Annotated in this window: 80 protein-coding genes, 1 pseudogene and 1 riboswitch (2 of these 82 cut by a window edge); of the genes and pseudogenes, 45 read left to right on the top strand and 36 right to left on the bottom strand. The window is 52.7% G+C overall.

Annotated elements, in window-relative coordinates; translation table 11 throughout:
- On the top strand, positions 1-178 hold the end of the coding sequence (menD, locus tag FH871_RS12875) for a 2-succinyl-5-enolpyruvyl-6-hydroxy-3-cyclohexene-1-carboxylic-acid synthase (RefSeq protein WP_138991831.1). It extends 1,565 nt beyond the left edge of the window; 178 of the gene's 1,743 nt are visible here — the last part of the coding sequence; the start codon falls outside the window, past its left edge; it ends in the stop codon at positions 176-178.
- A gap of 163 nt (positions 179-341) precedes the next feature.
- On the opposite strand, the gene FH871_RS12870 is transcribed toward menD, so the two are convergent.
- Complete coding sequence (locus FH871_RS12870) at positions 342-1,409, bottom strand: tetratricopeptide repeat protein (protein WP_138991830.1); 1,068 nt, start codon at positions 1,407-1,409, stop codon at positions 342-344.
- 55 nt (positions 1,410-1,464) lie between these two features.
- On the opposite strand from FH871_RS12870, the gene FH871_RS12865 reads away from it, so the two are divergent.
- Positions 1,465-1,710: a hypothetical protein gene (locus tag FH871_RS12865; protein ID WP_138991829.1), complete on the top strand. Its 246-nt coding sequence runs from the start codon at positions 1,465-1,467 to the stop codon at positions 1,708-1,710.
- 26 nt (positions 1,711-1,736) lie between these two features.
- Here the strand turns inward: FH871_RS12865 and FH871_RS12860 are convergent, their stop codons facing one another.
- Entirely contained in the window at positions 1,737-3,593 is a 1,857-nt protein-coding gene (locus tag FH871_RS12860; protein ID WP_138991828.1) for a M61 family metallopeptidase, read from the bottom strand.
- A 106-nt stretch (positions 3,594-3,699) separates the two neighbouring features.
- On the opposite strand from FH871_RS12860, the gene FH871_RS12855 reads away from it, so the two are divergent.
- The 6 genes from FH871_RS12855 to trmB all read left to right on the top strand — a co-directional run bounded on the left by FH871_RS12855 (position 3,700) and on the right by trmB (position 12,716).
- A complete protein-coding gene (locus FH871_RS12855) occupies positions 3,700-6,735 on the top strand; it encodes a tetratricopeptide repeat protein (protein WP_138991827.1) in 3,036 nt (1,011 codons plus the stop codon).
- A gap of 77 nt (positions 6,736-6,812) precedes the next feature.
- Positions 6,813-8,516: a TonB-dependent receptor gene (locus tag FH871_RS12850; RefSeq protein ID WP_229317265.1), complete on the top strand. Its 1,704-nt coding sequence runs from the start codon at positions 6,813-6,815 to the stop codon at positions 8,514-8,516.
- A 22-nt stretch (positions 8,517-8,538) separates the two neighbouring features.
- Positions 8,539-9,609, top strand: coding sequence for an SPOR domain-containing protein (locus tag FH871_RS12845; RefSeq protein ID WP_138991826.1), 1,071 nt, complete (start codon positions 8,539-8,541; stop codon positions 9,607-9,609).
- A 213-nt stretch (positions 9,610-9,822) separates the two neighbouring features.
- Complete coding sequence (locus FH871_RS12840; RefSeq protein WP_138991825.1) at positions 9,823-10,758, top strand: hypothetical protein; 936 nt, start codon at positions 9,823-9,825, stop codon at positions 10,756-10,758.
- Between the two features lie 6 nt (positions 10,759-10,764).
- Positions 10,765-12,057, top strand: coding sequence for a folylpolyglutamate synthase/dihydrofolate synthase family protein (locus FH871_RS12835; RefSeq protein ID WP_138991824.1), 1,293 nt, complete (start codon positions 10,765-10,767; stop codon positions 12,055-12,057).
- Positions 12,054-12,716: a tRNA (guanosine(46)-N7)-methyltransferase TrmB gene (gene trmB / locus FH871_RS12830; protein ID WP_138991823.1), complete on the top strand. Its 663-nt coding sequence runs from the start codon at positions 12,054-12,056 to the stop codon at positions 12,714-12,716. Before FH871_RS12835 ends, trmB begins: the two co-directional genes overlap by 4 nt.
- Positions 12,717-12,747: 31 nt before the next feature.
- On the opposite strand, the gene gap is transcribed toward trmB, so the two are convergent.
- Positions 12,748-13,737, bottom strand: a complete 990-nt coding sequence (gene gap / locus FH871_RS12825; RefSeq protein ID WP_138991822.1) for a type I glyceraldehyde-3-phosphate dehydrogenase — start codon at positions 13,735-13,737, stop codon at positions 12,748-12,750.
- Positions 13,738-14,852: 1,115 nt separating this feature from the next.
- Between gap and FH871_RS12820 the strand changes: the two genes are divergently transcribed.
- The 5 genes from FH871_RS12820 to FH871_RS12800 all read left to right on the top strand — a co-directional run bounded on the left by FH871_RS12820 (position 14,853) and on the right by FH871_RS12800 (position 20,418).
- On the top strand, positions 14,853-15,671 hold the full coding sequence (locus FH871_RS12820) for a 2,3,4,5-tetrahydropyridine-2,6-dicarboxylate N-succinyltransferase (RefSeq protein ID WP_138991821.1): 819 nt from the start codon (positions 14,853-14,855) through the stop codon (positions 15,669-15,671).
- 191 nt (positions 15,672-15,862) lie between these two features.
- Positions 15,863-16,267, top strand: coding sequence for a helix-turn-helix transcriptional regulator (locus FH871_RS12815; protein ID WP_138991820.1), 405 nt, complete (start codon positions 15,863-15,865; stop codon positions 16,265-16,267).
- Between the two features lie 25 nt (positions 16,268-16,292).
- Positions 16,293-16,496, top strand: a riboswitch (cobalamin riboswitch).
- Between the two features lie 92 nt (positions 16,497-16,588).
- Positions 16,589-18,511, top strand: coding sequence for a TonB-dependent siderophore receptor (locus FH871_RS12810; protein WP_138991819.1), 1,923 nt, complete (start codon positions 16,589-16,591; stop codon positions 18,509-18,511).
- On the top strand, positions 18,508-19,623 hold the full coding sequence (locus FH871_RS12805) for a YncE family protein (protein WP_138991818.1): 1,116 nt from the start codon (positions 18,508-18,510) through the stop codon (positions 19,621-19,623). Before FH871_RS12810 ends, FH871_RS12805 begins: the two co-directional genes overlap by 4 nt.
- 90 nt (positions 19,624-19,713) lie before the next feature.
- Positions 19,714-20,418, top strand: coding sequence for a diphthine--ammonia ligase (locus tag FH871_RS12800; protein WP_138991817.1), 705 nt, complete (start codon positions 19,714-19,716; stop codon positions 20,416-20,418).
- Between the two features lie 216 nt (positions 20,419-20,634).
- Here FH871_RS12800 and FH871_RS12795 read toward each other — a convergent pair whose 3' ends face one another.
- The 3 genes from FH871_RS12795 to gyrA all read right to left on the bottom strand — a co-directional run bounded on the left by FH871_RS12795 (position 20,635) and on the right by gyrA (position 25,017).
- Positions 20,635-20,865, bottom strand: coding sequence for a hypothetical protein (locus FH871_RS12795; protein ID WP_138991816.1), 231 nt, complete (start codon positions 20,863-20,865; stop codon positions 20,635-20,637).
- Positions 20,866-20,956: 91 nt separating this feature from the next.
- Complete coding sequence (locus FH871_RS12790; RefSeq protein WP_138991815.1) at positions 20,957-22,396, bottom strand: tetratricopeptide repeat protein; 1,440 nt, start codon at positions 22,394-22,396, stop codon at positions 20,957-20,959.
- Positions 22,397-22,467: 71 nt separating this feature from the next.
- The gene (gene gyrA / locus FH871_RS12785; protein WP_138991814.1) at positions 22,468-25,017 is read right to left on the bottom strand and encodes a DNA gyrase subunit A; all 2,550 of its coding nucleotides are present in this window, start codon (positions 25,015-25,017) and stop codon (positions 22,468-22,470) included.
- Between the two features lie 486 nt (positions 25,018-25,503).
- Here gyrA and FH871_RS12780 point away from each other — a divergent pair, with 486 nt between their 5' ends.
- The 6 genes and pseudogenes from FH871_RS12780 (at position 25,504) to FH871_RS12755 (ending at position 37,468) form a co-directional block, all read left to right on the top strand.
- A complete protein-coding gene (locus FH871_RS12780) occupies positions 25,504-25,923 on the top strand; it encodes a response regulator (protein ID WP_138991813.1) in 420 nt (139 codons plus the stop codon).
- Positions 25,924-26,150: 227 nt separating this feature from the next.
- On the top strand, positions 26,151-28,553 hold the full coding sequence (locus FH871_RS12775) for an ATP-binding protein (RefSeq protein WP_138991812.1): 2,403 nt from the start codon (positions 26,151-26,153) through the stop codon (positions 28,551-28,553).
- Positions 28,554-28,659: 106 nt separating this feature from the next.
- Complete coding sequence (locus FH871_RS12770) at positions 28,660-30,213, top strand: CHAT domain-containing protein (RefSeq protein ID WP_138991811.1); 1,554 nt, start codon at positions 28,660-28,662, stop codon at positions 30,211-30,213.
- Between the two features lie 60 nt (positions 30,214-30,273).
- Positions 30,274-30,951, top strand: a pseudogene (locus FH871_RS34165) (AAA family ATPase); the annotation flags it as partial.
- Between the two features lie 344 nt (positions 30,952-31,295).
- Entirely contained in the window at positions 31,296-35,102 is a 3,807-nt protein-coding gene (locus FH871_RS12760; protein WP_138991810.1) for a DUF2278 family protein, read from the top strand.
- 74 nt (positions 35,103-35,176) lie between these two features.
- Positions 35,177-37,468: a GH92 family glycosyl hydrolase gene (locus tag FH871_RS12755; protein WP_138991809.1), complete on the top strand. Its 2,292-nt coding sequence runs from the start codon at positions 35,177-35,179 to the stop codon at positions 37,466-37,468.
- Positions 37,469-37,477: 9 nt separating this feature from the next.
- Here the strand turns inward: FH871_RS12755 and FH871_RS12750 are convergent, their stop codons facing one another.
- Entirely contained in the window at positions 37,478-39,097 is a 1,620-nt protein-coding gene (locus FH871_RS12750; protein ID WP_138991808.1) for a Na+/H+ antiporter, read from the bottom strand.
- Positions 39,098-39,171: 74 nt separating this feature from the next.
- Between FH871_RS12750 and FH871_RS12745 the strand changes: the two genes are divergently transcribed.
- Both FH871_RS12745 and FH871_RS12740 read left to right on the top strand, forming a co-directional pair.
- Complete coding sequence (locus FH871_RS12745) at positions 39,172-40,086, top strand: serine hydrolase (protein WP_229317262.1); 915 nt, start codon at positions 39,172-39,174, stop codon at positions 40,084-40,086.
- A gap of 66 nt (positions 40,087-40,152) precedes the next feature.
- Positions 40,153-41,388: a TlpA disulfide reductase family protein gene (locus FH871_RS12740; protein WP_229317260.1), complete on the top strand. Its 1,236-nt coding sequence runs from the start codon at positions 40,153-40,155 to the stop codon at positions 41,386-41,388.
- Positions 41,389-41,394: 6 nt separating this feature from the next.
- Here FH871_RS12740 and FH871_RS12735 read toward each other — a convergent pair whose 3' ends face one another.
- The 4 genes from FH871_RS12735 to FH871_RS12720 are packed head-to-tail and all read right to left on the bottom strand — an operon-like array spanning position 41,395 to position 46,276.
- Positions 41,395-42,240, bottom strand: coding sequence for a ThuA domain-containing protein (locus FH871_RS12735; protein WP_138991806.1), 846 nt, complete (start codon positions 42,238-42,240; stop codon positions 41,395-41,397).
- Between the two features lie 18 nt (positions 42,241-42,258).
- A complete protein-coding gene (locus FH871_RS12730; RefSeq protein WP_138991805.1) occupies positions 42,259-43,431 on the bottom strand; it encodes a Gfo/Idh/MocA family protein in 1,173 nt (390 codons plus the stop codon).
- 7 nt (positions 43,432-43,438) lie between these two features.
- Positions 43,439-44,827, bottom strand: coding sequence for a putative oxidoreductase C-terminal domain-containing protein (locus tag FH871_RS12725; protein WP_138992007.1), 1,389 nt, complete (start codon positions 44,825-44,827; stop codon positions 43,439-43,441).
- A 27-nt stretch (positions 44,828-44,854) separates the two neighbouring features.
- On the bottom strand, positions 44,855-46,276 hold the full coding sequence (locus tag FH871_RS12720; protein ID WP_138991804.1) for a Gfo/Idh/MocA family protein: 1,422 nt from the start codon (positions 46,274-46,276) through the stop codon (positions 44,855-44,857).
- Between the two features lie 241 nt (positions 46,277-46,517).
- Here FH871_RS12720 and FH871_RS12715 point away from each other — a divergent pair, with 241 nt between their 5' ends.
- On the top strand, positions 46,518-46,775 hold the full coding sequence (locus FH871_RS12715; RefSeq protein ID WP_138991803.1) for a hypothetical protein: 258 nt from the start codon (positions 46,518-46,520) through the stop codon (positions 46,773-46,775).
- 51 nt (positions 46,776-46,826) lie between these two features.
- Here the strand turns inward: FH871_RS12715 and FH871_RS12710 are convergent, their stop codons facing one another.
- The gene (locus tag FH871_RS12710; protein ID WP_138991802.1) at positions 46,827-47,042 is read right to left on the bottom strand and encodes a hypothetical protein; all 216 of its coding nucleotides are present in this window, start codon (positions 47,040-47,042) and stop codon (positions 46,827-46,829) included.
- A gap of 302 nt (positions 47,043-47,344) precedes the next feature.
- Between FH871_RS12710 and FH871_RS12705 the strand changes: the two genes are divergently transcribed.
- On the top strand, positions 47,345-50,599 hold the full coding sequence (locus FH871_RS12705; RefSeq protein ID WP_138991801.1) for an amidohydrolase family protein: 3,255 nt from the start codon (positions 47,345-47,347) through the stop codon (positions 50,597-50,599).
- A gap of 129 nt (positions 50,600-50,728) precedes the next feature.
- Positions 50,729-51,253 (top strand): hypothetical protein, encoded by a 525-nt coding sequence (locus FH871_RS12700; protein WP_138991800.1) that lies wholly within the window; start codon positions 50,729-50,731, stop codon positions 51,251-51,253.
- 99 nt (positions 51,254-51,352) lie between these two features.
- Here the strand turns inward: FH871_RS12700 and FH871_RS12695 are convergent, their stop codons facing one another.
- Both FH871_RS12695 and FH871_RS12690 read right to left on the bottom strand, forming a co-directional pair.
- Positions 51,353-53,716, bottom strand: coding sequence for a gliding motility-associated C-terminal domain-containing protein (locus tag FH871_RS12695; RefSeq protein WP_138991799.1), 2,364 nt, complete (start codon positions 53,714-53,716; stop codon positions 51,353-51,355).
- A gap of 246 nt (positions 53,717-53,962) precedes the next feature.
- Positions 53,963-54,826, bottom strand: a complete 864-nt coding sequence (locus tag FH871_RS12690) for a polysaccharide deacetylase family protein (RefSeq protein WP_138991798.1) — start codon at positions 54,824-54,826, stop codon at positions 53,963-53,965.
- A 535-nt stretch (positions 54,827-55,361) separates the two neighbouring features.
- Between FH871_RS12690 and FH871_RS12685 the strand changes: the two genes are divergently transcribed.
- From FH871_RS12685 to FH871_RS12670, 4 genes are all read left to right on the top strand, one after another.
- Entirely contained in the window at positions 55,362-58,457 is a 3,096-nt protein-coding gene (locus FH871_RS12685) for a SusC/RagA family TonB-linked outer membrane protein (protein ID WP_138991797.1), read from the top strand.
- A gap of 113 nt (positions 58,458-58,570) precedes the next feature.
- The gene (locus tag FH871_RS12680) at positions 58,571-60,031 is read left to right on the top strand and encodes a SusD/RagB family nutrient-binding outer membrane lipoprotein (RefSeq protein ID WP_138991796.1); all 1,461 of its coding nucleotides are present in this window, start codon (positions 58,571-58,573) and stop codon (positions 60,029-60,031) included.
- Positions 60,028-61,302 carry a dipeptidase gene (locus FH871_RS12675; RefSeq protein ID WP_138991795.1) on the top strand — a complete coding sequence of 425 codons (1,275 nt, stop codon included), beginning with the start codon at positions 60,028-60,030 and terminating at the stop codon, positions 61,300-61,302. Before FH871_RS12680 ends, FH871_RS12675 begins: the two co-directional genes overlap by 4 nt.
- A gap of 155 nt (positions 61,303-61,457) precedes the next feature.
- Positions 61,458-62,366, top strand: coding sequence for a Nif3-like dinuclear metal center hexameric protein (locus FH871_RS12670; protein ID WP_229317255.1), 909 nt, complete (start codon positions 61,458-61,460; stop codon positions 62,364-62,366).
- Between the two features lie 109 nt (positions 62,367-62,475).
- Here FH871_RS12670 and FH871_RS12665 read toward each other — a convergent pair whose 3' ends face one another.
- From FH871_RS12665 to FH871_RS12655, 3 genes are all read right to left on the bottom strand, one after another.
- Entirely contained in the window at positions 62,476-62,658 is a 183-nt protein-coding gene (locus tag FH871_RS12665; RefSeq protein ID WP_138991794.1) for a hypothetical protein, read from the bottom strand.
- 104 nt (positions 62,659-62,762) lie between these two features.
- Positions 62,763-64,166 (bottom strand): sialate O-acetylesterase, encoded by a 1,404-nt coding sequence (locus FH871_RS12660; RefSeq protein ID WP_212768224.1) that lies wholly within the window; start codon positions 64,164-64,166, stop codon positions 62,763-62,765.
- Between the two features lie 73 nt (positions 64,167-64,239).
- The gene (locus FH871_RS12655) at positions 64,240-65,637 is read right to left on the bottom strand and encodes a sulfatase (RefSeq protein WP_138991792.1); all 1,398 of its coding nucleotides are present in this window, start codon (positions 65,635-65,637) and stop codon (positions 64,240-64,242) included.
- A 129-nt stretch (positions 65,638-65,766) separates the two neighbouring features.
- Here FH871_RS12655 and FH871_RS12650 point away from each other — a divergent pair, with 129 nt between their 5' ends.
- The 3 genes from FH871_RS12650 (at position 65,767) to FH871_RS12640 (ending at position 69,074) form a co-directional block, all read left to right on the top strand.
- Complete coding sequence (locus FH871_RS12650) at positions 65,767-66,936, top strand: S9 family peptidase (RefSeq protein WP_138991791.1); 1,170 nt, start codon at positions 65,767-65,769, stop codon at positions 66,934-66,936.
- Between the two features lie 424 nt (positions 66,937-67,360).
- Complete coding sequence (locus FH871_RS12645; RefSeq protein WP_138991790.1) at positions 67,361-68,494, top strand: FAD-dependent oxidoreductase; 1,134 nt, start codon at positions 67,361-67,363, stop codon at positions 68,492-68,494.
- A gap of 109 nt (positions 68,495-68,603) precedes the next feature.
- Positions 68,604-69,074 carry a RidA family protein gene (locus FH871_RS12640; protein ID WP_229317253.1) on the top strand — a complete coding sequence of 157 codons (471 nt, stop codon included), beginning with the start codon at positions 68,604-68,606 and terminating at the stop codon, positions 69,072-69,074.
- 62 nt (positions 69,075-69,136) lie between these two features.
- Here FH871_RS12640 and FH871_RS12635 read toward each other — a convergent pair whose 3' ends face one another.
- Positions 69,137-69,688, bottom strand: a complete 552-nt coding sequence (locus tag FH871_RS12635) for a hypothetical protein (RefSeq protein WP_138991788.1) — start codon at positions 69,686-69,688, stop codon at positions 69,137-69,139.
- Positions 69,689-69,936: 248 nt separating this feature from the next.
- Between FH871_RS12635 and FH871_RS12630 the strand changes: the two genes are divergently transcribed.
- Together FH871_RS12630 and FH871_RS12625 are read left to right on the top strand one after the other, a co-directional pair.
- Positions 69,937-72,129 (top strand): alpha-galactosidase, encoded by a 2,193-nt coding sequence (locus FH871_RS12630; protein WP_138991787.1) that lies wholly within the window; start codon positions 69,937-69,939, stop codon positions 72,127-72,129.
- A gap of 126 nt (positions 72,130-72,255) precedes the next feature.
- Positions 72,256-72,993, top strand: a complete 738-nt coding sequence (locus FH871_RS12625) for a carboxypeptidase-like regulatory domain-containing protein (protein WP_138991786.1) — start codon at positions 72,256-72,258, stop codon at positions 72,991-72,993.
- 9 nt (positions 72,994-73,002) lie between these two features.
- Here FH871_RS12625 and FH871_RS12620 read toward each other — a convergent pair whose 3' ends face one another.
- The 3 genes from FH871_RS12620 to FH871_RS12610 form a co-directional block, all read right to left on the bottom strand.
- On the bottom strand, positions 73,003-75,225 hold the full coding sequence (locus FH871_RS12620; RefSeq protein ID WP_171062834.1) for a VWD domain-containing protein: 2,223 nt from the start codon (positions 75,223-75,225) through the stop codon (positions 73,003-73,005).
- A 103-nt stretch (positions 75,226-75,328) separates the two neighbouring features.
- Positions 75,329-75,943: a hypothetical protein gene (locus FH871_RS12615; RefSeq protein ID WP_138991784.1), complete on the bottom strand. Its 615-nt coding sequence runs from the start codon at positions 75,941-75,943 to the stop codon at positions 75,329-75,331.
- A 51-nt stretch (positions 75,944-75,994) separates the two neighbouring features.
- Complete coding sequence (locus tag FH871_RS12610; protein WP_138991783.1) at positions 75,995-76,612, bottom strand: cupin domain-containing protein; 618 nt, start codon at positions 76,610-76,612, stop codon at positions 75,995-75,997.
- Positions 76,613-76,833: 221 nt separating this feature from the next.
- On the opposite strand from FH871_RS12610, the gene FH871_RS12605 reads away from it, so the two are divergent.
- The 4 genes from FH871_RS12605 (at position 76,834) to FH871_RS12590 (ending at position 84,121) form a co-directional block, all read left to right on the top strand.
- Positions 76,834-79,953, top strand: a complete 3,120-nt coding sequence (locus tag FH871_RS12605) for a two-component regulator propeller domain-containing protein (RefSeq protein ID WP_138991782.1) — start codon at positions 76,834-76,836, stop codon at positions 79,951-79,953.
- Positions 79,931-80,686: a LytTR family DNA-binding domain-containing protein gene (locus FH871_RS12600; RefSeq protein ID WP_138991781.1), complete on the top strand. Its 756-nt coding sequence runs from the start codon at positions 79,931-79,933 to the stop codon at positions 80,684-80,686. The genes FH871_RS12605 and FH871_RS12600 overlap by 23 nt, the downstream gene beginning before the upstream one ends.
- Positions 80,687-81,143: 457 nt before the next feature.
- Positions 81,144-81,479 (top strand): PadR family transcriptional regulator, encoded by a 336-nt coding sequence (locus tag FH871_RS12595; RefSeq protein ID WP_138991780.1) that lies wholly within the window; start codon positions 81,144-81,146, stop codon positions 81,477-81,479.
- Positions 81,476-84,121, top strand: a complete 2,646-nt coding sequence (locus tag FH871_RS12590) for an ABC transporter permease (RefSeq protein ID WP_229317252.1) — start codon at positions 81,476-81,478, stop codon at positions 84,119-84,121. The genes FH871_RS12595 and FH871_RS12590 overlap by 4 nt, the downstream gene beginning before the upstream one ends.
- Positions 84,122-84,212: 91 nt before the next feature.
- Here the strand turns inward: FH871_RS12590 and FH871_RS12585 are convergent, their stop codons facing one another.
- The gene (locus FH871_RS12585; RefSeq protein WP_138991779.1) at positions 84,213-85,193 is read right to left on the bottom strand and encodes a DUF1080 domain-containing protein; all 981 of its coding nucleotides are present in this window, start codon (positions 85,191-85,193) and stop codon (positions 84,213-84,215) included.
- A 51-nt stretch (positions 85,194-85,244) separates the two neighbouring features.
- Positions 85,245-86,174: an oxygenase MpaB family protein gene (locus tag FH871_RS12580; protein WP_306439235.1), complete on the bottom strand. Its 930-nt coding sequence runs from the start codon at positions 86,172-86,174 to the stop codon at positions 85,245-85,247.
- Between the two features lie 203 nt (positions 86,175-86,377).
- Between FH871_RS12580 and FH871_RS12575 the strand changes: the two genes are divergently transcribed.
- From FH871_RS12575 to FH871_RS12555, 5 genes are all read left to right on the top strand, one after another.
- Positions 86,378-86,836: a (2Fe-2S)-binding protein gene (locus tag FH871_RS12575; RefSeq protein WP_138991778.1), complete on the top strand. Its 459-nt coding sequence runs from the start codon at positions 86,378-86,380 to the stop codon at positions 86,834-86,836.
- A 30-nt stretch (positions 86,837-86,866) separates the two neighbouring features.
- Positions 86,867-89,008, top strand: a complete 2,142-nt coding sequence (locus FH871_RS12570; protein ID WP_138991777.1) for a xanthine dehydrogenase family protein molybdopterin-binding subunit — start codon at positions 86,867-86,869, stop codon at positions 89,006-89,008.
- A 92-nt stretch (positions 89,009-89,100) separates the two neighbouring features.
- A complete protein-coding gene (gene budA / locus FH871_RS12565; protein ID WP_138991776.1) occupies positions 89,101-89,883 on the top strand; it encodes an acetolactate decarboxylase in 783 nt (260 codons plus the stop codon).
- 118 nt (positions 89,884-90,001) lie between these two features.
- Positions 90,002-90,523, top strand: a complete 522-nt coding sequence (locus FH871_RS12560) for a GreA/GreB family elongation factor (protein ID WP_138991775.1) — start codon at positions 90,002-90,004, stop codon at positions 90,521-90,523.
- A 96-nt stretch (positions 90,524-90,619) separates the two neighbouring features.
- Positions 90,620-92,005 carry a DUF4403 family protein gene (locus tag FH871_RS12555; protein ID WP_138991774.1) on the top strand — a complete coding sequence of 462 codons (1,386 nt, stop codon included), beginning with the start codon at positions 90,620-90,622 and terminating at the stop codon, positions 92,003-92,005.
- 5 nt (positions 92,006-92,010) lie between these two features.
- On the opposite strand, the gene FH871_RS12550 is transcribed toward FH871_RS12555, so the two are convergent.
- On the bottom strand, positions 92,011-92,910 hold the full coding sequence (locus tag FH871_RS12550; RefSeq protein ID WP_229317251.1) for an alpha/beta hydrolase family protein: 900 nt from the start codon (positions 92,908-92,910) through the stop codon (positions 92,011-92,013).
- Between the two features lie 82 nt (positions 92,911-92,992).
- Here FH871_RS12550 and FH871_RS12545 point away from each other — a divergent pair, with 82 nt between their 5' ends.
- The 3 genes from FH871_RS12545 (at position 92,993) to FH871_RS12535 (ending at position 98,316) form a co-directional block, all read left to right on the top strand.
- The gene (locus FH871_RS12545; protein WP_138991773.1) at positions 92,993-94,867 is read left to right on the top strand and encodes a CocE/NonD family hydrolase; all 1,875 of its coding nucleotides are present in this window, start codon (positions 92,993-92,995) and stop codon (positions 94,865-94,867) included.
- A gap of 113 nt (positions 94,868-94,980) precedes the next feature.
- Complete coding sequence (locus tag FH871_RS12540) at positions 94,981-95,757, top strand: zinc-dependent peptidase (protein ID WP_138991772.1); 777 nt, start codon at positions 94,981-94,983, stop codon at positions 95,755-95,757.
- A 192-nt stretch (positions 95,758-95,949) separates the two neighbouring features.
- Complete coding sequence (locus FH871_RS12535) at positions 95,950-98,316, top strand: ABC transporter permease (RefSeq protein ID WP_138991771.1); 2,367 nt, start codon at positions 95,950-95,952, stop codon at positions 98,314-98,316.
- Between the two features lie 87 nt (positions 98,317-98,403).
- Here FH871_RS12535 and FH871_RS12530 read toward each other — a convergent pair whose 3' ends face one another.
- The 12 genes from FH871_RS12530 to FH871_RS12475 form a co-directional block, all read right to left on the bottom strand.
- Positions 98,404-103,506 (bottom strand): putative Ig domain-containing protein, encoded by a 5,103-nt coding sequence (locus FH871_RS12530; RefSeq protein WP_171062833.1) that lies wholly within the window; start codon positions 103,504-103,506, stop codon positions 98,404-98,406.
- Between the two features lie 88 nt (positions 103,507-103,594).
- Complete coding sequence (locus FH871_RS12525; RefSeq protein ID WP_138991769.1) at positions 103,595-103,864, bottom strand: hypothetical protein; 270 nt, start codon at positions 103,862-103,864, stop codon at positions 103,595-103,597.
- 46 nt (positions 103,865-103,910) lie between these two features.
- Positions 103,911-105,044, bottom strand: coding sequence for an NAD(P)/FAD-dependent oxidoreductase (locus FH871_RS12520; protein WP_138991768.1), 1,134 nt, complete (start codon positions 105,042-105,044; stop codon positions 103,911-103,913).
- A gap of 10 nt (positions 105,045-105,054) precedes the next feature.
- Complete coding sequence (locus tag FH871_RS12515) at positions 105,055-105,279, bottom strand: hypothetical protein (protein ID WP_138991767.1); 225 nt, start codon at positions 105,277-105,279, stop codon at positions 105,055-105,057.
- A 91-nt stretch (positions 105,280-105,370) separates the two neighbouring features.
- The gene (locus FH871_RS12510; RefSeq protein WP_138991766.1) at positions 105,371-106,036 is read right to left on the bottom strand and encodes a peroxiredoxin; all 666 of its coding nucleotides are present in this window, start codon (positions 106,034-106,036) and stop codon (positions 105,371-105,373) included.
- 27 nt (positions 106,037-106,063) lie between these two features.
- Positions 106,064-106,261, bottom strand: a complete 198-nt coding sequence (locus tag FH871_RS12505; protein ID WP_138991765.1) for a hypothetical protein — start codon at positions 106,259-106,261, stop codon at positions 106,064-106,066.
- Between the two features lie 116 nt (positions 106,262-106,377).
- Complete coding sequence (locus tag FH871_RS12500; RefSeq protein WP_138991764.1) at positions 106,378-107,121, bottom strand: LytTR family DNA-binding domain-containing protein; 744 nt, start codon at positions 107,119-107,121, stop codon at positions 106,378-106,380.
- 5 nt (positions 107,122-107,126) lie between these two features.
- The gene (locus tag FH871_RS12495; RefSeq protein ID WP_138991763.1) at positions 107,127-110,363 is read right to left on the bottom strand and encodes a histidine kinase dimerization/phosphoacceptor domain -containing protein; all 3,237 of its coding nucleotides are present in this window, start codon (positions 110,361-110,363) and stop codon (positions 107,127-107,129) included.
- A gap of 184 nt (positions 110,364-110,547) precedes the next feature.
- On the bottom strand, positions 110,548-111,261 hold the full coding sequence (locus FH871_RS12490; RefSeq protein ID WP_138991762.1) for an RraA family protein: 714 nt from the start codon (positions 111,259-111,261) through the stop codon (positions 110,548-110,550).
- Positions 111,262-111,302: 41 nt separating this feature from the next.
- Positions 111,303-112,076, bottom strand: coding sequence for a LamG domain-containing protein (locus FH871_RS12485; RefSeq protein WP_212768223.1), 774 nt, complete (start codon positions 112,074-112,076; stop codon positions 111,303-111,305).
- A 74-nt stretch (positions 112,077-112,150) separates the two neighbouring features.
- A complete protein-coding gene (locus FH871_RS12480; RefSeq protein ID WP_229317250.1) occupies positions 112,151-113,410 on the bottom strand; it encodes an MFS transporter in 1,260 nt (419 codons plus the stop codon).
- Positions 113,410-115,343, bottom strand: partial view of a sugar-binding domain-containing protein gene (locus tag FH871_RS12475; protein WP_138991760.1) — the 3' portion only. The gene runs 946 nt beyond the window's last position; only the last 1,934 of its 2,880 coding nucleotides appear in the window; its start codon lies beyond the right edge, outside the window — the gene reads right to left on this strand; its stop codon occupies positions 113,410-113,412. Before FH871_RS12475 ends, FH871_RS12480 begins: the two co-directional genes overlap by 1 nt.

Genomic DNA, 115,343 nt, shown 5'->3' with positions numbered 1-115,343 from the left:
TGCTGGTCTGACCTATGCGAGCGTGTCCACGTATGGCAATTTGAAAACCGCCCTGGCTGATTTTTTTTCAAAGGCCGACCGCGGTAAATTGCTGGAAATTGAAACGGACCGGCGTTTCAATGCTGAACAATTCCAGCAGTATAAGCAACTGGTGCAGGAAACCTTTAAGGCGGTTTAACAGCCCCCGGTTTTAACCGGGGGTTCGTAAAGAGAATCTGGAATTTTTAAATACCGTTAAAACGGTTTCCCAAACCTATTTTCCTGTTTTCACTAGACCCACGGTTGGAAACCGGGGGCTGTTAAAAAACGGTTAGAATCCCCATTTTCAGAATCGAAACAAACTAACGGCAAAACCTTGCGCTTTGCTCTCTGGCTAGTTCATCACCTGCATTCATTCCGATTTTCCAGGTCTGACAAGCCTGTGTCACATCACCTGCTTGTTGATACGCCTGCCCCAGATAGGCATACACATTTTCGACCGAAGCATCGATCCGCTCAGCTTCTTTCAAAGCTGCGATGGCCGGAGCAGGCTGATTTTTGGCCAGGTAATACAGACCCAGATTGCGGTGCGCCCAGCCGTTCTGGTCATCCAGTTTGATGGATTGCTGAATGAGTTTCAGGGCATCGTCCGGGCGATTGGTTTGAAGAAGCAAATAGCCTTTGTTATTTAAATAATAAGGCTGGGTCGGTTGCAGGGCCAGGGCCTTGTCGGTCAGTTGTAAGGCTTCGGGGTATTTCTTTTCCCGGCTTAAAATCTGCCCCAGGTTGTTGAACGCAAAATGTTGTTTCGGATCGACCTGAGTCGCCTGCTGGAAGTCGGTTTTGGCGAGGTCGTATTGTTTCTGGTTGAAGTACAACACCCCCCGGTTGGTCAGGGCTTCGGCATTTTTGGGGTCCAGCGCCAGGGCTTTTTCATACGCTGCCTGAGCCGCCGAAAGACGGTTTTGTTTCACCTGCAGATTCCCCAGCCGAACGTAATAATAGGTCGAATCCCGATAAACCGGCTGAATTTTGGTCAAATCGTCACTACTTCCTTTGAGATCATTCAGATCCGACCGAACTTCGGCGCGGTTGAAATAGGCCTGCCAGAATTCGGCGTCTTTGGCAACCGCCCGGTCGTAGTCGGCCAGAGCCGCCTGAAAATCGCCGAGCCGGTACTTTGCCAAGCCGCGATTGTTGTAGGCATCGGCAAAATCAGGATTTTTTTCGATTGCTTCGTTGTAAAACCGGATCGCCTGCCGGTATTCGGCGGTTTTAAACGAAACATTTCCCCGCTGAAAAAAAAGCGCGGATTCGTCTTTGTCCGCGTTCGAACAGGCGGATAATAATGAACAGAGAATAATGAATAACGAATAATAAATAACGAATATTGAATAGCGAAAGGTTGTAGGGTTGGGAATGGGATTCATGGTTTGAGGAAATTGGCAGAATATAAGTAACCTAACACTGTTAAATGGTAACAAAATGCGGTATATAAAAGAAATTTCGCATCCGGCGTTCCGAATCGGGCTTTACTTCTGGAACAACAAATACCTGATCAAAATTGAAGCCGGCCTGTATGAGCAGACCTACAAGATCAGCGAAATGGATGTCAGTTCCGATGAAGAAGTGATCCAGTTACTGGACGAACCGTTCATGCAACGGGTAAACGAACGATTCGGGCAGATGCACGAAGATTTTATGGATACCCTCCAGCGGCACGAATTTTAACTGCATCCATCCGGGCGACGGTCCGATCAGGGCGTTGGGGAAACCGAAAGCCACTTTTTGTACAACGCCTGTTGCTCGTCCGTCGGATTCGAAACCGGCTCGATTCGAAAAAAGGCCAGCGGATTTCCCGTTAGCTTCGTGGATACGGTTTTCAATTCACCGCCCCGGTTGACCAGCACCTGAATGGTTTGGTCGGGATGAAAGGTGTCCAGTATTTTTTCCAGATCGTTGCTAACCCGCCGGTTGTCGATCGACAGAATTTCGTCGTTGACGCTCAAACCGCTGATCCAGGCGGGCGAATCGCGCCGAACGGCTGAAACCGTCAGTTTGCCATCGGCATATTTGGTCATCGCACCCAGGTAGGCATCCTGTTTGCTGGCGCTGGCGTCCACCAGTTTGAGTCCCACCGGTTTCAAAAACGTATTGTAATCGATTTTGTCGGTTCCGAACACGTATTTTTGAAAGAATTCATCCAGTCTGCGGCCCGCAACCTGTTCGACAGCCTGCTGGAATTCGTCATCCGTAAACCCGCGTTTCAGCTTTTTGTAGTACGTCGCATAAAGGAGCCGCATCACATCATCGAGGTTTTTCTGGCCATTGGTGTTCGATACAATCGCGAGATTCAGCAACCCGCCGAGCACACTGCCTTTGCTGTAATACGAAATCGTGCTGTTCATCGAATTTTCATTGGGCCGATACAGTTTGATCCAAGCGTCCAGACTCGATTCCGCCACGGATTGCACTTCGTTTCCCGGTAAATTCTCAATCCCGGAGATTTCACTGGCCACGGAGCGTAGGTAGGCTTCGGACGTCAGAAAACCGCTCCGTTTCAGGATCATGGACTGGTAAAAGGTTGTGATGCCCTCCGAAACCCAGAGCAGATGCGTATAATTTTCATTTTCGTAATCAAACGGGCCGAGGGCTTTGGGGCGAATGCGCTTGACGTTCCAGAGGTGAAAATATTCGTGGGCGACCAGACTCAACAGATTTTGATAAAGCTGACCGTTCAGAAACGCGTTGCGGGTAATTTGGAGGGTTGTGGAGTTGGCGTGTTCCAAACCACCTCCGCCGGTGGGTGTCTGGTGGATGATGAAAGTGTAGTCTTTGCACGGATGTTCGCCAATGACCTTGAAGGCTTCCTCGCAAACCCGTTTCATGTCGTCGGCCAGCCGGGTTTCGTCGTAAAGTTTCTCGCCGTATACCGCCACCGTGTGCGGCACACCGGCTGCCGTGAAGGTAAATGTATGCTGGTTCCCAATTTCAATGGGGCTGTCGACCAGCGCGTCATAATCGGCGGCTTCGTACGTATTGGGTTGTCCGGCGACAGCCGCCAAACCGGTGTTGATTTTTTTCCAGTCTTTGTACGGCTGAATCCGGAGCCGGTGGGGCTGGTTTCGCAGGTGATCGATATACAGAAAAATGCTCGCACCGTTCAAATATCCGTGGGATTCGTCGATAAAACTGGTCCGTACGCTAAGTTCGTAGGCGTAGACTTTGTAGCGAATCGTAAGGGGGCTGGCCGTGGAATAAACCCGCCAGGTGTTTTTTCGGATTTTCTCGGAACGCACCGGTTTGTCACCCGCCGAGGCCCGAAACCCTTCCACATTCCTGGCATACTCCCGAATCAGGTACGAACCCGGTGTCCAAACCGGCATTTTAACGTCGATATAGTCCTTAGAACCCACTTTAGAATCGGTAAAGGCTCCGCTCACCCGCATTTCCACTTCAAAATAATGGGTTTGTGGGTTGGGCATCGACAGGGTATAGACAATGGAGGGAGTTGTTGCGAAAGGGGGGACCAAAGTGGATTCCGGTGCCGGAAAAGCCGCGCAGACGAAAGCCGGCAGGCAGAGTAAAAAGAAAAGCCAATGATTTTTTTTCATACGGAAATGCGTGTACTTTCGTTTTCAGATGGTAGAAACCCCGTTCTTACGACTTACAAAAGTAATAACGTAACTACGATAAAGAAAATCTGTTTAACTCCAACGTATGCGTCCGACCCAGTTTGGAAAGGCATTGCACTTATCGGTTTTATTAACCTGCTCGGTGCTGGCGATTCCGGCAACCGCCCAACGAACCCTCAGTTACACCGAACCCGACGTTCTGTTCAGGAACGGGCTGGAGTGGTTTGAAAAAAATAATTACGCAGCTGCGCGCCAGGAATTTCTGCAATACCTGGACCGCAAAAAGCCCATTACCAACATCAGTGATCAGAATGCGGTTTCGGCGGAATATTACATTGCGCTGACGGGCCTGTATCTCGACATTCCGGAAGCGGAGGTTCAGGTCGATCGGTTTGTGAAAACCCACCGCGAGCACCCGAAAGCCGGTCTTTTGTACGGCGATCTGGGAAAATACTATTTTGACAAAGGCGATTACGACCGGGCGATCACGTTTCTGGAAAAAGCCATCAAGCAAAGCCAGAACGCAAACGGACAGGCCGAAAGCAAGTATCTGCTGGCCATGGCCTATTATTCAAAGCAGGATTTGCGGGCGGCTTTGCCCTTGCTGAATCAGATCAAACAGGACCCCGGTCTGGCACAGGCGGCATCGGCGTCGTATTATGCCGGTGTCATCAATTTCCGGCAGGGCAATTATACGGCCGCGATTGCCGATTTCAAGCGGATCGAGCAGAACCCGACCTATCAGAACGAAATTCCGAACTGGATTGTGCAGTCGATGTACAAAGCGGGACGGTACGACGATTTGCTGGCATATGCCCAACCCTTGCTGCAACGAAACCGGGGCAATGCGGCTCAATTGGCCGAGGTAGCGCTGTTTACCGCCGAGGTTCTCTATAAAAAAGGCGATTTCGCCAAAGCCATTCCGTATTATAAACAGTATAGCAACATCAAGGGGCGCAGTGTTCCCCCGGCGGTTCAGTTCCGGTATGGCGACGCGTTGTTCAAAACCGGGGATTACACCGGGGCCATTGCGGCTTTGAAAAACGTATCGGCGGGAAAAGATACGATTGCCCAGTATTCGGCGTACCGGTTGGGGATTAGTTACCTGCAAACCGCGAATCCAACGTTTGCCCTGAACGCTTTCGATCAGTCGGCCCGGCTGAATTTCAACAAGCCCATCCAGGAGGAATCGGCCTTCAACCATGCCAAACTCCAGCTCGACCTGAACAAAGGCGGGGATGCCGTAAAAGAATTTACGGATTTCCTGAAACGGTATCCGGATAGCAAGTTTGAAAACGAATCGAACGAGCTGCTCAGCGAAGCGTATTTCTCGTCCAACAACAATGCGGCTGCCATTTCGTACATCGAAGGCCTGAAACGGCGGACTCCACGGATCAACGCGTCGTACCAACGCATCACCTACAACCAGGCGGTGACGGATTTCAACGCGGAACGCTACGACCAGGCCATTGCCAATTTTGATAAATCCCTGAAATATCCGGTCGATTCGGATCTTCGGAACAACGCCCTGTTCTGGAAAGCAGAAACCTACTCGGCCTTGCGGAAATACGACGAAGCCATTCCCCTGTATCAGCAGGCCATGCGTTCCGGCAATGTTTCGGGTGATTTGCAGGGCAAGAGTTTGTACGCCCTCGGTTACGCATCCTATAATAAAAAGAACTATCCGCAGGCCATTACCTATTTCCGGGATTTCATTACCAAATCCGGGAGTTCCGACAAACAGGCGCTGGAAGATGCGACGGTTCGGGTGGCAGACAGCTATTTTGCGACCAAGAATTACAACGAAGCGATGCGGTTTTACGACAATGCCATCGCGCAGGGTCGGATTGACCGGGATTATGCCACCTTCCAGAAGGGTTTGATTCTGGCGTTCATGGAACGGGATGTGGAAGCCAAAGCGCAGTTTGAAAAAGTGCTGACTCAATTCCCCAATTCGCGGTATGCGGATGATGCGCTGTTTCAGATGGCGAATGTGGACTTTGAGAAAGGGGCTTACCAGCAGTCCATCCGCGGGTTCAGCCGGTTAATCAACGACAAACCGAAAAGCTACCTGATTCCGGCAGCCCTGTTGAAGCGGGCCACGGCCAACACCAACCTGCAGGTTTACGAACCGGCGATTCAGGATTATAAACGAATTCTGGATCAGTTTGGCGGAAGCCCGTCGGCGCCGGGAGCGTTGCTCGGTTTACAGAATGCGTTGAGTGATGCTGGCCGGGCGGATGAATTCAGCAGCACCCTGTCCAGTTACAAGAAAAGTAATCCGGGTAGTACAGATGTACAAAAGGTTGAGTATGAAAATGCTAAAGGCTTATATTTCAATGAGAAATATGCCCAGGCAGTGACTACTTTACTGGCGTTTATCGACGATAATCCGGGAAGCCCGCTGGTGTATGAAGCCCGGTATTACCTGGCCGATTCGTACTTCCGGTCCGGCGATTTGCCGAATGCCCTGCGGTATTATTACCTGGTCATCAGCGACAACAAATCGGATTTTGTGACCCGCGCGGCTGCCCGTGCCGCTGATGTCGAACGTCAGCAGAAGAACTACCCGCGCGCCATTCGGAATTACCGCACGGTTTTGGCGCAGTCGAAAAGCAAGAACGAACAGTCGCAGGCGTTTTTGGGCCTGATGGATACCTATTACGCAACGGGCAACTATGATTCGACGCTGGTTTCGGCCCGTGAAGTGTTGTCGATGGGGAACGTGGTGCCGGGTGCGCAAAACCGGGCGCAGTTGATGCTCGGTAAAGTGGCCTACGCCAAAGGGGATTTCAAACAGGCGACCGCCGAGTTCGACAAAACCATTGCGCTGGCCAAAGATGAGCAGGGAGCCGAAGCCAATTACTGGATCGCCGATATTCTGTACCGGACCAAAAAGCACAAGGAATCCATCGACGCCCTGTTGCGGTTCAACTCCGATTTTGCGCAGTATGACTACTGGAAGGGCAAAGGGTTCATTCTGGTTGCCGACAACAACGTGGCGCAAAACGAGATTGCCCAGGCCAAAGCCGTGCTGAACTCGATTATCGAAAATGCTGAAAATCAGGAAATTGTTGCGGAGGCCAAGCAAAAGCTGGCCGCCATCGACAGCAAAAACTGATCGGTATTCGAACGGACCGGCTTTATTCATTCAACTAACAGACATCCGAATCACAGCGATTCAAACAGCATACCTGCATGTTCTTACCAAAATCATCCATCGACCATCTTAGATTGCTTTTGATCGTTACGGGCAGTTTGCTGCTCACTTCGGTCGATGCATTGGCGCAACAGACCCCGCGCCCCACCACGCCACCCGCCCGGGAAGGCGAGGTGGATGATCAGGAGATTACCATTGAGAAAAACCGCAAAATTGAAATGCCCGCGGCCAACCGCCTTTTCAATAAAATACCGTCCATCAAACCGTCTACCGAGCAGCGCAAACTGACCTACGAATTCAACGACCGGTCGCTGTCGGTGGGAGATCCGAAACTTTCGCCCTCGGCCCTGCCCATTCCGGCGGCCCAATCCGAGCAGCAGGAACTCTTCAACAATTACGTGAAACTGGGGGCGGGGAACTACAGTTCGTTTTACGGCGAAGCGTTCGGCAGCGGTCAGGTGATGGAAAACATCGCCGTCGACGGGTCGTTCAAGCATTTATCGTCGGGTATTGGTCCGGTGGACGGCAAAAATTCGGCTACCTCGGAAAACCGCCTGAAGCTGAACGGAAACTACCAGACGGATGCCTTCAAGATTTCGGCCAACCTGGGCTACGACCGGGAAGCGTTTTATTTCTACGGGTATCGTCGCCCGCAGGAAATCGACCGGCAAACCATTCGGCAGAAATTGACTACAACGCAGTTCCGGATTGGCATCGAAAACGTTGACCCGGATCGGAACATCGACTACTCGCTGAAAACCGGAATCGTAAATCTGGCCGACAATTACGAAGCGACCGAACTTGACTGGGGAACCAATCTGAAAGGGTCGGTGGGGATCTCGGATCAGTTCGTGGCCCTCTTTGCGGCCGATGCCTACGTTACCCAACGGAGCGACGGGCCGGTCGATAACCGGAATTTGTTCCGGGTGAAGCCCACCTTTAAATATTCTAATTCGTTGTTGACGGTTACCTTCGGGGTTAACGCTGTTAACGAATCGGATAAGCGCCAGAGTATCAACCGAACGCGGGCTTTTCCGGTTTTAGACCTCGATGTGGTTCCGGCTGGGAATATTCACTTTTTTGCGGGCGTCGACGGCGATATCAACCGGAATACGTTACGGACCTTTCTGGGCGAAAACCGCTGGCTGGCTCCGCAGACGGTGTTGGCAAACACGGAGAAAACCTGGGATCTCTACGGCGGAAGCAAGGGTGAACTGGGGAGCGGTATTTCCTATGAAGGAAAAGTATCGTATGCCCGCTACAAGAATTTTTACGGTTTCAACAACACCTGGCCCGACACCTCACAGTTCTTTGTGGTTTACGACGGCGACCGGTCCCATGTCCTGACGGTTTCAGGTCAGGTGGGGTATACCTACAAGGAACTATTCCGGTCGACGCTGCGGGCCGACTTTTATGACTACAGCCTGAGCCGGATGGAAGCCGCCTGGCACCGGCCAACGATTTCGGGCTCGTGGTCGAATTCATTTATCGTGAATAAAAAATTATTTATCACGGCCGATTTGTACCATTATCAGGGGATGAAGGGCAAAAATTTCGTTACCAACCAGATTGTCACCCTCAAACCGATCTGGGATTTGAACCTGAAAATTGACTATTTCCTGGGAAAACAGGTTTCAGCATTTGTTTCGTTAAATAACATTATAGGTTCTAATTATCAGCGGTATTTGTATTATCCGCAACAAGGCCTTAACTTTCTCGGAGGATTGTCGTATAGCTTCTGACACCGCCTTAACCGAAAAGCGTATGGTTCCTGTATCGGAGTATCTCAAAAAACTGTTGTTTCAGTACGATTGCCTCGTCGTTCCCGAACTGGGCGGTTTTATTCTGCACTACATTCCAGCCACGTTTGTGGAAAATACCGGGACGTATCTGCCTCCCCGGAAGAAAATCGCGTTCAACGAAGCCCTGAAGCTGGACGATGGTCTGCTGATCAACTACATGATGCTTCATGAGGGATTAACCCGCGATGAAGTGTTTCAGGCGATCCGGCAGTTTGTGGACGAACTGAAGCAGGAGGTGCGTCACGAACGGATTTTTACGATAGAAGGGCTGGGTTTGTTCTCGGAAAATGAGGAGGGAAAGCTGCAGTTCGATCCTGAAATCCGGCATAATTTTCAAGGTGAATCCTACGGTTTTCAGCCTATTGCCGCCCGTATCGTAACGGTCGTCGAGGAGGAAGAAAAACCGCTTGAGCTGGTTAAATTTGCCCCGGAAACGCCGGTTTTGGTAGAGGCTGAAGAAGTTCAGGCTGAAACGAAAGAGCTGGAAATGCCCGTAGCGAGAAGTCGCCGGCAATACCTGGCCTGGGCCGCAGCGGTTTTGCTGATCTGTTCGCTCGGAATTGTGACCGTGAAAAGATCATCTTCGCAGGTGCTGAGTAGTTTGAACCCCTTCGAGTTGTTTGTGAGCGATGAGGATGACGCACCGGTAATCGTTGCAGAAACACCCGTGGCACCCGTTGAAACGGAGAAAGCTGAACCCGTTGTTATCCCGGTTTCGAGTCCGGTAGCTGAACCGGTGAAGCCCGCTCTGGTTGCTGAATCGATTGCACCCGTTGTGCTGGAACCGAAGAAAACCGAAACCTATTACCTTGCCATCGCCGGCAGTTTTGCCAGCGTCCAGAATGCGAAACGGCTGATGCGTCGCCTGCGTCGGGAGGGTTTTGAAACGGCGTATATTCTGCCGCATTCGAAAAAGAAAGAACTGATCAAAGTAGCGGCCATTGGGTCGAATGATAAAACCGAGGTGCTGGCTTCGCTCGACAAGGTGAGCCGTTTATCCGGTGCGAGCGCCTGGGTTTGCAAAATTGAGTGAACAGGACGATGTTCATAATTTCTGGTTTATCGTTTTTATCAGGCCGATTAACCAGAAACTTTAAACTACAAACCAATAAACCAGCAAAAAGGCAGCCATCGGCTGCCTTTTTGCTTCGGGTGAACCGAACAATTCACGAAATCGTTTTAATTTTGCCGGTGTTGAACAATAGAGGCTACCGGTAGTTCCGTTAATTGGCTAAACACTGCATCCATGAGTCGCGTCGTACTGGAAAATGAGAATGAATACCGGGTAACGGCTTTTGCCGGATCGTTCGCCGTTTGTGCCCTGTTGTTTTTTCTGCTGCTGTACATCCGGTTGTGGCAGTCGGTTCCGGATCCCCCGCCGATTGAATACGTGGAGGTGAACTTTGGGACCGATCTGGTGGGTAGTGGCAACATCCAGACGTATAATAAAGCCAACGATTCTAAAAATACGGAAGACGTTAAAAAGGAAGAGGACAAACCGAATCCGAAAGTGACGACCACCTCGCGGGTAGAGAAAACTCCGGTTTCACCCGTTCCCAAGATTGTAGACGCCAAACCGAGTAAAGTCGTTACGGAAAAACCGGATATCGCCAGCAAGATTGAAAGCCCGGTGACGGTTCCGGAAAAGGCAGAACCCAAGAAAGTAGAAGCCACCACCCCTAAACCGACGCCCGCACCGCCCAAGGCTGAGCCGGTTGCCGAGCCGAAAAAGGTGGATGCGAATGCGTTATACAAGAAAGGTTCTTCTGGCGGGTCGAATGGAACGGTGGGAAAAGCATCCGGAACAGGAGGGAACAACAACGGTGACGATGCGTCAGGTGTGGGAGATAAGGGCAATCCGGATGGGAATATCAACGCCAAGCAGTTCTACGGCACACCGGGTGGAACCGGTTCGGGCGTTTCGCTGAACATTGCCGGCTGGCGTTTGGCCAGTAACCGCATCGCCCAGGACAATTCCGGTGAAAGCGGAAAAATCGTTTTTGAAATCAAAGTGGATGACAAAGGTGATGTTACTTTTGTGCGGGTTAAGGAAACCCGTCTAAGTCCAACCGTAACGGAGTTTTACAAACAACAGGTGTATAAATTGCAACTGGTGCAGAAAGCGTCAGCTGCTCCGCCGATCTCTACGGGTACTTACACCATCAACATCCGCTCAAACTAGTACCGAATGACGTATTCGGAAGCGATTGAATATTTATATGCGCAGTTGCCGGTTTTTCACCGGATCGGAGCGAAGGCCCTCAAACCGGGTCTGGACAACATTCTTACACTCTGCGAATACCTGGGAAATCCTCAGGAAAAATTCAGAACCATTCACGTTGGCGGCACGAACGGCAAAGGCAGTTCGTCGCATCTGCTGGCTGCTGTGTTGCAATCAGCGGGCTACAAAACCGGTTTATATACGTCTCCCCATCTCAAATCGTTTACCGAGCGGATTCGCATCGATGGTTTTCCCATGCCCGATGCGGAGGTGGCAGACTTTGTGGCAACCCACAAGGCGTTTATCGAGGATTTAAAGCCTTCTTTCTTTGAAGTGACTGTTGGTATGGCTTTCGACTACTTCGCGCGTCAGAACGTCGATTTGGCCGTTATCGAGGTAGGGTTGGGGGGACGCCTGGATTCTACCAACATCATTACCCCGCTGGTGTCGCTCATTACCAACATTGGCTGGGATCACAGCGATATTCTGGGCGATACACTTCAAAAAATTGCCTCCGAAAAAGCCGGAATCATTAAACCGGGTATTCCGGTGGTCATCAGCGAACGTGATCCCGAAACGCAGGCGGTTTTTGAGGACCGGGCCAAGGCCTGTCAAAGTCCCATCGTATTTGCTTCTGATGTTTATGCAGTAACTGATTTTGGGGTTCGTGAAAAGGGACGTCTGTTGTCGGTAACGGATCCGAAGGGTTTTATCGCTGGACTGACGGTGGGTTTACTGGGGACCTACCAACTGAAAAATACCGCGGGTGTCTTGGCGACCCTTGACGTACTGAAAAACGAGTTTGAATTTTCTCAACCGGCGGTTCAGAATGGTTTTGCCAAAGTCGTTGAGCTGACTGGTTTGAAAGGCCGCTGGCACGTTTTAGAACAAAATCCCACCGTGATCTTTGATACGGCTCACAATGAACCCGGTATCCTGAGTGTGCTGGAGTCGTTGCAAACGGTTTCGTATCAGCAACTGCATTTGGTGGTCGGTTTTGTGAAAGACAAGGATTTGTCGAAGGTAATCCGGTTGTTTCCGAAAGGAGCGAGGTACTACTTTTGTCAGCCCCACATTCCCCGGGCGCTGGATGCTGAGGTTCTGGCGGAAGCGTTTCGCGCGGAGGGATATGCGGGTGATGTATTCCATGATGTGAATCAGGCGCTGGAAGCCGCTAAAAGTCGTGCCAACCCGGCGGATTGTATCCTGGTAACCGGAAGCACGTATGTTGTTGCAGAATTAAACCAATTGGACGCGTGAGTAGAAAGAAGCTTTCCCGTTTTGAACACAATCGCGTGAGTGAGAATGTTCTGGAGCCGGGAAAAGAATTATTTGACAGTATCAGGGGGCATTGGCGGGAACGGTATTTTCGGAATGCCAATCCGATCGTAATTGAAATCGGCTGTGGAAGAGGAGAATATACGATTGGCCTGGCCCGGCATTACCCGAACTTGAATTTTATCGGCATTGACCGGAAAGGGGACCGGATCGCGCAGGGAAGTCTGGTGGCACTGGAAGCCAGATTAACGAATGTCGCTTTTTTGCGGACGGATATTTACCGGATTCTGGACTTTTTCGGAAAAGATGAGGTGAACGAAATCTGGATTACTTTTCCGGATCCGCAGCCCCGGGTGAGCCAATTGAAAAACCGCTCGACGGACGCCCGGTTTCTGAAGCTGTACCGGGAGATTTTGATCGACGGCGGTCTGCTTCACTTGAAAACAGACCATGATGATTTTTTTGATTTCAGTATTGAAAGTCTGAGCGGCAACGGTTTTGATGATCTGGTCTCGACCCGCGACCTGTATGCCTCCGAAATGAACAACCTGCACCTCGGAATCAAGACCAAATACGAAGATATTTTTACCCGAAAAGGATTTTCGATCAAATATTTAAAATGCAAAAAGGCGGGCTATTAACCCGCCTTTTTTGGTGCTAAATCCTTTAATATTACAATTTAGCAATCAAGTCAGCAATCCGGCTTGAGTAGCCAAATTCGTTATCGTACCAGCCGACGATTTTCACGAGCGTTCCGTTGGCGGAAGTCAGTTTTGAATCGAAAATACACGAGCTTGGGTTTCCAACGATATCGGTTGAAACGATTTCATCTTCGCAATATTCCAGAATTCCTTTCAGCGGACCTTCGGCTGCGGCTTTCATGGCTGCGTTGATTTCCTCTTTTGTAGCTTCGCGTTTCAAAATGGCGGTCAAATCCGTTACTGAACCGTCGGGGATGGGTACCCGGAGTGCATATCCGTCCAGTTTTCCTTTCAATTGGGGCAATACCAGACCAACGGCTTTGGCAGCACCCGTCGAGGTCGGAACGATCGACAAAGCGGCTGCCCGGGCCCGGCGCAGGTCGGAGTGGGGAGCATCCTGAAGATTCTGATCGGCGGTATACGCGTGAATCGTTGTCATATAGCCTTTTTCAATGCCAAAAACGTCGTCCAGAACCTTGGCCATAGGAGCCAGGCAGTTCGTCGTACAGGAAGCATTGGAAAGGATGGTTTCAGTGCCTGTCAGGGTATCTTCATTGACACCCAGAACGACGGTTGGAATATTTCCTTTGGCAGGAGCGGAGATGACCACTTTTTTGGCACCAGCGGTCAAATGTTGGCCGGCACCGGCTTCATCGACAAAACGACCGGTTGATTCCAGAACAACGTCAACGCCCAATGTACCCCAGGGCAGTGCTTTGGGATCACGTTCGGCATACGCATGAATTTTTACGCCATTAATGGTCAGGCTTTCGTTATCAGAGGTAACGGTGCCTTGAAATTTACCGTGAATGGAATCGTATTTTAGTAAATGCGCCAGGGTTGCATTATCAGTTAAGTCATTGATCGCAACAATTTCAACATTTTCTTTTTCGAGGAGTCTTCTGAAAGACAGGCGGCCGATGCGGCCGAACCCATTGATGGCGACTTTGATTTTGCCCATTGTATGTTTTAATTAGTTAGCAAGAACGGTACAAAGATAGTATTACAAATTGAAACGTAAAGGTAAGTTTAAAAGGGGGCGTCAATAAAATCGCTGGAGGATTGGCAAATGTAAGAAGGTAAAACGATTTCTTTAGTAAAATAGATACCTATACAATTTAGTAATAATAAATAAATAACTAATGATCGTAGTGTATTCCACTCATATATTTAGTAATTCACTAACATTTCATTCGTATTTTACTAATTTAAATAGTATATCTACTTTGTTTTTACTAACGTATTAATCGTAAGGTTTATCTTTATTGATCTGGGCCTAGTATATCAATCAAACAATATTCCTGCTAAAATGAACATCGAATATTCAGTGAAATAATTTATAACCTGCTTAAAAATGGTTATTTTTATAATCTGTTTCTACCAGGCTATCATCCATTCAGTGGCTTAAAATAGGAGCGGCCCTATTCCTTTTACTCGATTTTAGCTTACTTGAATACCCTAAATAACGATACGTCTCCGAATCCTGACCGCTCCCAAACAGCGGACTTTTGCACCAGCCTTCCCATGGGTAGACCGATTCCTTACGGTTTATTAAAAGCTCACGGCCAGCATCAGACACATTCAATCCTGAAAATACAATCGTGTGAACCCAGTGTGATCGAACCATCAACTAATCAGATCATCCACTTTAGCCTACCTGTCCGTGAAGTAATTTCAGCCAGTTGCAATAATTATTTACTGCGATTAGACACAGTCTTCACCAGCGTATTTTTGAAGCAATATGGCCAACAATCAATTCACTGTGGTCTTTACATTATTCCTTCAGGGAACCGCCAACAAGCCATTTTAAAAGAGTACTTGTATAATATAATTGTATTATATTTATTCAGTAACATACCGATTCGGGCTGTTACATATTCAATGATTGTTACTTCTGACACCCATATCTTATTAGTCAAAAACACGATCGCTATCAGTAATTACCCCACCATGAAACAAACACATAATAGTAAAAAACCAATAAAAACAATTTTAGAAACTATAATGTAAGAGCGCTAAAAATCAAGTGATTATGTTAATCAAAATGAATAATTCCTATAAACAAATTTTTGAATTATGGAGTACACAAAAGTAATTGAAGATTGCTGGTCTGACCGATCTTTGCTGACCGATTCAGTAACCCTGGAAACCATCAAAAAGGTGATAGCCGAACTCGACGGCGGTCGTTTGCGCGTAGCCGAACCGGGTGGCGAAGGAGGGAAGTGGATCGTAAACGAATGGATCAAAAAAGCGATCTTACTGTATTTTGTTTCCCAAACGATGAAGACTGAAGAAGTCGGCATTTTTGAATTTCATGATAAAATTCCGCTGAAGACCGACTACAAAAGTCGCGGTGTCCGGGTCGTTCCACCAGCCGTTGCCCGCTATGGATCCTATATTGCTCCAGGAGCGATTCTGATGCCGTCGTATGTCAATGTCGGCGCCTACGTCGATGAGCGAACCATGGTCGATACCTGGGCTACGGTGGGCAGTTGTGCACAAATCGGAAAGGACGTTCACCTGAGTGGGGGAGTAGGCATCGGAGGGGTGCTGGAACCGCCCCAGGCGTCACCCGTTATAGTGGAAGATGGCGCCTTCATCGGCTCCCGGTGCATCGTTGTAGAAGGCGCACACATTGGCAAAAGAGCCGTTCTCGGAGCCGGTGTCACCATCACCGGCAGCTCCAAAATTATCGACGTCACCGGCTCGTCACCGGTCGAACACCGGGGCTATGTGCCCGACAATTCCGTCGTCATTCCGGGTACCACTGCTAAAGAATTTGCAGCCGGTGTATATCAGGTCCCCTGTGCGCTCATCATCGGTCTGCGCAAGGAATCAACCGATTTGAAAACGTCCCTCAACGACGCGCTGCGTACGAACAATGTAACGGTTTAAACCGTGGTACATATGTAATCGAACGACCTTCTTCTTTCTTAATTTACAAAAGCCAATTTTACATTCGTAACGTTGGCTTTTTCATTTGTAAACAATTAACATTTGTATAATTTACATTGATAACAATTGTTGATTTACATTTGCCTTGGTTCCTATTGTAAATTATTTACTTTTGTAAAAAACATACTGTTATGAATGTAAATGACAAAATTAAACAGGTACTGAAGGACAAGAACTTAACCCCTTCTTATTTCGCGGATGAAATCGGTGTTCAACGCTCAAGCATCTCACACATCCTCTCGGGACGCAACCGCCCCAGCTTCGACATCATCCAGAAGATCATTCGTCGGTTTCCTGAGTTGGGTTACGATTGGATATTGGAAGAAGATCAACCCGTCACAAATGTAAATCCTCGCCCGGTCGAAATACCAGCCATTCCACGCAAGCCCAGCCCTCAACCCGAAATTGGCGATGATAAACCGCCTTATACTACCCCGCCACAATCGTCTGTAGCGAAAAATAAAGACGAAAAAATCATAGAACGAATTCTGGTTTTCTATACCGACGGCACCTTCCGGGAGTACGCGCCGTCATAAATAATTGGAGAATCCTCCACAACCTGCTACCTTTGTCGCATTAGGTGCCGCCTGCCGGTTTGGGCAGGGTTGGCTTAATAGGGAAGTCGGTGCAAAACCGACGCTGTCCCCGCAACTGTAAACCCGTACGAACTGATTTCCTCTTCTTGCCACTGTCCGGTTTCGTTCGGATGGGAAGGCCGAAATCAGTGGGTGAGCCAGGAGACCTGCCTAAATTAACGATACTCTGTTTCTTTCGGGTGTAAAGGAAACCGGGTTGTTACGGCTTCCAACCCTTTACACAAGGGCATTTGACCGGCCACTTTTTTATCGACATGCGCTATGATGCGGTATAGAGATGGGATTATCCTGTCCTTACTGGTGGGTTCGTTTTCGGTTACGAACGGCCAGACCAACGGTACTGACCAAACGTTACCCGCCGTAACGATTCGGGGAACCACGCCCGAGCGGTTTTCGGCTGGTCAGAAAACCCAACGGATCGACTCCGTGACGCTCGAACAATTCCGGTTTCAAACGCTGACGGACCTCTTGACCTACACCACACCCATTGCGTTTAAGGTATACGGTGCGGGCCAGTTATCGACCGCTTCGTTTCGGGGTACCTCGGCCAATCACACCGCCGTGCTCTGGAATGGAATCAACATCAACCAGCCAACGCTCGGACTCAGTGATTTCTCGACGCTGCCCGTCACCGGCTTCGATCAGCTCGCGGTTCAGTATGGTTCCTCCGCCAGTTGCGTGGGGTCGGATGCCGTGGGGGGCAGCATTCTGCTCATGAACAATCCGAAGTGGCAACAACCCGGTTTTCAGGCCTCCGTCGGGCAGCAGCTCGGAAGTTTCCGAAATTACGGAACGCAGCTTGGGATTCGGTTTGTGAGCGCTGCCGGGAAACGCTGGCAGATCGCCGGGAAATCGTTCTTCTACACCACCAACGCCAACAACAATTTCCCGTATCGCGAACGGGGCAATTACTTCGTAGAGCATTCGATTACCCAACAGAAAGGATTCATTCAGGATCTGTATTTCCGAAATCAGAAAAATCAGCAGCTTTCGGTGAACCTCTGGCTGACGGACAACGATCTGACCGTTACGCCCTACGATACCACCGTTCGGGAACGAACGCGCTCGCAATCGTACCGGTTTTTAACAACCTATGAAACGAATAAACTCACGCTGCGACTGGGCTGGATTCGCGATGTCATCGATTACGCACGCGGGAACTTCAATACGCCCAGCCATTCCGAAACCGATCGACTAATCAGTCGAATTGAGAAAGAATTTACGCATTCCTATCAATCAGCAGAAGTTTCTCTGCGACTAGGGGGCGAGTGGTCGTATTACCGCACGCAGGTAGACGGCTACGGTGATCAACCGATTCAGGAAAACCGGGCCGATCTGTATGCGCTGCTCCGGATGCAGTGGCCCCGGTGGCTGGTTTCGGCCAATCTCCGGCAGGCTTTCGTCACCCGGTTTGATCCGCCGATTACGCCTTCATTGGGTGTAGAGTATTCGTTACTAAAAACAGGCAAAAACACGCTCACGGCCAAAGCATCCGCCGGACGCAGTTACCGGGTTCCCACTTTGAACGAACGGTATTGGAAAGTACTGGGCAATCCGGACATTCGGCCCGAAAACGGTTTTAATCTGGAAGCGGGTTTAGAAAGCCGATGGATTCCCACTGGACACCTGACCGTGACCACCGAAGCCACGGCGTTCCGAAACCGCATCGACGACTGGTCGTACTGGAATCCGGAGTCCGGCTACCGGGTCGAAAATCTGCAACTGGTCGTGGCCCGTGGACTGGAGTGGTCGGGAACGCTGAATTATACGACAGCCAACTGGCAATCGGGCTTGACCTTGGCGTATGCCCTCACACGGTCGAGCCAGGAGCGGGTCTATAACGTCTATGCCCAGGACATCATCGGCAAACAACTGGTGTACGTTCCCAAACACAGCGGCCGCTTTTCGGCCTTTGTGGCAAAAGGTAAAAACCGCCTGACCATCCAGAATCAGGTCAATTCCCGCCAGTACATCACCTTCGACAACATTCAGTTTCTACGCGGCTACCTGCTAACGAACGTGTTGCTCGAAACCCAGATCAAACTCGGCCCCGTAGCAACCCGGATTCAGGGACAGATCAACAATGTGTTTGATACCGTCTACCTCAACGTCAAGCGGAATGCCATGCCGGGTCGCAACTTTACCATTCAATTAATCTGTAATCTGAATACCCCAAAACAATGAGAAAAGTAACTTCCGCTCCGTCGGTCCGATTGAAACTGGCACTTGGCCTGCTGGTTGCCCTGAACTGGTCCTGCAACAATGACAATGACGATCCGCAAGCCCTGCCGTACGGTTCCGGGGTGCTGGTTGTCAACCAGGGCAATTTCACCGACAACAATGGGACAATCTCGTATTTTCCACCGACGGGTTCAACAGCTTCTTACGATATTTTTAACCAGGTCAACCAGCGTTCCCTGACCGGGAGTGTGCAGGCCTACGAAGAAGCCGATGGCAAAGGACTCATTCTGGTCGACAACACCACGGCGGGTCAGGACAAAGTTGAAATTGTGGATGCCAATACGTTCAAGTCACTCGCGACGCTAAAATCCCCGGAGATCGAAAATCCGCGCTCAGCGGTTCGGGTGAGTGCCAACAAAGTATACGTGAGTTGCTGGGATCTTTCCGGTGATTTTTCAAACGGAACGTTCTATAAAGATCCGGGTTACATTGCGGTCGTGGATTTAACGACCCATACCGTAACCAAAAAAATACCGGCGGTGAAAGGAGTGGAGACCCTTCTGCTGGTGGGTAGCGAGGTATTTGCCGGTTCGACCGGTGGTTCTACCAAACTTACGGTTATCGACATTACCACCGATCAGCTTAAAACTGGTATCGAAATTGGCGCGAATCCCAATCCGGTCGCCGTCGACGGCAATGGCAAACTCTGGGTGTATAGTGGCGGTGAAATGATTCGGGTCAACCCGCAGAGCAAGGCAATTGAAAACCGCCTGAAAATTGGAACCGACAAAACCCGCTCGCTTTCAAAATTCCGCTTGAGTGCAGACAAGCAATACTTTTACTTCGTGAGCAGTTTCTACGATGCGGCTGACAACTACAAAGAGAAAGGTGAGACCTATCGTTTTTCGGTCAACGACACCAGCGTTCCGGCTACCACACCCTTCATCAAACGGTTATTCAGCGGCCTGGCAGTCGAACCACAATCCGGCATTATTTACGGCGGGTATACGCCGTCTTACAAACAGGCGGGTTATGTTTTCCGCTACCAGACCAGCGGAACCCTGATCGATTCCGTGAAAGCGGAAATTGCACCATCCGGTTTTTACTTTAAATAGAGATGAGAGGTGAGACAAGAGAATAAAGACCAATAGCCTCCAGGGTTGTCTTTATTCTCTTGTCTCATCTCTATTTTCTTTTCTCTCACCATGAAAAAAGCAATCATCAGTTGGAGCGGGGGCAAGGATTCGGCTCTCGCTCTCTTTTTTTGCCAGCAATCCGGGCAATATGATTTGGCTGGATTGCTCACCCATATCAACGAGCAATTCGGACGGGTCAGCATGCACGGCGTCCGTTCCGAACTGATCGAATCGCAGGCAAACGCTCTTGATCTGCCTTTGCATACGATTCAATTTCCCGGCGACGTATCGATGGAATGCTACAATACGCTGGTTAAACAAAAATTGATTGAACTGAAAGAACGAGGCATTACGCACGTGATTTACGGTGACATTTTTCTGGAAGACCTGCGGCAATACCGGGAACAACAACTCAATGAAGTGGGTTTGCAGGCCGTGTTTCCGTTGTGGAATCAAAACACGACCGTGTTGCTGGCGAAATTTGTCCAGGCCGGTTTTAAAGCCGTGCTGGTTTGTGTGAACGAAACTCAGTTGTCGGAAAGCTGGGCCGGTCGTAACCTAGATGCTACCGTTTTAAAAGATTTGCCGCCGTCGGTCGATCCGTGCGGAGAAAACGGCGAGTACCATTCCTTTGTCTACGACGGACCAATTTTCAAGGCACCGATCCGATTTCAAAAAGGCGAAGTAGTCCGGCGCTCGTATGCCGCTTCGGCAGAACCCGATCAATGGGACACCCAATTCATCTTTCAGGATATTCTCCCTGATACCCGCTGATTTTCTCTGATCAATTCAGTGCAATAGTACTTCGTTAATCGGGGTTAATCAGAGAAAATCAGCGGTTTTGTTCCACGTGAATCCATAAATCATTGATCTATACGACCTTCTATAACCCATTATCTTCCAGACCATTACGTAGGTATTTACAAGCTGATTCTCCTGTAAAATAGCTGTTGTATAATTTATATTATGTTAACTAGCATTTTCAATTCTCTACGTATTCTGTTCCACCTCCTCCGTTTCTTGCTTCTCCTCATCCGGTAATCGCTTCAACCGTTTCTCAAGATGCGTGTACCAAAACGCCAATGCACTGTTGAGTAAAATACCGATGGCTACGGATGTTAGCCGACCGCGTAAACTTGCCGTCATAACCGCCATAAAAGCCAGCCAGCCCCAAACACCAATCATGGCCACGGTGATGAGTACCTTTGTAATCTTTACCATACTACCTCATTAAAAAGCTCCGACCTCGCTTTCACAAGATCGGAGCTTTTCGGGGAAATTAAAAGGCAGCCGTTGCGAGCTGCCTTTTTTATTATTTGCTTTCGACGCAGGGAATTTTCTTCTCTTCAAACTGCTTCAGAATATTCTGAAGGTTCGTCAGGTTGTCGTTCAAATCCTGGTCGGTATCCTTTACGGATTTCGCTTTTTCGAAATATGGCAGTGCCTGCTTGAATTTTCCGCAAACCTGGCCTTCGATTTCCTTGCCCTTGGTCTGGTAGTCTTTCATGTCCATCATCTCCAGTTGCTTCCGGATCTGAACGGCTTCGTTAAAGTAAGCAGCCCCGAGGTTGAAGTTGGCATCGAAGTTGTTCGGATCAGCCGCCAGTGCTTTGGTATAATACTCTTTGGAAGCAATCCGGTTTTCCTCAACCTGCTTGGTCAGCTCTGCTATTTTCTGTTCCTGATTGCCAGCGGCTGCGCTCGCCTGAGCCTGCTCTGCTACTTCTTTTTCCAGACCGGTGATTTTGGTTTTTGAATCCGCAATCATTTGATTCACCCGGGCAATCTGGTTTTTCACATCGGCATTCTTCGGCTCTTTCTTCGCCCGGGCCGTCAAACGGGTAAGCTCATTCTGGGATTCTTTCAGAACCACTTTTTCTTCGCTCAACTGCTTGGTGGCGTTCGGACCTTTCTTGGCACTTCCGACCAACTTCGATAATTCTTCCGAGCCCTTGTTGTTTTTGTCGCCGTAGAGACTGGCCAGCATCAACAGGTGATTCACGTTGTTCGGATCTTTCTCGAGTTGCTTTTTCATATCCGCAATCGCATCGTCGACTTTGCCCGACGTAACCAGGATGCTGGTTTTCTGGGTAGCCAGGTCTTTGCTGTTCGGCAAGGTGGCAATTCCCTTATCGATGGTGGCCAGGGCTTTCTCGATTTCCTTGTCCTGATAATACAGACTCACCAGCGTGGTGTAGACCGACTGATCTTTTCCACCGTTCTCGATATAACGCTCAAAATGCGCTTTGGCATCACTCGGTTTCTCGGTGTTCTGCGTAAAGATACCGGCATACAAAGCCGCCGTGGTGTCTTTCGGATTGATCTCCCCTGCTCTGGACATCAGTGCAGCGGCATCTTTGAAGTTCTTCGCCTGGTACTTGTAAATACCGGAGTTCATAAACGCCTGGAACAGCGTCTGCCCTTTCATGGCTTCCTCTGCTTCTTTGGCCATTTTACCCGGACCGCCAGTCTTTTTATCTTTATCGAGTTCGACTACTTTCTTATAGGCATCGTAGGCAACCGTTGCCGCGTTCGAGTCCAGTTTAATAGCCTGCGTAGCAATGTTCTCGTACGTTTTAGCGCGATCCATCCACGTTTTGGGCTTGACTGAGGCTTTCTCATCCGTGATTGCCTTGTCGCTTTTTTCTTTCTCACTCTGGAAAGCTTTTTCGGTTAGAGCATCGAGCCCTTGAGCATACGATGCTCCTACTGATAAAAATCCCGCCAGTAGGAAGAACGAGAATCGTTTCATATGACTAAATTTTGTGGTTGAACGTTGTTTTTGATTTTATTCTGGAAAGTACTGAATAATTTATGGGAATATCAAGCCATTTGATCAGAGGGCGCTTCCTCCGAACCGTCGACGGGCGCTTCCGGCACGACGCCATTCCCTTCAATTTCAACATCTTCCTCCCGGGCAATGCGGGTCACCGACGCAATTTCGTCACCGTCACGCAGGTTGATCAGCCGCACCCCCTGGGTGTTCCGACCAATTACCCGCACCTCATCGACATGCATCCGGATGGCCGTTCCTGACTTCGTAATGATCATCATATCATCCGAATCGGTTACTTCCAGAATGCCCACCAGATTGCCGACTTTATCCGTAACCTTCAGCGTACCAACGCCCTTTGCTCCCCGGTTTGTCACCCGGTATTCATCGATCGGTGACCGTTTCCCGAATCCTTTTTCCGAAACCACCAGCAGTTGAGCGTCGTCGCGACCGATGCAAACCATGCCAACGGCTTTCACCCCCGGCTCCAGATCGATGCCCCGAACCCCGGCGGCCGTACGGCCCATCGGACGAACCCGGCTTTCGTTGAACCGGACGGCTTTGCCCAGGCTCGACGAAATGACAATATCGTTCTGCCCATTGGTCATACAGACATTCAGCAGGCGGTCTCCCTCCTCTTCATTGATTGTGATGGCAATGATCCCGTTCTGACGCGGACGCGAGTAGGCTTCCAGTAGGGTTTTCTTGATCGTTCCCTGCTCCGTACACATCACCAGGTAATTGTTGTTGATGTAATCGGCGTTTTTCAAATCCTTCACATTGATCACCGCCCGCACCTGGTCGTCGGACTCAATGTTGATGAAGTTGGCCAGCGGCCGACCCTTCGAATCCCGCGCTCCTTCCGGCAGTTCATACACCGGCAACCAGTACAACCGCCCTTTCTGCGTAAAAATCAGCAGCGTGTTGTGCATCGTCGCCATGAACAGATGCTCCGTAAAGTCGTCTTCCTTCGTTTTGGCCGCACGCGAACCGACTCCTCCCCGGCTCTGGGTCCGGTATTCGGTCAACGGCGTCCGTTTAATGTAGCCTTCGTGTGAAATCGTGATCAGCATCTCATCGTCGGCGATCAGCGACAGATCGCTGATGTTGCCGTCGCCCAGAATACTGATTTCGGTCCGGCGGGCATCGCCGTAACGGGCTTTGAGTTCGAGCAGCTCATCGCGAATGATTTGCAGTTTCCGTTCTTCGCTCGCCAGAATGCTCCGCAAATCGGCAATCAGTCGGGCCAGTTCTTCGTATTCCGCCACAATCTTGTCGCGTTCGAGACCAGTCAGGCGTTGCAGACGGAGTTCCAGAATGGCTTTGGCCTGAATTTCCGATAACTTGAACCGATCGATCAAGCCGTTTTTGGCAACCTCCGGATCCCGCGAACTCCGGATGATTTCAATTACCGCATCCAAGTTGTCCAGCGCAATCAGCAAACCTTCCAAAATGTGCGCCCGCTTTTCGGCTTCCCGCAGTTCATACTGTGTCCGGCGCGTGATCACCTCCTGGCGGTGCTCCACGTAATACCGGATCAGGTCTTTCAGATTCAGCAAAGCCGGGCGGCCTTTCACCAGCGCGACGTTGTTGATGTTGAAAGCCGACTGCAGCTGCGTATGCTTATACAGGTTGTTGAGAACAACGTTCGGAACGGCATCCCGCTTCAGGTCATACACCACGCGCAATCCATCGCGGTCCGACTCATCCCGGAAGGCCGAAATCCCTTCAATCTTTTTATCATTGATCAATTCCGCCGTTTTTTCCAGCATCATGGCTTTGTTGACCATGTAGGGAACGTCGGAAACGATGATCTGGGTCTTACCCTTGTTTTCTTCAATGGTGGCGTGGGCCCGCAGCACGACCCGGCCCTGACCGGTTCGGAACGCATTCCGTACACCTTCGATACCGTAGATCGTAGCTCCCGTCGGGAAATCCGGCGCGGTGATGTGTTCCATCAACTCATCGATGGTAATCTCCTGGTTATCGATGTAGGCCACGATCCCGTTCACCACTTCCGTCAGGTTGTGGGGAGCCATGTTGGTGGCCATCCCGACGGCAATGCCCGACGAGCCGTTCAGCAGGAGGTTTGGCAGTTTGGCCGGCATCACGGTCGGCTCTTCCAGCGAGTCATCGAAGTTCGACTGAAAGTCGACCGTCTCCTTATAAATATCGGTGAGCAATTCCTCCGCAATCCGCTTCAGCCGCGCTTCGGTATACCGCATGGCGGCTGGAAAATCACCGTCAATGGAACCAAAGTTCCCCTGACCGTCAACGAGTGGATACCGCAACGACCAGTCCTGGGCCATCCGCACCATCGTACCATAGACGGATGAATCGCCGTGCGGGTGATATTTACCCAAAACCTCCCCAACGATCCGGGCCGATTTTTTGTGAGGTTTGTTATAATTTACTCCCAGTTCAGCCATTCCGAAAAGCACCCGGCGGTGTACCGGCTTGAGACCGTCACGGACATCGGGCAAGGCGCGGGAGATAATGACCGACATCGAATAATCGATGTAGGCACCGCGCATTTCGTCTTCAATGTTGATGGGAATAATGTTGGTGGAGTTGTTCTGTTCTTCTGTCTCTTCTGCCATAAGAAGTCAATTCTCTGTCCGATAATACGAACGAAGCGATGGTTAAAAAAGTGGAACCGCCGGTTTGGAAATTGTCAGACGGTTTGAGGCTTGTTCTACGATACGCCTATCATACAAATATGCAAAAAAATCGCCACAAATAAAAGTATTTGCCGCGTGAAGTGCAATTTCTGACCCGCCGGACCGATGCGATTTTTCGCGCCATTCCGATCGAATTCGTTCCGGCCGCTCCAAAAGGCTTTTCCGGTGAAGGGTTCCGGCAGGGGTCGGATACCGGAATGAAGCGAAAACCCGTATCCCGCCCGGCAAACACCATCCGATCGCCGTTTCAACCCGATCGACTCAAATCTTACCAAAACGTATGTTTTATGGCAAAAAAAAGGACATACTGCGATTTCAAAAGTTTGTCGGGGGTTAAAATTGTATTTGACATCTATTATCTATCTTTGACAAAACTACGTACATTCCTATTACGCTCACCGTTCCATGACCCGCAAATACCGCATTATCATTACAGACGACGACGACGATGACCGGCTCCTGTTCAAATCGGTGTTTGATTCCAGTTGGCTGGATTGTGAAGTTGCCTTCGCGGGTGATGGTGTCGAACTGCTCGACCACCTGAATACCACCCTTCAACTGCCGTCACTGATCTTCCTGGACCTGAACATGCCCCGGATGGACGGATTTACGACCCTGGCCGAACTGCGCTCCAATCCAGCTTTCCGCTCCATTCCGGTGATTATTTTTACGACCTCTTCGCTGCCCGAACACATTACCCGCTGCTATCAATTAGGAGCCAATACGTATCTGACCAAACCGCCTGGCTACCAGCAGCTTACAAACCTAATCAGCCAGATTCGGGCGTTCTGGTTCGACACCGCCCGGATTCCGGCCGGCACCTGACCCCAGGCCGTAACCCGTTGTCTTTTCGGCAATTCCGGTCAGGTTACGCCCGGCGAACAGACCCGCCCGCCCCCTGGTTTTGATAGCCCAAACACGATTTCCATCCGCAATTCCGGTTTCAACCATTTTTGGACTAAAATTTGAGGGGTTTTTTGTGCCTGGACAAATCAGGTCTGAAGTCTGGTAACAGGTAAGTACATTCACTCAACGGGAAGTTAGTCCAACACATGAAAAGCCGGTTTTTTTCGGGCAAAACCAATATTCCTATTTTTTATTCCCTCTGCGGTTTTTTGTCTTTTTTGCTACTAGACTGCTCACCCCTCCATGCGCAACCGGCCGACTTCCCTCTTCCGACCGCAAGACAGGGGGTTCTGGATCTTCGGCGGGTAAACCTCGATCAAAAAATCGTTTCGTTGAACGGAACCTGGAAATGGTACTGGCACGCATTGCGAAACCCCGGCGATCCCGAAATTCCGTTTGAATACAGCCCGTTTCCTGAAATCTGGAACTCGCAAACCTGGAAAGGCCAGCCCCTCCCCTCCTACGGCTACGCTACTTACGCCCTAACCGTTGTGCTGCCACCCCAACATCCGCCACTGGCCCTCAAACTCCCCGATGCCTACACCGCATACCGCCTGCTCCTGAATGGCCGGGAACTGGCCCGAAGCGGCACCCCCGGCACAACGAAGGAAACCACAACGCCCTTCTGGTCGACACAGCTAAAAAACATTCCTGAAAAGGCTGATACGCTCCACCTGCTGCTGCAAATTGCCAATTTCCACCATTCCAAAGGAGGCCCCTACAAAGCGATCCTGCTCGGCCGGGCCGACACGCTGACGGTAAAAGCCAACCGGGAACTGGCCCTCAACTTTCTACTGACAGGCTGCCTATTCATGGGCGGACTGTTTTTTTTAGGGCTCTTTCTCTTTGGGCGACACGAAACCTCCATCCTCTATTTCTCCCTGTTTTGCCTGCTCTATAGCTACCGCATCATCGGTACGGATCAGTATGCCCTCCATTCCATCTTTCACCAGGCCGACTGGTCGCTGACACTCCACCTCGAATACCTCACGCTTTTTTTAAGTATTGCGGCTTTTATCCTTTATACCCGATCTCTCTACCCCGCCGACGTTCACGAACGCTTTTTGACGGCACTGGCGTGGGTTTGTCTGGCATTCGCCGGCATTACGGTCCTGTGTCCGCCCACCATTTTTACCCAATTGGTCAAACCGTTCCTCAGCCTGATGCCGATCTACATCGCCTACGCTTTTTACGTCTACTGGGTAGCGGCCCAACGAAAACGACCCGGTGCTGAGTATTCCCTGATGAGTACCGCCGTGCTGCTGGGGGTATTTGTCATCATTATTTTTAAATATTTCCAGATCGCCTTTCCCGAAAATCTGGTGCTGTTCATTGGTTACATCGGTTTTTTCTTTTTGCAATCGCTGGTCCTCTCGTTCCGGTTTGCGTTTACACTCAAACAAGCCAAGGAACAGGCCGAAGATGGCCTGCGGGCCAAAAGCGAATTTCTGAGTACGATGAGTCACGAAATCCGAACGCCCCTGAACGCCGTGATTGGCATGACCCATTTGCTGCTGCAGGACAAACCCCGACCGGATCAGAAGCAACACCTCGACGTGATGCTGTTTTCGGCCAAAAATTTGCTGCACATCGTCAATGACATTCTGGACTTCAACCGGATTGAAGCCGGCAAAACCACCCTGGAAGAAATACCGATGGATCCGGCCACCATCCTGCACAAGATCATTACGAGTTACCAGTCGGCTGCAAACGAAAAATCACTGACCCTTTCGCTGACGATCGATCCCACCTGGAAAGGCAAAGTGATCGGCGATCCCACCCGATTGGCCCAGGTTATTTCGAATCTGGTCCACAACGCCATCAAGTTTACCATTCAGGGACAGGTTCAGGTGAGCCTGTCCGTGGTTGAACAAACGGAGCAGGAGGTGACCCTCACGATGGCCGTCGAAGATACCGGCATCGGCATTGCCCCCGAAAAACAGGAACTCGTCTTCAACCGGTTTACCCAGGCCGATTCGTCGATGTCGCGCAGTTACGGGGGAACGGGGCTGGGCCTGACCATTTGCCGGCGGATTCTGGCGTTGCAAAACGTGGAGCTTCATCTGCAGAGTGAACCGGGGAAAGGATCCCGGTTTTACTTCACGCAGTCTTTCCGGAAAATGACGACCCCGCCGGAAAGCCAGTCCGAGCACCAACCCCTGTCGACCGATAAACCCCTGAAAGACGTCTGCATCCTGCTCGTGGAAGACAATGCGATGAATGTGCTTCTGGCTAAAAGCGTGCTGGAGCGGCTTGGCGCGTCGGTCGATGTGGCCGGCAACGGACAGGAAGCGGTCGATAAACTGGATTCGGCCAAACACCGGCTGGTGTTGATGGATTTGCAAATGCCGGTCATGGACGGCTATGAAGCGACCCGAATCATCCGGGAACGGAACGAAACGCTGCCCATCATTGCCGTTACGGCCAGTCTGGCGCAGGAAGTCGGCAACCGCGCCCAGGTGGCTGGTCTGAATGAAATTCTGGTCAAACCGTATAATCCCACCAGCCTGATGCGGGTCATTCTGCGGCACCTCAACCTGCCGGGTTGACAGACGCTCCCTGCCGTTAAATAATAACCCTGCCCTGGCTGCTCAGGTTTTAAGTATCTTACTTTCCAAAGTCGGTGTCACGCCGTCTATCGGATTTGGAAGGTCTATGAGCAAGCCCGTTATTTTTATCGCCAGCGCCAACCCGTCTACTCTGAACGATCTTCAGTATTTAAACGCGGTTGACGACGAGATCAAATACATTGACGAACTGCTGTATGATCTGGAAATAAACCAGGACATTGTCTATCCGACGCCCTCCACCAAAACTGATGCGGACAGTATTCATCGGGCCCTGGTAAAAATCGGTCAGGAACTAACCATTTTTCATTATTGTGGTCACGCCAGTCAAACCCACTTTGTGTTGTCCGACGGAATTTATAACCAGAACCAGCTCGTTAAATTATTGAGTGGAAAGAAACCGAAATTGATTTTTTTGAACGGCTGCTCCACCTACGGGTACGTCGATACGCTCCTCGCCCACGGCGTTGAAGCCATCATCGCCACGTCGACCGCCGTGCCCGACGGTCAGGCCAGCGAACTGGCTAAAAACTTTTATTATTCGTTTACCCGACCGTACAAAACACTCCAGCAGGCATTTGACGAAGCCGTTTCTAAATCGCCCCTGCTGTCCGAAAAAAAATCTACCTTATTTACGCGGGGCGGTTTCCCGACCGAAAACCCCGAGGTACCCTGTGCCTGGGGGCTGTATTACAGCCAGCCCGAAGTATTGAAATGGACGCTCGTATCCAAACGGGAACCATTTGAAAAAGTCCCCCTGATCGACCGGCAAAAGGCATTTTTGTGTGACCGGGACCAATACCGCAACGGGTTCGATCCCAGCTTCAACCTCAGCCAGGGACTCGACGTGTTGTACCGACCCGTGCAGCATTACCTGATCGTGGGCGCGGATTACCAGTCTCCGCTGGGGCTGGCGCGAAAACTGGTCTACGAGAAAATCACGAAAAACCCCAACCGGATTTATAATTACCCGTTCGATCCCAACGACCGTCGACGCGACCCCGACGACATGCTCGTTAAACTCAACCGGGCCTACGACACGCCCCTCAAAATCCGGCGCGAACTCTATAAAATCGTCAAAGGCCAGGACGACAGCACCAGCCTGTCGGTTGATGAATTTCTGGGCATTCCGGCGATCAAAAACAGTCAGTATACGATTGTTGCTCTCCAGATCAAGGCCGACGATTTGAGCGAAAAAGTACTGGAGTCGATCCGACAGTTCATGACGGAATTCCGCCCACCCGAAACCGGGGCGAATTCGCCGGCCCATCCGTATCTGCTCTTTTTCTGGAACATTATTTTTACCCCGAAACAAAGCTGGTTTTCAGCTTTTATGCCGGGCAATTCCGTCAAAAAAATACTGAAACCGTTCCGAAACTCCGGCCTGGTCGATCCCGACGATCCCGCCCGGAGCCCGCTCATTATACTGAATCAGGATGACGAACTGCTGGCCGTTCCCGATCAGCGAAAATACCTCGAAGAATGGTTCCGGAACTACCTTCGGCACGCGCCGGATGCGGAGAAAGAACGCGTGATTACCAGTATTTTTCAGCCGGATCAACCCGGAAAAATCGATGTCCCGGCACTGGAAGACAAGCTCCTGACGCTGATCGAACGCTTCAATACCCCTCAAACTCCCTGAAAAATGGCCCTGGTCGAAAAATTTGAATTTGACGAGCAAACGGAACTGAATGTTCCGCGGATGAAGAAAAACCCTTCGGATTACATCCTCGACTCAGCCCTCTACAACGCCGTTCGGGTGGCCATTCTGCTCAAGCAACCGTTGCTGCTGACCGGCGAACCGGGAACCGGAAAAACCCGGCTCGCTGAAAAACTAGCCGCCGATCTGCACGCCCGATACCCGAACGAGTACCTGAGTAAACCGCTGGTTTTCAACACCAAAACCGTGTCGACTTCCACGGATTTGTTTTACCTGTACGACGCCCTCGGCCATTTCCACGCGACGCATTTTGACCCGGAAAAACCGAAGGTGGCTGCCAGTGGAGCTGCTGCCGGAACGGTTTTGTCGATTCCCGAAAAACCGCCCGTTCCCGGGGTGGCCCGGCACATCCGGCTTCAGGCGCTTGGGCAGGCCATTGTGCTGAGCAATCCGGTGCTGATCGAGAAATGCCCGTATCTGTCTATGAACGACATTGATTCCTCCAGCCCCCGCAGTTCGGTGGTGCTGATCGACGAAGTGGACAAAGCCCCGCGCGATTTTACGAACGACCTGCTGAATGAACTGGATCGTTTTCGGTTTCAGGTTCGGGAAGATGGCAACGCGGAATACGAAATCGGAACCAAAAACATCTTCGTGATTCTGACCAGCAATTCGGAGAAGAACCTGCCCGATGCGTTTCTGCGCCGGTGCATCTTTTACCACATCGAGTTTCCGAAGGAAGATCAGCTCATGGAAATCGTTCTGAATCAAATTTTTAACAAAGAACTGGATCGAGCCGAAACCGCATCGAAACGGCACGCTGTTGAACAGACGATTGCAGCATACATTGCCTATTTCGTGAAGGTAAAGAATGCCAATCTGAAGAAAAAACCAGCCACCGCCGAGCTCATTAGCTGGATGTATTTCCTGCGCGACGACATTCTCCACCCCCGCCCGCTACAGGAGGTGGATGAACCCAAACGCCTGGCGAGCTACAGCATTCTGGCCAAACACGCCGAAGATTTTGCACTCCTCAAAACCCTCTGACGGTTTTTCCGACGGCCATGACGCCCGTTTCTCCCCATCGACCGCTTCCCCTGGGCGAATTGCTCGAGCAACTTCGGCTGGAAGGCTTTGTGGTGACGCCGGAGGTCTACGACCGCTGTTTCCAAATTACCGACACCTGGTTCCCGGCCGGACTGACCACCGCCGGGCAACTCCGGGAATTAAAGGAATTGCTCGGCCCGGTGGTGGTGCGGTCGGACCTTGAGCAGGAAAAGTTCGGGGCGATCTTCGATCAGGTCGTCCGGTTCTCCGATCAGTCAGCGAGAGAAGCTGAAACCGCCGAAAAATCAGCGGATTCGCGAAAACCGACAAAGCCTAACCGACGGCTCTGGGCTGCGTTTCTGGCCGCCATTACCTTACTTCTCATTGCTCTGGTGGTGTACCACATACCAAAACCGATCACCCCAGGGATAGAACCTCCTCAAACACTACCCGACTCGACACAGCCGCTGGTGGCCGACACCACCAGAAGCGTCAAGCCAAGTCCCGCTGTCAGGCCGTCTTCGTACCCTTCTTTTCCCCTCGTTCAGGCGAAACCGATCCGCTTCACCACTTACACGCGACAGACCGGGTATCTCCTGCTGGCGGTTTTGTTGGTCACGGCCGCTGGAGCCGCGGTGCTCTTTCGGTATTTTTTTCCGAACCGAAAACGCATTCCGGGCGACGGCCCGCCCTACTTTCTGACCTTTCCGGATCAGGAGAAAACGATCAAAGTCGCCGAGTCGATGGACGTCTGGGCGCGGCAGTTGAACCAGCGCGATGAAGGCCAACGGCGCACGATGGACGTTTGGCGCACCATTCGGGCCACGGCCAGTCGGGGCGGTTATCCCTCGATTTATTACCAGCAAATCAAACTCCGTCCCCGGTATCTGGTGCTGATCGATCAGCGCTCAACTTTCCACCAGCAGGCCCGGCTGTATGCCTATCTGGGATCGGTGCTGACCGAAAACGAGGTCGAACTGGAAACCCTTTTTTTCAACAGCGACCCGCGTATCTGCCGGAGCGAAAAATACCCGACGGGAATCGCCCTCAGCGATCTCTACCGGCTTCACCGCCATTCGTACCTGGTGTTGATTACGGAGGGCATCCGGTTGATCGACTACGACCGGGGAACGGTGGCACCCTGGGTTCCAAACGGTTTCGATGGCTGGGAGAAACGCGCGATTCTGACGCCCGTCTATCCCGAAAACTGGACCTCCATCGAAGCCATTCTCGCCCGTTTTTTTATCCTGCTGCCAGCTACCCCCGACGGGCAGTTGCTGCTCCGGACCTATTTTCAGGCGGGGGACTATCCGACGTTTCAGGAACTGCGTCGCCACTTGCAGGTTAACACCCCTTCGGCCGCCGACCGGGGCTTTTTTGGAAAACCGGCCAGCAAACTGACCATCGCCGAAATTGACCGGTTTCTTGAAAATCCGTTCGATACCGAAAAACCGACCGAGGAAGAAATCACCCGGCTGAAACAGTGGGCCTACGCCACCGCCGTTTACCCCACGCCGACCTGGGAAATGACGCTGGCCATTGGCAAAACCATTGAACACCACGCCGGAACCGATGACTTTGTTACCACTACGAATCTCCTGAAAATAACTGCGTTGCCGTGGTTGCAGCAAAGCAGCATCCCGGAACCACTGCGCCAGGAACTGCTCGCCCGCTTCGACGAATTGCCGACGGCCCTGAAAGCGGCCATTCATCAGGACATTCTGCAGTTGCTCGAATCGGTCAGGACCAGTCCGGGTAGCCTGGCCGAAGAAGAGCGGGAACGGCACACCTACGAGGTGATGCTCACCGATGAGAAACACCGAGCGGAAGGCTTGCGAAAACTGGCTCCGTTTCAGAAAGCCGGACTCCTTACCAGCCCGACCATCGATCGCCAGGTGACCGCCCAGGAACGCCGGAAAACCGTGGCCTATGGCCTGACGCTGGCGATCCTGGCGGTTTTCGGACTAGCCGCCGGGTATTTCATATTCCCCGAAACCAGCACCGCACCACCGGCAGGTTTGAAACAGTTTTTCTACACCGCGTCCGATTCGCTTCGGGCCGATAGCGCCGTGATGTATAACAATCTGGCAGTTTTGGTTTCTCAGGATAAGTTTCGCGATCCAGCCATCTTATCCGACTTACGTGATGTATGCGAACTTTTTGGATTAGTTGTAGTTACGCCCACCAATCGCAGTATTCCGATCATGGACTACATTTTAAATCTGGAAAAAGAGATAAATGAACATAGGGGTAGCGTCGCAAAATTTTACAGTTCCGCAGGAATTCGACCTAATTTATATAATCAAAGCGAAATCAGGAATCGAGATAATTTACTTGAAAAACGTGATGAACTAGCGTATCAGCTTAATACTAAATTGTACCGCTTACAGCTTACTTTATTAATACATTCACTCCGTCAACGAAACACATTCGAGGCTACCTATAATTTACACGCTTTGCGGTATGATCGCGCGATAGCCGTCGATTCCTTATCATGGCTCAAGTCCACACCAAATACTTCTCTTTGGCTCAGCCCCTTAGGAGAAGTGAATGAAATTTTATCTCCAGTGTCCTGGTATTCAACCAGCGGTTTTATACCAAAGTATACCCATATAATTCAATACATCAAACTATTAAATCGAGATATCCCGATTGATTCAGTCCGAAAACAAGTGGAAATACTTGAAAAACACGAAGCTAATCTGATTAAAACAGCAACGGATTACGAGAAAATAAAAGACCAGTTTGAACGAGAAATCACTCGGGCCAGAAAGGCTGCTCAATTCAATTGGATCAATTTATATTTGCCAAACACTGGCAAAGAAAATGTCCTTAGGGTACGGCTACCCCGACTGAATCTTTCGGAACAAAAACTAGACTCACTGGCCCGAATTGATGCCTCCCGGATTAACTTGTATTTTAGAAATTATCCAAGTGACATCCCTGAGGCTACACGAACGTCACCTGTTTCAACAATTACGAACCCGCGGAAGAAATCCGTTCCGAAAAAGAAAGCCCCGCCGGTTCGCACCAAAAGTCCATCGAAATCCACACCCTATCCCACGCAAACCAAACCGGCCACCGACGAACGGCCTGCAACCGCATCGCCTGATCCCGAACCGGCCGCCGTCTCGCCCATCGACAACACATCCAATGCCAACGTAAAACAGGAAACCCTGCCGACAGTTGTCCAGCGCGGGATTCCAGGCGACTACGGGGTGCTGGTCGGCGAGGTTCGGGAAACCCGGATGGTAGATAACAACCTGTTCCTGCTCATCGCTGTCAATGGCGACTATTATCAGGTACGCATTGGCAATCAGCCAACTACACCTTACGGTAAGGCGTCCAATACGCCTATTTTAGCGGTGGCGGAGAACGAATGGGTCCGTAAAATTCCGGGCTTCCAGCGGTTTAGATCGGCAAAAGAGGGTTTTTATACACTGGATAAAACCAGTACGTCGGGGGCACTGGACTACCTGCGCACGGGCGACTCCTACAAGGATTTCAAGGTTGACCGAAAGGCTTACCTGGGCGGTCTGGTCAGCGTTTCCAAAAAATCACCCACTAGGATTTACGTCTGGGGCGCCCGCTGGCAACCCACCTCGTCTATAAATCCCTTCAAACTGCCGAACGGATTCTATGAAATCCACTACGTTCACCAGAATCAGGGATTTTATTCGCCGAACGATGTTCTTAACGCGCCCTGGCAGGATGGCGGAATCATTCTCGATTCGGGAAGTTTGAAAGCCATTGCCATCCGGTTTTCGTCCCAGTCGACCACGACGGATGCCAAGGGCGATCCGGTCAACGCGACGGCGAAGTAAAATTCTGCATTCAATCCCGGCCATTCTGCTTTACCTTTGCGCGAATTCACCGAATCCCCGTAATACCAAACCGAATGCGTACCGCTCTTTTCTTCCTCGTAGTTTGCCTGGTTCTGTCCCATTGGGCTCCGGCCCAGCCCGCCAAACCCGTTTCCGACCCGGTCGAATGGGTCAATGTGTTGATGGGAACAGATTCCAAACCGAGCCTGTCCAACGGCAATACGTACCCGGCTATCGCGCTGCCCTGGGGTATGAATTTCTGGATGCCGCAAACCGGCCGAATGGGCGATGGCTGGGCGTATACCTACGCAGCCGACCGAATCCGGGGCTTCAAACAGACCCACCAGCCCTCGCCCTGGATGAACGACTACGGCCAGTTTGCGATCATGCCGGTGACCGGAAAAGTGCGCTTTGACGAGAACGAACGGGCGAGCTGGTATTCGCACAAATCCGAGGTGGCCAAACCGTATTATTACCGGGTGTACCTCGCCGATCACAACGTTACGACCGAAATCGCGCCCACCGAACGGGCCGCCCGGTTTCGGTTTACCTTCCCGCAAACCGACAGTGCTTCCGTGGTGATCGACGCGCTGGACAAAGGCTCGTTCATCAAAATTATTCCCGCCGAGAATAAAATCATCGGTTATACGACCAAAAACAGCGGGGGCGTTCCGGCCAATTTCAAGAATTATTTCGTCCTGATTTTCGACAAACCCTTCACCTTTCGGACGGTTTTTCACGACAAAAAAGCCGACCAGCAGGCCCTCGAATTCCAGGCCGACCACGTCGGAGCCGTCGTGGGTTTCAAAACCCGAAAGGGTGAAACGGTCAACGTGCGCGTCGCGTCGTCGTTCATCAGCCCCGAACAGGCGGAATTGAACCTGAACGAAATCGGGTCAGACCCTTTTGAAATCGTTACGCAGAAAGCCAAAGCTGCCTGGAATAAAGAACTGGGGCGGATTGCGGTGGAAGGTGGTTCGGTCGATCAAACCCGCACGTTTTATTCCTGCCTGTACCGTTCGCTGCTGTTTCCCCGGAAGTTTTACGAAATCGACGCGAACAAAAAAGTGGTGCATTACAGCCCTTACAACGGCCAGGTTTTGCCGGGTTATCTGTTTACGGATACCGGTTTCTGGGACACGTTCCGGTCGATGTTCCCGTTTCTGAACCTGATGTATCCATCGCTCAACGCACAGATGCAGGAAGGGCTGGCGAATGCGTACAAGGAAGGCGGCTGGTTGCCCGAGTGGGCCAGTCCCGGTTTGCGGAATACGATGATCGGATCGAACTCAGCGTCGATTGTGGCCGATGCCTATTTGAAAGGCTTACGCGGGTACGACATCAATGCTCTTTACGAAGCGGTTTTGAAAAACTCCGAAAACGAAGGCCCGTTGGATGCCGTCGGTCGCCGGGGTGTTTCATATTACAATAAACTGGGGTATGTGCCGTATGACGTTAAAATCAACGAAAATGCCGCCCGGACGCTGGAATACGCCTATGCCGACTTCGCGATCTACCAACTGGCGAAAGCCCTGAAACGTCCGCAGGCCGAAATCGACCGGTTTGCCAAACGCAGCCAGCATTACCGCAACCTCTTCGATCCGGCGACGGGCTTGATGCGGGGCAAAAATGAGGACGGCTCGTTTCAGAAACCGTTCAATCCGTTCAAATGGGGTGATGCGTTTACGGAAGGCAATAGCTGGCACTACACCTGGTCGGTTTTCCACGACGTGCAGGGGCTGGTTGGATTAATGGGCGGCCCCCAAAAGTTCGTCGCCAAACTGGATTCGGTGTTTACCCTACCGCCCGTTTACGACGAAAGCTACTACGGCAGCGTGATCCACGAAATCCGGGAAATGCAGATCGCCGACATGGGGCAATATGCCCACGGCAACCAGCCGATTCAGCACATGATTTATCTGTATAATTACGCGGGTGCGCCCTGGAAAACGCAATATTGGGTGCGCGAAGTCATGAACCGACTGTATCTGCCTACGCCCGACGGCTATTGCGGGGACGAAGACAACGGCCAGACCTCGGCCTGGTACGTTTTCTCCGCGCTCGGTTTTTACCCGGTTTGCCCCGCCACGGATCAGTATGTTCTGGGTGCTCCGCTGTTCAAAAAAGCCACCCTGCACCTGGAAAACGGCAAAAAACTGGTCATCAACGCCCCCGCCAACAGCGACCCAAACCGCTACGTCGACGCCGTGAAGCTGAACGGCAAACCGCATCCGGCCAACTGGCTGAGCCATCGGGTGCTGATGCAGGGCGGAACCGTCGATTTTACGATGAAAGCCACGCCGAACCAGCAACGCGGTACGAAACCAGCTGCCTATCCGTTTTCGTTTTCGACCGAAAACCGGTAGTTTTTTCCATTAAACCGGGTCCAGCCTGCGCAACTGGGTTTGCAGACCGAGGCTGCGAATGTCCAGTTCCTGCTCGATCCGGCGGATGGACTCTTCGCTGAAAGTCCCTTGCTTGTGCCATTGAATGATCAGATCCCGCTGGTGGTTGATGACGGCGAGTTCACTCTCGACAAACTCCCGAAAGAAATTTGCAGCCGTCGGGGGTGCCCCTTTTTGCGGTTTTTCGTCCATCCGCAACACCCCGTTCAGGTAGTTGGTCTGTTGCTCAAACCGGGTTTTCAATTCACTCAGCACCTCGTCGTGCAGGTTCATGGACAGTTCGCCTTCGATGTAGGTGATCGAACTGGTGGTGATGGCCAGGCGGATTTTCTTTTCTTCCTGCACGGCCTTTCCCGGCGGTTCCTGCACGTTGAGCCAGCGGATAAAAAACGGCAATGTTAGCCCCTGAAGCACCAGCGTAACAAAAATGACCATGAACGAGATGAACAGAATCTCATTCCGCATCGGAAAAGCTTTTCCATTGCTCAGGGTCAACGGCAAGGCCAGCGCCGTGGCCAGCGACACCACCCCGCGCATACCCGCCCAGGAGGTGATGAACAACTCGTTCGGTCTGAACAGGATACGCTTTTTCTTCCCCCGGTCCAGCAAAGAATTGATGTACGCCAGCGGAAAAATCCAGATAATCCGGGTGACGATGGCCACAAAACTAATCAGCAGACCAAAGCCAATCAGCCGTCCCACGGAATGGTCTTCAATGTTTTTCAGGATCACCAGCATCTGTGACCCGATCAGGATAAACACAAAACCGTTCAGCAGAAAAATCAGAATATTCCAAAAACCGTTGATCTGCATCCGGGTTTGAAACGAATAGATTTCGTAGGAATTCCAGGCCAGATACAGGCCCGTCGAGACCACCGCCAACACCCCCGAAACCCCCAGGTGCTCGGCCAGCAAATACGCCACAAACGGCAAAAGCAAGGTAATGGTCGTGGCCACCGTCGGGTTTTCCAGCTTGTTGTGAATATGCCGAAAGAGGTAACCGATGGCAAGACCGATGGCGACGCCCCCAGCGGCAACCACCAGAAATTGCAAACCAGCCTGCCAGAAAATGAAACTCCCGCTGGTGACTGCTGCCACAGCATACCGGTAGGCAATCAGCGCCGACGCATCGTTCACCAGACTTTCGCCTTCCAGAATGGTAATCAGCCGGTTGGGAAGTCCCAGCCCCCGGGTTGCACTCGTAGCAGCCACCGCATCCGGCGGGGAGGTGATGGCCCCCAGCACAAACGCCAGTGGCCAGCTAAAACCGGGAATGCAATAGTGGGCGACCACGGCGACGGTCACGGTGGTGAAAAAAACCAGCCAGACCGCCAGCAAGCCAATGGGACGCCGGTAGGCCTTGAATTCGTGCCAGGAGATGTTGCCGGCGGCTTCGTATAACAACGGCGGCAGAAAAATCAGAAAAACCACCTCCGATTCCAGGTGAATATCCGGCACAATGGGCAGAAAGCCCAGCACCAGACCGGCAATCACCAGCAGGATGGGATACGGAATTTTCAGTTTTTGGGTAACGGATGCGAGGGCGGCCAGAATGGCCATTAACACTAAAACGATTTCAAGATTGGTCATCGAGACGGTTTCTGTTACAGAAAATGCTTACTTTAGAACGCTAAATCATCCAGCTATTACAACCGAATTAAGGTATGGGTTTTCAAATCGGCATGGCGATTCGCCGGGGTATTTCTTTTTCCTTTTTTTTACTGATTTCCCTTTTCTCATTCGGGCAATCGAAACCTACGTTGGAACAATTCCGGCAGCAAATTGAAACCCAGTTGGCCAAACAGCCGGGCCGATACGCCGTCGCCTTCAAGGATTTAACCACCGGACAGGAACTTTTGATTCACGAACGGGAAGAATTTCATGCCGCCAGCACCATGAAAACGCCGGTGATGATCGAGGTTTACAAACAGGCCGCCCAGAAGCGGTTTTCTCTGTCCGACTCCATTCTGATCAAAAATGAATTCAAAAGCATCGTCGATGGCAGTCCGTACAGCCTGAAAGCGACCGACGACAGCGATACGCTGATTTATACCAAAGTCGGCACGAAGCTCCCCCTTTCGGCGGTGCTATACGACATGATTATCCTGAGCAGTAACCTCGCCACCAACCTGATCATCGACCTGGTCGACGCCAAAAAAGTCATGCAAACGATGCGCGACATGGGCATCCGGGACATGCAGGTTCGGCGGGGCGTGGAAGATACCAAAGCCTTCCAGAAAGGGCTGAACAATACGACTACGGCTTACGATTTAATGCTCCTGTTCGAAAAAATTGCCACCGGAAAAGCCGTCAGCCCGGAAGCTTCGCAAGACATGATCCGGATTCTGCTCGATCAGCGGTTTAACTCCGTCATCCCCGCAAAATTACCAAAAACCGTCAAAGTAGCGCACAAAACCGGTTCCATTGCCTCGGTTCGACATGATTCCGGAATTGTTTTTCTACCCGATGGCCGGAAATACGTTCTAGTTTTGCTCTCCAAAGAAATTAAAAGTGATGCCGCTGTGGTCGAGTCGCTGGCGACGGTTTCCGGGATGATTTATCAATATTTCTACCAATAAGAACCCAACTCAGGCGTTTTCAATCCGGTTTGGACTAGTATTTGCTTGCTAAATCAATAAAGAATTATGAAAAAAATCTTCCTCCTTCTTCTCTTCTCGATCCGCCTTTTTCAAGATGGGTTTTCGCAGGATGTGTATCAGGGGCCAAAGCCCGAAACCGTTTTCACCGCAGTCCCCGAACTGGGTTTTCTGAAAGAATTCAATGAGAAATTTAAAACCGACTTCGATGCCCCGGCACAATATGCCAAAGCGCAGACAACCGGTGTCGATGGTTGGGAAATGACACTGTTTTCGGCCCGAAAAGCGCAACTGGCGTTCTACCAAGCACATCCGCAGACGGCTCAGTTTTCCGAGCCGTTCAAAAAATACATTGAGAACTGTATCCGCTGGAATTACTGGCATCTGCTCATGGCCTGGCCCATCGTCCGGACCAACGCGCAGGCTACGCAGCAAACTGTGCCATCATTACCCGCCGTCATGCTGGAAGGGTTTGATGAGTCGAAAGCGAACGATGAAACGGCGATGGTCGCCGAACCGTACCGGCATTTCCTGTTTTACTACGTGACGTATTTCAATTCAAAAGCCCGGAATTTTGCCAAATATACGCCGGAGGATCTGCACAAAATGCTTCCGGAAAAAGCCGGTTATGCCCGCCAGCACCTGACCGGAAAACCGTACCAGTATGCCCTGGCCCGGCTGTTGCTTGACAATTGTGAAAAAGCAACACCTTCTTCGGTGCGCGAAGTGTTTGCAACTCTGACGGCGACCCCAAACGCAACGGCGTATACGGAACTGGTAAAAACACGCTGTGGGGAGGTGATGAGCCGGAAAGACGAACCCAAACCAGCGGTGGCTGCGAAGAAAAAACATGTCGATCCGAATGTGTTTTCGTTTTTGAACCAGAACGGCGAACCCGTCACGCTGGACGATTTCAAGGGCAAGGTGGTGTATCTGGACATCTGGGCGAGTTGGTGCGGACCCTGCATCGGCGAGGTGCCGCATTCCAAAATACTCTATGAGCGCCTGACCAAGAAGCAGTTGGAAAAAGTCGCGTTCCTCTACATCTCCATCGATGATACGGAAGCCAATTGGAAAAACGCCTTGCAAAAACACCAGCTACCCGGTGACCAGGGCTGGTCGAAGGGCGGCTGGCGCTCGCGAATTGTGCAATACTTTGGGGTTCAGAGCATTCCGCGTTACATCCTGATCGACAAAAAAGGCCAGATGGCCGACCTGAATGCCAAACGCCCCAGTTCGGCCGATGCCATTTACCAGGACATTGTGAAACTGCTGGAGAACTGACCGGTTTTAGTTATCCCGAATCGGTGTGTCCCGCGAATCGGCATAGGCTTTACCGAAGTCGATTTTCTTCACCTGACTGGCTACGTACTGGATGCCCTGAAAAATGTGTTTCATGAACAGCGGTTCCGAATAATCCTTTTTGTCGTGGCCCAGCGTGGTACACCAGGTGTAGCCGCCGTCGAAATGGTAGTACCAGGCCGCCGGATACAGGTTTGTAAAGGAACCGCCGAACATCTTCACTTTTTCGGGTTCTTCCCCATTGAGAGAGGTCAGGTCGTGGGCCATCACCACCGTGGGTCCCGGTGACATTTCCTTGGTAAAATAGAACTCGTCCTCCTTCTCCCAGATTTTCGGAATGCCCTGCATCGACGGGTGTTTGGTGTCGATCACCACGGTTTTGAACTTCTGAAATTTGGGATGCCAGGCAAAGGTTCCCCCAATCATCCGCTTGAACCAGGTCCAGTTCCGCTCGGTCCCCGTCACCGAATGAACCCCCACAAAACCGCCCCCGGCTTCGATGTACCGCCGGAACGAAAGCCGCTGGGCGTCGGTGTCGAAAACGTCGTTGTTGGTACTGGGAAAAACCAGCAGCGTGTATTGCTTCAGGTTGTCTTCCGTAAAAACCGACGGCTGATCCGTGACGTCCACCTTAAAACCGTGCTCCTCGCCCAGCTTCTGAATGCTCTTTGCGGCAAACGGAATGTTGTCGTGAACGTATCCTTTTCCATTTTTGGTATACACCAACACCCTGACTTTCTTCCAGTTAACCTTACTGCTTTGACTCCAACCAACAGTCGATGTCAGTAGCAGAAGGAAAAAACCAAAGCGCAACCCCGTAGCCAATCGATTCATGAATAGTTCGATAAAAAATTAAACTTTTAGTTTGACCTGCTGGGCCTGCTTCTGGGCTTTCAACGCCAGTTCCGTCGCCAGGAAACAATGTGCCTGGGTCATGGCGGTTTCGGTCCGGTTCAGAATATCGTCGATGAGCTGGGTGCCGTAGGGCGTCGTTTCCTTGCTGCAGTCGATGTACTTCGTTTCCTTGTTGTCGACCAGAATCAGGTGGTTGCCGCCGTCGCGTCCGGCAATGTCGACGTTCTTCCTCAGTTCGATAAAACCGTCGGTGCCGAGAATGGTCAGCCGCCCGTCCCCCCAGGATTTCAGGCCGTCGGGCGTGAACCAGTCGACGCGGATGTAACCGGTTCCGCCGTTGCCGCGCACCATCGCATCACCAAAATCTTCAAATTTCGGGTATTGCGGATGGTTCGTATTGCCAACCTGTGACGCAACGACTTCGGCCTGGGTGGAACCCGTGAAAAACAGAAACTGATCGAACTGGTGCGAGGCAATGTCGCAGATGATCCCACCAAACCGCTGCTTGTCGAAAAACCACTCGGGGCGCGTTTTGGCATTCATGCGGTGGGGACCCAGGCCGATGGTCTGAATGACTTTACCGATCGCGCCGGCTTTCACCAGTTCACCCGCCTTCACCGTCGCCTTGTTCTCAAACCGTTCGCTATACATGATCGAATAAATCCGCTTGGTGGCCTGCTGAACCTTGCGAACCTCGGCGAGTTGTTCAAGCGTCGTGATGCCGGGTTTGTCGGCCATGTAATCCTTGCCCGCCTTCATCACCCGAATGCCGAGCGGGGCGCGTTCGTCGGGAATTCCGGCACTCACCACCAGTTGAATCGAGCTGTCGTCCAGAATTTCCTTTTCGCTTTTGGCGAGTTTGGCATCGGGGTAGCGCTTCGTGAACGCAGCCGCCAGATCCGGCTCTTTGGCGTAAAACGAAACGAGTTGCCCTCCCCCGCGAATGACGGCTTCAACCTGCCCATAAATGTGGCCGTGGTTCAGGCCAATGGCCGAAAACCGGATGCGGGCCGCGCCTTTCGGACGGCTGCTGCCCACCACGGGAACCGAATACGGGATTCCGGGAGCGGCCAGAAGTTCTTTGGGAAGGGCCGTCAGACCGGCGAGTCCGGCCGCGGTGGTAACGGATTCTTTGATAAACCGTCGCCGGTTGGCTTGTGATTGGTTCATGGTCGTTTCACTTTGTCGCGAGTTCACTTTTGGATTTCTTGGCCAGTTCGAGTGCCTGCGTGGTCGTATAGTACTTCGAAATCATGTTCGGAACCTCCCAGGCGGGCAAGGCACCGGCTTTCAGGTAATCGAGGTATTTCTGCGCCACGCGGCCAAAGTGGGCTTCGTGACCTTCCTTGTATTTTTCCGGGATGACCACTTCCCAGCCTTTGGCAATTTTCTTCACCTCGACACCCGGAAATTCCTTCTGGATGTTCGGCAAAACCGTTTTCAGCGCGTCTTCCAGATCCGTGTTTTTGTCCACCGCTTCGATGTAGAGCGTCGGTTTGTACTGCTGCTCGGCCCCCTGGCGAATGATCAGATTGGCTTTCGTTCCCCGCATGATCGAATAGTGGGTATCGCCCGTGCCATCCGGTGCTTTGTATTTCCAGATCACCGACACTTTGGCATGAACCCCGCGAAGCTGGTAATTGATTTCGCCATTGCTGTAGACCTTCAACACGCTGTCTTTCACCACATCTTTCTTGAGATACTCCGGAAATGCGTCCTGTTTCGTAATGGCTTTGAACTGGCTCAGCGTCATGTCGGTCGTCCAGCGACGGGCCGACGTCAGGCTAATATCTTTCTGGTAATCAATGGTTTGTTCCGGAAAACATTCCCACTGCACCAGATCAACGAGGTGGGTGGTCACGTCCACGATGCCTTCGCCCTGCTGGGCCACATCCATAAACCAGGATGGACGGGTCAGGATGCTACCCGAGACGTTTTTGTAAAAATGGTGCACACTTTCCTTGGTAACCGCCGGATTTTCGGGCGTGCCTTTTTCCAGCGTTCCGAACAAATCGGCCTGCTGTGAGAAAGCCCGTTGCAGCATCGTGCTGATCTCGTAGCGCTCGGTCATGATGTCATACAACAGCACCTTGTTCTTTTCGGCGGTCGCAAATGCCTCTTTCAACTGGTCGAAGTTGGCCGCGCTGATCACCATCGGTTTGTCGGCCAGAACATTGAATCCGGCCCCTACCGTTTTCTGGATGTAGTCGGTTTTCAGGCGGTTGTTGCCCGCCATGACGACCACATTCCCGGCTTTGTCCGTTAGCATTTTATCGAGGAAATCCGTACCGAGGTAGACGTCTTCATGCCAGTGCGTCGGATCTTCCGGGCGGGCGTTGTAGCCTTTGATTTTATCCAGATGAAGCTGCACATCCGGACCGTCCGGGGCATAGACATGAACGGTGGAATCGACGCCTTCATACATGGTTTTCTGCACCAGGGCCGCATGAAAATGACCGGGGTCGAGGGTAATCAGATGAATCATGTCATCTTTCTTTTGATCAGACTGACAAGCGGTGAGTATGGCAGCCATCAACAGGCTGCCGGCAACGGGAGCGACTTTCATTCGAAGCATTTGGGTTAAACGCACTGATTATTTTGATTTGGTGGAGGCAACAACCTGAATGGCATAGGGCGACCGCTGCGTGCGGGACAAGAGTTTATTGGCCTCTGCATCGTTCTTAAACTGCTCTTTTTTCGGGTCCCAATACAGTTTTCGATCCAGTTTCATGGCCGCGTGGTGGAGCAGACAGGCCGAACACGACCGGTGGCCAACCTCGGCGGGAGCAATCGGTTCTTTCCGGCTGACGATGCTTTCCAGCCAGTTGCCGTGGTGTTCTTTGCTGACCGGCAAATGAATTTCGTTCGGCCCGATCACCGACTCCAGAATCTTCGGATCGCTCGCATCCAGGGCTTTGGCAGCTTTCTGTTTGGCAATCGGATCGCTGGCGGTAACGGAGGAGTCGCCCCTTGACACAAAAATCCAGCCGTCGGTGCCTTCAAACTTGATTCCGTTGGGCAACTCGTTGCTGACCACCATCCGAACGCCATTTTCGTACAGGGCTTCGGTGCGGAAAATACCGTGTACATCCCAGAGGCCTTTCTTCGGAAAATCGGCTTTCCCCCAGATTTCCACCGGCCCGGTGTATTCCGTATTCATCGCCCAGTGGGAACAGTCGATGTGGTGCGAGCCCCAGCCGGTGATCATACCCGCGCCGAACTGTTCGCAGCGCAACCAGCCCGGACGGTCGTAATCTTTCTGCGGATGGACGCGTTTTTCGGTATAATATACCTCGGGCGTTGTACCGAGCCACATGTCGTAATTGAGATTCTTCGGAATGGGCATTTCCGGCTCTTCCTCACCCGAAGGATCGCCGGGCAAGCCGACGGAGACGGTTTTCAACTGACCGATCCGCCCGTTGCGAACGAGTTCGGCCGCAAACCGGAACTGGTGCGACGACCGCTGCTGGCTACCGACCTGCATGATCCGCCCCGTCCGTTTGACCGCATCGGCCATCAATCGGCCTTCCGAAATTGTGAGCGACGCCGGTTTCTGCATGTAGACATCTTTCCCGGCATTGACGGCGTGAACCACCATCGGCGCGTGCCAGTGGTCGGGCGTGCTGATCAAAACGGCATCGATGTCCTTGTTGGCCAGCAACTCGCGGTAGTCGCCATAGCCGCGCACACCATCGTACGATTTACCGGTTTTCTTGGCATAGACGCCATTGACGAGTTGTTTCCCTTCTTCGACCCGCTTGCTGTCGACGTCGCAAACGGCCATGATCAGGGCATTGTCGTATTGCCAGACACCCGGCATGTCGTGCGTCCGTGAAATGCGGCCAACGCCAATCGCACCGACGTTGATGCGGTTGCTGGGAGCATTTTTACCAAATACCGAGGCCGGTACGATGGTTGGAAAACCGCTGACAAGGGCGGTTGTTGCGAGGGCTCCTTTGGTGGTCAGGTCGAGAAATTTTCTCCGGGAGACCACTGATTTTTTTTCCGGTGCCATAGTTAGCAAGGTTTGAAGAGGCTTTTTGGGTAGAAACCACACCTATATTTAACCATAAGCGACGACGCGCCGATTTTTACTATTCATTTTCGGACGAAGGTGCCGGTATTCTCATTGCCGGTTCGCGTTTCCGGAAAACAAACTTCCACTTAAGTCCCCGTTTTTTCCACTTAACCCAATTATTTTCCGCTGTAGGCGGGTTCCGTTTTACCTTCACGGCAGAAACGAAACAACACACCTGATGAATCTGAATGTAAAGTTAGTCCCCTCCGCATTGGGACTCGTAATTGGCCTGGCCATTCTGGCCGCCGGTGGCCCTGAATATGGTGTCGTTCGGACCAAAAAACCGGGTAATGTGGTACCAGCGGTTCAAAAAGCGAATGGGAAGACGGTGACCCGTAAAAAACCGGGTGATTCGGCGGTTGACTGCCGTACTGCGTATGCTGGAAAACAAACCCGGGGTGGGCATCTGGATTGGCCCATTGAAAGCTACAAATAAAGCAGGTATCGACCTGACTATCAACTTCATCCAGCCGAATCCGAGCCGGTTTTAACCGTTATTCTGCAAAGAGCGAAACCGGTTGATGCCTTTGGACGGATTAAATAAACGGTCTCCAGGCATGGCTTTGTGTTGCTGCTTGCGCACCAGCGACCGGCTTAACAAGCCTCGGCTCGCGGGGGTATGTTCCAGCAGGTCGGCTATTTTTTTGTTCAGGTGTTCAATTTGAAGCTGTAAATCAGCCAGTTGTTTTTCTATGTTTTTCATGGTGTAAATGCGTAGTGTGTAAAAATCAGCAATTACTTTTGTACAATTACAAGACCTTAACGATACATTTTCTGTTCACTTTTAATCTTCTACACAATACTACAATATTCTGATCAAAAGAGTTTTACAGAATTTATTTCTTAACAAAGGTTTATTCTATCGTCACGCTGCATCACCGAATAATACAACAATTGGCGAAATTTTTAAATTTATACTTTCAATAGTCATACGGCAAGATTTGGCGGTTTCGGTCATCGTCTTTGCGACTCATTCAGTATCTTTCGGTGCCTTACACCCCCAACATGAAGAAACTGTACACCGTAGCCGTTGCCCTGCTGGCTTCTACCCTTTCATTTGCCCAAAAACCCAAAGAAACCTGGGACGTTGCCACGCCCCGGGGGCCTGCCAAAGAAGTCAGCCTAACGACCACCGAAGGCACCTGGATGAACCTCGACGTAAGTCCGGACGGCCGCGAAATCGTATTCGATCTCCTCGGCGATCTCTACACGCTGCCCATTACCGGTGGCACCGCGAAGCTGCTGTCCGGCGGTTTGCCCCTGGAAGTTCAACCCCGCTACAGCCCCGACGGCCAACGGATTTCGTTCACCAGCGACCGCGCCGGGGGCGATAACATCTGGACCATGAACCGCGATGGCTCCGGGTTGCGCCAGATCACGAACGAAGACTTTCGATTGCTGAACAACGCCGTCTGGACGCCCGACGGTCAGTATCTCGTGGCCCGCAAACACTTTACGAGCCGCCGTTCGCTGGGGGCGGGTGAACTCTGGCTCTATCATGCCGGAGGCACAACCGCCGGTTTGCAGTTGACCAAACGAAAAAATGACCAGCAGGACGCCGGAGAACCGTGCGTTTCGCCCGACGGCCGCTACGTCTATTTCAGTGAAGACGTGAGTCCGGGGCCGATTTTTCAGTACAACAAAGATCCCAACGGCCAGATTTATGCCATCAAACGGTTTGACCGGCAGACGGGCGAAGTAAAAAACATCGTGACCGGCCCCGGTGGTGCGACCCGCCCACAGGTTTCGCCCGACGGACGGCAACTGGCGTTTGTCCGGCGGGTTCGGACGAAAACCGTGCTGTATATCCACGATCTGAAAACCGGGGAGGAATTTCCGGTCTTCGATCAGCTCAACAAAGACCAGCAGGAAGCCTGGGCGATTATGGGTTTGTATCCAAACTACGACTGGCTGCCCGACGGCAAGGAACTTGTGATCTGGGCCAAAGGCAAGCTGTTTCGCGTGGCTGTGCAGTCGGCCAAAGCCGTTGAAATCCCGTTCACGGTGAACGCCAAACTGACGATCCAGGACGCGGTGCGCTTTCCGCAGACGGTTTTTTCGCCCACGTTTGATTCCAAAATGATCCGCCACGCCCGGACGTCGCCCGACGAAAAAACGCTGGTTTTTCACGCTGCGGGTTATCTCTACCTGAAAAAACTGCCCAATGGCCAGCCCGAACGGTTGACCAAAGAAACCACCAGTTTTGAATACGAACCCAGTTTTAGCCCCGACGGGAAATTCCTGATCTACACCACCTGGAATGATTCGCTCACCGGCAGCATCCGAAAACTCAACCTGCAATCCCGCAAAACCGAGACATTAACGCGCGAAAAAGGTTTTTACAACACACCGGTTTTCTCGCCCGATGGCTCCCAAATTGTGTATCGCAAAAGCACCGGGAACGGTTTTATGGGCTTTGCGTACGGCAAGGAACCGGGTCTGTACGTCATGCCGGGCAACGGCGGTGCGGCCCGATTCATTCGGGAAGACGGCGAAGAACCGCTGTTCAACCCCACCGGCGACCGGATTTTCTTCGTAGAAGATGGGGCGACGAAAGCTTTCAAAAGCGTTACGCTGAACAATTCCGACGAGCAAACGCATTTTACATCGCAATATGCCACCCGGTTTGTGCCAAGCCCCGACAACCGCTGGATTGCGTTTCAGGAGCTTTTTCAACTCTACATCGCGCCCTTCCCGGTGAGCGGAAAAGCCGCCGATCTCTCGGGCGGAACGAAAGCGTTTCCGGTGTATAAGGTAACGCGCGATGCCGGTGATTACCTGCACTGGTCGAACGACAGCAAAAAACTGCACTGGACGATTGGCCCGGACTATTTCACCCGATCCATTCAAAACAGTTTTGCCTTTGTGGAAGGCGCTCCCGAAAAGCTACCCGCCATCGACACCACGGGCATCCCGATCGGCCTGAAGCTGACGACCGATGTCCCGAAAGGCATCGTAGCCTTTAAAGGTGCCACCATTCTGACGATGAAAGACGATGCGGTGATTGAAAACGGCGTGCTGGTGGTGCAGGACAACAAGATTCTGGCGGTCGGCCCGGCCAGTTCGGTCACGATTCCGGCGGGTGCCAAAATCATCGACGCCACGGGCAAAACCATCATGCCCGGATTAATCGACTCCCACGCCCACATCGGCACCGGCGACGGCAAATCGCCCCAGCAGCAATGGTCGTACTTCACGAACCTCGCCTACGGCGTGACGACGGTTCACGATCCGTCGTCGAACACCGAGATGGTTTTCAGCCAGTCGGAAATGGTCAAAACCGGTCGGATGCTCGGACCCCGGGTGTATTCGACCGGAACGATTATTTACGGTGCCGACGGCGATTTCAAGGCGGTGATCAACAGCCTGGACGACGCCCGTTCGCACCTGCGCCGGATGAAAGCCGTGGGTGCTTTTTCGGTTAAAAGTTACAACCAGCCCCGCCGGAACCAACGCCAGCAAATCATTCAGGCCGCCCGCGAACTGGGCATGATGGTGGTGCCCGAGGGCGGTTCATTCTTCAACCACAACCTGACGATGGTCATGGATGGCCACACAACGGTGGAACACAATCTGCCGGTCGATCCAATTTACAAGGATGTCGTGTCGTTGTGGAGCAACAGCAAAACCGGTTATACACCGACCTTGATTGTCAGCTTCGGCAGTGTTTCCGGCGAATATTACTGGTACCAGAAAATGAACGTCTGGGAACAGGAACGTCTGCTGCGGTTTACGCCCCGTGCCGTGGTCGACAGCCGGTCGCGTCGGCGAACGATGTTACCCGATGAAGAATTCGGTCACATTGGTAACTCGCAAACCGCCAAACAACTGACGGATGCCGGGGTGAGCGTTCACCTCGGTGCCCACGGTCAGTTGCAGGGACTGGGTGCGCACTGGGAACTCTGGATGCTTGGTCAGGGGGGGATTTCGAATTTACAGGCGCTGAAACAGGCCACCATCGGCCCGGCCCGCAACCTGGGGCTGGACCGGGAAATCGGTTCGCTGGAAGCCGGAAAGCTGGCGGATCTGCTGGTGCTCGACAAAAACCCATTGCAGGATCTGCGCAACAGCCAGTTCATTCAGTATGTGATGATCAACGGGCGGTTATTCGATGCCGCCACGATGAACGAAACCGGAAATTATACCCGGACACGGGCCCCGTTTTTCTGGGAAAACAACCGATCCAACAATGCCTTCGACTGGCACGCCGAAACGCAGAGCTTCGGCCACATTCACTGCGTGTGTCAGGGATTGCATTAATACAGGCTCATTTTTACCGTATAATATATTAGTCTGGCAATCCGTTCGTTATTCATCGGTGAAAATCACCGAACAAAAAATATTTCAATAAATTGCAGGCTGAAAATTAAGCCTGAAAAATCGATCTGTATGAAAAAAGCCCTCCTGCTCCTGTTGATGGGGACTACTCTGTTCGTAAGCTGTAGCAAAGATGACGACGACACCCCGGCGGTGAAAACCAAGGCTGAGTTGATTGCTCGCACCTGGGAAGTTCAAACTGGTATAATCACGGTAGGAGCCTACCCGGCTATCACTGGTTATACTAAAGGTGCCACTACAAACCCATTGGACATGAGCAAGTTTCGTCTCGAATTTAAAAGCAATGGTGACTTGGTTCAATCCGGATTAGATGGTACTTCTTCAACCGGAAAATGGGCATTGTCCGAAAATGACACAAAATTGACCCTGACTTCTACTCAACTTCCCTCAGGTGATTCCTGGAAAGTTGACAACTTGACGGAGCAAAATCTGGACATCAGCCGCGATATCGCAGGCAATTCTACTGCTCCGGGGGATTTGTACTGGAAGAATCTGATTGATAATTACGGAAAGCCCCTTAATATTTCGTCAAAAGACGGTGCCAAAATCGTGGTTAAAACTATCCCGGTTAAATAAAATCTAATATCTCTTTTAAACCGAAAGCCCCGGAATTTTCATTCCGGGGCTTTCGGTTTAAAACCATTCCATTATTAGCCATAACATGGAAACTAACCCTTAACGCAAAATCACTACCGTTCCCCGCAGCAAAGGCGCATCCGGTTTATACCGGATTGTATATACGTATGCGCCCGATGGCACCGGATCACCTTTCAGCTTGCCGTCGAAGGGATGCGCGTAGCCGTCGGCCGATTGGTAAATCACCTCACCCCAGCGGTTGAAAACCGCTACTTCCACGGCCGGAAAAGCTTCGACGCCTTTTAATTCCCAGACATCGTTCTGGCCGTCGGCGTTGGGTGTGAACGCACCCGGCACCCAGATTCGTTCGTAAACCGTCACAACCACCGTGCCCTCGGCTTGGCAGCCCGTCGCGTTTTCAACTTTCAACGTATAGACAATGTCGTCTTCAATAGACACCACCCGCGCATTGGCTTCGGCCGGATCGGCCAGGTAAGTGGGTGGCGACCACGCGAATTTCACCGGATCACCGGTCAAAACCGGGCTGATGGTTAGCGAAGTACCCAGTGATGTGATCATTTCTTCCGGTAACAGAATCGTCGGAATGGGAGCCACCACGGCGGTTTGCTGCGCTACGGCCGCCGGACATTCCGGCGCAAAGTTGACCGAATACGTCAGCACGTGGTTGCCGATCCCGGCGGCTTTCGCATCGTATTGTGCTCCCGACACACCCGGCCCGGCGAAAGTCCCTCCTGCGGGTGTTCCCGTCAGTGAAAAAACCGGGCCTTCCGTACCACAAACCGGCGGAACAGCCTCCATCGTGACGGTGACGGCGGGAATTTGAGTTACCGTAAAGGGGTCTGATGTCGCTTTGCAACCGTTATCCGCTGTTACCTCGACAACGTAGGTTCCGGCGGTTTGCACCGGGAAAACCGGATCGGTGACCGTTGCCACCCGCTGACCATCCCGTTGCCAGGCAAAGCTGACCCCACCCACGCCTTCCAGCGGCAACGCAGCACCGGGGCAAATCCGGTTTTGCGACGAACGGATAGCCGCCTGTACGGCGGGTGCGCGGGTAAGCGAAAGGGCACCGGTGTTGTAGGTACAGCCGTATTGCGTTTGGGTTAAAACAGCCCGGTATTCTCCCGGCTGGGTAACGGTCAGGGAATTAACGGCAGGAGGTGCCACCACGAGCTTGCCGTCCCGAAACCACTGGTACGTCAGGTCGCTTCCACCCAACACCCTCAGGACGACGGAACCGTCCGTGGCGCACAACTGCCCGGTTACATTGAGATCCGAGGTGAGATCCACCACCTTGAGTGTTACATTCTGGGAACCGCTGGCCTTGCCGCACTGGGTTTTCATGGAAACAAAAACCGAGTAGGTACCTGGTTCGTTAACCTGAAGTTTAGTGCCGGTGGCATCGGGCAGGTTCAGTCCGTCGCGTCGCCACTGGTAATTCCAGTCCGGGTTGACGGTCGTCTGGAGTTCCAGCGATGTTCCCTTGCAGATCGTAAATTCGGTATTGGCCGGCAAACCGGTGGCCCATACGGTTGGGTTCGGGGCCGTAACCGGGGGGCAATCGATCACCAGAAACTGGAAGTCGCGCCGAACCTCCCCTATTTTTACGCCGTTGCGGTATTCTTCGACTTTAACCGCAAAAACGAACAAACCCAGTTGGTTGGGCGTCACCGACAACTGCCCGCTCCGGGGATCGACCGCCAGCGTCGGACTGCCGGGAATGGCACTATTGGCGCTAAAACCGCTCAGCCATTGGACATCCGGATACGGCCCGGCGGTGGCTTCCTGGTTGCGGCCCGTTCCAATTCTGTTGAGGGGGGTCACCATCGAATACCGCAGTTCATCGCCGTCGGGGTCGGTACCACCAAAGGCAAACGAAAAAGCCTCGTTGATGCAGAGATACTCCCCGTTGATGGGGTTGAAGCGTGGGGATGAGTTGTTGAAATACTGACCGTTTTTTTGCAGGGCCGGAAATTCTAGGTAAAAGGTAAACCCCGTTTGCACGGGGTTGTTGATGTTGTTGATTCCGGCGTTGCGGTTTTGGGTCTGAAATGACATGTAATAGCCACCGGCATCGCTGTAAAGGGCTGGATCAAGCTGAATGTCAGCCCCGAACGTGGCAGCAATCACCCGCTGGTTTTGGGAAGTGGCACAGGCTTCGTTCGTAAAGACCACGCGTTCCCGCTGAGCGGTTTCCGATACGGTGAATACCAGCATCCGGGCGTTGTCGCGCAGTCGGAAAATCCCGATCTGCCCCCCGGTGGTTTGGGCCGCCCGGTTATTGTCTTCGAGGTAATTGATTACCGTGATTTGAAAGTGTCCCGGCACATCGCCAATGGCCCGCATTTCGATCTGCCCGCCGACCTGGTGGGTAGCCAAAACCGGAAAGGCAAAGCCCAGCAGCAGAAGCCAGAGCAAAGCTCGGTTAAAAACGGGAAGCATGGGTCAGACAGTAGAAATGGGCGATACGAACGTATTTTTTAAAAAACCATTCAGACTATTAAAGTTACTCTTTTTTAAATATCGTAACTTAAAATAAATACCGCAAAAATCAATGCATGAAGGGAGGTGGACCGCCCGGCAGTCGTTCAATACGGTTCTCTACCGGTAAATACGCGGGAATGCATCTGCCTGTTGCAGATGTTACCAAATTTTGGTTAAAGGATTGATTTTCCCCGAAGCCTGGATCTATTTCCGCAAATCCCGGTATCCAATCAACTGAATGCCTTTGGCCTTGATGAGCGCTTTGACCCTGGGGCTGGTCCAGGCGTCGGTGACGCCCTGGCGGTCGACGGCCACCTGCTCATACCCAATGTGGTGGATAGCCCGGAGTTCCGGCGTGTCGAGACCGGGATGATCGACGAACAGGTAGGTTTTGCCGGGTTCCAGGCTTTCGAGCATTTTGGAGAAGCTTTCAATCTTCTCTTCCGAGGTCATGTGGGCGCCCAGATAACCGACGCCCGTCACACCCCAATCCTGCATGTTCCGGTCGAGGATCAGGAGGTTGTATTCTTTCGCCAGCTTCAGAATCAGGGCTTTCACATCATCGCCCATGCCGGTGCATCCCATGTGACCCGAAACATGGCTGATGCGGGGAATCTTTTTCAGGCCCATTTCAATCTGGGCCCGAAACTCTTTTTCAACGTCCTCCAGTTTCCAGTCGTTCTCGACCAGTGCGCGTCTGGGGTAGTTTTTGTTTGGATAAATCATGGGATAGAAATACCCGTCGGCGTCGCGCAGGCTGGGGCAGTCCGAAACGGGCCGCCACTTCACATTGTCCCACTCGCTGGTCAGCGCCAGGTGAATGCCTACGTCGACGTCCGGAATGCCTTTCAGCATCTCGACGGCTTCGGGAAACCAGGGCGAGGGCACAATCACTTCGATGGACGATTCGATGCCTTCTTTGTAACATTTCACCAATGCTTCGTTGCCCGCATGCGAATACCCCATGTCGTCACCCCGAACGATCAACCGGGGCGGTTTGGGTTGGGCGAAAGCCGTATACAGACTAAAAAGCAGGAATCCGGGCAGAAACAGGCAGTTTTTTTTCATCGCTCAGGGGCTGAATTCTATAAAGCCGGATTGCCCTGGCCTATACTGATTCTCCCCCGGAATTAACCGCCCCTGGCGATTCCTTCTCTTCGCCAGAATCGATCCTCAACGTTACTTTTCCAGCCCAAACATGAAGATTCTACCCTGCTGGACCAGGAAAAAAGACCTTTCGGTCTACTTTAAATAATTACATTATTTAACTAACTAAAGAAACTACACAATAAAATTAATATAATTATATACACAATCTTCTATTTATAGGTATATTATTCCAGTTAATTCAATATTTTGAATATAAATTTTAATTATTCAGATATTTTTAAAATATTATTTGGTTAAATTACAACTATTCAATTACATTAGATTTTTAATAATTTTAATATATATGACCAAAATCAGCTTAATTTTTAACCATTTTTTACAAAAAATATATAATGTTACCAGATTTACTTTAGAATACGCACTTTATTATTTTTAGAATTTACAGCCAGAAAACCAAAATAGTTCTATTTCACTTCATTAATCACCACTCTCTATGAAAAGAGTTTCTACCTCATGTTATGTGCTGTTTGCCCTGCTGCTCAGTTTGGCCAGCTATGCACAGGACCTTACCCTGAAAGGACGGGTGACCTCCAAAAAGGACGGTGGCGGCCTTCCCGGTGCCAACGTATTGATCAAAGGCACGGACCGCGGAAGTACGACGAACGCGAATGGTGAGTTTACGCTCAACGCCCCCGCCAATGCAACGGTCATTGTCTCTTTTATCGGTTTCAAACCCATCGAAATGGCCATCGGCAGCAAAACTTCCATCGATGTGGCCCTGGAAGAGGATGCGGCACTGCTCGGTGAAATTGTCGTAACGGCCCTCGGCATCACCCGTGAAAAGAAAGCCCTGGGCTATTCGGTTCAGGAGGTAAGCGGCAAGCAACTCACCCAGGCCCGGGAGACGAATCTCGTCAACGCCCTGTCTGGCAAAGTGGCCGGGGTTCAGGTGACCAACTCCAACGGCGCACCCGGTGCCTCCTCGCGGATGGTGATCCGGGGTGCCAGCTCCATCGGAAGCAACAACCAGCCGCTGTTCGTGGTCGACGGAGTTCCTATCGACAACGGCAACTACGGCTCTTCGACGGCGGTGGATTATGGCAATGGTGCCGGATCACTCAACCCGGATGATATTGAATCGGTTAGCGTCCTGAAAGGTCCCAGTGCGGCCGCCTTATACGGTTCGCGCGGAGCCAACGGCGTGGTGCTGATCACGTTGAAAAGCGGAAAAGGAGGCCGGGGCATCGGTGTTTCGGTCAACTCCAATACGGCTTTCGACAGCCCGTTTCGCCTGCCGGAATGGCAAAATGAATATGGACAGGGTGGAAAAGGGCTGTTCTCCTACGTCGATGGTCGGGGCGGTGGTGTCAACGACGGCGTCGATGAAAGCTGGGGGCCTAAACTGGATGGCCGGTTGTTGCCCCAGTTCGACTCGCCCATCGGGGCCGATGGCAAACGGACGCCCACGCCCTGGGTAGCCCATCCCGACAACGTCAACCAGTTTTTTGAAACCGGCCGGACGTTGACCAACAACGTTTCCGTAACGGGTGCCAGTGACAAAGGTGATTTCCGGCTCTCGTTCACCGACCTGAACCAAACCGGCATTCTGCCCAATACCGACTACAAACGGCGGACGGTTTCGCTGAATGCGGGCTGGAATCTGACCAAAAAACTGAGCATCCGCGCCACCGGAAACTACGTGAAAGACGGCAGCGACAACCGCACCAACTGGGGCCTGTATTTCATCTGGTTCGGGCGGCAGGTCGACATGGAAAAACTGAAACAGTATCAGGCTCCGGGCAGCATTTATCAGAACAACTGGAACTACAATTACTGGACCAACCCCTATTATCAACTCAATGTGAGTGCCCGCGAAAACGAGCGCGACCGCCTGTTTGGCAACCTGGCCGCTACCTACAAATTCACGCCCTGGCTCACACTGACCGCCCGTACGGGAACGGATTTCTACGAAGACCGCCGGAAAACGAAGAATGCCGCCCGGACCTCCAACCTGTTCGACAGCTACAACGAAGAGCAGATTTATGTGCAGGAATCGAACTCCGACTTCCTGCTGAACGCCACGCATAAATTCGGCGAGTTCGATGTGACGGCCAACATCGGCGGAAACCACCGCAAAAACTTCTACCAGCGCAACTACATGGGAGCTACGGAGTTGGCCATTCCGCGCGTCTGGAACATGGGGAACTCCCGCCAGCGGCCGGTAACGGAAAACTCCTACAACCAACGCGTCATCAACAGTGCCTACGCGTCGGCCAACATTGGTTTCCGGAGTTACCTGTTCGTGGATTTGACCGCCCGGAACGACTGGTCGAGCACCCTGCCGTCCAATAACCGCTCGTATTTCTACCCCTCGGCTGCCGTCAGTGCGGTATTGACCGATATGTTCAATGTGAACTCGTCGGTGCTGTCGTTTGCCAAAATCAGGGGCGGTATTGCCCGCGTCGGGAACGACACCGAGCCGTTTAACCTGCTGCAAACCTACGCCTACGCCAACGCCTGGGGCAGCACGCCGTCGCTGGCCGAAAGCAACGCCATGCTGAACGCCAATCTGAAACCGGAAATCACGAATTCGTACGAAATTGGGGCGGAAGTGAAACTCTGGAACAACCGCGTGGGCGTAGACGTGACGTATTACAACAAACAGTCGTTCAACCAGATTCTGAACGTCAACATCTCCAACGCAACCGGTTTTTCCTCCAAGCTGCTGAACGCGGGACGGCTGGAAAACAAAGGAATTGAACTGCAACTGTCGGCCACGCCGGTGAAAACCGGTGCGTTTCAATGGGATGTTGTCCTGAACTGGGCCCGCAACCGCAACAAGGTGCTGGAACTGGCCGAAGGGCTGACGACGTATACGCTGAACCCGACCACCAACATCCGCGGCATGGGCGTTGAAGCCCGCATCGGTCAGCCCTACGGCACTTTCTTCGGACAAGGCTTCCTGCGCGACCCGAACGGCAACATCGTTTACAGTGGTGGTGTGCCCCAAATCGACCCGGTTCGCCGGATTCTGGGCAACTTTACCCCGAAATGGATTGGCGGCATCCAGAACACCTTCACGTACAAAGCCCTCTCGCTGAGCACCTTGATCGACATCAAGCAGGGTGGTGACATTTTCTCGCAATCGATCAACATCGGTCGCTACACCGGGGTGTTGAAAGAAACGACTTTCGGTCGGGAAGACGGCATCATCGGCGAGGGCGTTAAAAACATCGGAACTGCGGCCGAACCCAACTACGTGCCGAACGATGTGCGGGTTTCGTCGGAAGAGTGGCACCACAAATACTACTCACTGACCAACAATGAAGGCACCATTTTCGATGGCAGTTTTGTCAAACTGCGGGAAGTTCGGTTGAGCTACGTCCTCTCCGGTCAGGTGTTCAAACGCCTGCCGTTCCGGGACATCTCGTTCTCGATCGTGGGCCGGAACCTGGCGTTGCTGCACAGCAAAGTACCACACATCGACCCGGAAACCAGCTTTTACAACGACGGAAACCTGCAGGGCATCGAAAACGGCCAGATTCCCACCACCCGTTCCGTTGGCTTCAACATCGGCTTCAACCTGTAATCAGTTTACGGTTTTCGGTAAACGGTTTTCGCCGGGCCGTCGCTACGGTGGGCTAACGCACAAATAAGGACGCGTCAGCCAACCGTAAACTGAAAACGCCAAACCAACATATCATGAAACGCAACACTTTTTCATTCCGCTATAAAGCCGCTGTGGCCGCGCTCTTTTTGAGCATGTCGGCCTGCACGGAGAATTTTGATGACCTCAACACCAACCCCAACAACCCGACGGTAGCCTCCGCCGACCTCTTCATGCCCCACGGTATTCAGAGCGCGGTCGATGTATACTGGGGCGGTTCGCTGGGGCAGGACATTGGCTCCGGCATTTCGCAGCACTGGGCCCGGATTCAGTATACCGACGTCGATCAATACACGATTTCGAACGACATCATCAGCAATAGCTGGCGCGATTTTTACATCGAATCCCTGGCTGACTACCAGCGCATTCACAAGATCGGGACCGAAACCGGCAACACGAATTACCAGGCAGTCGCTGTCATTCTGCGCTCCTGGGTGTTTTCGTTGTTAACGGATATTTACGGCGATATTCCTTACAAAGAAGCAATCATGGGATTGGAAGGCTCGCTTCAACCGAAATACGACGCCCAGAAAGACGTCTACGCCGGTTTGGTGGCCGAACTGAAAGGGGCCAGTGACCTGATCGACGTGACCGACAAAAGCAAGGCCATTGCGGGTGACATTCTGCTCGCTGGTGACCTGACCAAGTGGAAGAAATTTGCCAATTCGCTCAGTCTGCGCCTGCTCAACCGGATGTTGAGCAAATCCGACGCGCCCATCGACGTGAAAGCCGAAATTACCCGGATTCTGAGCGATCCCGCCAAATACCCGGTGCTGGCTTCCAACGCCGACAACATTCAGTTGAACTACCTGGCGGCTGTTCCCAACAACAATCCGATCAACGAAAACCGCAAAACCCGCGATGACCACCGCATCAGCGCAACCATCGTCAACAAGATGCTGGCGTTGGGGGATGCGCGGCTGGCGGTGTATGCCGACCGACCCGCCGACGGGGGTGAATACAAAGGGGTTCCGAACGGTTTGTCGGCGTCGGATGCCAATGCCCTGGGTTTGTCGAAAACCTCGAAAGTTGGGGCGTATTTTACCAGTGCAACGGCGCCGGGTGTCATCCTGAGCTACGCCGAACTGCTGTTTATCAAAGCGGAATTTGCCTACAAAGGCATCACCGCAGCCGGTACGGCGGCCACGCTCTACAACAGCGCCATCACCGCGTCACACGATCAGTATAAACTCACGGTTTCACCGGCTTATCTCACGGCCAATGCCATGAAAGACGGCGCTGCGGGCTACACCCAGTTGATGGAACAGAAGTGGATTGCGCTCTACGGGCAAGGTCTGGAAGCCTGGTCGGAATACCGCCGAACCGGCATCCCGACGCTGACGGCACCCGCCCTGAACACCAACAACGGAGTGGTTCCCACCCGCTTACCCTATCCCGGCTCGGAGGAATCCCTGAACTTCACCAATTTCAATGCTGCGCTGAAAAGTCAGGGAGGACAAAACGACAAGAAACTTAAACTCTGGTTTGCGAAATGAAAAACTGGCTATTCCCGACCCTCCTTGCCTGTCTGGCAACCGGCGTGCTGCCCGCATCGGCCACCGATGATGACAAAGCCCTGCTGAAAAAAGCGAAGAAAATCCACGAAAAAGCGTTTACCGTGGATACACACGCCGACACGCCCATGCTGCTGTCACGCGGGGGTTTCGACGTCACGAAGGAAAACGACGCCCGCACAACCAACAGCAAAGTGGATTATCCGCGCATGAAAAAAGGCGGTTTGGATGCCATTTTCTGGGCGGTTTATCTCGGACAGGGACCGCGTACACCGGAAGGACACGAAGCGGCCAAACAGAAAGCCCTCGGCATCTTCGATGCGGTTCATGCGACGCTCAAAAGCACGGCTTCGGAAGCGGAACTGGCAACGACACCGCAGGATGCCCTCCGAATTGGTAAAACCGGGAAGCGGGCCATTTTTATCGGCGTGGAAAACGGCTATCCGATGGGGCATGATGTGTCGATGCTGAAGAAGTTTTATGACCTCGGTGCCCGCTACATGACGCTTTGCCATTCGAGCAACAATGACATCTGTGATTCCTCAACCGATCCGAAAGGAGCCGAATACCAGGGTCTTAGCCCGCTGGGTGAGCAGGTTGTTGCGGAAATGAATCGACTCGGCATGATGATCGACGTTTCGCACGTTTCCGACTCCACGTTTTACGATGTCGTCCGGCTGTCGAAAGTCCCCATTATTGCCTCCCACTCGGGTGCCAAAGCCGTTTGCGATCATCCCCGCAACCTGACCGACGACATGCTGAAAGCACTGGCCAAAAACGGGGGCGTGGTGCAGTTGAACCTCTTGAGCGATTACGTAAAAACCATTCCGCCCAGTCCAGAGCGGGAAGCAGCCCAGAAAGCCATGCTGGAAAAGTGGGGTGTGAAAGACCGCCGGTCGATGATGGGCGCCATGAGCAAACTGTCGGAAGAGGATCAGAAGAAAATCCGCGCTGATTTCATGGAACTCAACCAAAAATACCCGGTGCAACTCGCTACGGTGAAAGACGCCGTCGATCACATCGACCACATCGTGAAACTGATCGGCATCGACCACGTGGGCATGGGAGCCGACTTCGACGGCGGTGGCGCCCTGGCCGACTGTTTCGATGTCAGCCAGTATGAAAACTTCACGATCGAGTTTGTGCGTCGCGGGTATACCAAAAAGGACATCGAGAAAATCTGGAGCGGCAATTTCTTCCGGGTCATGAAAGCCGTTGAAAAAAGTGCCCCGACAGAAATGATTGGAAAATAAAGCAGTCTTCTCTTTGGAACAAACCGTCTTTCTTAACCTAAACTTCCGAAATGCCCCGCTGCAAAGTGGGGCATTTTTTATGACGCATTCGCCCGAAATGTCCGCAATTTTGGTTAAGCTTGCCGTGGCACAAGCGTTCAAAAACAACCGAAGCCATGATGACCCCGGAAAAACCAGGACGAAGAGAATTTGTCGGCACCCTCACCAAAGCATCGCTGCTCCTGACCCTACCAGGCAGTACGCCCACAAACGGTTTTTGGCAACCCGCCGAACCCGTTACGGTGGGTCAGGTCATGGAGTTGATTCTGAAAACCATTCCGAACGCCCCCTTTCCGAAAACCGTCGATACGCTGAAATCCGGCACGGCGGATCAGAAGGTGACAGGTATCGTTTCCACGATGTTTGCTACCACGGACGTCATTGAGCAAACCGCCCGGCTGGGCGCCAACTTCATCATCGTCCATGAGCCAACCTTCTACAACCACGCCGACGAAACCGACTGGCTGGCGAAAGACGAGGTGTTCAAACGGAAACACGATCTGCTGGCGAAACACGGCATTGCCGTCTGGCGGTTTCACGACTACTGGCATTCGCACCGCCCCGACGGCATCCGGATGGGTGTGGTGACGGCCCTCGGCTGGGAGAAGTTCATGGATGCCGGCAACCCGCGGATGATCACGCTCCCCGCGCCCCTGCCGTTGAAGCAGATTATTACCCACGCAAAAGAGAAACTGGGCATCGTGATGATGCGGGTGGTGGGCGATCCGGCGCAGTCGTGTCGGCGGATTTTGCTCATGCCGGGTGCTTCGGGGGGACGAAGCCACATCCTGGCAATTCAGCAGGACAAACCGGATGTGATTCTGTGCGGGGAAATCAGCGAGTGGGAAACCGCCGAATACGTCCGGGATGCGCGCCAGCAGGGTCAGAAACTGTCCCTCGGAATTCTGGGACACATCATGAGCGAAGCGCCGGGAATGCAGTGGCTGGTACCCTGGCTGCAACCGAAACTGCCCGGAATGAAGATTACGTATATCGATTCCAAAAATCCGTTTACGTATCTATGAAAGGAATGTAAAATAGTAAATGATGAATGTTAAATATCTAAGTGGTCAGGTGCTCTGGAAACACTTATACATTTAACATTCATCATTTACTATTTTACATTCACGTATTTCAGATAAAACTATCGTCAAACTCGTCAACGACGGTCAGGTCATTCACGTCGAACCATTCTTCTGAATCGTCATCCAGTCGGCAGAGAACCTGCGTTTCTTCTTCGTTCAGGCTCGAAACCGTCAGGGTATGGCCGTTGTTGACGCTTGCATCCGCATGTTTTACCGTGTCTCCGTAGTGCATAAAATTCTTGATCGCTTAGTACCAACTGGTTTTGTTTGCTTAATTTACAAACAAACAAGTCGATTCATTTGTTGAAAATCCCGAAAGCACTTATATCCCCATTCCTATGGCTTCGGGGCAGAAATTAACCCCAAATCCCACGCATCCGTGCGAAACGGAATCACCGGCAGCCCTTCCTTGCTAAAGAGGTTTGGCACCGGGGCATCGCGGAATGCAAACCGCACTGCCACCGGATTTTTGATGTTCTCGGCCCAAACCTCCAGCGTATTTCCTTTGATGCGGGCCTGCGCTTTCGAAAACACTTTGTCGGCTTCCGCAATTTCCAGCTCGGCAATGTCTGTTCCCTTGGCGATCAAGCCGTTGGGCGCGTGGTCGAACGTAATCCGGATTTTATTGCCGTCCACCTGCATCGAACGGTATTGCGGACTTTTATACAATCCCACATTCTGGCCGTAGGTTTCCGCCAACGCCCATTTAGCCAGCCGGTTGCCCACTTCTTTTTTATAAGCCGGGTGAATATCCTTCAGGTTGTCCACCAGATCCGTTGTCACGATCATGCCGGATTTCGGAATATCCATCGCCTTCGTCTGGCTTTCCCGCGTGGCTGCGGTCTGGTATTTATCGCCGTAGGTATATGGAGCAATTTGGACGTAATAGAACGGAAAATCCTTTTGCCAGACGCCCCGCCAGGAGTCCACCAGCGCGTGCGTCAGTTTGTAGTAGGCCGAGGCATCGTGGCGGTTGGCTTCGCCCTGGTACCAAATTACGCCCGCAATCGGAAACGAGGTGATCGGTGCGGCCATGCCGTTGTAAAGCACGCCCGGTTTATTGGGTGCCCAGGGGGCTTTCGGCATCGTTTGGGCCGACCGGCGGGTTTCCGGGTAAAGCATCGCGATGGGTTCCGGCACCCAGGAATCCATGAACGAACCGCCCCACGACATATCGATCAGACCGATGGGAACGTTCAGGGTGTTCTGTAGTTTCTTCCCGAAAAAATAACCGACCGCGCTGAAATACTTCATCGTCAGCGAATCGCAAACCGCCCAGTTGCCCCGAACATCAACCTGGGGTGAATCCGCGGCCCGTTTCGGAATTTTGAAGAACCGGATGTTGGCATTGAACGCCGTTGGCAACTCGGCGCGGGCATCTTTTGCGCCCCCGCTCGCCGTCATTTCCATGTTCGACTGCCCGGAACAGAGCCACACCTCGCCAATCAGGATGTTGGTCAATTCAACTTTATTATAGCCATTGATCGTGATTGTGTAGGGTCCACCGGCTTGGGGGGTCCGCAGACTCACCTTCCAGATGGCATTGTCGGTGCAGGTGGTGCTCACCGGCCGGCTTTCCCAACTGGCCGAAACCGTCACCTTCTCCGTCGGATCAGCCCAGCCCCAGATCATGATGTCGGTCTGCTGTTGCAGCACCATGTTGGAGTTTAAAATAGACGGCAAGGTGACATTGGCCCAGGAGGTCGTAGCCAGCAATACGAGTGCGAGTATCTTTTTCATGCGGTTCATCAAAGACGGTTCAGGAAGTTCCTTTCAGGATCGCAAAGTAAGTGGTATTCCGCCATAAAACCGTCTATTTCTCCACAATGGCATCCAGCAAGGGCGCTACCGGCACCACCCCCGCCCGGTGTTTTTCATACTCCTTTTTCAGCTCCGCCAGAATTTCGGGGTGTTTGCGGCCCACCTCATAGCGTTCGCCGGGATCTACTTCCAGATTATACAGCAGCGCCGGGTCGTGCGGCACCGGGGCTTCCAGCGAGTACGACGGATGGGTGGTAAAATGGGCCTTCCAGGGACCTTTGCGAATGGCGTACAACCGGTCGGAATCGTAATAATACACCAGATCGGTCACCTTGTCCTTTTGGCCGGTCAACAGGTCTTTGATGTTCTGCCCATCCAGCGCCTGATCGTGCGGCAGTGGCACCTTAGCCAGGTTCAGGATGGTTGGAAACAAATCCATCGACGTCGCCACGGCGGACGACACGGTGTTGGCTTTCACCAGGCCGGGGCCCCAGACGATGGCCGGGACGCGCATCCCGCCCTCGTAGGTTGACCCTTTCGCTTCAAACAATGGCCCCGCCGAACCGCCTTCTTCTTCCAGGCGGTTTTTGATCAGCCACGGGCCATTGTCGCTCAGAAAAACGACGAATGTGTTTTTATCCAGCTTCAGATCCTTCAGCTTTTTCAGAATCTGCCCCACACTCCAGTCCAGTTCCTCGACCACATCGCCATACAAACCGCGTTTGCTCTTGCCCCTGAAATCGTCCGAAGCATACAACGGCACGTGCGGAAACGGGCTGGCATAGTACATAAAAAACGGTTTTCCCTGGTTCGTCGAAATAAATTTCAGCACCTCGTCAGTGTACCGTTTGGTGAGTAATCGCTGATCCGGTTCCGTTTCGATCACGGTATTATCCCGGTACAAGGGCAAGGGCGGATTGTTAGTCAGGGGAATGGTCAGCGTCGGAATGGGGCCAACCTTCCCCATGTCGTTTGAATATGGAAGTCCGAAATACGAATCAAAACCGTACTGCAAAGGCAGAAACTCCGGTTTTGAACCCAAATGCCATTTTCCGACGATACCCGTTCGATAGCCTTTGCTTTTCAGGGCTTTCGCAATCGTCATTTCGCTGTGCGGCAACCCGTTGGCCGAGTTGGGGAAAAAGACCGCCCGCCTGCCGAAAATCCCGTTCCGAATCGGTAAGCGCCCCGTCAGCAGAGCCGCCCGACTGGGTGTGCAGACGTTAGCGGCCACGTAAAACTGCGTAAAGCGGGTTCCTTCAGCGGCCATCCGGTCCAGGTGGGGCGTTCGAATGGTCGGGTGACCGTAGCAACTCAAATCACCGTACCCCAGATCATCCGCCAGAATGATGATAAAGTTGGGTTGTTTGGCCGATTGCGCCCTGCCATTATACAAAGTCGATAGTACCAGTAGAGAAAATATACCTGCGGTTTTGAAAAAAGACGTCATGAAGGTTTCGGTTTTGATTCGAACCGCAAATAAACGGTTTTAAACGTGATTAGTCCACGGGAAACCGCATCTTATTTTGTCTCCATTCCAAAAACATTTACTTTAGCACAACCCTAAATTCAACCTGAAATGCGATCTTCGTTTGCTGCTCTTTCGTTGCTCTCCCTCCTTTCCCTGCGCGTGGTTGCCCAACCGAATCCCGACCGGCCCGAGTTGCGGCAGGGTGCCTATTTTAGTGAACCCGACGGTGCAAAATCCCTCCAGAATTGCGCCTTGGCGTATCATGACCGGGCTTCCTGGGAAAAACGGGCGGCTCAAATCCGGCAGGGAATTCGAGACGGTCTGAAACTCCCGGAAAAACCGGCCTTTGCCCCGCTCAACCCCATTCGCCACAGCCTGCGAAAAATGGCTGGCTATACAGTTGAAAACGTGGCGTTTGAAAGTTTACCCGGTTTTTATGTAACCGGAAATCTGTATAAACCGGTTGGAATAAACGGTAAAACGCCCGCCGTTCTTTGCCCGCACGGCCATGTTGCCAATGCCGACGCCCGGTTTGTGGAACAGACCCAGCAACGCTGCATCACGATGGCGAAAATGGGTGCGGTAGTGTTCGTGTACGATATGTTGGGCTATGGCGATTCGAAACAGTGCAGTCACAAGCTCCCGGAAGCCGCCAAATTGCAGACGCTGAACAGCATTCGGGCGCTGGATTTTCTGACCGGTTTGCCGGAAGTCGATCCTGAACGGGTGGCGGTTTCGGGCGAGTCCGGCGGAGGAACGCAGACCTTTCTGCTCACGGCCCTGGATTCGCGCGTGAAGGTTTCGGTGCCGGTTGTGATGGTTTCGGCGCACTTCTTCGGGGGTTGCGTTTGCGAGAGTGGCATGCCCATTCACAAACGCCCGACCCACGAAACCAACAACGTTGAGATTGCCGCCCTGGCCGCTCCCCGCCCCATGATCATGATTTCGGACGGTGGTGACTGGACCAAAAACACGCCGAATGTTGAATTTCCGCACGTTCAGCGCATTTACGGCTTTTACAACGCCAAAAACCGGGTCGAGAATGTTCACCTGCCGAACGAAAAGCACGATTTCGGCCCTTCCAAACGAACGGCGGCTTACCGCTTTCTCGCCCTGCATCTCAAGCTCGATTTGAATAAGGTAATGAAAGACGGCCACATCGATGAAAGCCCGAATGTGCTGTTAAAACCGGCTGATTTGCAGGTTTTTACGGACGCCAATCCGCGCCCGGCCAACGCGGTAGTCGGTGATGAGGCCGTGATGGCGTTGTTGAAGTAATGTCACTTACGAACCAGATGGTCTATGCGTAAGATTTTCAAAGCGCGCTCGCGAGAGGACATACCAAGGAACGAAAAATGTATTGGTGGTCAAAGTCGTCCTGACCATATAGGTTACTGCCGTCAATTTTATCAACCTACCGGATTTAATTAAAATAAAAAAGCAGTCGGCAGACCACAGGATTTGCTTGATCTGGAAAATTTGCCCAACGACTGAAACCACAACCTCCCCCAAATAGGCCAATTCTAAAAATAAATAGGATATATCATCGATAATACCAAAAGTATATTTTGATATTTCGGAATTTATAGTATATTTATTCCGGCCGCATAGTTCTCTTTTCAGATAGCCTGATCTGGTTATCTTTCCGTTTCATCATCACTCAATCAAACCAACAACCGGGCAATTCGTCCGGTCTGCGACTATGAACCGTCGACATTTTCTTCACGCGGCCAGTCTGAGCTCGCTCGCCCTGGCCTCCGGCGTCTCATCCTGCGCCCCCCGCCTGAGTGCTACGGCAAACCAACCCCTGCACCGCGTTCCGAAGCTAAAACTCTCGCTGGACCGGATTGTGAAAGAAACCGTGGGACTTCGGCCTTTCCGGGCATCCGGCCCCCGCATCGCCAGGGAAACACTGGGCAGCAAAACCCTGGTTCACAACTACGGCCACGGCGGCAGCGGCTGGTCGCTGTCGTGGGGAACCGGCAATCTGGCCCGCGAACTCGTCCTGTCGACCGGGGAGAAAAAAGTGGCGGTTTTGGGATCGGGAACGGTGGGACTGGCTACGGCCCGCTTGTTGCAGGAAAAGGGCTGTGAAGTTACCATTTACACCAAAGACCTGCCGCCCAATGTGACGAGTAATCTGGCAACTGGCACCTGGTCGCCGGCTTCCCGCGTGTGTGACCCCAAAGTGGCTACGCCCGAATTTCACGCTTTGTGGGAAAACGCCACGCGGTTTTCGTTCCGGCGGTTTCAATTTATGCTTGGATTAGACGATATTGTGTCGTGGGTCGACGAATATGGGGTCAGCAACGAACCGTTCCGGCAACAAACGGACCCGGCCATCGGCGGTGAGGTCTACCATCTGGCCGGATTGATTCCCGAGCGAAAAGAGCTGACACCGAAAGAACATTCATTTGGGGCCAAATACGTTTCCTGGCGGTCGAGCATGATGTTCAATATTCCGAGTTACCTCCACCACCAACTCAGTACATTTATCATGCTGGGGGGAAAACTCAAGGTGCAGGAGATCAAAAAACTGGAAGATATCGACGCCCTGCCCGAAATGTGCGTCGTCAACTGCATGGGGCTGGGTGCCAAGGAAATCTTCAATGACGAGGAATTGACGCCGATTTCCGGACAACTCGCCTGCTTGATTCCGCAGAACGAGGTAACCTACAAGCTCAACGCCCGGGGTGCCAGCATCATTTCGCGGAAAGACGGAATTTACCTGGGGGGCAACGGATTGGTCGGCAACTGGGATACGACACCCAAACGGGAAGTAACCGAAAAGTTTGTCGATACCATTCAGCAGGTCATGAAGGAAATGAGAAGTTAGTAAATGCCTTACTATTAATTGATTACCCATTATTAATTCACCATAAACTTTACCTTTTGTGAGGAAAATCTGTACGGTTCTTGTTATTGGTCTGTCCATCGTTTCTAGTGTGGCAGTCGGACAATCAGTCGAAGCCAAATTAAAAGAGCAGGGCATCGAACTGGCTAAGCCAACCGCATCCCTGGCGAATTACGTCAAAGCCGTCCGCACCGGCAACCTGGTTTTCCTGTCGGGCCACGTCTCCAACCGGGCCGATGGAACCGGCATCAAAGGCAAACTGGGCAAAGAGCTGACGGTTGAGCAGGGCTACGAAGCGGCCAAATTGTCGGCTATCGGGCTGCTATCGTCCCTGAAAGCCGAAATTGGCGATCTCAACAAGGTCAAACGCATCGTCAAGGTATTGGGAATGGTCAACTCCGCTCCCGATTTCGCCGATCATCCCAAAGTGGTCAATGGCTGTTCCGATTTACTGGTAAACGTGTTTGGCGACAAAGGCAAACACGCCCGCTCGGCCGTCGGGGTGGCTGCACTGCCATCGGACTACGCGGTTGAAGTGGAGATGATCGTTGAAATACAGTAAGCGTTTTTTAAAGCAAAGTCCCCTCCCCGCTGCCGATCTGGTGCTGCGGAGGGGATTTTGGGTTATTGAGCGAGTACCGGGTTACGGCAAGCCTTAATGAAATCGCGAAGCAGTGAGCTGTTGAGCGCAAAATAGCCCAGTAGAAGGACGACTACCAGCGATCTGAAATAGAATTTCCAGGTGTAGGTACCCACAATGAAATTTTCCCAAAAGGATGTTAGATCGTAGCGGGGAAACTCGACTAACAAATACCGGACGGATTGCGTAATGGGGTTGAATACGAAAAAAGCCAGCAACATGACGGGCAAAAAATACAGATTATAGCGTAGCAACGACCCCCATGAGAGATTAAATTCTTTGATTTTCAATACCTTATGAACACCGTCTATCAAAGCCACTACGATTGAAAGCGTAACAAGCTCAGGCAGAATACCTCCTCGAATGACAATGTAGAGGTAACCTAATATACCACCATAACTCTCTACCATTTTAAGTTTTCTTTCGGGAAGAATGACCCAGTTTGTGATTTCAAACAAAAGGGCTGCGAACAACAGGGAGTAAATGGCATACGTTGGCCTTTTCAAATAACTTCTCGAAAGCTGAATTTTGTCCATAACGACGACCTGAATAAAACTAACCTCCTATTTTCTAACAAGATAGCAGGAAATGCGAATGGATGGGCAAGAACTTGTCAGATTTATAAATCGTAGCACAACAGCGATGAGGATTGACGATTTTCCGTTCGGTGGACAAACGGACCGGGCTGTCCGTTAAATTTTGCCGGTTTTTGGGCCCGGTACGGTTTTGATTAAGCCCTGTACAGTTACTTTTGTTAGCTTTGCGGCCTATACTTCGTGCTATCATGAGAAACTTTTGCATTTTCCTAACCTTTCTTTGCCTCAACGCTGTTGCCAACCCGAAAGCCCCCGGCGACACCCAAATTGCCATCGAAACCCAGCGGACTGCGCTGGTCATCCGGATCGACAAAGCGGGTGATCCCACGATTATCCACCTCGGAAAACGGCTTCAAATTCCCGCCGAATACGGCCTTTTATCAGACAATGGAAAGCGCGGAGAAGATTACACGCAACTTTACAATTCAGCCTATACGCCAGCGGGGGCACGCAATTTGCTCGAACCGGCGCTTCAGGTTGCCCACGCCGACGGCAATCCTTCCTCCGACCTCAAATACGTCCGGCACGAAACGCAGACGGTTTCCGACGGCGTTGTTCTGACCACGGTTTTCCTGAAAGATCCCCAGTATCCGTTTGAAGTAAAGCTGTTTTACAAAGCCTATCAGCAGGAAGATGTGATCGAACAATGGTCCAGTATTCGCCATACGGAGAAAAAAACCGTTCGTTTGCAGAAATACGCGTCGGCCAATCTCTACATCCCCGCAAAAAACTATTACCTGACCCACTTCCACGGCGACTGGGCGAAGGAGATGAATCCCGAAGAAATCCCATTGACGGCGGGGCTGAAAGTACTCGATTCGAAGCTCGGAACCCGCGCCCATTTGTTCCAGCCGCCCTCCTTCCTGCTGTCGCTGAACAAACCGGCGGAGGAAGAAACCGGTGAAGTAATCGCCGGAACATTGGCCTGGTCGGGGAATTATCAGATTCAGTTCGAAGTCGATCCGCTGCAAAATCTGCGGCTGATTGCGGGCATTAATCCGTATGCTTCGGAGTATATGCTGGCACCGGATAAGGAATTTGTCACCCCGGCTTTTCTGTATACGTATTCGGATTCGGGCAAAGGACAAGCTAGTCGGAATTTGCACCGCTGGGCGCGAAAACACCGCATTCCGCAGGGCGAAGGCAATCGGTTAACACTGTTAAACAACTGGGAAGCGACCTATTTCGACTTCAACGAGGAAAAACTGACGACTTTATTCAAGGACGGCAAAAAGTTGGGCGTTGACTTATTCCTGCTGGATGACGGCTGGTTTGCCAACAAATACCCCCGCAACGACGACCACACCGGCCTCGGCGACTGGCAGGAAAACAAGCAGAAACTCCCGCACGGTCTGGGCTATCTGGTGAAAGAAGCCGAAAGCGCGGGCATCAAATTCGGGATCTGGCTGGAACCGGAAATGGTCAGCCCGAAAAGCGAACTCTACGAAAAACATCCCGACTGGGTGATTAAACTGCCCAACCGCCCGGAATACTATTTCCGGAATCAGTTGGTCCTGGATTTGTCCAATCCGAAGGTACAGGATTTTGTCTACGGCGTCGTCGACGGCATTCTGACCAAAAACCCGACACTGGGCTACATCAAATGGGACTGTAATGCGGTGATTTACAACGCCTATTCAGCGACCAACCCCAACCCGTCACACCTGTATGTGGAGTACGTTCAGGGACTGTATAAGGTGCTTGAAAAATTGCGGGTGAAATACCCAACCCTGCCGCTGATGCTGTGCTCCGGCGGAGGTGGCCGGGTCGATTATGGGGCCATGAAATACTTTACGGAATTCTGGCCGAGCGACAACACCGATGGTCTGGAACGCATTTTCATCCAGTGGAATTACTCCTACTTCTTTCCCGCCATCGCAATGTGTAACCACATCACCGACTGGGGTAAACAACCGATCAAATTCCGCACCGATGTCGCCATGATGGGTAAAATGGGGTACGATATTGTGGTAAGCAAGCTCGACGAAAAAGAACTGGCCTTCAGCCAGGACGCGCTGAAAACCTACAGCCGGGTGAAGGAGGTAATCTGGAAAGGCGACCTGTTCCGGCTGGTTTCCCCGCAGACTTCCGACATGGCTTCGTTGCTGTACGTGAGTGAAAAACAGGACAAAGCCATGTGGTTTAACTACCTGGTCGGAAACCGCTACCGGGAAGGCAGCCAGGGAGCCATTCGGTTGAGCGGTTTGCATCCGGCGAAGAAGTACCGGATTCAGGAAGTAAACGTGTATCCGGGCACCAATTCACCGATTAACCGCAATCAGACGGTTTATTCGGGCGATTATTTGATGACGGTTGGCTTTAACCCTGCGGTCGATGCGCGCCGGGCCAGCGTGGTGCTGGAAATCACGGAAGCGAATTGAGTTCGGCGGTCGTTTCACCGGTTCAAACTTCCATTTCACCCCCGGTTTTTGTCAGTTACTACCGAATTTGGATGAATTCGGGATGGTTTGCCCGCACATTTGAGAAAGTAAACAACCGACTTTCTCATGAAACCATCCCTTCTCGCGTTGCTGACCGTTGCCGTGCTCAGCCTTTCTGCGTGTTCCAAGACCAAAGACCCCGTTGAGCCGGGAGACACCCAGGCCGGTTTCGTATCCGGCAAAGTGGTCGATTCGCAGGGCAAACCGATCGCCAAAGCCGACATCGTAGCCGATGACACCCAGTATTACAACAGCAACGTGCTGGGGCAAACCGATGCCAAAGGCAACTACAAACTGGAAGTCGGCAATGGTTCATTTTATGCCCGCGGAACCGTCAAAATGAAGTACGAAGGCCAGAATTACGTGCTGGATCTGTTCGTGGAAGACGACGGTGCTTTTGCCGGCTCCGACGGTGCCGTTAAAAATATGACCTTGAAACTGACCGGCGAGCGAACCGGAAATTTCGGCGACGACGGGGTGTATGGCGGCAAAATCGAAGTGTTTACGCCCATCGGTTTCTACGACACCGAGAATGTGGAACTTACGCTGGAACCTGTCGCTCCACTCATCGACGGCACCACCGGAAAGAAGATTGTTCAGAAACCGGATTACCTGTACATCGATGATGTTCCCATTGGAAAGTACAAAATAACGGCTCGGTATGTCCCCGAAAACAAACCCATGAAAGTTCGCGTTCGCAATGTCGGGAGTTTTCAGAATTCCCTCACCACGCTGTTCGTTCCCGCTTATGCCGGTGCCACCGGCCGGTATAAAATGGACATCGAAGTTTCCGAGCCGGAATAGAACGCCGGCTTAACGTTCAATTTTCACATCGAATGCAAACGAAGCCGTTCCGCCCGCTTTATTTACCTGGCCCTGCGTGAACCGGATCAGGCCCTTTTTGCCCTGCTGGGTGCGAAACGACCATAAATACGGCGTGAGTGGAGCCGACGTGTTGAGATCCGTCAGTCCTTTGACGAGTTCCGTCTTCTCATCGGCTCCCGCATCGAAGGTCCAGGCTTTGCGCAGTGCCACGGCATCGCTGAATGTTTCCCACTGGTTGGCCGGAATGGTGGTGTAACGCAGGAAGGTGTTCGCGAAAAACGGCCATTTTTGCTGGTTGATCAGCGGCCAGATGGTGTAGGCTCCGCACGAAACCCCGCAGTTTTGGACCGCCCGCGGCCCGGCAAACCAGGGACCGGAATAGTAATCAAACACCACATCGGTTTCGTATGCAACTTTTGCGCCATCGGCAAACCGGTAGAATGTGCCGTTGTCGAGATCCAGTAAATTGCGGGTTTGCGGGTCGTTCGACTGCCCTTCTTTCAGGTCCAGTTTCAGGTTGGTGAACACGCGGATGTCGGAGCTGGCCGGAAACTCCTGCTGCCCCAAAACCGCCGACCGCGCTAGGCGTTCATCACCCGTCATGGCCACGTCAAAAATGCAGTGGCCGAGTTCGGGCTGGCGGTTGACGCCCGCAGCCTGACACACGCCTTCCGCCCATCTGTATTTTTCGGGATCAATCACCGGAAACGTTTTGGGAAAGGTGCGGTCTGTATATGAATCGGTATTTTTTCCGTTTTCGTACACAAAGAGGGAGTTGGGGCCGGTAATCCGCCAGCTATCGGCAAACGTGGTGTGGATCGTCGGAAAGCTTCGTTCGATGGCGGTTCCATTGGCCAGTTTAAAATCATTTTGGTCATTCCCGTCGAAATTGCCCATCAGGCCGGTCACATTCCCTTTGCGCGTATCGCCGAGCATGACGGCATAGTCGAGGTAGGGCGTATTCCAGCGAATCGTGACGCCCTCGCCCTGGGCATTCGTGAACACCAGCTTTTCTTTTGCGGCTACCCGCAGTTGGTTTCCGTTGGCGAGCGTCAATTGGGTGAAGGAGGACAGCGCGGTTTCTTTCTGGTTGACAAAAAGCCGGGGCGCTTCCAGCGAAGCGGGGTTTACCAGAAAACAGATTTCATCTTTGCCGATGCGGGCTGCTACCCCCGTCGTAACGGTTGCGCGGTTGGTCTTGTAGGCATCTTCCTGCCGGGCCTGAATTTCAATCATCTCGCCTTTGGTGGCGACAAACTCCCCTACGGCCTGAAAACCGTAGTCCAGCCCATCGTGCGTAACGACATGCGGGTCACCCATGGCCCGGCCTGCCGCAGCCGCAGCATTGCCCAGCGCGTCACCCAGTCGATCAAAAATTCCGTTGAAGGCATCGCTGACACTCCTCGGACCACGGTTGGTGCGTGCGGCCTGGGCGGCTGCCCGGGCGGCTTCTTCACGGGCCGCTTGCTCGGCGGGCGTTTCTCCGCGCGAATTTCGCTGCACCGGGGTGGCATCGGAAGGCATTTTTGCCTGCGGAACCGGATTGACAAACCGGTATTCGGGCAAGGGCGAACCGGGCTGGGGCGGTGGCGAGTAGAAATATTCACTGTGGTAATTGACGCCCTGATTTCGTCCCAGCGTCTGTGCCCGGGCGGGCGTCGCGAGCAGGGCAACCAGGAATTTGTCCAGATCAAACAGGCTGGACTTCCGGTGCAAATTGGCCAGTACGGTTTCTTCATTCGCCAGAATACCCCAGATGGTATTCTCGCTTAAATTGGATCGGGTGGCACTGTAATCAGCGACTTTCGTGAGTCGGCTGACGATGAAATCAGTCATGGTTCCGAAACTTCTGACTTCGGCAGCTTTAGCGGCAATGTCGGCATTGGCCATTTGAATGGCCGCATCGATGGCGGTAAAGCGGGTGGTTTTGTAGGTCAGGTATTGCGCCGACATAAAACCGGCCACTTCCTGATTCGCATACACATCAAACCGAAAATCCAGGATGGCCACACCCTTGTTTTGGGTTGCGGCTTCCGTACACGCGATGATAAGCTGGTGATACCGGATTTCTTTCGGCCCGTCGGAAGTGGCCGCCAGATCGTTTTCTTTCTGTTTACAGGATTGCGGGAGCAACAACAGGAAGACCAAAGCTGCCCCGAGCGCGGTTCGAAAACCCATTCGCCCGTTTTTTTTCTGGAAAGGAAGATCCATGTCTTTTGCTGATTCTATATAGGACTTGCGTCTGATCATTCTGCTACTTTCGCTTACTCAATCGATGAAACCGCCAGGAAAAGGCTCAAAGCCGAAAGTTTTTTCATGATTTCATGCGGAAAAAATAAACAGTTACTTTTTTATCAAACCGGGGGTCGGCACTGCTCGAATAGCCCGAACCGGTGGCCGTTGTGTACGTAAAAGAGAGCGTGAGCATCAGGCTATCGTTCTGCCACTGCCCGCCATCGACCGCCGACAGGACATTGAAATTTTTGCGCAGTTGCTGCTTTTCATCCAATGCTCGAAAATGAACCGTGTTGAGCCGGCCTCCGGTTTTGTCTCTAACCGCACCGTAGCATTCGTATTCTTCAATGCCGCGTTGACTGGTGACCGTGGCAAAACCGTCGAACCGCTGTTGATCGGATCGGGAACCCAACCCTCTTCGGCGCCGGGTTCGGCGGCTGGCTTTTTTGGCCCGTTCCTCTTCCGTCATCGGCACCAGAATCTCAAGTCGCATGGTTTTCCGCACGCCGTCGGGGTCCCGAAAATCGCCCTGCCATTCGCCCACCAGCAAATGGGCAGCCTTGTCTTCGCTATAGGCCCAAGGACGATCCGCCAGGTCGTTCCGGTAGCTGAAGTAATATTTACACGCGTAAATGCCCCCACTAATGACCGCCAAACCGAATAAAAAAAAGAGAATCGTTTTGCCTTTTGCCATTGCTTTCTAACAGTTTACGATAACCGGGCGTTGGGTACAACACGGGTTGTTTTAGCCCTTGAGTCCGTATTTTTCCACGAGAGCCTGCCGCTTTTCAGGAAACCCTTTCATTCCGAACTGCTCCGCCAATGCCCGGTGCCTGGCCCGGATTTCCGGGGCATCCATCGATAATCCCTTCGCCTGCGCTTCCCGGGGAAGGGTATGAAAAACGGCTTCCAGATAGTCTTCAAACGGCTGTTGGAAATACATATCAAGGGCGCGGACGGTCTGGTCGGTTGCGTTCCAGAACGTATGGACGATCCCGCGCGGACGCAGGTGCCAGCCCCCCGCCTGAACCTGAAAAACCTCCTCACCGACCAGCACACTGACGGTTCCTTCCAGCACATACATCAACTCATCGAGGGCTTCGTGAAGATGCGGAGCCGGACCCATTATTTTCGGACCGACCACAAACTCAACACTGGAATATTGGCCATTGGTCTGCCGCTGGCGAACCCGGGTTCGAATGCCGATTCCCTGTGGACCCGGCAACAGCGGTTCGGTCGCGGGCGGAAGGTAAAAAGGGAGCAGGCGCTCACCGGGTCCGGACTGATCGGCCAAAGCAGCCGAAGGGAACCCTGAAAACAAACCGGATGCGACCGTTGCCGCAAGAAAATCACGACGTTCCATAAAAGATCAATTAGTATTTCCGGAACCTGCTGGCCTGAACAGGCTGTCAGGTTCTTTTTCACTACGCGGGCAGCTGGGGCAATCTGACCCCAAGGTGGTTGCGGACTTGCTTAAAATCCAATGCGTTGAGGGAACGGACGCTGCGGTTGAGGAAACGGCGCAGCCGGGCGTTGACAACGTAGAAATCCGGGTGTACCTTGTGGGCGAAAGCCTTTTCGGATATGAAGCGTGTTACCCGGCTGTTGATGGGGTTGATGATGAGCCTGTTGCCCTTCCTTTCGCAGGGACAGACGGAGTCGTTTGTGATCGAAACCATCGGGTTGCGTCAGGGCTTGCCGACCTCCGATATTCATGCCCTGTTCCGGGATGCTAACGGCTACCTCTGGCTGGGCACCGACATCGGACTCGTTCGCTACGACGGCTACGGTTTTGAAACCATCAGCGTGGCGCAGGAAGGACGGTGGCTGGGCCTGGTCAATGCCATCACGGAAGACCGCAACGGGCAGTTGTGGGTCGGAACGGAAGACGGTTTGTTTGTGGTTCAACACGGCATCGCTCACGCGGTTCGGAGTTTGCAAACTGGTCGTTTCGTGCGCATGAATCACCTGCTCTTCGATCACCGGCAGAACCTCTGGTGCGCCACCAGCAGCGGGGCTTACCGGATCGATCAAACGGATCTGCAAACCCTCACCGCCAATCCTGGCGCGACCGTTCACCCCAGGGCCTTGCCGGATTACGAAAAATGGGTTCCGAAATTGGCGGATCGGCGGGTATTTTCGCTGGCTTTCGATGAGCAAAACCGGCTCTACATCGGCGGAAAGTTCGATTTATTCCGCTACCAACCGGAAAAACCGCTGGAACGAATCTGGCAAAGTCCGGGAACCAAAGTGGAGATCCAGTCGCTGGCCGTGCGGTCATCCAACGACCTGATGTTCACCACCCTTGGCCTGCCCTGTGTGATCCGGCTCCGAAACGGGCAGGAAGAGCGGCTGTTGACCGACCGGATTTCCAGCGATGTTGTCTGGCAGAATAACCAGTTCTGGCACCTCTCCTACGGGCTTTATCGCCAGGGCGCCAACGATGCACAACCCATTCAGGAAATCAATTTATACCGAAAAACCAGCGGCAGCTTCACCAGATTGCTGCTCGACCAGGAAGGCATTTTCTGGATTGCCACCAACGAAGGGCTGCTCAAACTCCGGCGTTCGGGCTTTGAGCGGTTTCCCCTCCCCAACTCGGTGGCTGGCAACGAAATCAGCGGTTTGGGTCAATTCCGGGGTCAACTGCTGGTCGGTGCGCCCCACGGTCGGCTGTTTGTCCGAAAAGGTAATCAGCTTCAGAAAATGGGCCGGGATCTGACAACGATTGCCGGGATCAGCGCCATTCGGGAGGATGCCCGGGGAATGCTCTGGCTGGCCACCACCTACCAGGGACTGTTTTCGTTCGACGGCAAAACCGCCAGAAAGTACACGGCCGCCGACGGGCTGGGCGATGAAGGATTCAACGACATCTTCCCCGATCCGTCGGGCAACCTGTGGGCCGTGGGCGACGTCGGCATTACGCACATTCGGACTGACAGCGTGGCAGATCGACGGTATCGGCTGCGGTTTTACGAACCGGTCACCAACCGGTACAAGTTCACCATTTTTTATTCGGGACTGGCCGCACCGGACGGCACGCTCTGGCTCGCCAGCGACTACGGTCTGGTTTCTTTTCGACACGGAAAATTTACGCACCACCGTCTGACCATCGGGCCGGTGACGGTTCGCTCCATCCGCAAAATTGCCCTTGATAAACTGGGCCGGGTTTGGCTGGCGACCGAAGGTCAGGGGCTGCTACAGGGTCAGTTCGTGGGTGGTCTTTTCCGCCCCATCCGCCAATACACCACCCGCGACGGCTTGCCTTCCAATACCTTCAATGATGTGCTGGTGGACAGCAGGGGACGCATCTGGGCGGGCGGGTCAACGGCCCTAACCTGCCTGATTCCCGACGCAGCCGCCAGCCAAATCCGCAATTTTGACTACAAGGACGGTTTTTTCGGCGAGTCGTTTCAAAACCCGCATCTGTTTGAGTATCCGAACGATACGCTCTGGATCAGCAGTTCCGAAGGACTGCTGCGCTTCCCGCTCCGGCAACTCGATGCAATCCGGAAAGCGCCGTCCAGCCTGATTACGCGGGTTCGGCTGCGCGACGGGAAAGACGCCATTTTTCAGTATGCCGAAAGCCGCGACGCCCGCAGCGGTTTGCCGGTTCGTTGCCAGTTACCAGCTTCCCTGAACGCCCTGACGTTCGGTTTTGCCTTGCCGAGTCTGGTCAATCCGTCTTTCAACCGCTACCGGTTTCGGCTCGACGGCAGTGGCGAAAGCTGGCGGCAGGCAGCGGGCAGCGATCGGTCCGTAACCTACGCGGGTCTGAAACCGGGTTCGTATACCTTTCGGATGGTGGGGGCCTCGGCCAATGGAATCTGGAGTTCCGTCGTTTCGTTTCCGTTCAAGATTTTACCGCCCATCTGGCAGCGAACGTGGTTTATCGCGCTGGTACTCGCCGGACTGTGCCTGGGTGTTTGGGGATTGATTCGGTACCGCGAACAGCAAATCAAGCGCCGGGAAATGGAGAAAAACCGCCTGGCCCAGTTGATTGCCGAGCTGGAAACCCGGGCCATTCGGGCACAAATGAACCCGCACTTTATCTTTAACTGCCTCAACTCCATTCAGGAATGCATTCTGGCCGACCATACCGATGCGGCATACCGGTATTTGTCGAAGTTTTCGCGGCTCTTGCGCATGGTACTGGAAGAATCCGCCCGGAATTTTCACGCCATCCAACACGAACTGGAATTGATACGGCTTTATCTGGAACTGGAATCCATGCGCTTCGATCAGCCGATGCACTACAGCATCGACGTTGACCCGGCCATCGATACACAAAACTGGCAAATACCGTCCCTCCTCCTGCAACCGCTGGTCGAGAATGCCATCTGGCACGGCCTCATTCACCAGTCGGAACCGCGCCAGCTTCGGCTGGAACTCCGGCAAAATGACGACCAGACGTTGACCTGCCTGATTGAAGACAACGGTGTCGGTCGCCAACGTGCGGCTGCGCTTTCGGCCCAAAAACTGGTGACCCGCACCACCCGCGGACTGGCGCTGGTTACGGAACGTTTGCAATTGCTCGAACCGGCGGGTCACGGGCGCGGAACCTTGCAGATTGACGACCTGGTCGACGCTGAAGGACACCCTGCCGGAACCTGCGTCCGGGTTCACTTACCGATCATTACCCAGATTGCCGTCCGGGCCAGCCCCCTCTATCCCACTGCCTATGTATCGCGCCCTGGTCATTGACGACGAACCCCGAGCCTGCCACGTCCTGGAAATTCTGGCGGGGAAATACCTGCCCGAAATCACGGCCTTCAAAACCGCGCTAAGTCCGCAGGAAGGCATTTCCCTCATTCGTTCCTTCAAGCCCCACTTGGTTTTCCTGGACGTCGAAATGCCGGTTCTGAACGGTTTTGACGTATTAAATGCCATTGACACCTGGGGTGCCAGCCGCTGGGACTTCGACGTTATTTTCACCACAGCCTATCACCAGTTTGCCTTGCAGGCCATCAAAGTGAGTGCGCTGGACTATTTGCTGAAACCGATCGATATTGATGAGTTGCGGATTGCCTTCGACAAGTTTCTGCGCCGACAACCGCAACCGATTCCGCCCGGTGTTCTGATCAAAAACCTGGTTCATAACCTCAAAACGCCCAACCCGAGTCAGCACAAACTGCCCATTCCGACCACCGAAGGCATGCACCTCCTGACCATTGCCGACATCATCCGCTGCGAAGCCGACAACAATTACACGTTCTTTTACCTCAGCGGAAACCGCCGGTTTTGTGCTTCCAAAACCCTGAAGGAGTTCGAAACCATGCTGCGTGAACACGATTTCGTGCGGGTTCATAAATCCCACCTCGTCAACCTGCAGTTTGTCGAACAGATCGACCGGGATGGAACGGTTCAGTTAACGAACGGCACGGCCATCAGGATGTCCCGGCGCATCCGGCAATCTTTTTTCTCCAAACCGGGCTAACCCTTCGGCTCCCGACCGACGGTTATTCAAACGACCGGACCTCACCACACCGCCCTAAAAAAGCCCCGCGGGCTGATCATTATTAGCCCCGGATGCATTCCGGGGAATGGAATAGGCGTCAACCCACACCGCAAACAAAGCCCAACGGGCTGATCATCACTAGCCCCGGATGTAATCCGGGGATTTGGGAACGCGTCACCCCAAACCGTGTATAAACCCTGAAAGGGTTGAATCCCTTCTACCATCATCCTATTTAACCCTTTCAGGGTTGGGACTAAAACGGCGCCTGTTATGTCCCCCGGATTGCATCCGGGGCTAATGATGGGTAGCCCGTTGGGCTTTTCGGGCGGTGTAGGTTCGTCCGTTGCCCAAAACATTTTACATACATTTCATGAATTAATAAATCCATTTTACATACATTTGGTGAATTAATAAAAACCGCATAACCAACGAGCCCATGAAGGGGACGAATCTCGGAGAATTTGAGGAACTGGTGCTGCTGACCATTGCCGCCCTCATCAGCGATGCCTACAGCGTGGCCATTTGCGACGAATTGGAAAAATACACCGGCAGAGCCGCCAAGCTGGGGGTGGTCCACGCCGTGTTGAACCGCCTGGAAGAAAAAGGCCTGGTCAAAAGCCGGATGGGCGAAGCGACCAACGCCCGGGGTGGAAAACGCAAACGGTACTACGAAGTGACCCACACCGGAAAAGTCGCCCTGACGCGTTCCAAGGAGGTTCGCGAAGCCCTCTGGCGCATTATTCCCGGTTTTAATCTGGAGGGTACTGTATGAAGACGACTACCCAAAAACCCCCTGAACCACCGCGCTGGGCCCGTAATCTGCTCCGCTGGTACTGCCGACCCGACTTGCTCGAAGATCTGGAAGGCGACATGAACGAATATTTTGAACGGAACCTGACCACCAAAGGCGTCCGGCGCGCCCGCTGGATTTACATCCTCGATGCACTAAAATTTTTCAGACCGTATACCATCCGCAAACCCAAATTCCTCAACCTTATCATTCATTGGCTCATGCTCGGCAGCTACCTCAAAACCTCCCGGCGCAGTCTGGTGCGCAACAAATTATTCTCCTTCATCAACATCATCGGATTGGCCGTCAGCCTGTCCGTCGGTTTGCTGGTGATCGCGTTTCTGACCGACCTGTTTTCCTACGACCAGTTTCAGGAAAAAAGGCATCGGACGTACCGAGTTCTGACCCGAAACGAATCGGCGGACAAATCTGTCATGGATCTGGCGTCCACTTCCCTAAAAGCGGGTTTCAAAATTCGGGAAACGATTCCGGGCGTTGAAGACGTTACACTGATCCGTCGCGGGTTTTACAGCGATGCGAAAGTCAGCGATGAAACCATTGTTCCGCTGGAGGCCACGTGGGCAGATCCGTCGTTCTTGAAGATTTTTACGTTCCCGTTGCTCAAAGGAAATCCGTCCACCGCGCTGAAGGAACCCTACTCGCTGGTCATCACTGAAAAAACCGCCCGAAGACTGTTTGGCGAAGCGGAAGCGATGGGAAAAACCGTCCGATTCGACACCTTGAATTACACGGTTACCGGGGTTCTCAAAAACATTCCAAAACTGTCGCACATGCGGTTTGAAGCCTTGATTTCATTGTCGTCGATGCTCGGACAAAAAGCCGATTCGGACGGAGGTCTCATGGACTGGAATAACATCTACCAAAACTACATCTACCTGACGCTCCCCGAAAACGCGAATCTGTCCGCCATTCAGGCCGGACTTGATCGGCTTTGTGCCGCCGAAAATGCGCTGCTTGATCGTCAGAAAATCAATCTTTCGCTCCAGCCGATGGACACCATTGTTCTCGGCGGGCGGTTGTCCAATGAGATTGGCGTCAATGTTCCAAAAACGGTGGTCTGGGTGCTGATCGGTCTGGCGTTCGTTGTCATCCTATCGGCCTGTTTCAATTACACCAACCTCTCCATTGCCCGGTCGATGCGTCGGTCGCGCGAGGTGGGCATTCGCAAAATCGTTGGGGCGCTAAGAGGCCACGTGCTGGGTCAGTTTCTGGCCGAGTCGGTCATTATTTCCGTGATGGCGCTGGTCTTTTCATTCCTTCTGTTTTTAGTGCTGCGAACCCAGTTCCTTTCGCTGGCCCCCCAGCTGGCCGATGTGGTTTCGCTTGATCTTTCTCCCCAACTCATTCTGTACTTTCTCGCGATGGCTGTGGTAGTTGGCCTGGCTGCCGGATTCATTCCCGCGCTGTTTTTCGCCCGAATCCAGGCGGTTCAGGTGCTGAAAGATGCCTCTTCGCTGAAAGTATTTCGGCACGTCAACCTGCGCAGGGCATTGATTGTCATCCAGTATACCTTTTCACTGATCTTTATTACGGCAACCCTGATCGGCTACAGGCAATACCGGGGATTTCTGTCGTTCGATCTGGGTTTTACCACCGAAAACATCCTGAACATCCGGATGCAGGGGAATAAACCTTCGCTTTTGAAAAAGGAACTGGCCGAAATTCCGGCAGTACGACAAATTGCCACCTCAAGCATGATCACGAGCCTGGGGAGCCTGTACGGAACCCAGATGAAATACCAGGACAAAGCAGGAAAGGATTCGGCGATGGCGTGGCAAAACTTTGTCGATGAAAATTACATTCCGCTCCATCGACATCAGTTTGTTGCCGGTACTAATTTCAAAAACCGTCCGCTCAGCGGCAACGAAACGGAAGTTATTGTAAACGAGCAGGTTTTGAAACGATTTCACCTGGCGAAGCGCAACCCGGCCGAAGCAGTCGGCAAGCAGGTGATTCTGGACAACAAACCATTGACAATCGTGGGGGTTTTAAAAGACTTTCATTACGGCACGATGGATCACAAAATTGAACCGACCGTCCTGCGGTATTCTGCCGACCAACCCGGTGGTTATCTGAATGTGGGCATCAAATCCGAAGATTACCCGGCGGCCCTGTCCAGCATCGAAGAGGCCTGGCGGAAAATCGATAAAGTGCATCCGTTGAAAGCCGTGTTCTACGATGACCAGATTGAAGAAGCTTATAAGCAATTTGACGTCATGGTGAAAGTGATCGGTTTCATTACCTTCCTGGCCATCTGCATTGCGTCGATGGGCCTGTTCGGCATGGTGGTTTTCACGACGGAAACCCGGCTGAAAGAGATCAGCATCCGCAAAGTGCTGGGCGCCAGCGAAGGGGGGCTGATCTTTCACCTCAGCAAGGGCTTTTTGGTACTGTTGTTCATTGCCACCCTAATCGCACTGCCGGTCACGTACCTTTTCTTCGACCAGTACATCCTGACGAAATTCGTGTATCACCAGCCGATCGGGCTGAGTGAATTGCTGATGAGCGTGCTGGTCGTCATGGCGCTGGCTTTCCTGCTCATCGGGTCACAAACCTTGAAAGCAGCAAGGAGCAACCCGGCGAAGGTGTTGAAGAGTGAGTGAGGTTATCACACAGAGTTTATCAAAGGAAATCAGACGGGGCCGCCCGGCGGTTAACCAGAGAGTCTTTGATAAACTCTGTGTAATAACCAAATCACTTCTTATACGTACACTTCGAATTATCCGCCACCCGGTAATAGGATTTGTAGTTCAGCGCCTTCTTCACCATGCAGCCTTTCAGATTGAGCACCTCGATGTTCCGGAAGTCGATGGCGTGGCTTTCACTTTGCAGGGCGATGTAGCCACCGGTTAGCAACGTATTGTCTTTTTTGAGCCAGTAGTTCGGGTTTCCCACATGACCGGAGGCAAAGTCATTCTGTTTGCTGATGTACCCACCGCCAATTTTCGGTTTCTCGTAGGTCAACACCGTGTCGCCTTCGATGATGTGGTGGATGATTTCTCCGCCCAGCACCACCGCCGTCACGCTGACCCACTGATCGCCGTCGTAGGTTTTGGATTGCGAGTCGATGCAGTGATCGGGAATCACTTTGCCTCCCATCTCGACGATGGTCCCCGGCGTACAGAGGTTGGCCGTGTGCCGAACGCCCTTGCCCAAACCACCCAGCGTCTGAATCTCCAGTGAAATCGGAAAATCCTGGTCTTTGGTCAGGCTCTTCGCCGACTGTGAGTGGATCATCACCCCGCTGTTGCGCACATTCCAGTTGGCACCGCCCGGCACCTGATCGCCCAGAAACCGGTAGTCAAACTTGAGGATGTAATAGGAAAATGGCTCTTTGTAGTAAATGTGGCCGTATTTGTTGTCGAAGGTCTTGTACTGATCATACATGATCCGCATCATGCCGTTTTCGGCCCGAAACGTATTCTTGTAGTTGACGTTCAGGTCTTCCCCGGCAATTTTAATATCCCAGCCGCTCAGGTCTTTGCCGTTGAACAGTTGAATCCATTCCTCCTTTTTCGGGTCGTTCTTCTGGGCAAAAGCGGGGTGGAAGAAAAGAAGAAAAAAGCTGTAACACAGGGTTAATCGGGGATAATCAGCGTTAATCAGCGTTTCCCTGATGAGCGCTGATACCCTCTGATTAACCCTGTGTAATAATTTCTCAGTATAGAATGTCATCAGTTTGAAGCTTTATGTTGATTGCTGCCATAAGAAAAAACCGGATTGAGTCTACTCACGGCTACGCAGCCGAGGTTCTTTCTTTATCAGCTTTGATGGCCCCAACTCCTCCACAGCGGGCAAACCGGATTTATATGAGCGGTGGAACGTATTTTCGACCAGTTTGGGATACGGTTCAAACGTGATCCAGCGCAGCGGTCCTTTTCGAAGCCGGAACGAAGCCTCCAGCAATCCGCAGAACCAGGCCGGCGGTTTCTGGTAGCCAAACGCTTCCCGCAGTTTGTCATTGATCAAAGCCGAAAAAACCGGTTTCACGACCGGGCGCAACGGTTTGGGAACCCAGCCCTGCACAATTCGGACGGTAGAATCGGCGACGTGGCGGTTGCTGTCGGCATAGCGAAAATGTTCTGCTTCGTAGGCTTCGGTGAAAGCTTTCAGCTCGTCGATGGTTTCAGGAATAGCAGTCAGGTTCATCCGCTGCCCGACTTCCCGAAAAAACAGAAAGAAGGCCTGCTCCTCCGCCGGAATCAGCTTCCGCCAGCCGTAGCGGTTGATCCAGTTGATGGGATAAAAGATGAAGGTGGCCAGCACCATCAGAAAATCCTCGTTCGGAATGCTGTAAAAACCGTGGATGCGGTTCATGTGGGTGATGGCCCGTAACCCGGTTTCGGTGTTCAAACCGTATTGCATGAACCAGGCAATCAGGATGCTGGTGTCATCGTAACGCTTCTGGCCGTGTTTCTCAAACTCGCCCGTTCGCATCAGCAGGGCCGAGGTGCGGGGACTCGCGTAGGTGTGGAAAAGCGCCAGTTCGAGGGCCCGCGTGATGTCGAACGGAAATTCGTAACCCACCAGCAATTGCACCATTCGCTGGTAGTCCCGCTGCGGGTCGAGCTGTTGCAGTTCGCGACGAACCGCCGGGTTTCGGAATACGCCCGCTACTTTTGAATAAACCGGAGCCGTCATAGCCGTATTTTTCAATGAATTGTGGATGGGAATGCGGATTAAAACGGATTTTATCTGTGCAAATCCGCTTGATCCGTTCAATCCGCGTTCCCATCCAATTTAATTAGCCTTTAAAATAAACAGACAATAGACCTCAAACCGTATAAATTCGGGCAAATCTTCCATATTCGTGCGCTAAATTTGTAATTTAGCTCCGATTCCAAACTCACTCCTTCACTATGGCCTTGTTCAAACTGCAAATCAACGGCAAAAGCTACCAGACCGAAGCCGAAGCCGACACCCCGTTGCTGTGGGTATTGCGCGATAATCTGGGGCTGTTCGGCACCAAATACGGTTGCGGAATTGCCCAATGCGGTGCCTGCACCGTCCACCTCAATGGCGAAGCCACCCGTTCCTGCACGTTACCAGTTTCGGCCATCGGCACGTCCAAAGTTACCACGATCGAAGGATTGTCCAAAAATGGCGACCATCCGGTTCAGAAAGCCTGGGATGAGGTGGATGTGGCCCAGTGCGGCTACTGCCAGGCCGGACAAATCATGACGGCGGCTGCGTTGCTCAAACGCAAGCCCCAGCCCACCGATGCCGAGATTGAAGCCACCATGTCCGGAAATATTTGCCGCTGCGGTACCTACCACCGCATCAAAGAAGCCGTGAAAGTAGCCGCAAAAACAAAATAAGTTTACGGTTTCCCTTAAACCTCACTTGACATGTCTTCACAACTCAATCATAACCGCCGGAATTTTCTAAAAATTGCCGCAGCAACCGGAGGAGGTCTCCTGCTGGGCTTCAACTGGACGGATTCCGAAGCCGCCGTTGCTGGCGCGCCCCTCAAAGGCGTGGCCGCTCCGGCCATCGATTTCAATAGTTACCTGTCCATCAATCCGCAGGGCGTCATCACCATTTTGTCGCCCAATCCGGAAGTGGGCCAGGGCATCAAAACCGCCTTCCCGATCATCGTGGCGGAGGAACTGGATGCCGACTGGAAGAACGTGGTGGTTGAACAGGCCCCGCTCGATACCCAGAAATTTGAACGTCAGGTTGCCGGGGGCAGTGGTTCCATTCCGCACTCCTGGAAACGGCTGCGCGTGGCTGGTGCTACGGCCCGGCACATGCTGCTGGAGGCTGCCGCCAAACGCTGGAACGTGTCGGCATCGGACTGCACGACCAGCAAAGGATTCGTGCTTCATGCTGCCAGCAAACGCAAACTGAGCTACGGCGAGTTAGCCACTGAAGCTTCAAAAATGCCGGTTCCGGCGGATGTCAAGCTGAAAGAAATCAAAGACTTCAAGCTGATCGGGCAAACGATCAAAAACGTCGACAATCCCGGCATTCTGACCGGAAAACCGCTGTTCGGGCTGGACTTCCACCGCGAAGGGATGCTGATCGGCATGTTGCAACGCCCGGCTTTTGGCTATAAACTGAAATCCGTCGATTCGGCAGCGGCCAAAGCCATGCCCGGCATTGTCAATGTCGTGACGATCAACAACAGCGTGGCCGTCGTCGGCAAATCGACCTGGCAGGTCAAAAAGGCCAAAGACGCCCTCAAGATCGAGTGGGAAAAAGACGGTAATCTGGAAAGCACTTCGGACCACAACCGCATTTTTAAAGAAATGCTGGACAGCCCGAACACGACCGTTCGGCGGAAAGACGGTGATGTTGAAACCGCTTTCAAAAATGCCGCCAAGGTCGTGAAAGCCGAATACCAGTGTCCGTTCCTGCCGCACAGTCCGCTGGAACCGATGAACTTTTTCGCCCACGTCAAAGCCGACAGCGCGGAGTTGGTTGGCCCCAGCCAGACGCCGGAAGCGGCCCGTAATCAGACAGCAAAACTGCTGGGTTTGCCGCCCGAAAAAGTAAGCGTGCAACTGACCCGCATGGGGGGCGGTTTTGGTCGGCGACTCAACACCGACTACGCCATCGAAGCCGTTCAGGTTTCCAAAGCCGTCAATGCGCCGGTGAAGGTGATGTGGACCCGCGAAGACGACATGACCGGCGGCATCTATCGCCCGGCGGTTCGCTACCGCTTCGAAGCAGCCCTGGATGCGCAGAACAACCTGATTGGCTATAAATTGCGGGGTGCCAGCATCAACGCCGGCAACGCTACCCGCGAAGACAACTTCCCATCGGGTGCCGTTGAAAACCTCCTGATCGACAGCATCGACCACAAATCCCCCATCACGACCGGCCCCTGGCGCGCGCCGATCACCAATTTCCTGGCGTTTGCCGAACAGGCGTTTCTGGACGAAGTGGCTCAGGCCGCCGGGAAAGATCCGGTGCAGTTCCGGCTCGAATTACTGGACAAAGCCAAGCAAAAACCGGTCGGCAAAATCACCTACGACATCGACCGGATGAAGGGCGTGATTCAACTGGCGGTCGAGAAATCGGGCTGGGGGAAAAAGACCGGCGTTTCGCAGGGATTTAGCGTTTATTTCTCCCACCGCTCCTACGTGGCCCAGATTGGCGAAGTGGTGGTTGAAAAAGGCAAACCGGTTTTGAAAAAAGTATACTCAGCGGCCGACTGTGGCATCGTGATCAACCAGAGCGGGGCGCAGCAGCAGGTTCGCGGGTGTGTGGTCGATGGCATCGGTCACGCCATGTACGGCAACATCACGTTCAAAGACGGCATTCCCGATCAGAAGAATTTTAACGATTACAAGCTGATTCGGATGAATGAAGTACCGGAAGTCGATGTCCATTTTGTTCAGAATGAGATCGAGCCAACCGGTTTGGGCGAGCCTTCGCTCCCACCCGCTGGCGCGGCCGTGGCCAACGCGATTTTCAAAGCCACCGGCAAACGGTTGTATAACCAGCCTTTTGTCGAAGCCGAAGTTTTCAAAGGCGTTTCATAAGTGACGTGTGCTGATCGGGCCGCCCGGTCCCGATCAGCACGCATCAGCAACTACCGGATTCCTTCCCCTTTATTGCTTACTCAACGACCCGGATGCAAACCACACCAGGGGTAAAACGTGCCTTTTTCTATTCAATTGTCAGTATAATTTTACTAACCGGGCAAGCCTGTACGACCAAAGAAAATGCCCCGCCCGCTACCAGTTCCACCACGGATTTCCTCTACCAATACTCCATCATCAATGCGTTGCTGGCGGGTGTTTTCGACGGCAACCTGACGTTCGGCGAGTTGAAAAAACATGGTGATTTCGGCGTCGGCACCTTCAACCGGGTGGATGGCGAACTGGTGATCAATGAAGGGAAACGATACCGGATTCGCTCCAACGGCAGCGTTTCCGAAGTGGCCGACCGCGACAGTACGTCGCTGGCGTTCGTGAAGTTTTTCAAAGCCGACTCCAGTTTTACCGTCCAAACTGCCGGGATGACCCTGGACCAGCTTCAAAAAAAGATCGCGGCAGCCTTACCCGCCAACGAAATCTACGCCATCCGCATCAAAGGCACTTTTTCGAAGCTGACCACCCGCGCCCCCGCACCCGCCCAAAAACCGTATCCGACCCTGAACGATCACCTGGCCAAATCACAGGTCATTTTCAACCTGACCAATACCACCGGTGTGGCGGTCGGTTTTCTGGTGCCGACGTATATGGAAAAGGTGAACGTACCCGGTTTTCACTTTCATTTTCTGGCAGACGACCTTAAATCGGGCGGACACGTCTACGATTTTACGGCCACCCAGGTTACGGTCGAGATCGACCGCACCAGAGGCTATTACGTTGAACTGAACACCCATTTCGACTTCGGAAAAGTGACATTATAGGCTAGTCAAGAACGGTCCACCGTCGCGCTTGCAATCCCGATCAGTTTAAAACAATTCGTCATCCCGGTGGTTTCAATCCTTTGGACACAACCATTTTGCATCCAGCAAATCACCCGGAATGAGCAGTGCCTTCTTGAAAAACGAAACCGCCGATGCGCCGGTGGTGATCCCCGCCCGCGCGCCCTTGCCACCCGGTGTAACGAATTATGTAACACCACGAGGACTGGCGCGGCTGCGTGAGGAACTGATTGAACTGGAAACGGAACATGCTCACTTACAAGCCAGTGAGGTACCCGATGAAAATGAACGCAGCCGACAAATGGCGCTGCTGAACGGGCGAATCGCCAACCTCAACCAACGGATTTCGAGTGCAAAAGTGGTGGATTCTCATCCCCAGGACGAAGTTCGCTTTGGGGCCACCGTCGTTCTGAAAACCAAAACCGGAAAATCACCGGGGACTGAACGCCGGTTTACGATCGTTGGGGTCGATGAAGCCGATGCTTCGCAAGGATTAATTGCTTTTACGGCTCCCATTGCCCGGGCCATTCAGGGGAAACGGGCAGGCGATGTGGTTTCGCTGCGGACCGTACAGGGAGAGGAAATTTTGGAAATTACGGCGATCCGGTATGAAATCGAGTAGAAAAGAACCGGCAGAAATTACAGGTCGGCGCAAACAACCGCAAAAGAACCGTAGTTTGTATCCATAAGGTTCTCCGCTTACGGCCTTCCCTCTTGAATGACTATACGGTTTTTATTTCGCCTGACCCTCGGCCTGGCTCTTCTTCTGTCATTGACGCAGTGCCAGAAGACCGCCCCCCAACCCCCCAAAGCCGAAGGCTTTGACCCCGCTATTCCCGGCGACACATCTTATCTGGCCGGCCCGATTACGTTCACACTGAAGGAATTACAGGAAAAAATCAACCAGGAGCTTGATCCGGTGCTGGTTGGCAAAGGCTCGTCAAGTGGAAAGTCGGGCGGTATTTTCCCGTTCAAGGTCGTGCGCTCCGGGCCGGTTCGCATCCAGTATGTCAACAACCAGGTGAAGTTTTCGGCTCCTTTGGGACTGTACATCAACTCACCCTTTAGCGCCGGTAAAACCGCCGAGCAGCGGCCCTTCTGCTCGCTTCACGTCAACTTTCAAAGTCCGCTGACCGTGACACCGAACTGGCGGCTGGCCAGCAAGGTGCAGTTTACGAATTACGAATGGATTGTCGAACCCGAAATCCGGTTTCTGGGCAAGGAGATTTCATTGACCAATTTCGCCAGAAAACTCCTCGACAAACACCAGTCGGCGATTGAATCGGCCATCGATACGGCGGTTTACAAGGAACTGCGGCTCGATCAGATGGTGATGCCAATCTGGCAGAGCATTCAGAAACCGCTGTTGATCGACCGCCAGTTCGGCCTCTGGCTGCTTCCCATACCACTCGGCGTCGAGGCCAGTCCCATCGATGGGGATTCGGTCAACATTACGACGCACCTGCGGATTGCTTTTGCCACCAAAACCGTGTTACAACCCGAAAAACCGGATCATTCGGAAGTCAAATTACCTATTTTGCAGAAACGGGAAAAAGTTTCCCAAGTCATTGACCTCCGTCTGTTGAGTGTGATTCCGTATGCCGACATCAACCGGATGCTGGCCCGAACCCTGGCCAAAGAGAAAAAGAAGATTCTGCTGGGTGCGCTGACCATCCGGAAAGCCTCGGTATACGGCGGTCAACGTTCGCTGATCGTCAAAACGGAAGTCAGCGGGTTACTCAACGGAACACTTTACCTGAAAGGCCGCCCCACGTTTGATACGCTGTCCAACACCCTGCACGTAAAAAATCTGGATTTTGAAGCCGGTACAGTGAACGAACTCTCCAAACTATCAAACTCCCTCGTCCACAACGGCCTCGTCAAACTGCTGGAAAGTTTTCTGACGATTTCGCTGGGCGGTGAGATCGAAAAGCTCCCGCAAACCATCAGCGAGTCGTTTAAAAAAGGACAAACCGGCCAAAAAACCGACCTCGGCATCCAGGCTTTCCGGTTTACCCCGCAGAAAATCGCCATCCGGCCCGACGGGATTCAGGCCCTCATCCATGTCCAATCGAAGGTGGCGGTCCGGGTCAAGCAGTTGTAACCAGTCTACTGAAAACTCTGGTTGATAAAGTTCAGGGCATCCGGCAAACCCGTGCGCCAGTATTCCCAGGTATGACCCCCATTCCGGACCCGGTACTCGTGCGGAATGTTCACATCCCGCATCAGGTCATGCAATTCGGAATTGCCCCGGTAGAGCAGTAAATCATCGTCTCCGCAATCGAGGTAAAACCGGACGGCTTTCTTCTGCGCTTCCGGCATTTTCTGTACCAGATACAGAATGCTGTTCTGATTCCAGAAATCGGTGATGCGGTTTTCGCCTTCCTTCAACTCACCCATTGTGGAACGGTACCGGCGCAAATATTCCTGATGCGGCATTTCCTTAATCTGCTGATCGGTCCGAACGCCCGAGCTCAGGGCCGCACAGGAGCCGAACAAATCGGGATGGTGAATTGCATACAGGAGCGAACCAAAACCGCCCATCGACAAACCCGCTACCGCCCGAAACCGTTTCTCGGTCCGGCATCGGTACGTTTTTTCGATAAAAGGAATCAATTCTTTCATGAAGTAATCTTCATACTGGTATTTCCCGGCCACGTTGTTCATGTAGAACGTCATCTCGGCATCCGGCATCACCACAATCACCGGCGAGATTCGACCTTCTCTAATTTCTTTATCTACAATGGCTTGCATATTTCCCGACTGAAGCCAGGCGGTCTGGTCGTCACCCCCGCCGTGGAGCAGATACAAAACCGGGTAGGCTCGTTGGGACGTTTCGTAACCGGGTGGCAGGTAGAGCGCAAACTTCTTGTCTTTTTTCAGGAGCGTGCTCTTGATCGTCAGGTCGTCGAACACTTTGCTCTCCTGCGCAAAACCGGACAGGGAAACCAACAGGCAAATCAGCCAGAGAAACCGCATGAAAATCGAGGAGTTAAAGGTGAAATCCATCAAATTGGGAGCAATTTAGCGGTTTTCTGAGTTTCTTCCTTAACTTACTTCCCGTTCATCGCTCAATCAATCGAATACAACCATGAAACGTCTCTACTGGATTTTGCTGGCCTTGTTGCCGGTACTCACTCACGCCCAAACCCCCGATTCTACCTGGTTTAGAAACCACTACACCAAACAGGAAATTTACATTCCGATGCGGGACGGAACGAAGCTTTTCACCTCCATTTACGAACCCAAAGACAAGTCGGAAAAACACCCGATTCTGATGTCCCGAACGCCCTATTCCTGCGCTCCCTACGGCGACAAGGCCTACCGGAATTTCTACTCCAATCACTACAAAGAATACCTGAAAGAAGGGTATATCCTGGTGGTGCAGGATGTGCGCGGCCGCTGGATGAGCGAGGGCGTTTTTGAGGATATTCGCCCGTATAATCCGACCAAAACCGCTAAAACGGATGTCGATGAAGCCAGCGACACGTACGACACCATCGACTGGCTGGTGAAAAATCTGGCGGAGAACAACGGCAAAGTCGGTGTATTCGGCATTTCTTACCCCGGTTTTTATTCGACCATGGCGGCCCTCAGTAAACACCCGGCCCTGAAAGCGGTTAGCCCGCAAGCACCGGTGACCGAGTGGTTTAAGGGAGACGATTTCCATCACAATGGTGCCCTGATGCTCATGGATGCGTTCAATTTCTACATCCGGCGCGGTTTCGGAACGCCCCGCCCCAAACCCACCACCGTGGGTCCCAAAGGCTTCTCGCCCCCAACCAAAGACAGCTACGATTTTTTCCTGCGTACTGGCGCCATTCCGAACTTCACGAAGTATGCCGGTGACAGCATCCGTTTCTGGAAGGACCTCATACAACATCCGAATTACGACGCTTTCTGGAAGAGCCGCAATGTTGGCAACTTCGTCGGTGACATTGCCCCCGGCATTGCCACCCTGATCGTGGGCGGTTTGTTCGACGCGGAAGACTGCTACGGTGCCTGGGCAACGTATACCGACATTGAAAAAAAAGCCAAAAACAACAACAAAATCATCATGGGCCCATGGTTTCACGGGCAGTGGGCCGGGCGCGGCAGCGATGGTTCTTCGCTGGGCAACGTACAGTTCGGCAGCCCCACCAGCGAATGGTATGCCAGCAAAATGGAAGTTCCGTTCTTCAATTTTCACCTAAAAGGCAAAGGAAACATCGACCAGATTAAGGAAGCCAACATCTTTTTTACCGGCGAAAACCAGTGGCACCAGTTCGACCAATGGCCCCCGGTCAGCACCACCGAAACCGCCCTTTACCTGCAACCCAACGGAGCCTTGAACTTTACCAAACCGACCACCGCCACGCCCTCGTTTACGGCTTACGTGAGTGATCCGGCCAAACCCGTTCCGTACACGGACGGCGTCATCGTCAACCGGACCCGCGAATACATGACGGATGACCAGCGGTTTGCGGCCGCCCGCCCGGACGTGCTGGTTTTCGAAACCGATGTTCTGAAAGAAGATCTGACGCTGGCCGGACCGCTCACCGCCGATTTGCAGGTAAGCATCAGCGGCACCGACGCCGATTTTGTGGTGAAGCTGATCGACGTTTTTCCGGATGATTTCGAGTACAGCAAAACCGATCAATACCTGATGAACGGTTACCAGATGATGGTGCGGGGCGAGGTGATGCGGGGGCGTTTTCGCAACAGTTTTGAAAAACCGGTCGCTTTTGTGCCGGATCAGGTTACCACCGTCAAGTATACCCTGCCGGACATTGCTCATACCTTCAAAAAAGGACACCGGCTGATGGTGCAGATTCAAAGCTCGTGGTTCCCGCTGGTAGACCGGAATCCGCAGAAATTTGTGGACATCTACCACGCCAAAGACGCTGATTTCCAGAAAGCAACGATCAAAATTCACCACAGCGGAAAAGCCGCCAGCCGCATCGTGCTGCCGGTTTCGAAGTTGTAAAAATCTATGGTTTAAAGTTTATAGTTTATGATTTTTCGTTAAAGACAATCACCTCTATATCAACAACTTGGCTTTAATTAAAACCATAAATTTTAAACTCTAAACTCATCAAAATGACTTATCTGATCGTTATTCTAGCCTTATTGCTGCTCGGCGGGTTAATCTGGCACTACCGGCGACGGAGCCGCCCGATTAGCCCGCCCGCAGCGACGGATTACCGCCCGTTGTTGCAGGAACACGTCGCGTATTACCGCGCCTTGAGCGACGACGATAAAAAGAAATTTGAGGAGCGCGTCAACCAGTTTTTAAGTCAAACCCATATTGAGGGCGTCGGCACGACGGTCGATGAGCTGGATAAAGTGCTGGTGGCCAGCAGCGCGGTGATTACGATTTTCGGTTTCAAAGATTGGTCGTTCTACCGGCTGACGACGGTTTTGCTCTACGAGGACCGTTTCAATGCGGCTTTTGAAACTGACGGAAAAGAACGGACTATTCTGGGCATGGTGGGCGAAGGGGGCGCGTTGCAAAGCACGATGGCGTTGTCGAAATCGGCGCTCCACGAAGGCTTTGCGGATGAAGCCAGCACCGAGAACACCGGCATTCACGAGTTTGTCCACCTCCTCGACAAAGCCGACGGGGCCACCGACGGAACCCCACGGTTTTTCCTGGACCGCAACCACGTCAAACCCTGGCTGCAACTCATCCACGCCACCCTGGCCGACATCCAGGCCAACCGCTCCGACATCGACCCCTACGCCCTGACCAACGAAGCCGAATTCTTCGCCGTGGTGTCGGAATATTTCTTCAAACGCCCCGATTTGCTGAAGGAAAACCACCCGGAGTTGTTTGCAAGGCTGGAGGAGATTTTTCAGCAGAAGCTTGGGGATTAAGCTGGGGGGTTGTTTTTAATGGATTCGAGTATTTGGTTGAAGCGGGCTTCACTTATCTGCAACCGGACAAAACCGTCCAAAAATGGACACTTGCTTAAACCATTTAAGGGGTAAATAACTCTTTATCAACACTTTATTGTTCTGGTATAATCCTTGAGCGAACACGGGCAGACCATTAACCTCACTGCCGGTATGCTCCCAAATTACCTGAAAATCGCCTGGCGCAATCTCTTTCAAAACAAGACCTTGTCGTTTGTCACCATTTTTGGGCTCTCGTTGGGAATGGCCTTTGCCATTTTGATCGGCCTGTGGATCCAGTACGAAAGAAGTTACGATGCATTTCATATAAACCGGGATCGTCTTGCGATGGTCCAGCGGCACCAGGTCATCAATGACCAAAAAGTGACCGCCAACGGCGTCATGCTTCCGCTGTATGATGAATTAAGACTGAAGTATCCGCAGATCAAACGGGCTTCCCGCATCATCGGGCTGGAATCGAACCTGGTAACCGGCAACAACAAGTTCACGAAAAAAGGTGAATACGTAGATCCGGATTTTCTAAAAATGCTCACGTTTCCGCTGGTAAAAGGCGATCCGGAAACCGCATTAAAAGATCCCAATTCCATCGTACTAACCGAGTCGCTCGCCAAAGCCCTGTTTGGCACACACAACCCCATTGGGAAGATCGTAAAACTCGATAACCAGTATAACGTTCAGGTGAGTGCGGTGATGCAGGATGTTCCTAAAAACTCCTCTTTTTCGTTTGAGTACCTGGCCCCATTTGAATTTCTGGTGCAAAACAACGGCTATGTAAAAGACAACCGAACCAATTGGGGCAATAGCTTTCTTCAGACGATGGTCGAGCTACAAGAGGGCGTTTCAATGGACGGTTTTTCGAAAGAGATCGGTCTGCTGTTATCAAAAAAAGAAACAAAAATAAAACCGCAGTTTCTTTTTCTTCATCCGCTGGCCAGGTGGCGTTTATTCGATGATTTTAAAAACTGGACCAATACCGGTGGCCGCATCGAATACATCCGGCTATTCGGCCTCATTGGCGGTTTTATTCTGCTCATCGCCTGCATTAACTTCATGAATCTGAGTACGGCCCGGTCTGAAAAACGAGGAAAAGAAGTGGGTATCCGCAAGGCCGTGGGTTCCCAACGCAACCAGCTTATCGTGCAGTTCTTAACCGAATCCCTGGTCACTGCTTTCCTGGCTTTTTTCCTTTCCCTTTTTCTAATTCAGGTGCTGCTGCCCTACTTAAAGGACCTTGGTTTTGAAAATATCCGGTTCGATCTCAGCAATACCTCCTTACTGGCTTCCGTATTTGCCGTTTGCGTCGTTACCGGCCTTATTTCGGGAAGTTATCCGGCCCTGTATCTGTCTTCTTTTTTACCCGCCAAAGTGTTAAAAGGGGTTAGTCGGCAAGGCTCGAATGCGGTGAATTTCCGCAAGGTTTTGGTGGTTTCTCAGTTTGTTATTTCCATCGGCCTGATCATCAGCTCCGTAATTGTATTTCAACAGATCAATCATGCCAAAAACCGCTCGTTGGGGTACAGGGCTGACAATCTGATTAGCCTGACTGCCAGTGGAGACCTTTCAAAGAATTACAATGCCTTCAAACGTGATTTGTTGAATACCGGTCAGATTGAAGCCGTAGCCAAAGTATCGAGTCCCATGACGGCCGTACATAACGACTGGAACGGCTTTAGCTGGGAAGGGAAAAAACCGAATGAAAATCCAATGCTCGATTTAATCCTGACGGAATGGGATTATGAAAAAGCCGCGGGATTAAAATTTATAGCCGGCAGACCGTTCTCAAAGGACTATAAAACCGATTCGAACGCGGTCATCCTGAACGAGTCCGCGTTGCGTTTAATCGGTTACAAAAATCCGATTGGGAAGACCATCAAAGACGGCGATCGGGTATTAACAATTGTCGGAATTATCGAAAATGTGGTGATGCGCGACCCATTTAAGCCCGTTCCACCAGGCGTTATCCTATTTACGGCAGACTACTTCAGTGTGGTTTTGGTGCGGCTGAAGGCGGGTGCGGATTTAACGCAATCGCTGGCCGCTATGCAACCGATCGTCGAAAAATACGATCCCGCTGCTCCTTTTGACTATCGTTTTGTGGATGATGAATTTGAAAAGAAATTTGCTACGGAAAACCAGGTTGCCAAGCTAGCCGGAATTTTTGCCGGACTCGCCATTCTCATCTCCTGCCTCGGTTTGTTTGGATTAACGATGTTCATGGCCGAACGCCGATCCAAAGAAATCAGCATCCGCAAAGTATTGGGCGCATCGGTAACCAATTTGTGGTTACTCCTTTCCAGGGAGTTTATAGGGTTGGTAATCATAGCCTGCCTCATTGCTTCTCCGTTGGCGTGGTGGTCCATGAACCGCTGGCTGGAAAAATACGACTACCGGATTGATATCGGCTGGCCGGTTTTTGTCCTTGCGGGCTCAGCCGCGGTTATTGTTGCTTTGCTAACGGTCAGCACCCAGGCCGTCAAAGCCGCCATTGCCAACCCGGTTAAACGATTGAGAACAGAATGATTGCGTAGCGATAGTCTTTTCAGGATCAATCCCCCAAACCGGAATGGCAAATTTCGGTTTGGGGGATTGATCCTGAAAAGACTATCGCTACAGTTTCTGTATTTTCAGCGTAACCTGGCTCCCGCCCTGTTGTACCCGAAGAAAGAACAGGCCCGCCGGTTGTTGCCCAACGGATAGCGACTGACGCTCAACCGCTTTCGCCTGATCAATCTGGCGTTGACTCACCAGCCGACCACCCGCATCCGTCAGTTCCAAAAAAACCGCCTGGCCCTCGGCACCCCGGATTTCTACCGCTACCTGATCCCCACGAACCGGGTTGCCCAGAACCGTGACCTGAAGTTCCGGTTTCTGTTCGGCCGACAACCGGGCCGGGGCGCACTGGAATGCTTTGGGTGAACCTTTCAGCACAAAGTTCGACCCCAATACCCGCGCCAGCACCAGCGTCCCGTTGGTGACACTGCCCGGTGGCGTAAACTGATAGGCATGTGCGCCGTTGCCTTTGCCCGCGTCCTTCAGATCCTGGCGGTAACTATTGGCCAGCGTGCTGCCCAACACCGTGATGTTGCCCGGACTGGGTTCGAGGTAAAACTCCACCGTCAGCGGGGTGTTGGGTTTGTTACGGTCCCAGACCCAGCCTCGGATGCCTCCGCAATCCAGTTTGTCCAGATAGCCTTCGAAGCTGCCCGTCATTGTCGTGGTCGATGCCGGCTGGACAGTCAACGGGAAACTCACCGAGTTGGTCAGGTGACCATCCGTGGCCGAGTAGGCCAGCACAAAGGTGCCCGCTTCGGTTGGCGTCCCGCTGATGACCCGCGTGGTGGGGTCAATCGACAAGCCCTCCGGCAATCCGCTCAGGGCATACGTCAGCGCGTCACCATCCGGATCGGTGAAGGCCACCAGGGTTCCCGAGAAAGGAACGCCGACCTGGGCCACCACGGGCGTAATCAAAACCGTCGGCGTGGGCGGTTGCGGAGACCTGTTGCCCCCCGGTCCGGCGTTTCCCTGACAGATCAGGGCTTTCGGCGAATCTTTCAGCACAAAGCTGTTGCCCGTCACCCGCGCCGAGAGATTGTGGGGCAAACCGTCCTTGAGGATTTCGGGAATCGACCAGATAAAGGCGTGTTTTCCATTTCCCTTCCCTGCGTTCACCAAATCCTGCCGAAACTGGTCGGCCATCAGGGTGGCAATCACGTTCGCGCCGTCGAGAATGTCGATCGAAAGGACGGTATTGGGTTTGTTGCGATCCCAGGCCCAACCCCGGAATGTGGCGCAATCGGCTCCGTAGATGAACCCATCGAAGGAACCGGTGACGGTTGGAGCATTGACTACCACGGTTACACTGGCGGGATCGCTGGTACAGGCATTGGCAGTACAAACGGCCTGATAGACAAAGGCTCCAGGCGTGCTGGTGACAACGGTGATGGCCCCGGTTCCCGAAGAACCGCCCGGCCCGGTCCAACTGATCGTTCCTAAGCAATTGCTGGCAGTCAGACTAACCGCCGGATTCCCCTGGGTAACGGTGGTGCTGGTGAGATTGGGAACAGACGGAGTCACAGCAACGACCAGTTCGCTGGTGGCTGTAGCCAGTTGTTCACTGGCGTAGATCGTCAGAGTGAAACTTTGGGTACCCGAGCCACCGGCTACCAGCGTCTGGCTGAACGGATTGCTGCTGCTGGTGCCCGTCACCGGCGTATTGCCGTTGGTAAGTGTGTAGGCATAACTGCCCGTGACATTCCCGACTGTAGCGGTGAAGGTGACCGGATTTCCTGCGCAAACGGTGGCTGAACTGGCCGTAAAATCCGTCAGGCTGGGAACGGCAGCGACTCCCTGATAAACCAGTTTGACATCGTTGGCGGTGTACACAACCGTCCAGCCTGACGGAACGGTAGCGGAACTGAACGTTCCATTGAGCCCCCAGGGGGCCTTTAATAGGGTCACTTCATCGCCATTGGTTGGGGTATAGTTAATCGACACGGTTAACGTACCGCTGATGGTAGCGGTGTAGTTCACGGAAATCTGGTCATAATCGACACCCGCCGTGCCGGTTCCTTTCACATCGATTTCCAGGGTGCTGGTGCCAAAATCCCGGCTTCCGTTGAAACTGATCCAGCCGGGCGAATATCCCGGCGACAGCGTGCCGCCCGCGTGGAGAAAGTTCGCGCCATCGATGGAACCGGTGCCTTTGAAAACTCCGCCGGTTTTATTGGTGAAGGTACTGCCGAATGACTCATTGAAATGCGCCAGTAGTTTGTTGTCAGCCGGCGTCAATGCACCAATGGTAACGGTTCCGGCATTCGCAAAGTCTTCTTTTTCGATATCCAAACCGCCCAGAAAGAAATGGTCGATGTTGATTTGTCCCCCCGTTTGGTTGGCAAAAGCCGCCCGGTTGATGATACCATACTGCATCACAACCTTCTGGGCTCCGATGGTGAGGGTTCCGGCATTGGTAAAGGAAGCAGGCGCCGTCAGGGTGATATTGTGAAGCCCAACGTACGAGGAACGATCGATTTTGAGGTTTCCTCCTGTTATGTTGGAAAATGTGGCCTGATTCTCCAGACCCGTTGCTCCCACATTAGCAACCCCGCCGATGGTGATGGCGGCTGCATTGGTGAACGTTCCCAAACGGTTGTAAAGCCCAATTTCGCCGGAACGGTCAATCCGGATATGGCCGCCCGTTCCGGTATTTGTAAAGGAATGCTCATTTACAATACCATACTTCCCTGAACTTTCAGATTCAGCTGCTCCGATGGTGATGGCGGCCTCATTGGTAACCGTTCCTTTACCCTGGTCATTCGAAATTTTCGTATTGAAAATACCAGCTTCGGTGAAACGATCGATGCTGATGGTTCCTCCGGAATTGTTGAGGGGACCAACGTTGTAAATCCCGTACTCGCCGACACCAGCTACCCCACCGATGGTAATGGTGGCCGAATTGGTGAACGACCCCGAATGGCCGATATTGGAAGCGTTGTAAACGCCATTTTTGGTCGAGCGGTCAACCCGGATATGGCCGCCCGCATTCGAAAATACGCCGTAATTATAAATACCGTACTGCCCGATAGTTTCTGATCCGCCGATGGTGAGGGTCGCCGAATTGGTAAAACTTCCTTCGGCAATGTACACTCCGGCAGTCGTGGAGCGGTCGATGTGGATGTTTCCCCCGGCGTTATTCTTGAAAATACCGGCTTCCTGAACGCGAATGCCCACATATCCCACACCGGCAATTCCACCGATGGTGATGGCGGCTGCATTGGTGATTGTGCCGGCGATGAGATTGATCCCGTAGTTATCGGAACGATCAACAGCAATCGCTCCGCCCGAAGTATTGTTAAAAGTCCCCCGGTTTTCAATACCCGAGTGTCCCACTGCAGCGATAGATCCGATGGTAATCGTCGCCGAATTGGTAAAGGTGCCACTGATCGACTCGAGTTCGTCGGCATGGTTCACCAGCGCCCGCAGCGATGTCCGATCGATTTTGGTGGTTCCACCGGTATTGGTAAAGGTCGCACTGTTCCAGAGGCCGTGATACCCCACCGTGGCCTTTGCTCCGATGGTAAGGTCGGCCGCATTGGTGAAGGTACCGCTGGCGTGATAAAGCCCGGTGTCGGTCGAGCGGTCAATTCGGATATGCCCACCCGCATTGTTGTTGAAAGTGGCCTTATTCCAGACACCGTAAGCCCCCACGCTGGTGTTCGCGCCGATGAAGATGTTGGCGGCATTCGTGAAGGTACCGCTGATCGACTGGGCACCGTCCCCATTGTTCATCAACGCCCATTCCGAGGTGCGGTCGATGTAGATGGTCCCGCCGGGCGTGTTATTGAAAATGGCATCGTTCTTGATCCCCTGAAGCCCGACGCTGGCCTGTGCGCCGATGGTAATAGTGGCCGCATTGGTGAAGGTATCGGACCGGTGAAACAGCGCGGTGGTGCCATACCGGTCAATGCTGATTTGGCCGCTGCCCTGGTTGGTAAAAGCCGCCCGGCTGATCAAACCATACGTTCCCACAATCTCCGAGGCTCCGATGGTGACGGTTCCGGAATTGGTGAAGGTGCTGGCGGCCTGATGAAGTCCGACGTACGAGGAACGATCGATGTGGAGGTCGGCCCCCGCGTGGTTGGTAAAGATCGCCTGATTTTCCACGCCCGTAGCTCCGACACCGGCTACCCCGCCGATGGTGATGGACGCCGAATTGGTGAACGCCCCCGACGCGTTGAGAAGCCCGATTTCGCTGGTGCGATCAATTCGGATATGGCCGCCCGTGTGGTTGAACGTCCCCCAGCTCGACAAGCCATAATTTCCCGCCGGTTCTGTGGCCCCGATGGTGATTTCCGCTGCATTGGTGAAGGGACCGTCGGCGTGATAAAGTCCCGTTCCGCTGGTGCGATCGATGGTGATGGCGCCCCCCGCGTTGTTGAAAGCTCCCCGGGTTTCAATGCCCGCACTGCCGGCCGTCGTCGAGGTCCCGGCCGAAACGGTCGTGGCATTGGTAATGGTGATGGTGGCGGAATTGGTAAAGGTAGCGTTGATCGATTTCGCGGCTTCGGCATAATTTACCAGTCCCCGAAACGTCGCGCGATCAATGCGGATGGTCCCGGCGGTGTTATTGAAGGTGGTATTGTTCCAGATGCCGTGAAGTCCGATATCGGCCAGCACGCCGATGGCAATGTTTGCTTCATTCGTAAAAGTGCCGCTGGCCTGAAAAATTCCGGTATCGGTCGTGCGGTCAATGTGGATTTCACCACCGGTTTTGTTAATAAAACTTCCCTGGTTAATCATCCCGTATTTCCCGACGCTGGCGACCGCCCCCAGGGTCAGGTTGCCGCTGTTGTTGACGGTGCCCAGGTTGTTCAAACCCGCCGTGAACTCAGACGGGGTGCTGTATGTAGCAAAACCGTTGATGGTCAGGCTTCCGGACGCGTTGATGGTCAGCAAGCCACTGGCCTGAATGAGCACCGATTGGGCCAAAGCTGCCGTTCCGCCGGCAATGACGGGGTCGTTCGTTACGTCGGGAATGATGACGTCGTCGGCAGCATCCGGCACCCCCGCCGACCAGTTGCCCGGTTTTTCCCAGGAGGCATCGATCCCCCCCGTCCAGGTGGTCTGCGCAAACGCGCTGCTGGTTACCCAAATGAACATCGGAAGCAAAAGCCAAAACCGCCGGGTGGCAACTCTCCGTCGGGCGTTATTCATTGTATGATTCAGTATTGGTTCTCTCATTGAGTTTTCTGTTTTATTGACCACCGACCATCGACGGTTGCCAATGGTCGGTGGTCAATCGTCAATCGGCGGTATACAGCATGACATCTTCTACCCGGAATTTAACCAGCTCGATGACCTGCGCATTGGGCCTTAGCAGGGGCGGAATGGCCCGAAGTACACTTTCTTTGTTCTCAAAATCGTAGATAAACCACATTTTATGAACGCCGTCTTTACAACCCCAGTGCGCGTGGGAGATGATGTGCGAACCGGAGGTCAAAAAAACGTTAATCACTTTTTTACATTCCGACACCGTCTCCGAGTGCGGAATTTCAACGAGATAGGTTGGCATTTTTTTGAGTGTCTAGGGGTGAACAAAGATTCTACTTTCAACGTGGCTAAATCCCAAACCAGCGGGCTTTTCGGCTGGAGCCAAAATGGTCCTTATCAACGACCAGCATTTCGGAGGGTTCATGGTGAATCCCGTGGGGTTTGGGACCCGAGAAAAAATCGACATCTACCCGGCCAACCCGGCCTTCGCCAAATTCGATGTAACAGGAACCCGCACCCGTATAAACAGACGCGTTATCCTTCCCCCGAAACGAGGCAATGATGGAAGCGGCCGCAATTTTAGCCGCCCCTTCCGCAAAAACTCCGGCTTTGGGGGTTCCAACGCTGGTGATATCACCGATGGCGTATACGCCGGAAAACCGGGTGAGCAGATCCGTTTTAGTGACCGGAATCCACCCGTTTTCGGCCAGACCGCTTTCCAGAACCACCTCCGGAGCCACGTGCTTGGGAATCCCGAGGAATAAATTGTACGGCATTTCAGTGCCATCGTCCAGCATAGCGACCTGACGCGATGCGTCGAGCGAACGGACTTTCCGCTGGGGAATGAACTGGATGTGCCGTTCTTCAAACGCCCGGAGCAAGGCTTTCGACGTATCGGGAGACGGCGGAATGGGTGAGCCAAACGGCATGACGATGCTGATGGTGCAAGCGTCCCGCACCCCGCGTTTGAGCAGGTAATCATGCAGCATCAAAGCCGCTTCGCTCGGGGCGGGCGGACACTTGAACGGTGCTCCACATACGCCGACGATGGCGTGACCACTGGTAAACTGCGGAATCACGTTCCGCAACGTTTCGGCCCCGGCAAACGAATAATATTCATGGCCGCCTTCCGCCAGTCCCGGCGTGGCTGCCAGGTCGTAATCGGCGCCCAACGCAACCACCAGCACATCCGCGTCGTAGGTGGCATTTTGGGTGGTAACTTTTTTGGCAACCGGATCAATCGCCGTGATGGTTTCCTGCCTGAACCGGACACCCGGTTTGACCAGGTGACGGTACGGAATCTTGACCGCATCCGCCGGTTTTCGCCCAAACATCACATCCAGTTTGGAAAAACCGAAGAAAAAGGAATCGTGCTGATCGATCAACGTCAGATCCAGCTCATTACCGAGGGTTTCCGAAAGAATGGTGCTGAGTTCCAGGCCACCAAAGCCTGCTCCGAGTACCAGTACACGTAATTTCATGGTACGGTTTTTAGTGGACGGTTTGATTGGAAATCTCCTTGATGCGAACGCCAAATAGTTTGAAAGCCGCCGTCAGCGGCAGACAAAGACCGGTAATGGCAGAGAAGACAAAACTGATGGCCGGTACATACGCAAACCAGTGTACCGTAGAAAAACCGGTCAGGTAGATACCCAACCACAACATGGCGCCCGTAAAGGCAAACCATACCCGCATTGATTTAGGAGCGAACCACATTTCGTTGGAGGTTTAGCGTGTAAGACGGTTTCCCGTTTTCCCCTCGGCTTACGAGCCTGCCGGAGAGCCGAGGGGAAATGGGTTGCGTCACTTAGTTTCTGCCCGGTTGAGCCACGATGCGTAGGTACGGTTTGACGGTTTTCCAGCCATTCGGGTATTTTTCCTTGGCCTCCGCATCCGATACGGCCGGCACAATGATCACATCGTCGCCATTCTGCCAGTTGACCGGCGTCGCTACCTTATGAGCCGCCGTCAGTTGCATCGAGTCCAGCACGCGCAGAATTTCGTGGAAGTTGCGCCCGGTGGTCATCGGATAAGTCAGGTGCAGTTTGATTTTCTTGTCGGGTCCCACGATAAAAACCGTCCGGACGGTGTGGTTGGTAGCTGCTGTCCGGCCTTCGGACGTTCCGGGCTCATCGGCAGGCAGCATGTCATACAGCTTGGCGATGGCCAGGTCAGTGTCCCCGATCATCGGGTAGTTGACCGGATAGTGTTGCGTCTCTTCAATGTCAGCTTTCCATTTCAGGTGGTTCTCAACCGGATCGACGCTGAGACCCAGGACTTTGCAATTGCGTTGTTCGAAATCGGAAGCCAATTTGGCCATGTACCCCAATTCGGTGGTGCAAACCGGAGTAAAATCTTTCGGGTGGGAAAAGAGAATGGCCCAGCCGTCGCCAACCCAATCATGAAAATTCAGGGTTCCCTGGGTTGTTTCTGCCTGGAAATCAGGAGCGATGTCACCTAATCTGAGACTCATGGTGTTTGATTTTTTGAGGGTTAATGGTTAGAGCAGCATGTATCGTTTTTGACAATGCTCGCATTCGTAATTTTTGGGCGTTATGGTGCCCAGCGATACCAGTTTGATAAACCGCCCGGCGATGGATCGTTGGGGAGAAAGCACCAGATTGCCGCCACAGTGGCTGCAGCGAATCCCCAGAATAGTCCGTTTAATGATGATTTTGTCCAGATCGAGCAATCCCATAACGGAACCAAAACTGGTACCGTTTGGGCGAATGGCCAACTAAAAGGGACGAATGTGGCTTGTGAGGGATGAATGAAGGGAACTTGGGGAGGGGAGATTTTGACGGTTGACCATCGTCAATGGTCACTCTTCAGTCCCAAAACTCTATAAAGCTCTTCGCGGTAGGATTTGCCAATGGGAATCTTAACGCCTTGCAGGGAAATTTCAGTAGGAAAAATATCCTCGATGTGGTTGACATTTACGGCGTAACTCCGGTGGATGCGGATGAACAGGCCAGGGTCCAACTGTTCCATAAAATCATGGATGGTGGAGCGAACCATGATTTTTTTGGAGGAGGCCAGATGCAGGGTCACGTAATTGGCGTCGCTCTCCAGATAAAGCAGTTCCTTCAAAAACACCTTTCTGAAGACATAACCGTCCTTCACAAACATAAAATTCCGGACGGAGTGCGCGGCTACCGGAGCGGGCTTGACATCCGTCTGATTCCCGGTAAAGTTGCTGAAGGCGATTTCAATGGCCGCAAACAGTTCTTCTTTCGTAAACGGTTTTACAATGTACGCATGTGGTTTTACCTTTTTGGCCCGCTCAATCGTTTCGGCATCGCTGTTGGCCGTTAAAAAAATGAACGGTACCGGATCGGATTCATTGAGCTTCTGCGCCACATCGATCCCGTCTTTCCGACCGGCTAACTGGATGTCGAGCAAAACCAGATCCGGCTTGTCGTTTCCGAGCATTTCGAGGGCTTCGGTGTAGGTAATGGCCGGGCCGCAGTGCGAATACCCCAGTTCGTCGAGGGTATTCAGAATCGTCCGGGCAATCACCAGTTCATCCTCCACGACGCCAATTTTTAAAACAGCCATGGCCTTTAGTCTTCGTTTTTCCGCTGATCGCGGTTGGTAAAGTGAATGGTAAAAGCAGCCCCGTTTTTCGTTGCATACTGCACGCTGCCGCCAATCTGCCGGCTCAGGTCATTGACCAGTTGCAGACCCAGCGTCGACGCCCGGGCCAGATCGAAACCGGGCGGCAGACCGGGACCATTATCGGCATACAGCAACTGGTATTTCCATTCGGTGAGCGAACGGATCTCCAGATAAATTTCACCGGCGGCTACTTCCGAAAAAGCATATTTAAACGAATTGGACAATAACTCGTTCATAATCAACCCCAGCGGAACGGCGGAATCAATATCCAGGTGCAAATCCGGCACGGTGATCCGGATGACGACCGGTTTCTGTTTTTGAAAAACGCTCTGAACCTGCCGGCAAAGGTCATTGATAAATCGTTTCAGGTCAATGGTACTGAGGTTTTCGAACTGGTACAGGTTCTGGTGGATCAGCGCAATGCTGCGGACCCGGTTTTGTCCGTCCCGCAAGGCATCTTTAGCAGTTACATCCGTCAATCCCTTGCTCTGTAGTTCCAGCAAGCCCGAAATAACCTGCAGGTTATTCTTGACCCGGTGGTGAATTTCTTTCATCAGCACATCCTTTTCCAGCAACAGGTCCGACTGTTCGGACAGGGAGCGCTTCAACTGGACAGTCCGTTCGTTTACCGTTTGCTCCAGCTTCTTTTTGTCGGCGGCCAATTGGTTTATTCTAAACCGAATGAAGAAGTAAACCGCCAGCAAAAACAGCAGGATGGCTCCGGAAATAAACCACCACTGCCAATAAAATGGCGTTAGAACAGTCAGCGGAAGGATTAACTCACTTTTGCTCCACGTTCCCTCCCCGTTTTGTCCTTTGATGTGCAGGGTAAATTCGCCGTAGGGCAATCCACTGATGCGGATGGAGTTCTCCGTGATGTAATTCCAGTCCTTGTCGATGCCTTCGATTTTATACGCATACCGGTGCGCTTCCTCTTTGGTAAAATCCAGCAATTGAAATTCCAGGGTAAAAAACCGGTCATTGGGTTTCAGCGTGATGTGGGCCGTACTCAGCAGCTCGGTGGTTTTGTCGACTAACTCGTTTTGCGAACTAACAAACTGGTTAAACGCAATGATCCGCAACGGCACCTGAAGCGTCGTGGTGTCGGCTCTGAAATCCCGGGGGTAAAACGCATTGACACCGTCGATGCCTCCAAAAAAGAGCCGACCGTCGCTGGCTCTAAACGAAGAGGTTCGGTTGAACTCATTGTGTGTAATGCCATCGACGGTGGTATAGGTGTTGACCGAGAACGACTTCCGGTGAAAGCGGATCAGGCCGTAGTCTGAACTGATCCAGAGATGATCAAATTCGTCGGGTTCAATCCGATACAACACATCGGACGGAAAACCGGCCGCGATGTTGAACTGCCGGATAGTGTTGGCTTTGGGGTCCCAGCGGTATACCCCTTCGCCGTTGGTGGCCAGCCAGAAAATCCCGTCGGCATCCCGGCAGGCATCCAGCAAACTCAGGCCATTGAGAAAAGCGGAGTGGATTTTGACGAATGACGATCGACGATTGACCATTGGCGATGGTCGGCGGTCAATCGTCATTCGTCGATCGCCATTCGTCAATTTATACAACCCATTCTCGGCCACGGCCCAGACGACACCGGTTTTGTCCTTAAAAAACCGGTACACAAATTTGGCTTCGGGCGTGTTCGGAGTCGCCACGGAAAGCGAATCAAACCGGCGGGTGCGGGAATTGAACACCGAAAAACCGGTGGTTCGTCCCAGAAGCAACAGGCTGTCGTTCAACGAAAACAGCGACCAGATTTCCGATCCCTGCCCGCCCGGAGTGGCTGTTATCGTATTCTTTTTTTCATTGTACTGAAACAGGTTATAGCCGCCGACATACAACGCCGAATCGTGTTTGACGATCGCATATTTAATTTCCTCATCGGAAACCGACTGTAGTTTACCGCCCTGCTGTCCGAACGTGTGCGTCCAGATATTAGCAACGATCGGGCCGGTTTTCTCCGCATAAATTCCCCGAGCCTGGCTGTTGGGCTGGAGCGATTGCTGACTGATGGAAAAATACGGCACGAACCGGTTCTTTTCAATCGTCAGTTGCAGAACCCCGAGGGATGTACAGAGCCAGAGGTTGCCCAGATTGTCCGGGAAAAGCCCGTAGACAAACAGATTTTCAAATCCTTTCCAGTCCGGTTTCGCCACGATTTTCAAAAACGCATCTTCCTTCCAGAGGTAAAGCGCATCGGTATTGATATATAAAATAGAAGACAAGCCATGGGTTGCGACCACAATCTGATACCAGTATCGGTCTTTTACCGCATTCAGATTGTATTTTTGCACATCCCCGATGGATTCAAACCGGCCTTTTCGAGTCAGCTTGCCAACGGCAAAGTGATCTACCTCAGTTTTGGTGTTGTAGGTAACGAGCAGTTCGTTTTGGCGCGTGAAACCCAGGGGTAGTGATCGCAACACATCTTTTTGCGTAAAGGCAAAAACTGTATCGTTCGTAATCAGATACTGGGTGTGCTGGTTGGTTAATTTCAGCAGGGCACTCCCGTTTCCGAAGACGCAAAAAGGCCCGGTGACGCGATGGTTGACGTCTGATTGGGTTTGATCCCATTCTTTGAGTTCGTAGCGAAGCCGAAACCCCCGTTTGGAAGAGTATTTCCAATACCGGAAGGGAAAGGCCGTTAAAAAACTGATTTCATCGGTGCCATCATTGGCGATCCAGTAGACATCCTGCTCTTTAAATGGCAGGTTGGGAAAAGCCGCCGTCAGTGTTTTAACTTCCTGCGTCGTGGCATCCATCACATCCACTTTCCCATTGGTGGTGAGCTGAAACCCCGTACTACTGTAGGCAATGAACAGGTGATTGGCATCATCTTTTGCCAGTTGCACCACTTTATTATCCTGCAAATGATTCCGTTGCCGGGTAAAGAGCAGACAGTCTTTCCCATCATAACGGTTCAAGCCGTTGCGGGTACCAAACCACAGAAAACCGGCGGCATCCTGTAGCCCACAAAACACCTCATGAGAAGCCAGGCCATTTTCGATGGAAAGAAGCCGTTTGGTAATGGTGTAGTCTGAAGGCGCTGGTGTCAAGTCGTTTTGCCCCGGCAACGTATGAGCGGTCATCAGGTAAACCAGAATCAGGGGGCTGCGAAAAAAAAAGGAAAAGAGGTTTCGCTTTAGGAGCCGAACGAACCGGGCCATTTTAAAGGGTCTAAAAACCGCAGGCTAGATACGATAGATGTTCATAAAGCGCAACAATTATTTCGCTAATGTTCACCTAGACCTACCACCGGTTACCGCTTAACCCCTGATGGGCAACCAGCAAAAGCCGGTGAGGTTTCAATCAATGAAACCTCACCGGCTTTCCCAGACCCAACTTCCCTTTTTAGAACCGCCCGAATTCTTTGTAGACATCGAAGGGATCTCGCCCGGTTGCCATGGCTTCCCGGCTGCGGGATTCACTGGCAAACCACTCTTCGGCCAATTCCAGAACCGGAATGGTCAGGTCGTACGGCACCACCACCACGCCGTCGTTATCGCCGAAAATGTAATCGCCGGGGTTCACTTTCAGCAAACCATCCATTCCCTTTACAAAAATGGGAATCTGGTAATCCACCACCATAAACCGCCCGAAGGCTTCGACCGGATTCCGAAACCGGCAGAACGTTGGAAAGTCCATGTCGATCAGGTAGTTGGAATCCCGTGTGGAACCGTCGATAACCGCCCCGACGCAACCGTGGGCAGCCGCAGCCGTGGCCGAAATTTCGCCAAAATGCCCGCAGGAAGTGTCGCCCTGCGTATCGCGGATCTGGACAATCCCCGGTTTCATGCTTTTGAACATGCCAAGCCGGATGTCGTGGACTTTTGTGTCCCGGCTGGGCGTGGCCACCCCGTGGGCCGTGAACGCCGGGCCAGCCACTTTCATGGTGTGGGTCAGCGGATACACCCCGCTGGCCATGCATTGTTTGTGATACCCGAGGTGTTCGAGGGCGTCCGAAACCAGGCCCGTATACAGCGTGAGATACCGACTCTGGATTTCCTGCCAGTCATAGTTAACGTCCACTTGCCGAACAGGATACGAATTCGTCATTACTTCCATTATACTACGTAGTTTGTGAGTTTATACTCGGTTTATTGTTGTTAACCGCCGTTCCCGACCGGGTTCGGCAGCGGATGATTGTGATGAATCTGCTGAATTTCTCCGGCGGTCAACGCCCGGTCGAAAACCGCCAAACCGCCCAGATGTCCGACAAAATCGTTGCCGATGGCCCCCAACCGGTGGACGGCCCCCACCGTGAAGTCGGAGCCGGTTTCGCCCCCGTCGAAAATACCTTCGGCATACGGATACGGATTTCGGTCGGGCCGCGCGTCGAACTGGCCATTGCGGTACGACCGGATTTCCCGGCCGTCGTACGTCATGGCCACAAACGTCCACGCATCAAACGGCACGGGCGTCTGGCCAATGGACACATCGACGCACCATTTTTCGCCGGGGGTCGGCCCGCCCACACCCGAAATGTGGCCGCACACCTGGTCTGCGCTCTGGTGCAGCCGGATGTTCAGAAACAGGCAGTACTGCCGCATTTTTCGCGTTTCATTCCACAGACCGGCAATGGCTTCACATTCGGCGTTGTGGTTGCTTTTGGGTTGGCGTTTCACCCAGGCCAGCACCGTCACCTGCGCGTTTTTACCGTGATTGTTCAGGCCGGGACAGTCGGCGCGAGGAATCGTCAGGTATTCGTGTTCCCTGATATGGAGCGAATAATCCGACAAAACACCGCCTTTTACCATCGACACCGGCCCGGTTGGCTCCTGCAACCGGTAGGCATATTTCCCTTTGGAGAGCAAAGGCTGTTTCTCCGAAAAATCCCACAGGCACAGCAAATTCGGAAACGACACAAGAGATTGATCCAAGGGCGTGGCTTTACTGGAAGGAATCATGATCATACCGCTGAGCAGGGTGGTTTGCGTTAGAAAAGTTCGTCACTTCATTCAGTTGGTTCGCGGTCTTTGTCAAAAAACCAGAGGGCTCCGCTGCCGATAAACAGGCTTCCCAGCACATAAACCCCTGAAAGACTGGCAAGACCCAGCGTCAGGCCCAGCGAGGGTTTCAGAACACCGAGCAGGTAGGGTGCCGAAGCACCAATCAGGAAGGCACAAGCCAGCATCAACCCGTAGGCCGATGAACGGATTTTGGGCGACACCACCTCATACAGCGAAGCGACAATGTTGGAATCGTACCAGCCCCGAAAAATACCAAACAGAAACAGGGCAACGTAGGTCATGGTTTGCGTCTGGCTCATGCTGATCCAGTAGATAAACGGTGCCCCCAGCATCAAGCCCAGCGCCTGAATGACCAACCGGCTGCGGGGGTTGGTTTTCGCGAAATGATCGGAAATTCTGGCGCCCGACAACACGCCCAGAAAAGCCCCCAGGTGGTGGTAGAACAGGGCCGAAAAACCGGCATCGGTCAGGCTCATCCCGAATTTGTCGACCAGAAACGAAGGCATCCAGGTCAGGTAGCCGACGTTGACAAAAACCATGCAGCCAAAGCCCAGCGTCAGCAGAATCACCGTCGGTTTTCGAATCACAATGCGGGCGGTTTCGCCGATTTCGGCCAGCAGCGGTTTTTGCGGGTCGGTTTTCAGAACGGGGCTGTCTTTCGGTATCCGGATAAAAAACACCACCGCCAGCAAAATCCCCAACCCGCCGAAGAGGTAAAAAGCTTTCTGCCAACCGTATTGCTCCCCGATGTACCCGGCAATGATACCGCTCAGGATAATCCCGAAATACACCGCCGTCTGGTGAATCGACAGGGCGAACGACCGGCTTTCCCGGTAGTTTTCGCCCAACAGGGCATTGGCCGAGGGCGCATAAAATGCTTCGCCCCCGCCCGTGGCAATGCCCCGCAGCAGAATGAATTGCAGAACCGTGGCACAGAAGCCCGTCAGCAGGGTTGCGCACGACCAGAATAGTAGACAAAATCCAAGAATGTTCCGACGCGAAAACCGGTCGCCGACAAAACCGGCGATGGGAACCAGCAGCCCGTAGGTCCAGACCAGCGCAGAAGCAATCAGGCCCAGTTCGGAATCCGTCAGGCCGAGGTCCCGGCGGATCAGGGGCAGCACGACGCTGAAAATCTGCCGGTCGGCCTGGTTCAGAAAAAACGCCAGCCAAAGCAGCGTCAGCAACTCCCAGCGAAAACCGACCGGTTTTTGCGTTACAACGGGGGCGGGTTCGGTCATCATCAGGGAAGTTTAGCGGTGATCGTTGGGGCATTCCAGGCACTGACCGACAGGGTGGCATTTTTGCGGGTTTCGGGTTCCCGCCAGAGCACATCGAGCGTCAGTTCCTGCGTTTCGCCGGGGGCCAGCCAGTTGTAATTGTCCGACGCAACAATGGCCCGTTTGGTGCCGACAATGTCGACTTTGGTCATGAATGCCGGGACGTTTCCGGTATTGCGGATTCGGACCCGAAGGCGGCTCTGGTCTTTCCCGAGCGGTTCGCCGGACACCACCGCCGAGGTCAGCGACGTGGCGGTTTTGGCAACGGAAGCCTTCAGAAACGGCCCTTTTTCCAGCGTCGGCCACGGAATGGGGGTGCTGACGTATTTCTGATAAAAACCGTCCTCTTCCAGCATCGAAAGGCTGCGGGGGAAATAAAACGAACGGGACAGCAGCTTTCCACCGGCGTCGCGCAATTCGATGAGAATCAGCAGAAACCGGTCGCGGTAGTTGGCAGGTATCGTGTAATCCCCGGCGTTTACCTCGCTCACCGAGGTGCCTGCGCCGACGTTCACCGCTTTTTCCTGTTGCCAGAGGGCCTTAAACGTGTCGTCGAACACCCGAACACTCACTTTCGCACCGGCGATTCCCGTTGGTACTGAATTCGTTATCTTCACTGGAAGCGCCATGCGTTCACCCGGCTTCCAGAGCAGTCGCGGCAGGTCGATGGCCACGTGGGTAGGTTCGTAGGTTCGTTTCAGAAAGTAATACGGCGCACCGGCATTCCCGAACCAGTCCAGCATCTGAATGGCAATCACGGGCCAGTGGCGTTTAAAAACCCACGGCATCAGCCCCGCCGTGACGGGGTAATTGCCCTGCATTTTTTCCGACAGAATCTGGTAAAACTCCCCCGCCCCGATTTGGGATGCCTCCGCAATGGATTCAATGGTGGGGTCGGCCATGTCGGCAACATGCGACGCCCGGCTTAACATCCGGGGGACGCGACCGGGGCCGTATTCCGTAAAATGGTGGATAAATTCCGGGTGAGCAGCCCCAAAACTTTTGTCCCACATTTTACCCAGGCCCGTAAATTCCTTATTATCAACCGTTTCGTAGAATAAACTGGCTTCGGGAATGCTGTGCATCCCGGTTTCCGACACCCAGGGTTCGAACTGGTAACTGCGGTTATACCAGGTCGGGTCCATGTCGGGATAGGCGTGCATGGAGCCGTCGTCGGGCGTGGTGCGCACAAACAGCCGCGATTTGTCAAAAATATCCAGGTTGCGTTCCAGAATCCCGATGGACTTCGCATTGCCGGACGAATACGGATTGAACTCGTTGCCCCCACACCAGATCACCAGCGACGGGTGATTGCGCAAACGGGTGATGTTCTGAACCACCTGCGCTTCCCAGATGTCCTGCGGAAAATCGGGCGTGTCCTGGTTGCCGATCGGGAAATCCTGCCAGACCATGATGCCCAGTTCGTTGCAGATGTCGTAGAAAGCGTCGGTTTCGAGCAGGCCACCGCCCCAGATGCGGATCAGTTGCACGCCCATTTTTTTCGCGGCTTCGAGCGTCCAGCGGTAGCGTTCTTGCGGCAAATCGAGCAGAATGTCCTGGGGCGTGAAATTCATCCCTTTGACAAAAATCTTCCGCCCGTTGACCACAAACTGCCAGTTTTCCCAACGGTCGGCAATGCGCGGCCCGGCGGTGGCGACCCGGTCGATGGTGCGAATCCCGTAGTCGAATTGCAGGACATCGGCGGTTTTCCCGGCCTGTTTCAGGGTTACTTTCACCGTGTACCGGTTCGGCTCTCCCAGGCCGTTCGGCTGCCAGAGTTTGGGGTTGGGCAGGGTCAGGTCGTGTTCAAACCAGTTGCGCCCTTCGTACAACGTGAGCGGGAATTCTTTGGACAAAACCGTGCTTTGGGCCGAAATCAGCTCGACCAGCAGGCTCA

Source organism: Larkinella sp. C7 (assembly GCF_006149005.1).
In the GTDB taxonomy this organism is placed as follows: domain Bacteria; phylum Bacteroidota; class Bacteroidia; order Cytophagales; family Spirosomataceae; genus Larkinella.
Note: the sequence above shows the minus strand (reverse complement) of the source record. Positions and strands in the feature narration are given on the sequence as shown.

Bases quoted from the DNA above. Each gene is read 5' to 3' on its own strand.
- FH871_RS12870 (WP_138991830.1), bottom strand. From the start codon at position 1,409: ATGAATCCCATTCCCAACCCTACAACCTTTCGCTATTCAATATTCGTT.
- FH871_RS12865 (WP_138991829.1), top strand. From the start codon at position 1,465: ATGCGGTATATAAAAGAAATTTCGCATCCGGCGTTCCGAATCGGGCTT.
- FH871_RS12860 (WP_138991828.1), bottom strand. From the start codon at position 3,593: ATGAAAAAAAATCATTGGCTTTTCTTTTTACTCTGCCTGCCGGCTTTC.
- FH871_RS12855 (WP_138991827.1), top strand. From the start codon at position 3,700: ATGCGTCCGACCCAGTTTGGAAAGGCATTGCACTTATCGGTTTTATTA.
- FH871_RS12850 (WP_229317265.1), top strand. From the start codon at position 6,813: ATGTTCTTACCAAAATCATCCATCGACCATCTTAGATTGCTTTTGATC.
- FH871_RS12845 (WP_138991826.1), top strand. From the start codon at position 8,539: ATGGTTCCTGTATCGGAGTATCTCAAAAAACTGTTGTTTCAGTACGAT.
- FH871_RS12840 (WP_138991825.1), top strand. From the start codon at position 9,823: ATGAGTCGCGTCGTACTGGAAAATGAGAATGAATACCGGGTAACGGCT.
- FH871_RS12835 (WP_138991824.1), top strand. From the start codon at position 10,765: ATGACGTATTCGGAAGCGATTGAATATTTATATGCGCAGTTGCCGGTT.
- gap (WP_138991822.1), bottom strand. From the start codon at position 13,737: ATGGGCAAAATCAAAGTCGCCATCAATGGGTTCGGCCGCATCGGCCGC.
- FH871_RS12820 (WP_138991821.1), top strand. From the start codon at position 14,853: ATGGAGTACACAAAAGTAATTGAAGATTGCTGGTCTGACCGATCTTTG.
- FH871_RS12815 (WP_138991820.1), top strand. From the start codon at position 15,863: ATGAATGTAAATGACAAAATTAAACAGGTACTGAAGGACAAGAACTTA.
- FH871_RS12810 (WP_138991819.1), top strand. From the start codon at position 16,589: ATGATGCGGTATAGAGATGGGATTATCCTGTCCTTACTGGTGGGTTCG.
- FH871_RS12805 (WP_138991818.1), top strand. From the start codon at position 18,508: ATGAGAAAAGTAACTTCCGCTCCGTCGGTCCGATTGAAACTGGCACTT.
- FH871_RS12800 (WP_138991817.1), top strand. From the start codon at position 19,714: ATGAAAAAAGCAATCATCAGTTGGAGCGGGGGCAAGGATTCGGCTCTC.
- FH871_RS12795 (WP_138991816.1), bottom strand. From the start codon at position 20,865: ATGGTAAAGATTACAAAGGTACTCATCACCGTGGCCATGATTGGTGTT.
- FH871_RS12790 (WP_138991815.1), bottom strand. From the start codon at position 22,396: ATGAAACGATTCTCGTTCTTCCTACTGGCGGGATTTTTATCAGTAGGA.
- gyrA (WP_138991814.1), bottom strand. From the start codon at position 25,017: ATGGCAGAAGAGACAGAAGAACAGAACAACTCCACCAACATTATTCCC.
- FH871_RS12780 (WP_138991813.1), top strand. From the start codon at position 25,504: ATGACCCGCAAATACCGCATTATCATTACAGACGACGACGACGATGAC.
- FH871_RS12775 (WP_138991812.1), top strand. From the start codon at position 26,151: ATGAAAAGCCGGTTTTTTTCGGGCAAAACCAATATTCCTATTTTTTAT.
- FH871_RS12770 (WP_138991811.1), top strand. From the start codon at position 28,660: ATGAGCAAGCCCGTTATTTTTATCGCCAGCGCCAACCCGTCTACTCTG.
- FH871_RS12760 (WP_138991810.1), top strand. From the start codon at position 31,296: ATGACGCCCGTTTCTCCCCATCGACCGCTTCCCCTGGGCGAATTGCTC.
- FH871_RS12755 (WP_138991809.1), top strand. From the start codon at position 35,177: ATGCGTACCGCTCTTTTCTTCCTCGTAGTTTGCCTGGTTCTGTCCCAT.
- FH871_RS12750 (WP_138991808.1), bottom strand. From the start codon at position 39,097: ATGACCAATCTTGAAATCGTTTTAGTGTTAATGGCCATTCTGGCCGCC.
- FH871_RS12745 (WP_229317262.1), top strand. From the start codon at position 39,172: ATGGGTTTTCAAATCGGCATGGCGATTCGCCGGGGTATTTCTTTTTCC.
- FH871_RS12740 (WP_229317260.1), top strand. From the start codon at position 40,153: ATGAAAAAAATCTTCCTCCTTCTTCTCTTCTCGATCCGCCTTTTTCAA.
- FH871_RS12735 (WP_138991806.1), bottom strand. From the start codon at position 42,240: ATGAATCGATTGGCTACGGGGTTGCGCTTTGGTTTTTTCCTTCTGCTA.
- FH871_RS12730 (WP_138991805.1), bottom strand. From the start codon at position 43,431: ATGAACCAATCACAAGCCAACCGGCGACGGTTTATCAAAGAATCCGTT.
- FH871_RS12725 (WP_138992007.1), bottom strand. From the start codon at position 44,827: ATGAAAGTCGCTCCCGTTGCCGGCAGCCTGTTGATGGCTGCCATACTC.
- FH871_RS12720 (WP_138991804.1), bottom strand. From the start codon at position 46,276: ATGGCACCGGAAAAAAAATCAGTGGTCTCCCGGAGAAAATTTCTCGAC.
- FH871_RS12715 (WP_138991803.1), top strand. From the start codon at position 46,518: ATGAATCTGAATGTAAAGTTAGTCCCCTCCGCATTGGGACTCGTAATT.
- FH871_RS12710 (WP_138991802.1), bottom strand. From the start codon at position 47,042: ATGAAAAACATAGAAAAACAACTGGCTGATTTACAGCTTCAAATTGAA.
- FH871_RS12705 (WP_138991801.1), top strand. From the start codon at position 47,345: ATGAAGAAACTGTACACCGTAGCCGTTGCCCTGCTGGCTTCTACCCTT.
- FH871_RS12700 (WP_138991800.1), top strand. From the start codon at position 50,729: ATGAAAAAAGCCCTCCTGCTCCTGTTGATGGGGACTACTCTGTTCGTA.
- FH871_RS12695 (WP_138991799.1), bottom strand. From the start codon at position 53,716: ATGCTTCCCGTTTTTAACCGAGCTTTGCTCTGGCTTCTGCTGCTGGGC.
- FH871_RS12690 (WP_138991798.1), bottom strand. From the start codon at position 54,826: ATGAAAAAAAACTGCCTGTTTCTGCCCGGATTCCTGCTTTTTAGTCTG.
- FH871_RS12685 (WP_138991797.1), top strand. From the start codon at position 55,362: ATGAAAAGAGTTTCTACCTCATGTTATGTGCTGTTTGCCCTGCTGCTC.
- FH871_RS12680 (WP_138991796.1), top strand. From the start codon at position 58,571: ATGAAACGCAACACTTTTTCATTCCGCTATAAAGCCGCTGTGGCCGCG.
- FH871_RS12675 (WP_138991795.1), top strand. From the start codon at position 60,028: ATGAAAAACTGGCTATTCCCGACCCTCCTTGCCTGTCTGGCAACCGGC.
- FH871_RS12670 (WP_229317255.1), top strand. From the start codon at position 61,458: ATGATGACCCCGGAAAAACCAGGACGAAGAGAATTTGTCGGCACCCTC.
- FH871_RS12665 (WP_138991794.1), bottom strand. From the start codon at position 62,658: ATGCACTACGGAGACACGGTAAAACATGCGGATGCAAGCGTCAACAAC.
- FH871_RS12660 (WP_212768224.1), bottom strand. From the start codon at position 64,166: ATGAAAAAGATACTCGCACTCGTATTGCTGGCTACGACCTCCTGGGCC.
- FH871_RS12655 (WP_138991792.1), bottom strand. From the start codon at position 65,637: ATGACGTCTTTTTTCAAAACCGCAGGTATATTTTCTCTACTGGTACTA.
- FH871_RS12650 (WP_138991791.1), top strand. From the start codon at position 65,767: ATGCGATCTTCGTTTGCTGCTCTTTCGTTGCTCTCCCTCCTTTCCCTG.
- FH871_RS12645 (WP_138991790.1), top strand. From the start codon at position 67,361: ATGAACCGTCGACATTTTCTTCACGCGGCCAGTCTGAGCTCGCTCGCC.
- FH871_RS12635 (WP_138991788.1), bottom strand. From the start codon at position 69,688: ATGGACAAAATTCAGCTTTCGAGAAGTTATTTGAAAAGGCCAACGTAT.
- FH871_RS12630 (WP_138991787.1), top strand. From the start codon at position 69,937: ATGAGAAACTTTTGCATTTTCCTAACCTTTCTTTGCCTCAACGCTGTT.
- FH871_RS12625 (WP_138991786.1), top strand. From the start codon at position 72,256: ATGAAACCATCCCTTCTCGCGTTGCTGACCGTTGCCGTGCTCAGCCTT.
- FH871_RS12620 (WP_171062834.1), bottom strand. From the start codon at position 75,225: ATGGATCTTCCTTTCCAGAAAAAAAACGGGCGAATGGGTTTTCGAACC.
- FH871_RS12615 (WP_138991784.1), bottom strand. From the start codon at position 75,943: ATGGCAAAAGGCAAAACGATTCTCTTTTTTTTATTCGGTTTGGCGGTC.
- FH871_RS12610 (WP_138991783.1), bottom strand. From the start codon at position 76,612: ATGGAACGTCGTGATTTTCTTGCGGCAACGGTCGCATCCGGTTTGTTT.
- FH871_RS12605 (WP_138991782.1), top strand. From the start codon at position 76,834: ATGAAGCGTGTTACCCGGCTGTTGATGGGGTTGATGATGAGCCTGTTG.
- FH871_RS12600 (WP_138991781.1), top strand. From the start codon at position 79,931: ATGTATCGCGCCCTGGTCATTGACGACGAACCCCGAGCCTGCCACGTC.
- FH871_RS12595 (WP_138991780.1), top strand. From the start codon at position 81,144: ATGAAGGGGACGAATCTCGGAGAATTTGAGGAACTGGTGCTGCTGACC.
- FH871_RS12590 (WP_229317252.1), top strand. From the start codon at position 81,476: ATGAAGACGACTACCCAAAAACCCCCTGAACCACCGCGCTGGGCCCGT.
- FH871_RS12585 (WP_138991779.1), bottom strand. From the start codon at position 85,193: ATGACATTCTATACTGAGAAATTATTACACAGGGTTAATCAGAGGGTA.
- FH871_RS12575 (WP_138991778.1), top strand. From the start codon at position 86,378: ATGGCCTTGTTCAAACTGCAAATCAACGGCAAAAGCTACCAGACCGAA.
- FH871_RS12570 (WP_138991777.1), top strand. From the start codon at position 86,867: ATGTCTTCACAACTCAATCATAACCGCCGGAATTTTCTAAAAATTGCC.
- budA (WP_138991776.1), top strand. From the start codon at position 89,101: ATGCAAACCACACCAGGGGTAAAACGTGCCTTTTTCTATTCAATTGTC.
- FH871_RS12560 (WP_138991775.1), top strand. From the start codon at position 90,002: ATGAGCAGTGCCTTCTTGAAAAACGAAACCGCCGATGCGCCGGTGGTG.
- FH871_RS12555 (WP_138991774.1), top strand. From the start codon at position 90,620: ATGACTATACGGTTTTTATTTCGCCTGACCCTCGGCCTGGCTCTTCTT.
- FH871_RS12550 (WP_229317251.1), bottom strand. From the start codon at position 92,910: ATGGATTTCACCTTTAACTCCTCGATTTTCATGCGGTTTCTCTGGCTG.
- FH871_RS12545 (WP_138991773.1), top strand. From the start codon at position 92,993: ATGAAACGTCTCTACTGGATTTTGCTGGCCTTGTTGCCGGTACTCACT.
- FH871_RS12540 (WP_138991772.1), top strand. From the start codon at position 94,981: ATGACTTATCTGATCGTTATTCTAGCCTTATTGCTGCTCGGCGGGTTA.
- FH871_RS12535 (WP_138991771.1), top strand. From the start codon at position 95,950: ATGCTCCCAAATTACCTGAAAATCGCCTGGCGCAATCTCTTTCAAAAC.
- FH871_RS12530 (WP_171062833.1), bottom strand. From the start codon at position 103,506: ATGAATAACGCCCGACGGAGAGTTGCCACCCGGCGGTTTTGGCTTTTG.
- FH871_RS12525 (WP_138991769.1), bottom strand. From the start codon at position 103,864: ATGCCAACCTATCTCGTTGAAATTCCGCACTCGGAGACGGTGTCGGAA.
- FH871_RS12520 (WP_138991768.1), bottom strand. From the start codon at position 105,044: ATGAAATTACGTGTACTGGTACTCGGAGCAGGCTTTGGTGGCCTGGAA.
- FH871_RS12515 (WP_138991767.1), bottom strand. From the start codon at position 105,279: ATGTGGTTCGCTCCTAAATCAATGCGGGTATGGTTTGCCTTTACGGGC.
- FH871_RS12510 (WP_138991766.1), bottom strand. From the start codon at position 106,036: ATGAGTCTCAGATTAGGTGACATCGCTCCTGATTTCCAGGCAGAAACA.
- FH871_RS12505 (WP_138991765.1), bottom strand. From the start codon at position 106,261: ATGGGATTGCTCGATCTGGACAAAATCATCATTAAACGGACTATTCTG.
- FH871_RS12500 (WP_138991764.1), bottom strand. From the start codon at position 107,121: ATGGCTGTTTTAAAAATTGGCGTCGTGGAGGATGAACTGGTGATTGCC.
- FH871_RS12495 (WP_138991763.1), bottom strand. From the start codon at position 110,363: ATGGCCCGGTTCGTTCGGCTCCTAAAGCGAAACCTCTTTTCCTTTTTT.
- FH871_RS12490 (WP_138991762.1), bottom strand. From the start codon at position 111,261: ATGGAAGTAATGACGAATTCGTATCCTGTTCGGCAAGTGGACGTTAAC.
- FH871_RS12480 (WP_229317250.1), bottom strand. From the start codon at position 113,410: ATGATGACCGAACCCGCCCCCGTTGTAACGCAAAAACCGGTCGGTTTT.